The 112628-nt window shown below is 34.7% G+C and carries 102 protein-coding genes and 1 tRNA gene (1 of these 103 only partly in view); 58 read left to right on the forward strand and 45 right to left on the reverse strand.

Annotation, left to right across the window (positions count from 1 at the left end; translation table 11 throughout):
- From HHU12_RS00970 to HHU12_RS00990, 5 genes are all read right to left on the reverse strand, one after another.
- Window positions 1-616: the 5' portion of an LpxL/LpxP family acyltransferase gene (locus tag HHU12_RS00970; RefSeq protein ID WP_169654271.1), read on the reverse strand. Its footprint begins 248 nt before the window's first position; only the first 616 of its 864 coding nucleotides appear in the window; its start codon is at window positions 614-616; the stop codon falls past the left edge of the window.
- A 24-nt stretch (window positions 617-640) separates the two neighbouring features.
- Window positions 641-898: a phosphopantetheine-binding protein gene (locus HHU12_RS00975; protein WP_062615622.1), complete on the reverse strand. Its 258-nt coding sequence runs from the start codon at window positions 896-898 to the stop codon at window positions 641-643.
- Window positions 899-981: 83 nt separating this feature from the next.
- Window positions 982-2211 carry a beta-ketoacyl-[acyl-carrier-protein] synthase family protein gene (locus HHU12_RS00980; protein WP_240970812.1) on the reverse strand — a complete coding sequence of 410 codons (1230 nt, stop codon included), beginning with the start codon at window positions 2209-2211 and terminating at the stop codon, window positions 982-984.
- Between the two features lie 15 nt (window positions 2212-2226).
- The gene (fabG, locus tag HHU12_RS00985; protein WP_169654272.1) at window positions 2227-2955 is read right to left on the reverse strand and encodes a 3-oxoacyl-ACP reductase FabG; all 729 of its coding nucleotides are present in this window, start codon (window positions 2953-2955) and stop codon (window positions 2227-2229) included.
- A gap of 9 nt (window positions 2956-2964) precedes the next feature.
- Window positions 2965-4530 carry an HAL/PAL/TAL family ammonia-lyase gene (locus tag HHU12_RS00990; protein WP_169654273.1) on the reverse strand — a complete coding sequence of 522 codons (1566 nt, stop codon included), beginning with the start codon at window positions 4528-4530 and terminating at the stop codon, window positions 2965-2967.
- A gap of 258 nt (window positions 4531-4788) precedes the next feature.
- Between HHU12_RS00990 and HHU12_RS00995 the strand changes: the two genes are divergently transcribed.
- The 3 genes from HHU12_RS00995 to HHU12_RS01005 all read left to right on the forward strand — a co-directional run bounded on the left by HHU12_RS00995 (window position 4789) and on the right by HHU12_RS01005 (window position 8061).
- The gene (locus HHU12_RS00995; RefSeq protein ID WP_169654274.1) at window positions 4789-5421 is read left to right on the forward strand and encodes a hypothetical protein; all 633 of its coding nucleotides are present in this window, start codon (window positions 4789-4791) and stop codon (window positions 5419-5421) included.
- Between the two features lie 7 nt (window positions 5422-5428).
- Complete coding sequence (locus HHU12_RS01000; RefSeq protein WP_169654275.1) at window positions 5429-6661, forward strand: NAD(P)/FAD-dependent oxidoreductase; 1233 nt, start codon at window positions 5429-5431, stop codon at window positions 6659-6661.
- Between the two features lie 389 nt (window positions 6662-7050).
- The gene (locus HHU12_RS01005) at window positions 7051-8061 is read left to right on the forward strand and encodes an alpha/beta hydrolase (protein ID WP_169654276.1); all 1011 of its coding nucleotides are present in this window, start codon (window positions 7051-7053) and stop codon (window positions 8059-8061) included.
- A 96-nt stretch (window positions 8062-8157) separates the two neighbouring features.
- Here the strand turns inward: HHU12_RS01005 and HHU12_RS01010 are convergent, their stop codons facing one another.
- Both HHU12_RS01010 and HHU12_RS01015 read right to left on the reverse strand, forming a co-directional pair.
- Complete coding sequence (locus HHU12_RS01010) at window positions 8158-10530, reverse strand: outer membrane beta-barrel family protein (protein WP_169654277.1); 2373 nt, start codon at window positions 10528-10530, stop codon at window positions 8158-8160.
- A gap of 350 nt (window positions 10531-10880) precedes the next feature.
- Window positions 10881-12737 (reverse strand): M61 family metallopeptidase, encoded by a 1857-nt coding sequence (locus HHU12_RS01015; RefSeq protein ID WP_169654278.1) that lies wholly within the window; start codon window positions 12735-12737, stop codon window positions 10881-10883.
- A 309-nt stretch (window positions 12738-13046) separates the two neighbouring features.
- On the opposite strand from HHU12_RS01015, the gene HHU12_RS01020 reads away from it, so the two are divergent.
- On the forward strand, window positions 13047-13961 hold the full coding sequence (locus HHU12_RS01020) for a hypothetical protein (protein ID WP_169654279.1): 915 nt from the start codon (window positions 13047-13049) through the stop codon (window positions 13959-13961).
- A 134-nt stretch (window positions 13962-14095) separates the two neighbouring features.
- On the opposite strand, the gene HHU12_RS01025 is transcribed toward HHU12_RS01020, so the two are convergent.
- From HHU12_RS01025 to HHU12_RS01070, 10 genes are all read right to left on the reverse strand, one after another.
- Window positions 14096-14287, reverse strand: a complete 192-nt coding sequence (locus HHU12_RS01025) for a cold-shock protein (protein WP_169654280.1) — start codon at window positions 14285-14287, stop codon at window positions 14096-14098.
- 143 nt (window positions 14288-14430) lie between these two features.
- Entirely contained in the window at window positions 14431-14892 is a 462-nt protein-coding gene (locus tag HHU12_RS01030) for a cold-shock protein (RefSeq protein WP_169654281.1), read from the reverse strand.
- Window positions 14893-15190: 298 nt separating this feature from the next.
- Entirely contained in the window at window positions 15191-15658 is a 468-nt protein-coding gene (locus HHU12_RS01035) for a hypothetical protein (protein WP_169654282.1), read from the reverse strand.
- A gap of 224 nt (window positions 15659-15882) precedes the next feature.
- Complete coding sequence (locus HHU12_RS01040; RefSeq protein WP_169654283.1) at window positions 15883-16035, reverse strand: hypothetical protein; 153 nt, start codon at window positions 16033-16035, stop codon at window positions 15883-15885.
- A 71-nt stretch (window positions 16036-16106) separates the two neighbouring features.
- Window positions 16107-16259: a hypothetical protein gene (locus tag HHU12_RS01045; protein ID WP_169654284.1), complete on the reverse strand. Its 153-nt coding sequence runs from the start codon at window positions 16257-16259 to the stop codon at window positions 16107-16109.
- Between the two features lie 235 nt (window positions 16260-16494).
- Complete coding sequence (locus tag HHU12_RS01050; protein ID WP_169654285.1) at window positions 16495-17382, reverse strand: ChaN family lipoprotein; 888 nt, start codon at window positions 17380-17382, stop codon at window positions 16495-16497.
- A 192-nt stretch (window positions 17383-17574) separates the two neighbouring features.
- Window positions 17575-18309, reverse strand: a complete 735-nt coding sequence (locus tag HHU12_RS01055) for an HmuY family protein (protein WP_169654286.1) — start codon at window positions 18307-18309, stop codon at window positions 17575-17577.
- Between the two features lie 31 nt (window positions 18310-18340).
- Entirely contained in the window at window positions 18341-20551 is a 2211-nt protein-coding gene (locus HHU12_RS01060) for a TonB-dependent receptor (protein WP_205959740.1), read from the reverse strand.
- A 158-nt stretch (window positions 20552-20709) separates the two neighbouring features.
- Window positions 20710-22140 carry an FMN-binding protein gene (locus HHU12_RS01065; RefSeq protein WP_169654288.1) on the reverse strand — a complete coding sequence of 477 codons (1431 nt, stop codon included), beginning with the start codon at window positions 22138-22140 and terminating at the stop codon, window positions 20710-20712.
- A gap of 117 nt (window positions 22141-22257) precedes the next feature.
- The gene (locus HHU12_RS01070) at window positions 22258-23208 is read right to left on the reverse strand and encodes a sirohydrochlorin chelatase (RefSeq protein ID WP_169654289.1); all 951 of its coding nucleotides are present in this window, start codon (window positions 23206-23208) and stop codon (window positions 22258-22260) included.
- A gap of 342 nt (window positions 23209-23550) precedes the next feature.
- Between HHU12_RS01070 and HHU12_RS01075 the strand changes: the two genes are divergently transcribed.
- From HHU12_RS01075 to HHU12_RS01085, 3 genes are all read left to right on the forward strand, one after another.
- Complete coding sequence (locus tag HHU12_RS01075) at window positions 23551-24498, forward strand: helix-turn-helix domain-containing protein (protein ID WP_169654290.1); 948 nt, start codon at window positions 23551-23553, stop codon at window positions 24496-24498.
- 126 nt (window positions 24499-24624) lie between these two features.
- Entirely contained in the window at window positions 24625-26952 is a 2328-nt protein-coding gene (locus tag HHU12_RS01080) for a TonB-dependent receptor (RefSeq protein ID WP_169654291.1), read from the forward strand.
- A gap of 64 nt (window positions 26953-27016) precedes the next feature.
- Window positions 27017-28330, forward strand: coding sequence for a PepSY-associated TM helix domain-containing protein (locus HHU12_RS01085; RefSeq protein ID WP_169654292.1), 1314 nt, complete (start codon window positions 27017-27019; stop codon window positions 28328-28330).
- Between the two features lie 676 nt (window positions 28331-29006).
- Here the strand turns inward: HHU12_RS01085 and HHU12_RS01090 are convergent.
- Window positions 29007-29330, reverse strand: coding sequence for a DUF6686 family protein (locus HHU12_RS01090; protein ID WP_169654293.1), 324 nt, complete (start codon window positions 29328-29330; stop codon window positions 29007-29009).
- A 164-nt stretch (window positions 29331-29494) separates the two neighbouring features.
- Between HHU12_RS01090 and HHU12_RS01095 the strand changes: the two genes are divergently transcribed.
- The 3 genes from HHU12_RS01095 (at window position 29495) to HHU12_RS01105 (ending at window position 33077) form a co-directional block, all read left to right on the forward strand.
- Window positions 29495-29797, forward strand: coding sequence for a DUF6787 family protein (locus HHU12_RS01095; RefSeq protein WP_169654294.1), 303 nt, complete (start codon window positions 29495-29497; stop codon window positions 29795-29797).
- A 57-nt stretch (window positions 29798-29854) separates the two neighbouring features.
- Window positions 29855-31345 (forward strand): PP2C family protein-serine/threonine phosphatase, encoded by a 1491-nt coding sequence (locus HHU12_RS01100; protein ID WP_169654295.1) that lies wholly within the window; start codon window positions 29855-29857, stop codon window positions 31343-31345.
- 322 nt (window positions 31346-31667) lie between these two features.
- Window positions 31668-33077 carry a family 43 glycosylhydrolase gene (locus HHU12_RS01105; RefSeq protein ID WP_169654296.1) on the forward strand — a complete coding sequence of 470 codons (1410 nt, stop codon included), beginning with the start codon at window positions 31668-31670 and terminating at the stop codon, window positions 33075-33077.
- Window positions 33078-33144: 67 nt separating this feature from the next.
- Here the strand turns inward: HHU12_RS01105 and HHU12_RS01110 are convergent, their stop codons facing one another.
- The 3 genes from HHU12_RS01110 to HHU12_RS01120 form a co-directional block, all read right to left on the reverse strand.
- Entirely contained in the window at window positions 33145-33363 is a 219-nt protein-coding gene (locus HHU12_RS01110; RefSeq protein WP_169654297.1) for a Rho-binding antiterminator, read from the reverse strand.
- A gap of 172 nt (window positions 33364-33535) precedes the next feature.
- Complete coding sequence (locus HHU12_RS01115; protein ID WP_169654298.1) at window positions 33536-34045, reverse strand: DinB family protein; 510 nt, start codon at window positions 34043-34045, stop codon at window positions 33536-33538.
- A 176-nt stretch (window positions 34046-34221) separates the two neighbouring features.
- On the reverse strand, window positions 34222-34587 hold the full coding sequence (locus tag HHU12_RS01120; protein WP_169654299.1) for a hypothetical protein: 366 nt from the start codon (window positions 34585-34587) through the stop codon (window positions 34222-34224).
- A 760-nt stretch (window positions 34588-35347) separates the two neighbouring features.
- On the opposite strand from HHU12_RS01120, the gene HHU12_RS01125 reads away from it, so the two are divergent.
- Complete coding sequence (locus HHU12_RS01125; RefSeq protein WP_169654300.1) at window positions 35348-36646, forward strand: Y-family DNA polymerase; 1299 nt, start codon at window positions 35348-35350, stop codon at window positions 36644-36646.
- A gap of 457 nt (window positions 36647-37103) precedes the next feature.
- Here the strand turns inward: HHU12_RS01125 and HHU12_RS01130 are convergent, their stop codons facing one another.
- Window positions 37104-37592 (reverse strand): hypothetical protein, encoded by a 489-nt coding sequence (locus HHU12_RS01130; protein WP_169654301.1) that lies wholly within the window; start codon window positions 37590-37592, stop codon window positions 37104-37106.
- Between the two features lie 207 nt (window positions 37593-37799).
- On the opposite strand from HHU12_RS01130, the gene prmC reads away from it, so the two are divergent.
- Complete coding sequence (gene prmC / locus HHU12_RS01135) at window positions 37800-38630, forward strand: peptide chain release factor N(5)-glutamine methyltransferase (RefSeq protein ID WP_169654302.1); 831 nt, start codon at window positions 37800-37802, stop codon at window positions 38628-38630.
- A 105-nt stretch (window positions 38631-38735) separates the two neighbouring features.
- Here the strand turns inward: prmC and HHU12_RS01140 are convergent, their stop codons facing one another.
- The 4 genes from HHU12_RS01140 to HHU12_RS01155 form a co-directional block, all read right to left on the reverse strand.
- On the reverse strand, window positions 38736-39638 hold the full coding sequence (locus HHU12_RS01140; protein WP_169654303.1) for an HNH endonuclease family protein: 903 nt from the start codon (window positions 39636-39638) through the stop codon (window positions 38736-38738).
- Window positions 39638-40789 (reverse strand): AAA family ATPase, encoded by a 1152-nt coding sequence (locus HHU12_RS01145; RefSeq protein WP_169654304.1) that lies wholly within the window; start codon window positions 40787-40789, stop codon window positions 39638-39640. Before HHU12_RS01145 ends, HHU12_RS01140 begins: the two co-directional genes overlap by 1 nt.
- 154 nt (window positions 40790-40943) lie before the next feature.
- On the reverse strand, window positions 40944-43439 hold the full coding sequence (locus HHU12_RS01150) for a glycoside hydrolase family 2 TIM barrel-domain containing protein (RefSeq protein WP_169654305.1): 2496 nt from the start codon (window positions 43437-43439) through the stop codon (window positions 40944-40946).
- A gap of 15 nt (window positions 43440-43454) precedes the next feature.
- Window positions 43455-45551 (reverse strand): glycoside hydrolase family 97 protein, encoded by a 2097-nt coding sequence (locus tag HHU12_RS01155; protein ID WP_169654306.1) that lies wholly within the window; start codon window positions 45549-45551, stop codon window positions 43455-43457.
- Between the two features lie 290 nt (window positions 45552-45841).
- Here HHU12_RS01155 and HHU12_RS01160 point away from each other — a divergent pair, with 290 nt between their 5' ends.
- From HHU12_RS01160 to HHU12_RS01210, 11 genes are all read left to right on the forward strand, one after another.
- Window positions 45842-47338, forward strand: coding sequence for a caspase family protein (locus tag HHU12_RS01160; protein ID WP_169654307.1), 1497 nt, complete (start codon window positions 45842-45844; stop codon window positions 47336-47338).
- A gap of 259 nt (window positions 47339-47597) precedes the next feature.
- The gene (locus tag HHU12_RS01165) at window positions 47598-50783 is read left to right on the forward strand and encodes a glycoside hydrolase family 2 TIM barrel-domain containing protein (RefSeq protein ID WP_169654308.1); all 3186 of its coding nucleotides are present in this window, start codon (window positions 47598-47600) and stop codon (window positions 50781-50783) included.
- Between the two features lie 496 nt (window positions 50784-51279).
- Window positions 51280-52350, forward strand: coding sequence for an L-rhamnose/proton symporter RhaT (locus HHU12_RS01170; RefSeq protein ID WP_169654309.1), 1071 nt, complete (start codon window positions 51280-51282; stop codon window positions 52348-52350).
- Window positions 52351-52386: 36 nt separating this feature from the next.
- Window positions 52387-53532, forward strand: coding sequence for an extracellular solute-binding protein (locus HHU12_RS01175; protein WP_169654310.1), 1146 nt, complete (start codon window positions 52387-52389; stop codon window positions 53530-53532).
- Window positions 53525-54673, forward strand: a complete 1149-nt coding sequence (locus tag HHU12_RS01180) for a CaiB/BaiF CoA transferase family protein (RefSeq protein WP_169654311.1) — start codon at window positions 53525-53527, stop codon at window positions 54671-54673. The genes HHU12_RS01175 and HHU12_RS01180 overlap by 8 nt, the downstream gene beginning before the upstream one ends.
- A 10-nt stretch (window positions 54674-54683) precedes the next feature.
- Window positions 54684-55862 (forward strand): CaiB/BaiF CoA transferase family protein, encoded by a 1179-nt coding sequence (locus HHU12_RS01185; protein WP_169654312.1) that lies wholly within the window; start codon window positions 54684-54686, stop codon window positions 55860-55862.
- On the forward strand, window positions 55831-57066 hold the full coding sequence (locus tag HHU12_RS01190; protein ID WP_205959741.1) for an ABC transporter substrate-binding protein: 1236 nt from the start codon (window positions 55831-55833) through the stop codon (window positions 57064-57066). Before HHU12_RS01185 ends, HHU12_RS01190 begins: the two co-directional genes overlap by 32 nt.
- 483 nt (window positions 57067-57549) lie before the next feature.
- Window positions 57550-58623, forward strand: a complete 1074-nt coding sequence (locus HHU12_RS01195; RefSeq protein ID WP_169654313.1) for a Gfo/Idh/MocA family protein — start codon at window positions 57550-57552, stop codon at window positions 58621-58623.
- A 251-nt stretch (window positions 58624-58874) separates the two neighbouring features.
- Entirely contained in the window at window positions 58875-59888 is a 1014-nt protein-coding gene (locus HHU12_RS01200) for a zinc-dependent alcohol dehydrogenase (protein WP_169654314.1), read from the forward strand.
- A 184-nt stretch (window positions 59889-60072) separates the two neighbouring features.
- Window positions 60073-60843, forward strand: a complete 771-nt coding sequence (locus HHU12_RS01205) for an SDR family oxidoreductase (protein WP_169654315.1) — start codon at window positions 60073-60075, stop codon at window positions 60841-60843.
- Between the two features lie 180 nt (window positions 60844-61023).
- Window positions 61024-61467 (forward strand): MaoC family dehydratase, encoded by a 444-nt coding sequence (locus tag HHU12_RS01210; RefSeq protein ID WP_044211250.1) that lies wholly within the window; start codon window positions 61024-61026, stop codon window positions 61465-61467.
- Window positions 61468-61724: 257 nt separating this feature from the next.
- On the opposite strand, the gene HHU12_RS01215 is transcribed toward HHU12_RS01210, so the two are convergent.
- Window positions 61725-62495, reverse strand: a complete 771-nt coding sequence (locus HHU12_RS01215; protein WP_169654316.1) for an IclR family transcriptional regulator — start codon at window positions 62493-62495, stop codon at window positions 61725-61727.
- Between the two features lie 137 nt (window positions 62496-62632).
- On the opposite strand from HHU12_RS01215, the gene HHU12_RS01220 reads away from it, so the two are divergent.
- The 4 genes from HHU12_RS01220 (at window position 62633) to HHU12_RS01235 (ending at window position 67027) form a co-directional block, all read left to right on the forward strand.
- A complete protein-coding gene (locus HHU12_RS01220; RefSeq protein ID WP_169654317.1) occupies window positions 62633-63688 on the forward strand; it encodes a lactonase family protein in 1056 nt (351 codons plus the stop codon).
- Between the two features lie 338 nt (window positions 63689-64026).
- Complete coding sequence (locus HHU12_RS01225; RefSeq protein WP_169654318.1) at window positions 64027-65679, forward strand: alpha/beta hydrolase-fold protein; 1653 nt, start codon at window positions 64027-64029, stop codon at window positions 65677-65679.
- A 378-nt stretch (window positions 65680-66057) separates the two neighbouring features.
- Entirely contained in the window at window positions 66058-66573 is a 516-nt protein-coding gene (locus HHU12_RS01230) for a hypothetical protein (RefSeq protein WP_169654319.1), read from the forward strand.
- 46 nt (window positions 66574-66619) lie between these two features.
- On the forward strand, window positions 66620-67027 hold the full coding sequence (locus HHU12_RS01235) for a hypothetical protein (RefSeq protein WP_169654320.1): 408 nt from the start codon (window positions 66620-66622) through the stop codon (window positions 67025-67027).
- 513 nt (window positions 67028-67540) lie between these two features.
- On the opposite strand, the gene HHU12_RS01240 is transcribed toward HHU12_RS01235, so the two are convergent.
- From HHU12_RS01240 to HHU12_RS01295, 12 genes are all read right to left on the reverse strand, one after another.
- Complete coding sequence (locus HHU12_RS01240) at window positions 67541-68650, reverse strand: IS1 family transposase (RefSeq protein ID WP_169654321.1); 1110 nt, start codon at window positions 68648-68650, stop codon at window positions 67541-67543.
- Between the two features lie 90 nt (window positions 68651-68740).
- Window positions 68741-69541: a tetratricopeptide repeat protein gene (locus HHU12_RS01245; protein WP_169654322.1), complete on the reverse strand. Its 801-nt coding sequence runs from the start codon at window positions 69539-69541 to the stop codon at window positions 68741-68743.
- A gap of 1 nt (window position 69542) precedes the next feature.
- Complete coding sequence (locus HHU12_RS01250; RefSeq protein WP_169654323.1) at window positions 69543-70055, reverse strand: hypothetical protein; 513 nt, start codon at window positions 70053-70055, stop codon at window positions 69543-69545.
- A 426-nt stretch (window positions 70056-70481) separates the two neighbouring features.
- Window positions 70482-73508, reverse strand: a complete 3027-nt coding sequence (locus HHU12_RS01255) for a type I restriction endonuclease subunit R (protein ID WP_169654324.1) — start codon at window positions 73506-73508, stop codon at window positions 70482-70484.
- A gap of 39 nt (window positions 73509-73547) precedes the next feature.
- Window positions 73548-74534, reverse strand: coding sequence for a PDDEXK nuclease domain-containing protein (locus HHU12_RS01260; RefSeq protein WP_169654325.1), 987 nt, complete (start codon window positions 74532-74534; stop codon window positions 73548-73550).
- Window positions 74535-74618: 84 nt separating this feature from the next.
- Entirely contained in the window at window positions 74619-76979 is a 2361-nt protein-coding gene (locus HHU12_RS01265) for an AAA family ATPase (protein ID WP_169654326.1), read from the reverse strand.
- Window positions 76948-77637 (reverse strand): ABC-three component system middle component 1, encoded by a 690-nt coding sequence (locus HHU12_RS01270; protein ID WP_169654327.1) that lies wholly within the window; start codon window positions 77635-77637, stop codon window positions 76948-76950. The genes HHU12_RS01265 and HHU12_RS01270 overlap by 32 nt, the downstream gene beginning before the upstream one ends.
- Window positions 77630-78904 (reverse strand): ABC-three component system protein, encoded by a 1275-nt coding sequence (locus HHU12_RS01275; protein ID WP_169654328.1) that lies wholly within the window; start codon window positions 78902-78904, stop codon window positions 77630-77632. The genes HHU12_RS01270 and HHU12_RS01275 overlap by 8 nt, the downstream gene beginning before the upstream one ends.
- A 2-nt stretch (window positions 78905-78906) precedes the next feature.
- Window positions 78907-80193, reverse strand: coding sequence for a restriction endonuclease subunit S (locus HHU12_RS01280; RefSeq protein ID WP_169654329.1), 1287 nt, complete (start codon window positions 80191-80193; stop codon window positions 78907-78909).
- Window positions 80194-80279: 86 nt separating this feature from the next.
- A complete protein-coding gene (locus HHU12_RS01285; protein WP_169654330.1) occupies window positions 80280-80627 on the reverse strand; it encodes a four helix bundle protein in 348 nt (115 codons plus the stop codon).
- Between the two features lie 17 nt (window positions 80628-80644).
- Window positions 80645-82990, reverse strand: coding sequence for a type I restriction-modification system subunit M (locus HHU12_RS01290; RefSeq protein WP_169654331.1), 2346 nt, complete (start codon window positions 82988-82990; stop codon window positions 80645-80647).
- Window positions 82991-83248: 258 nt separating this feature from the next.
- Window positions 83249-84010, reverse strand: a complete 762-nt coding sequence (locus HHU12_RS01295) for a helix-turn-helix domain-containing protein (protein WP_169654332.1) — start codon at window positions 84008-84010, stop codon at window positions 83249-83251.
- Window positions 84011-84292: 282 nt separating this feature from the next.
- Between HHU12_RS01295 and HHU12_RS01300 the strand changes: the two genes are divergently transcribed.
- The 6 genes from HHU12_RS01300 to HHU12_RS01325 all read left to right on the forward strand — a co-directional run bounded on the left by HHU12_RS01300 (window position 84293) and on the right by HHU12_RS01325 (window position 89115).
- Window positions 84293-84658: a hypothetical protein gene (locus tag HHU12_RS01300; RefSeq protein ID WP_169654333.1), complete on the forward strand. Its 366-nt coding sequence runs from the start codon at window positions 84293-84295 to the stop codon at window positions 84656-84658.
- Entirely contained in the window at window positions 84655-86028 is a 1374-nt protein-coding gene (locus HHU12_RS01305) for a DNA primase family protein (RefSeq protein ID WP_169654334.1), read from the forward strand. Before HHU12_RS01300 ends, HHU12_RS01305 begins: the two co-directional genes overlap by 4 nt.
- Before the next feature lie 77 nt (window positions 86029-86105).
- On the forward strand, window positions 86106-86960 hold the full coding sequence (locus HHU12_RS01310) for a hypothetical protein (protein ID WP_169654335.1): 855 nt from the start codon (window positions 86106-86108) through the stop codon (window positions 86958-86960).
- On the forward strand, window positions 86953-87990 hold the full coding sequence (locus HHU12_RS01315) for a hypothetical protein (RefSeq protein ID WP_169654336.1): 1038 nt from the start codon (window positions 86953-86955) through the stop codon (window positions 87988-87990). The genes HHU12_RS01310 and HHU12_RS01315 overlap by 8 nt, the downstream gene beginning before the upstream one ends.
- Before the next feature lie 74 nt (window positions 87991-88064).
- The gene (locus tag HHU12_RS01320) at window positions 88065-88904 is read left to right on the forward strand and encodes a hypothetical protein (protein ID WP_169654337.1); all 840 of its coding nucleotides are present in this window, start codon (window positions 88065-88067) and stop codon (window positions 88902-88904) included.
- Window positions 88905-88908: 4 nt separating this feature from the next.
- On the forward strand, window positions 88909-89115 hold the full coding sequence (locus HHU12_RS01325) for a hypothetical protein (RefSeq protein WP_169654338.1): 207 nt from the start codon (window positions 88909-88911) through the stop codon (window positions 89113-89115).
- 154 nt (window positions 89116-89269) lie between these two features.
- Here the strand turns inward: HHU12_RS01325 and HHU12_RS01330 are convergent, their stop codons facing one another.
- Both HHU12_RS01330 and HHU12_RS01335 read right to left on the reverse strand, forming a co-directional pair.
- Window positions 89270-90355, reverse strand: coding sequence for a PDDEXK nuclease domain-containing protein (locus HHU12_RS01330; protein WP_169654339.1), 1086 nt, complete (start codon window positions 90353-90355; stop codon window positions 89270-89272).
- A gap of 141 nt (window positions 90356-90496) precedes the next feature.
- Window positions 90497-91666: a site-specific integrase gene (locus tag HHU12_RS01335; RefSeq protein ID WP_169654340.1), complete on the reverse strand. Its 1170-nt coding sequence runs from the start codon at window positions 91664-91666 to the stop codon at window positions 90497-90499.
- A 551-nt stretch (window positions 91667-92217) separates the two neighbouring features.
- Between HHU12_RS01335 and HHU12_RS01340 the strand changes: the two genes are divergently transcribed.
- The 4 genes from HHU12_RS01340 to HHU12_RS01355 all read left to right on the forward strand — a co-directional run bounded on the left by HHU12_RS01340 (window position 92218) and on the right by HHU12_RS01355 (window position 96061).
- A complete protein-coding gene (locus HHU12_RS01340; RefSeq protein WP_169654341.1) occupies window positions 92218-93441 on the forward strand; it encodes a site-specific integrase in 1224 nt (407 codons plus the stop codon).
- A gap of 119 nt (window positions 93442-93560) precedes the next feature.
- The gene (locus HHU12_RS01345; protein ID WP_169654342.1) at window positions 93561-94652 is read left to right on the forward strand and encodes an AAA family ATPase; all 1092 of its coding nucleotides are present in this window, start codon (window positions 93561-93563) and stop codon (window positions 94650-94652) included.
- Window positions 94653-94654: 2 nt separating this feature from the next.
- A complete protein-coding gene (locus HHU12_RS01350) occupies window positions 94655-95314 on the forward strand; it encodes a DUF4276 family protein (RefSeq protein WP_169654343.1) in 660 nt (219 codons plus the stop codon).
- A 63-nt stretch (window positions 95315-95377) separates the two neighbouring features.
- Window positions 95378-96061 carry an EndoU domain-containing protein gene (locus tag HHU12_RS01355; RefSeq protein WP_169654344.1) on the forward strand — a complete coding sequence of 228 codons (684 nt, stop codon included), beginning with the start codon at window positions 95378-95380 and terminating at the stop codon, window positions 96059-96061.
- 22 nt (window positions 96062-96083) lie between these two features.
- Here the strand turns inward: HHU12_RS01355 and HHU12_RS01360 are convergent, their stop codons facing one another.
- From HHU12_RS01360 to HHU12_RS01370, 3 genes are read right to left on the reverse strand one after another with little or no spacing between them, the layout of a single operon-like run.
- Window positions 96084-96938: a DUF4238 domain-containing protein gene (locus HHU12_RS01360; RefSeq protein ID WP_169654345.1), complete on the reverse strand. Its 855-nt coding sequence runs from the start codon at window positions 96936-96938 to the stop codon at window positions 96084-96086.
- Between the two features lie 53 nt (window positions 96939-96991).
- Window positions 96992-97666 carry a hypothetical protein gene (locus HHU12_RS01365; RefSeq protein ID WP_169654346.1) on the reverse strand — a complete coding sequence of 225 codons (675 nt, stop codon included), beginning with the start codon at window positions 97664-97666 and terminating at the stop codon, window positions 96992-96994.
- Between the two features lie 10 nt (window positions 97667-97676).
- Window positions 97677-98390, reverse strand: coding sequence for a hypothetical protein (locus HHU12_RS01370; RefSeq protein ID WP_169654347.1), 714 nt, complete (start codon window positions 98388-98390; stop codon window positions 97677-97679).
- Between the two features lie 121 nt (window positions 98391-98511).
- Between HHU12_RS01370 and HHU12_RS01375 the strand changes: the two genes are divergently transcribed.
- The 19 genes from HHU12_RS01375 (at window position 98512) to HHU12_RS01465 (ending at window position 108582) form a co-directional block, all read left to right on the forward strand.
- Entirely contained in the window at window positions 98512-98718 is a 207-nt protein-coding gene (locus tag HHU12_RS01375) for a hypothetical protein (RefSeq protein WP_169654348.1), read from the forward strand.
- A gap of 182 nt (window positions 98719-98900) precedes the next feature.
- A complete protein-coding gene (locus tag HHU12_RS01380; RefSeq protein ID WP_169654349.1) occupies window positions 98901-99587 on the forward strand; it encodes a hypothetical protein in 687 nt (228 codons plus the stop codon).
- 241 nt (window positions 99588-99828) lie between these two features.
- A complete protein-coding gene (locus tag HHU12_RS01385) occupies window positions 99829-100485 on the forward strand; it encodes a hypothetical protein (protein WP_169654350.1) in 657 nt (218 codons plus the stop codon).
- A gap of 137 nt (window positions 100486-100622) precedes the next feature.
- Window positions 100623-100877, forward strand: coding sequence for a hypothetical protein (locus tag HHU12_RS01390; RefSeq protein WP_169654351.1), 255 nt, complete (start codon window positions 100623-100625; stop codon window positions 100875-100877).
- 4 nt (window positions 100878-100881) lie between these two features.
- Entirely contained in the window at window positions 100882-101154 is a 273-nt protein-coding gene (locus HHU12_RS01395) for a helix-turn-helix domain-containing protein (RefSeq protein ID WP_169654352.1), read from the forward strand.
- A 2-nt stretch (window positions 101155-101156) separates the two neighbouring features.
- Entirely contained in the window at window positions 101157-101429 is a 273-nt protein-coding gene (locus HHU12_RS01400) for a hypothetical protein (RefSeq protein WP_169654353.1), read from the forward strand.
- A 120-nt stretch (window positions 101430-101549) separates the two neighbouring features.
- Window positions 101550-101735: a hypothetical protein gene (locus tag HHU12_RS01405; RefSeq protein WP_169654354.1), complete on the forward strand. Its 186-nt coding sequence runs from the start codon at window positions 101550-101552 to the stop codon at window positions 101733-101735.
- On the forward strand, window positions 101736-103310 hold the full coding sequence (locus HHU12_RS01410) for a hypothetical protein (protein ID WP_169654355.1): 1575 nt from the start codon (window positions 101736-101738) through the stop codon (window positions 103308-103310).
- Entirely contained in the window at window positions 103307-103648 is a 342-nt protein-coding gene (locus HHU12_RS01415) for a hypothetical protein (protein ID WP_169654356.1), read from the forward strand. The genes HHU12_RS01410 and HHU12_RS01415 overlap by 4 nt, the downstream gene beginning before the upstream one ends.
- 5 nt (window positions 103649-103653) lie before the next feature.
- Window positions 103654-103974 carry a hypothetical protein gene (locus HHU12_RS01420; RefSeq protein ID WP_169654357.1) on the forward strand — a complete coding sequence of 107 codons (321 nt, stop codon included), beginning with the start codon at window positions 103654-103656 and terminating at the stop codon, window positions 103972-103974.
- A gap of 7 nt (window positions 103975-103981) precedes the next feature.
- A complete protein-coding gene (locus HHU12_RS01425) occupies window positions 103982-104173 on the forward strand; it encodes a hypothetical protein (RefSeq protein ID WP_169654358.1) in 192 nt (63 codons plus the stop codon).
- 4 nt (window positions 104174-104177) lie between these two features.
- On the forward strand, window positions 104178-104462 hold the full coding sequence (locus tag HHU12_RS01430; RefSeq protein WP_169654359.1) for a hypothetical protein: 285 nt from the start codon (window positions 104178-104180) through the stop codon (window positions 104460-104462).
- A complete protein-coding gene (locus HHU12_RS01435; protein WP_169654360.1) occupies window positions 104459-104773 on the forward strand; it encodes a hypothetical protein in 315 nt (104 codons plus the stop codon). The genes HHU12_RS01430 and HHU12_RS01435 overlap by 4 nt, the downstream gene beginning before the upstream one ends.
- Window positions 104774-105061: 288 nt before the next feature.
- Complete coding sequence (locus HHU12_RS01440; protein ID WP_169654361.1) at window positions 105062-105688, forward strand: hypothetical protein; 627 nt, start codon at window positions 105062-105064, stop codon at window positions 105686-105688.
- Window positions 105689-105739: 51 nt separating this feature from the next.
- Window positions 105740-106009, forward strand: coding sequence for a hypothetical protein (locus HHU12_RS01445; RefSeq protein ID WP_169654362.1), 270 nt, complete (start codon window positions 105740-105742; stop codon window positions 106007-106009).
- Between the two features lie 90 nt (window positions 106010-106099).
- Window positions 106100-107050 carry a hypothetical protein gene (locus HHU12_RS01450; RefSeq protein WP_169654363.1) on the forward strand — a complete coding sequence of 317 codons (951 nt, stop codon included), beginning with the start codon at window positions 106100-106102 and terminating at the stop codon, window positions 107048-107050.
- 10 nt (window positions 107051-107060) lie between these two features.
- Window positions 107061-107303 carry a hypothetical protein gene (locus HHU12_RS01455; protein ID WP_169654364.1) on the forward strand — a complete coding sequence of 81 codons (243 nt, stop codon included), beginning with the start codon at window positions 107061-107063 and terminating at the stop codon, window positions 107301-107303.
- A 103-nt stretch (window positions 107304-107406) separates the two neighbouring features.
- A complete protein-coding gene (locus HHU12_RS01460; RefSeq protein WP_169654365.1) occupies window positions 107407-108204 on the forward strand; it encodes a hypothetical protein in 798 nt (265 codons plus the stop codon).
- A gap of 237 nt (window positions 108205-108441) precedes the next feature.
- On the forward strand, window positions 108442-108582 hold the full coding sequence (locus tag HHU12_RS01465; RefSeq protein ID WP_169654366.1) for a hypothetical protein: 141 nt from the start codon (window positions 108442-108444) through the stop codon (window positions 108580-108582).
- Window positions 108583-108787: 205 nt separating this feature from the next.
- Here HHU12_RS01465 and HHU12_RS01470 read toward each other — a convergent pair.
- Window positions 108788-108860 (reverse strand) — tRNA-Arg (locus HHU12_RS01470).
- A 141-nt stretch (window positions 108861-109001) separates the two neighbouring features.
- Here HHU12_RS01470 and HHU12_RS01475 point away from each other — a divergent pair.
- Complete coding sequence (locus HHU12_RS01475; RefSeq protein WP_169654367.1) at window positions 109002-110759, forward strand: DcaP family trimeric outer membrane transporter; 1758 nt, start codon at window positions 109002-109004, stop codon at window positions 110757-110759.
- 7 nt (window positions 110760-110766) lie between these two features.
- Window positions 110767-112524, forward strand: a complete 1758-nt coding sequence (locus HHU12_RS01480; RefSeq protein WP_169654368.1) for a DcaP family trimeric outer membrane transporter — start codon at window positions 110767-110769, stop codon at window positions 112522-112524.
- Window positions 112525-112628: the final 104 nt, after the last annotated feature.

Raw genomic sequence — 112628 nt, forward strand, 5'->3', positions numbered from 1 at the left:
ATTCCAATGTAGGTGCTCCACTTAGAAAGCGATCCCCTTGAATACAGAGAATTTCTCCATTTTTCAAAGCTTTGTTGATAAGAAAAATATGTGACATATCTTCTTTGATCGCAATCACATTAAAATTTCTATTTCCCAACTGTGATGAGACCAGATTTTTGATTTTCTGATATTCTGCATCAAACATCACAACATGTATTTTGGTGGATAAACGGTCCAGCAACTGCCCTGCAATTTCCCAGTTTCCAATGTGTGCCGTGATGATCATACCGCCTTTTCCGGTTTCCCCAAGGGCGTGTAATCTCTCTTCTCCATCACAATCAAAAGTATAACGCTCTTTGATAGGCGTCATCATTGCAAACTTGTCAAGCAATACTCTTCCAAAAGTAATTCTATTGGTAAAGATATGTTTTGCGGCTTTGAATGTTGAAAAGCCTAATCTCTCCTTATAGAATCGATAGGAAATACGGGAAGATTTAGGATCAAAAAGAACGTAGTAGGGTACTACTAAATACAAAAGCGCACTTGCAGGACCCACTCCAAAATTCTTTAGGAAAAAGATAAAAATACTATAACCTAATACTCCTCCCTTTGTTTTTCCACTCCAAACAGACATAAAAAATGTATTCTAAAAAGTGGTTTATTGAACTACTCCCGCATTCACTTTATTGATGATGTAATCATAGAAGTCTTGGAAAGTTTTGATACCTACAAAGTCTTCTGTTTTTACTTTGAAGTTGAAGTTACTTTCAATTTCTACTACTAGATCGATATAATCTAAGCTGTCAAGCTCTAACGTATCTTTCAATACTGCTTCAGGCTCAATGTCTTCTCTTTCTACTTCAAACTCCTCCACTAAGAAGTTGTTAATTGTTTCAATGATTTCTTCGTTTGTCATTTTTGTAATTTAATTTATGTGAACAGAAATATATTTTGTTTCAAGCCCAAATTACTTCAAAATAACTTCGGCTTGAAAAGTATTTATTTTTTAAACTTACGGACAATAAGGGTAGAGTTCGTTCCTCCAAATCCGAATGAGTTCGACAAGAAAGTATCAATTTCAGTATCTACCGCTTCCTTTGGAATGTTCAATTCCGCTGCTTCCTCACAAGGATTTTCTAAGTTGATATTTGGTGCTACAAATGAGTTATTCATCATAAGCAAAGAATACACCATTTCACTTGCTCCCGCCATCCAACACTCATGACCAGTCATGGATTTTGTAGAAGAAATGTATGGTTTGGCCTCACCGAAAATATGATCAATCGCTTTTGCTTCATTGGCATCCCCTACTGGAGTGGATGTAGCATGCGCATTGATGTAATCAATATCTGCTGGAGTAATTTCCGCCTGATCAATCGCCATCTGCAATGATCTCGCAGGTCCTTCCATATTTGGATTAGAAATATGATCGCCGTTAGATGAAAAACCGAAACCGATGATTTCGCCTAAAATTGGTGCATTTCTAGCCTCAGCACTTTCCAGGCTTTCAATGATCACTGTTGCCGCTCCACCACTTGGAATCAAACCGTCTCTGTCACTATCAAATGGTCTTGATGCTTTTGTAGGGTCATCCTCTCGGATAGAAAAGGCACTCAAACCATCAAAACTACCCATAGCATAAGGATTGATTTCCTGTGCTCCACCGCAAATAATTCGATCTTGAAGGCCCATCTGAATCAGCAAATAACCGAAACCAATGGAGTGTGATCCACTTGAACAAGCTGAACTCACTGTCATATTGATCCCCTTCAACTTGAAGATGGTAGAAAGGTTCATCGTTACAGTGGAATTCATGGACTGGAAAATAGAACCAGAACCTAGTAAAGTGGTATCTTTTTTCTCTCTGATGGTATCAGTGGCATGTACCACCGCCTTAGCAGAACTGTCATTGCCATAAAGAATACCGAAGTTATTTTCAGCAATAAATTCTTTATCCAACCCTGCATTTTCTATGGCCTCAAGCGTAGCATTTAATGCATACTCACCTTGTTCAGCCAATCTTGCTTTTTCTCTCTTCTTGATTACCCCTTTCAAGTTTGGTGCATCCACCATACCTGTCAGTGCTGACCTGTAACCCATTTCCTTACGCTCCTCATCATAAACGATTCCTGATTTTCCTTCGCGTAAAGATTGTGTTACCTCCTCAAGATTTTCACCTATACATGAATAAATTCCTATACCTGTAATGACAACTCTCCTTTTCATCATTAATTTCTTTTTGGTTTATGTATATAGCCCACCGTTAATTGACAACACCTCTCCTGTGATATAAGAAGCGTCTTTTGAAGCCAAGAACCCTACTGCCGCCGCCACTTCGCTTGCTTCTCCAAAACGTTTTGCCGGAATCAAGCTCTTCAATTGCTTCTCATCCAAGTCTTCTGTCATTTCAGTTTTAATGAAGCCCGGTGCTACAGCATTGACTGTCACCTTTCTTCTTCCAACTTCCTGAGCGAGGGCTTTTGTTGCACCAATCACACCTGCTTTTGCTGCAGAATAGTTGGTCTGACCCGGCATACCTTTGATACCCGAAAGTGATACAATGTTGATCACTCTTCCAAACTTCTGTGTCAGCATGCCTTTCAGCACCGAACGCGTCACGTAGTTGAATCCTTTTAAATTCACATCCAATACGCTGTCCCACTCTTCGTCTTCCATAAACAAGAAAACGGCATCTTTTCTGAAACCAGCATTATTGACAAGGACTTCGATCACATCTTCTGTGTGCTCTTCTACCCACGTCCCTAATACCTCATTCACTTCTTCTTTAGAAGAAACGTCAAACTTCAATAGTTCACCGTCTTGCCCTTCTTGTCTTACTAACTCAAGCGTTTCGTTCGCCGCCTCCACATTCGATTGGAAATTGATCAGAATATTGTAGCCGTCTTGTGCTAGTTTTACCGCAACTGCACGCCCAATTCCTCTGCTCGCTCCAGTGACCAGTGCGTATTTCATACTTTATCGTTAAATTTCTTTTGCTACTTGTTTAAAAAATTGAGCCGTATTTTCTGCGCTCAAGACTTCTTTCAGTTTTCTTAAGTCTTTAAAAATCGGATAATCTTCCTTGAATGGAGGCACTACACCACATACCAATTCATAAACCGAATTTAATTTAGGATCCATTTTGTCTTGGATCTTCAGGTAACTCACCGCCTGTGCAATGCTCAACTGATAAGTTGCCACTACTTCAAATGAGTTTTCAATCACTTTTTTCGTCAGCAATGCCGAGTTAGTACCCATACTCACAATATCCTGATTATCATTGTTGTTTGGAATACTATGGACATAGTTCGGGAAAGAGATTGATTGATTTTCTGCTACTGTGGAAGTGACCGGAAACTGTGCTCCTTGCATTCCAAAGTTCAGCCCCAACGTTCCGTGATTAATAAACGGAGGAAGAATGTTGTTGAGTTTATGGTTAAATAGGTAATTCAATTGACGATCCATCAACATCGACAATTTTGTCATTACTATTTTTAATTTATCCATGGCCAGAGAAACATAATCACCGTGGAAGTTACCGCCGTGATATACATTTTCTGTTTTAGAGCAAATGATAGGGTTATCACTTACTGAGTTCGCTTCGTTTAAGACTACTTTCTCCACTTCTCTCAAAGTTTCTAAAATAGGACCTAAAATCTGAGGAACGCATCGGATAGAATAATATTCCTGTACTTTGTCTTGGAAAACAGCAATGGATTGTGCTTCATCCTGATAAAGTACATTTTCTCTTTTACGGATCAATTGAGAATCTTCCACCAGCGTACGGATCATTCCAGCAATGTCATGCTGTCCTTGATGCGTTTTGGCCGCATTCAATTCTTCAGAGAAATAATCATCAAAACTGCTGACTACTTCATTGATTGTAGCGGAGCCTATCACCACCCAATCCAATAGTTTATAAGCTTGAAGCAGATTGACTGCACCAATACCTGTCATACATGAAGTTCCATTCAATAAGGCTAATCCTTCACGCAAGTGAATCTGCAATGGTTTCAACTGCTCTTTTTCAAATACTTCTTTTGCATCACAAACTTCGCCATTGTACTCTACTTCACCTTCACCTATCAATGCCAATGCAAGGTGTGCCAGCTGCACCAAGTCTCCACTCGCTCCAACTCCACCGTGTTCGTAAATGACAGGAATGATATTGCGGTTCAATAGTTCAACCATCAGGTGAATCAATTCAATATGCACACCCGACTTCGCTTGTAAAAATGTATTCAGTCTACACAACAATAGGGATTTGGCATGCAACTGACTGATTTTCTTTCCTCCGCCAGTAGCGTGACTTCTGATAAGATTATATTGAAGTTGAATTTGATCACTTTCATTTACCTTATATTGGGCCATAGGGCCAAAACCTGTGTTGATGCCGTAAATGATTTTGTCTGATGAAAATTCATGGAGAAATGTGTAACTCTCCTTGATTTTCTTTTCGGCCGATGGTGTTAATATTATTTGTTCGTTTCTAAGAAGTACATCTTCAAAAAAATCAAGCTTGCTAATATTACCTTCAATAGATAACATGATACTTTAAAAAAATTATGATAAAGTAGTATTTGAAATGCAAATGTAACAGTTTAACATAAAAAGTTAAACATTTTAACAAGACATCGTTAATAAAACTTATGATTTAACATATAAAAAAACAATAAAATTAGGATGTATTGTACTATTCCTAGAATTTTAAATAAAATTATATTAACTATACATCAATAATGATTCTATTGCTTTCCGATAAAGCAAATAAAATACTTTTTTTTATCTAATCAAATACATGTCAAAATGAAAACTAAAGCAACAAACAAATACTTACTCCTTCTTGTACTATTCTTAGCTCACTTAAGTAGCTACGGGCAGAATAATCTACTTAAAAACCCTGAGGTCAGATTCTATGGTGTGGACTTTACTCACGCTAGTTTTATTGGTAGACAAGGGTTTCAAGACCCTGAAGATCTACAGAAAAATTATCTCCGAAAATGGAATGATCTTGTATTGAATGAACCTAATAAATACAACATCAAAAAATATTTTAATAAAAGCCAAGTGCATTATGACATGAAAGCTGTCAATAAGAGAAACAATTTGGTTGACCCAAACAAGCTTGTGATCGATTCACAGGAAGAGCATCAGAAAATTAGGGAAGAAGACTTTAATGAAATTGTTAATGGACTTCCTACCACAGAAAATGAAGAATTGGGAATGGTTTTGGTAGTGGAAACTTTCAATAAATTGAGTAGTAAAGGTACCACTTGGTCGGTCCTTTTTAATACAAAAACAAAAGAGATTCTTTACCGACAATATCATATGAGCGATCCTAGCGGATTTGGCGTTCGTAATTATTGGGGATTTACTTTGTATCGAACGCTCAGATACACTGGTAAAGACTTCTTTTTTTACTTAAGGAAAAATAGTTAATCATAAAATGAAGCAAACAGACGTATTGATTATAGGCGCTGGACCTTCGGGTAGTATTGCTGGAAGTATATTACTGCAAAATGGTTTTAATGTTACGATCATTGAAAAAGAGCAATTTCCAAGGTTTGTGGTTGGAGAAAGTCTTATTCCAAAAGTGATGCAACACCTGGACAAAGCGGGGCTTTTGGATACTTTGAATGAGCAACATTTCGAGAAAAAATTTGGTGCCCGTTTCCTCAAAGAAGATAAAGTGTGTAACTTTTCTTTTGCTGAAAAGTTCACTGATGGATGGGAATGGACCTGGCAAATGCCTAGGGCAGATTTTGACTATACCATTGCTAAAGAAGTAGAGAAAAAAGGGGCTGAAGTACTTTATCAGCATGCAGTTACAAATGTGGATTTTTCTACCGGAAGTGTCATCACCAGCATAGAAGATAAAAATGGAAATACCTCTCAAATTGCTTCAAAATACATCATTGACGGCAGTGGGTATGGTCGTGTGCTACCTCGTCTACTTGACTTGAGCAAACCTTCCGATTTACCGCCAAGAGGATCATTTTTCACACATGTGGAAGACATCAATAGACCTGATACTATTGATGGCACTACCATTACTTTTGATATTTTGCATCAGAATTTATGGTTCTGGGTAATTCCTTTTTCTAATGGTAAAACTTCACTGGGTTTTGTGGGTGACACTCACTTCTTCGAAGGTATTACTGAAGAAAACAAAGCGGAGAAATTCAATGAAATGATACAGCAATCCGACTTCTATAAAGAACGTTTTTCAAACCTTGAATACGAGTTTGAGCCTGTAATGAAAGTCGGTTACTCTGTAGGTGTAAAACAACTTTTCGGAGACCGTTATGTTTTGACTGGAAACAGTACTGAATTCCTTGATCCTGTTTTTTCATCGGGAGTTTCTTTTGCAGCCGAATCATCTGCATTAGCCGCTGAGTTAGTTTCAAAAGCACTGAAAGGTGAAGATGTAGACTGGCAAAAGGATTATTCTGATTATATTCTTAGAGGTGTGGAAGTGTTCAAGTCCTATATCAAATACTGGTATGATGGTTCTTTACAAGATTTGTTCTTCTCTGACAATATCAATCCGGAGTTCAAAAAACAAATCACTTCTATCCTTGCCGGCTATGTTTGGGACAAAGAAAACCGTTTTGTGAACAGACATAAAACGATCATCAAAACGATCAATCACTTCCAAAAGGAAGCTCAAAGCCTATAGACTTTTTTGAATTAAGAGTTAAGAGTGAAGAATTAAGAATGAAGATAAAACATATCAGTATATTTATTTTGTAATGCATTACACTTACCGAAAGAAAATGTATTCAAAAAAATTACGAACCATATCATTCTTAATTCTTCACTCTTAACTCAACACACCCTTCAATATACAACTCACTAACTATCAATCATTTCTAATATATATATTATTAATAACATAGATTAACTATATCATAAATAAATAGAAGTTAACTAAGACAAACATTTTTTATCGTTTACAATTGTAAATTTTTAAAACTATTCTTCCTATATTCTGTTTATACCTATGAAACTAATTACAACATGTAGTGAGTTGAGACGAACCATATTACAATCAATAATCTCGTTACTATGAAGAACTATTTATTATTGACGCTTTTTCTCTCTCTTTCTTTATTTGGCTTTGCTGATGAAGAATATAAAATCAACTATAATATCAAGGGAGTTAACTTAGATGCTTCAAACATCCATCCTATGCTGGTGGTCACTAACAGAGTATTGGATGTGGATAACACTACTAATGAAGTACATTTAAGTCATGAAATAGACACTTCTGACGTTAAATACTTAATAGTTACAAGTAATAAGGCAAATCCTAAAGTCAAAATATATTCAACTTTTCATGAAGCCTTTTCAAAAATAAAACATAACAACCTCGTTATGCACGTACATGGCTTCGGACAAGATTTCAATGCTACTTTAAGAAGTGGTATTACCTTGCAGAAAAACTACGACATCAACCTTATATTATTTGATGTACCTACTGAAACTGTGAGTTTTAATATCTTCTCAGAATTCAAACGTTCGAAAAAATATTTCAAACAATCAACAAAAAACTTTGATGACTTCTTAAATGATTATGAGGTTTCAGCTAAATATTATAATGTAAATGATAAACCTATTCTTTTCTTGCACAGTTTGGGTAATTATTTACTGGAGGAATATATTCAGTCCGGAACATATGATTACAATGAGAAATTAGCCGTTTTTGAAAATATATTAATCAATGCACCTGCTGTAAAAAAGAAACATCATGCAGAGTGGATTGAGAAAATTGATGAGGATATTAATGTATATATCACTATCAATAAAAAAGATTTCACGCTAAAAGGGGCGGAGTTTATCACAATGACGCGCCAGCTGGGAAGTTCTAAAATCAAACAAAAGCATTTGGCATCTAATGCTTCTTATCTTACTTTCCACACCCTGGCGGGAAGTGAACATAATTACTTTATCAACCCTATGATGATGGCCAATGACCAAATAAAATCATTCTACGATCAGGTTTTGGAAGGTCATTCTATTGTTGATGAAAATTACATCAATAATGAAGAGGGTATCGATTTGATTGTTCAAAATTAGAATCTCAGTACTAAGTTCTTCATATATGGTAAATCCCGATAGAGATTAGATTTTCTCTACCGGGATTCTTTTTATAAGCTTAACTCTTAACTCAAATTAATTCATACCTCCAGAACTATGTAATTTCCTTGCTTTTCGTCCTTGAAACTGTCCACCAAAGGCATAAGAAAATGATAATCTATATACAGGTCTTTCCTGCAAATAGTACGTCTGTTCTTGGAAATTTCTACCAAATACATCTTTCGTAAATCCACTGTTGACAATATCATCTACTTTGAAAGAGATGCTGCCTTTACGTTTTAAAATTGCTTTTTTAACGGCCACATTTAATGCGTAAGTGGGCTGTGTAATATTTTGAGCGTCGTATTGCTGTCCGGCATATCTACCCATAATTTGTATTGTAAAATGCTTTGGCAATGTAAACCTTGTATTCAGTTTTGCTGTCCAGTTGATTGGATTGGCATCAGAAGGTACTGTAAACTCTTCGTTATCATCCTGAATTTCCAAGTAGAAGAAATTTAAGTTAGCATCAATATTCCACCATTTTGCTATCTGATAATTGGCAGAAATAGATGCACCACCTGTCAACGATGAACCTAAATTGGCCCAAGTATACACGGTCAAATCTTCTAAGGAATCATACCTTGAAACGTTTCGGATAATGTCTGTACTGTGTCTTACATATACACTTGTATTCAGTCCTAATTTTCCTTTGTTATAGCCATGATCCAAGCTGATTGAATTGGTATAAGAGGGCTGAAGGTTAGGATTACCAACTGATACTGTAGAAGAGTTTGAACGCTGTTCAATAGGCAGCATATTGAAGATACCTGGACGGTTGATTCTTCTTGAGTAACTTACCCCTAATGTATTGAAATCACCTAGTTTTCTTTGGATGTGAAGCGTAGGAAATAAACTCGCGTAATTAATGTTGTAGGTAGTATCTTGACCGCTTTCCGTTTTTACGGTACCATCAATTGTAGCTACTTCTCCCCTTACACCTGCTTTGATAGAATATTGTCCTAACGTAATGCTGTATGATCCATAAAGAGAGTTGATGTACTGATCATAATCATAGCTATAATTATTGATTACGCCCCCCAGATTATTTGAGATTTGCGCTGATGCATCTAATAATTCACCTTTATAGCCTGTTTCAAAAGACGATTTCTCATTGATTTCATGTGAATAATCAATCTTCAATGATGCATAATTCCAACGTGCATCTGTATTTACCGATGAGTTACGGTCCTTGTCCTGCTCAAGAGTGGACGAAGTGGAGAAATCAGATTCACCTCCATTAAAGTAGCCGTCGCTTTCCAAAATACCTTTCTTAAACTCTTTTCTATGGTTCAAGCTCAACGAGTACCCTTGTGCCTGATTCTTCTGATCACCAAATTCTTTCTGTGAACTTATGATCTGATCTCCTTGTAAATTATTATTGATGTAAAGGTTTTCCTCTCCTCCTTTCCAGTTCCATATCTCGGCAAATAAGGTAATGGTATTGGTAGAATCCAGGAAGTAGTCCGCTCCAAATTTTGTATTATAATAGCGCCCTTTTCTAATGTTTTCACCTTCCTGATCGAAAGTAGGAATTGTTTCATCTGCATAAATACGCTTCAAATCCTTCTGATTTTCAAATCGATTTTCACCATAAGAACCCTGCCCGAAGAAATTGAATTTCTTAATTCTGTAGTTCAAACCAAGGTAACCATTGTACTTTTCACCTGATCCGGCACCAATATTTGCACTGCCGTTCAAGCCTTTCATTTTGTCTTTTTTAGTGATCACATTGATGATCCCCGACAGGCCATCCGGATCATATTTCGCCGAAGGGTTAGTAATTACCTCAATTTTCTCAATCGAACCTGCAGGCAGTGTCTGGAAAATCTGAGCAGGATCAATCTGTGAAGGCTTACCATCAATCAGTACCCTTACGTTGCTTTCTCCTCTTAAGCTGATTGCACCATCAGACCCCACACTGATTTCAGGAATCGTCTGCAGTACTTCTGACACTGAATTCCCTTCTGCAATCATGGCATCACTTACATTCACTACTTTTTTATCAATAGATCGTTCAATGCTTGTTTTCTCTGCACGTACTTCCACTTCATCGAGCTGTTCCACATTTTCACTGATACTGATTTGTCCTACATCTGTGTTTGGAGATGTGATTTTCAAAGACTGTTGCAAAGTGTTATAGCCCACAAACTGTACAACAAGGGTGTAATTTCCGTAAGGAATATTTTTAATTCTGAAACGGCCCTCATTGTCCGTCAGGCCTCCGCCTACTGAGACATTTTCTTTATTGTTTAAAGATACTGTAGCGTATCCCACAGGACTACCGTCTTTCTGATCAATAATCTGCCCTTTGATATTCCCGTTTTTATCGGCATTATCATTGGCCAGTGTAAGCATAGAAACGAACAGTAGTAAAATTAAATTGACACTGAAATTTAATGTTTTCATTGATATTGATAATTATGCACCTATACAGTTAAAGACGAAATTTCATGCATTTTTTTATGTTCCATAAAGCGATAAATTCTAAAAAATTCTAACATCAAATGGATGGAAAAGAGAAGAATTAAATTTCTGTTTTTAAATGAAATAGATGATTTAGATGAAAGTTAGATCGTAAATTTAGTTTTTTTTTAACGCGTAAATAACAATTCAACAGAATGGATGTAAGAGTTTAATAAGTTTTATTAATAATTGAATGATTACTCAGAGAATGAGGGATTAAGATTGAAGAGGAAGTGCGGTTGGAATGACTTACGCACTCGCACTTCCCCTTCAATAACTAAGAACATGTTATACTACATCTCCACTACATTTTTCAAGTGCTTGAAGAAATAAGATTTATATTTCATTTGATCTTCAGTAGGGTTTTCTAATACCTTCATTCTAGCGTATTTCAGTTTAGTTAGAACAGCTTCTCCATCCAGCATAATTTTTTCACCCTTTCTTTGCACCTGTATCACCATGCTATCACCCAGTTTTGGAAATGACATTTTGTAATATTCATTTTTAGGGTCCTTATAAAATTCCTTTGCTTTTACTCCATTGATGGCTAAAATCTGATCTCCCTTTTTAAGCCCTAAAGTGTTTTTCCCTTTAGTGTAAGTCACTGTATACTTGTCATTCTCATGATCTTTTTTCACATAGAAATTACCGTATCTTGGTATCTTTTCCCCTTCAGGATAATACTTCCAGCCTAGTTTATCACAGTAGTTCTGCATATTTGGAGTAGCCGTACCTTCAATATACTGCTTATAAAAATCCCCAAACCCAGCGTAAGTATAATCCCTCAAAACATTTACAAAATCCTCGTCTCTAAAATACCTTCCTTTGTAATCTTTCTGTATTTCCAAAACCACATCAATAAGCCTTTTCTCTCCGTTAGATCTTTCCATGATTTTCAAATCCAAGCAGAACGCAATCATTGCCCCCTTTTCATAGAAAGCCATCAAATCCTTTAGTTTGCTGATGAAACTGAATACGTTTTTCTTTCGAATAATATCCTGACTACTTTCTATCATACTTTGCTTATGACGTTTTTGTGATGTTGCAATGCCATAAGACATACTGTTTGCTAAAGCGATTTCATCTGTATAAGATTGATTTAAAGTCCGCATAGCAAAGTAATCCGTAAAGCCTTCGTAAAACCACGTATGCCTCGACATGTCTGGGGTTCTATAATTGAATTGTTTTATCTTTTCAGAGTGCAGCTCCAAAGGCGTGATTGTGTGAAAGTATTCATGGCAGGAAACGTGATCATACATATATGAATATTGACGCTCCGTCAAAACTGTATTGTAATACACCGAAGATTGACGATGTTCTAACGCTGACCCTGTCCCCATGTACTTGAACATTCCCTTTAAACGTGCTTCATCGATTTCATAAATCAAGAAATAATAATCTTCCTGAGAAGTGACACCAGAAAAATTATTGACCTGATGCATCACATCTTCTATCACTTCCTTGATTTTGGGAGCTGTTTCTGTTTTTTTCTCATTATGCACCGCCACTATACATTTCTGTCCTCCCACTACAAATGAAGCGGTGTCAGGTACGGCATAAAGTACGGGCTGATCTATCAAACCGAAATAATTTTCGGCATACAATACATCTTTCTGATCACTTTCCTCCAGTTTTTTCATAGACGTCGCTCCATAAAATCCCGAAGGCTTCTTCACCACTACTTTAAAAGGTGTTTTCTCAAACCCTTCAAAATAGCCATTCAGCATATTGAAATTAATCAATGCACTTTGTGGAGTAAATACCGTTCCTTCCACTACTGACGGCTTCCCTACTATACCTCTCTTGGAAGTGGCATCCACTACGGTGTAGGCTAGGAAATCAATTGGAGCCTGTGCCGAAATGTAAAACACATTTTTCTTGCGTTTCACTTCCGCTTCTTGACCATTGATATCAAGGGCTCTTACCTTCTTAAAGTAATCCACATACTTTAAGGTCATATACGTACCAGGTACAATATCCGGTATCACAAATTCAAGTGTTTTCTGATCTTTGGGGGCAGAAACTTTTACGTTCAATGCGTGCTCTTGAATACCATTGAGGTCAATTTCTACAATAGTTTCTGTTTTGTGCTGTGCTTGTAGAAGAGATAAGTTAAAAAACAATAGAAATACGATTAGTATATTTTTCATGTTAGTCTTAATAGTTAATTATTATTTAAAAAATTTTGTCTTGGTACTTACAAGTACTTACCGAAGTGATAATAAGTTGCTTTATGTCTCACTTCGCAATTGCTTTAGCCCTCAAACCTACTACTATTCCTCCACATTATAAAAAATTATAGTATTTTTAAGTTGTAAGTACTTATTACTTTCATGGCTTTTTCATGAAAAATAAAGACTAGCACAATTGTTCAGCGAAGCGTCATTTGGGCCAGTTTCAATTTTTATGGGATGCCTTATTATTACTTTTCAGCAAAAAAATAAAACTAAACTATACTAATGAGAAACAGCACTTCAGAAAAAGAGCGTCGAGAAACTATTAGAAGAAAAAGAGAGGAACTTATGCCGGGGTTATCCGGAGTACAAGAAAAAGGTTCTTACATTATGATGATAGGTAAAATCGCTATACCGATCATCGCGATAGCAATCGCCTTTTCTAACGGGTCATCTTTAAATATAATAGATTACATCACCTATAAAATATCCACTAATATATCACCTGAAAGTGAAGAGGATTACATTGCTCGATTGCAGGAATTTTTCCCTGAAAATTTAGGTAAATACGGGGAAACTTTTTATTGTAATGGAGACATTCTTATGCTAGAATACAACTTAGTAGCCGGAACCTATGTTAGAGCGAAACAATATCACCTCAGACCTATTACAAGAAACACTGACGATTACCGTATTGAATATGAAGGCGTATTTACTACAGATGGTGAATTTATCATTGAATATCAAAATGGCTATTACGTGTCAAAGGAAGCTGGACCAATCTCCTACGATATTATTGAACATGATTCGTCGTTTATGTTTTTGAAAAATAACTGGTATTCTCACGTTAATGAGATTAGCATTTCTAATCCTGATACCTTGTTTTTTTATAGCGAAGATTTAGAGCATCCTTATTTGGGTGATATTTACGGAAAACCTGTAATCATAGACCTGGACAAGATTGTGGATTATTATTTTGGAGCCGATGTACATCAGGCAATGAAGAACAGCGAGTACAAATATCATCTTTCAGATTTTCGCTTTGAAGATTTACAAATACTCGGCGACCCTGGTATTCATAGAGAAGCTTCTGAGGTAGAATTTATTGCGAAGGATGCTAATGATCAGCACTACAAAATTAATATTCACAGAAATGGACGTGTGAAGAGAGAAAAAACACAGGCTCCTAAATCGCTCTAAGCAACAGGACTGAAGCGTTTTTTTATTAAGAATGAAGGAAGTTCGTGAAACGAAATATCTTGAGACTACGAACCTTTATAAAATACAAAAAGGCCACTCAAAAATGAGTGGCCTTCTTAAGTACTGGAAGTTGATTATGACAACTGAACGTTTACAGCGTTCAAACCTCTTCTACCTTCTTCAACTTCAAATTGAACTTGATCATTTTCTCTGATCTCGTCGATACAACCTGAGATGTGTACAAAGATTTCGTTGTTTGTCTCGCTATCTACGATAAAACCAAAACCTTTAGTAGCGTTGAAGAATTTTACAGTTCCTTGTTTCATAACTATATGTAATTAAAAATTTTCTTTTCAGAATTTATATATAAAATATACCTCTCCATCCTCACACTGTAGATGCACAGTGATCCAACAAAAAAGCAGTACAATACTAAATTGATGTTTAAATTGCTACTGAAATAGTAGACTTATTCTTTAGGGGCTTTTGTGATATCTACACAAGATCTACCTTTCGGAGTATCTTTCAGATCGAATTCCACAAAATCTCTTTCCTGAATATTGTAGTTTTCATCTACATCACTGATATGGAAGAAATAACGTTCTCTTGATCCTTTTTCTATAATGAAACCAAACTTTTTGTCTGGGTTATAGTAATCAACACGACCTTGTCTTTTTAGATCTTCTAAATCTTCTTGTCTAGAAGTTGAAATTTGGATGTCCTCTAGCTTGATTTTTTTCTTTGGCTTATCAGGATCTGGAGGAGTAGATGTAATGTTACCAAATTCATCTACATAGGCCATCATATTTTCTAGATCGCCTTTCACTTTGTTCTTTTTTTGCTCTTCTTTTTTAGCTAGTTTTTCTTCGCGCTTTTTTTTCTTCTTCTTATCTTTTTCTAATTTGTTGAAGGTCTGTTGAGATCTACCCATATTGAATATTTAAAAATAACTGCCAAGTATAACCTGATAAGTATTAAACATTCAATAAATAAGTTTTCGAAAAAAGATTATATCTCAAATGAAAAGTAACTACAAAGTTATGCGTACTCAAATGCGAGTACCTCATGCAATACAAAGGTAGGCATTTATTTCTCAATAAAAATATTTTAGGCCAATAGTAACCATTAATAACAAATAATACTTTTCTATAAAAAACTGATTTTCAATAAAAAAGGCTACCCAATTTGAGTAGCCTTACATATAGAAGGGAGTGTAAATAAACACTGTATTAATTCTTCTTTGCAATCACATTAACAGTAATTTCCTGATTTTTAGGGTCATTACGCTCATCATTGACATATAATGTAAACTTGTGTGTCCCTACTTCAAGGTCATTTAAAACATCTATCATCAAGTAAACCTTTGCTTCTGTATTTCCTTTGACATCATAATAATATTTGCCATTTAATAATGAAGCATGGATTTGCTCTTCATAATGTGAATTGGTCTTTTCTGCTAAATCAATGCTCCATTCCTCACTTTGAACTACAAGGCTTGCAATCTTGCCCGGTGCATAAATATCCACTTTTACCGTATCTGTAAACGACCCCTGCTGTCTTGTGATTGATGCTCCTGGCGACACTTCAAAAGTAGTAGTCTTAGGTATTGCATCATACAGCGTTCTATGCTTACATGAGCTGAAAGCTACTATCAATGACAAACCTAAAAGAAACGATACTATTTTTTGCTTACCCATAGTTTTCAAAAGTTAGAACAATGATTTTCTGAATTTATTAATTGATGGACTCAACAACTATTCATACGTTCGATAAAAATTAAGCGTTTGAAATATTATCATTCATTTAGAACATGTTTGAAAAAGGCCCTTAAATAATTAAAAAGAAAAAGGCCATTGCATATGCAACGGCCTAACATTCAATCTGTAGTTTATTACCTGAGTATCAAATCATGATTACTTGGTTACTTTTTCACTGACATCACAGAGTCAGCTTCAGTTTTTGAAACTGCCACTTCTTCCTCTTGGTATCCTGGAGAGGCCGTACTATAAATCATAGTGGTAGCAGTAGCGATAGCAATAATTAAAACAGCAATCAATGCAAAAATCGTCTTCATAGTTATATTTAGTTATGTCGTGCAGCAATAATTTTGAGCGAAAATTATTTTAAGCGGTTGTACAATTAAATTTAGTTCTGTCCTGTTTGGAAAGCTTCTATATCCACTTTCGATATCGTTATCTCAACGTCATCATACCCCGGCGCAGCGGAAGTATACAAGATGGTTGTTGCGGCAGCGATAGTAATAATCAAAACAGCAATAAGTGCAAAAACAGTTTTCATAGATATGGTATTTATTTAGTTTGTTAATGCAGCTCCGCTTTTGGCGAAAAAAACTGAGCTGTTTAAAAGTTTCAATCCAATAAAGGAAGGTCACTTTTAGTTGTACTCAGTTTTTTCTAATTTTTTTTTAAAAATATTTTCAAAGTATAAAAAAAGTGTGCTTAAAAAGCTGATTCTAAACTGAAAATCAACCTTTTAAGCACACTATTCATTTTAGCTCAATTACTTTTAAGTACTAAAACGTCTTCGTCATATTACTATTACAGATAATGGTAAACTCATTCTCTCCTTTGTTCTCATCAGACAGTTTTGAAAGATCAGTTTGCTGACCGAAAGCGATCACCCCTGATTTCAAGTTTTTATTATAATGGTTGACATACCAAACTGTTCCTTCATGATTTTTGGAATGGAAATCACCGTTGTAGTGCAAGAATAATTTTCCTTTGTTCTTCTTTTTCAATGCTTCCACAATAGAGTACCCCATCGTAGCATCTTTAATGGCTTGTGCCTCTACAAACTGTTTTGCTTTTCCTGTCATACCATGCCCTGCCATCATCTGTTCCATTTCTTTGTAAGATGGATTGTCGTAAGGCACTTCTATTGGCAATGGGGCAATGTATTTTTTCTTGGCTTCTTTACTTAAAGTCTCCAGCTCCGGTAATCCTTTTTTAGAAACAAGGCTTGCATATCTTCTTGGTACGTTAGTAGCGATAAACGGAATGTTATTTTCTTTCGCAAAGTCTACAAGAGGGGCGTAATCTGTTTTGTAGTTATCCCACGCTTTACCGTCTTTGATCAAAACAGCCTCTTTTATTAAACCATTCAGATACTCATCCAACACGAGTTGATTGTCTTTTTCAAACATTTCAGCTCCTAATACAATGGCGTTATTTTTTTGGGTTGCTAATGATTTTGTCAATTCAAATTGTAACCAATGGGCAATGGGATTGTTATGTAATTCTCCAAAAAACACAACATCATAGTTCGAAAGGCTTTCAGCCATTTCCTCAAAAGTGACTTCTTTTCCTTCTTTGTCAAAGATTTGATATGCTTTCAATGGCGTTTGTGAAAATGCTGCTACTGCATAAAGGGTCAATAGCAAGGTGGTGATAATATGTTTCATAACTTTAAGTTAAAGACTTTTTTGAAATTCGGCGTGTTTTATTTTACTAGAAATCTATACGCTGTAAGTATATAATCTTAGAGAACAGAAGATGTTTTAAGAAATAAAAACCGCAACCTCACAAAAGGTTACGGCTATACACACTTATTAAGCAGGTTGATAAGGATTTTTCCTTTTTTGATATCAACGAAATTATTCTGCTATCAAACGTTGGAATTTGAAGGCAGGATAACCTTTCTCTAAATCATCATTATAAAACGATGTAAATGCCAATTTGAAGAATACTCCTTCAGTAGTTTCAATGACATAGTACTGGTTTTCAACAATTTTATATGTAAATGTCGCAAAGTCTAATGTTTTCCAGTCAGAACCAATTGCATCTACTTCTGATGACAATGATAATTCCATAGCATCAGCGTATGTTACGTCTTCATAAGAAACAAAAGTTTGCCCTTCTGCTTCTAACTCTTCTTTGTTCAAACGGATGGCTTTCACTTCTCCTTTATTGATCAATGCACCTGTCATCATATAAGGCACGAACTCTGTTCCATCGTGTGTTTTACCGTTGTAATACGCCAATACAATATCCCATCCTTCGCTACCTTCCGCATGGTCTTTTTCTGTATCCCAAACGTCAAGTTTCACATAAGCTTCATCATTATAGTGTACCCCTAAAGTATCTGCATTGGAAGATGCTGAAGCGGCATCAAGGTTTACAAATACTTGACGGTTATAGCTTAGTTTCACTTGTTCTACTTGTTGGGTAGCGTGATTGAAACCTTCTTCATATACATCAGGAGAGCTATATAAAGACACCTGCAGTGCATAAGATGAGTCATCTAATGGCGGTATAGTTACGGCATCTTCTTCAGAACATGAGAATAATGCGACAGATAATAGTAGACTAGCGAAAATTGACTTTTTCATTGTTATTAGTATAAAAATTTGTTGTTAAAAATTAAATCTTATTGAGATTGAATTTGAAGGAAACGAAGTAAGTTCTCCCCCAAGCGATCAGCATATTACTGCCTGATCCGTGTGCTCCCGACTGTGTGGTGTTGGCAACTTGTTTTACATCCAAGATATTTTTTACACCTGCAGTCAATGAGAAGCGTTTATTTTTTAAATTCTTTGTCGCTGAATAATTCAACATATTGTAGGCTTCTGTCACCCCTTCGATGGGATTATTCTCGTCTGCCCCTGCCATCAATTGCACTCTTTTATCTGTGTATTTGTAATCCAATTGCATGGATAGATCCACCTTGGGCCAGAAGTAAGAGAGCATCCCTACAAAATCTATTGAGTATCTGTATTGGAAGTCAGAAGTATTGTACAAGTCATAACTGATGCCTGTTAGATTCACCCCTGCATTCATTTTGAAACGATTGTTGTGATTGTAGTTCACGGAGAATGTTCCTCCCTGTGTTCTTTTCTGCGAAATGTTTTGATAGTAAAATTCTCCTGTATCGGAAGCTACTGTTTCGATGATATTATCAAGGTGATTGAAGAACCCTGTTGCATCAAATTTCAAGACGGAATGATCCATGATATTAACCGTTTTGTTGACCGTGAATGTCAAATTGTAAGAAGTTTCCGGCAGAAGGTCTTTATTACCAAAAATCTTATGATTCGAGTCTACGAAATCCATGTAAAGCTCTTTAATAGAAGGTGCTCTAAAACCTTTTCCAAATGAAAGTCTGCTTCCCCAACCGTCTTCATTGTTCCATTTTAAATGTGCTGAATAGATCAAGGGTGTATCATAGATATTATGATGAATCAGACGCATACCTGGCTGAAAAACCAATTGATCTGTAATGTTCAATTTCACATCAGTCCATATGGAATTTTCAATCAATCCTGAGTTTTCATCCACTTTTCCACCTTTCCCCGTTTCATCCGTCAACTCATACCCTACTTGCCATTTCAAACGATCTGTAAATTGATGACCATAAGAGATTCTTGCATTCAGTGTTGTGAACTCATCTACATTATAAGCGTCTCTTTTCTCTTTTGTATTCAGGTCTTCTTTGACGGTGTATTCTTGAGAGGTTCTTGTATAGGTATTATAAGAAACCATTCCTGACAAGGTCGATTTTTCGTTGAATTTCTTATTGAATTGTCCTGAATAAGTGATTCTATCCGTGATAAATTCTGTATCAATGGCACGATAAGGCTGTAAATAGTTTCCTTTAAAAAGTAAATCCTCTCTGCTGACTCTAATACCAAATTTCGTATCCCATCCTGATAAATTAATACCATAATAAGCATCTGCATTGATTTGATTTTTAGGATTCCAATCCATTCTTCTGTCCGACTTATCCAAATCATAACCATTGAAATATCGATACCCGCCTGAGATTCCGTATTTTGATTTCCCTTTATTACCCTGTACACTCATATTGGCATTCAATTGCCCTACTGATTCAGCATAGGTAGAAGCAGTACCTGACCACTTATAGTATTTATTTTCTTTGGTAATGATATTAATGGTTCCTGCCAATGCATTTGAACCGTATACTACCGACATTGGTCCTTCAATAATCTCAATGTGATCTACTTGAGACATATCAATCTGTGATAAATCAATGTTTCCATCTTGTCTGCCAATAATGGGCATACCATCTATTAGAAACTTTACATGCTGTCCTTCTAATCCTTGCATAATGATCTGAGTACCCAATACTCCATCTTCAACAAGGTTGATGTTGGGTTGGAAACGAAGTGCATCTCTCACATTTTGTACGCCTTGCTTCTCCAATACATCATGTGATATTATCCCAATTCTGTAAATCGATTGGTCCACACTTTCAGGTTCCACACTTGCTGTTTTCACTACTTGATCCAACATCAGCAAGTCCGGTTTCATTTTTATTTTGATCGATTGCTCTTCTTCTAAAAAAAATTCCTTCGTCTTGAACCCTGTATAGGAAACAGTGCATTGCATCTTCTCTTTTAGAGGGATGATCACTTTCCCCTCCGCATCGGAAGAATAATAGTGCTTTTCTCCTGATGCTGAAATCAGACAAACGTGTGCTCCAATTAAGGGCAAACCTTCTGTTGTGTCTACGATTTCAATGGTCGCTTTTTGAGTTTGTGCCCATACAGTGCATGTATAGCACAGCATCAAAATGCAAGTTGTAATTTTATTTTTCATATCTATTTGTTCCATTTTAAAATGGATGTGTTTGCCAATCCTCATGATTAAATCACGGGTTATTGATATTTTTTTAGAAATCGATGTTTCTACCTTTTGGTTATGTGGACAAACCTACAGCGGGTTGACACGTGGGATGTGTGGGTAGACACACAGGTCTACCCCTACGGCCCCTACGATACACGGCGTGGTATTGCGATTTTCTTTCCTGTTTTTTTTGCATTTTTGACCGTCGAAAGGTCTTTCAAACTATCCAAAACACATCCTGTTGGACAGGCTACTCTACACCATAGCATAGGGTATTTGATTGAAATTCCGATAAATGCTAAAGAGATATAGAACCAGTACGACGAAAGTTCTGTACTGAATAAATCTGGGAACAGTTCGTAGTTTCCAAACTCCTTATAACCATAGACAAAACCGGCAAAAAGGACGATGGTCAAAGCATAACGGATATACTCTGCTTGTTTGTTAGTGATAAATAATTTCTTCGATTTAAACGGTGAATATTTCAAAGAGATCATTTGCGCTGCGCCAAAAGGACATACATACGAGCAATAGGCATTTTTACCCCAAATTGCTGACAGCAATGTCATCAGTGCATATATGCTTAAGAAGAGAGAGACTTCTGTTCCCATAAACGGCATCAGGTAAGTGATGTAAGTGAACGATGAGTTCATTCCAAAACCGATATATGCCATTGTGAAAATGGAAACTCCTAATCTTGTTTTCTTTGTTTTTTTGATCTGTGGCAACATTGCAAATAGGAATATTGCACCGATAACGATGATATGAACAATCCACCAATAGGTCAGTTCGGCCTTCACTTGGAAACCGTCCAAATCATAATCATAGTAAGTGGACAGCACCTGAGGGGCAGTCACCGTAAAGGCTTCTGTCACCCCATCTGCCATTGCTTTTGTTGTGATAGTAGCACCGGAAACAGCATCGATGACATGATCATCATTTCTTGTACTTAAGTGATGGTACTGCTCTAAATAAGCGCTTCTTAATACCTTTCTTAAGTAACTTTCCGTTTCTTTCGATGTAATGTAAGATACTTCTTCCAGCATTCCTCCCAAGGTCATTTCCATCCCCAAATAAATAGGTCCTGAAAACCCTTGAACGGTGTTGTGAAGCATATTTTCAAAGTACAGTGATTTTAGTTTTCCACTTTGATAAATTTCTGCATAGCAGAGATCGCCTTTCATTTTCACGACTACTTCTGCATCATCTTCATATTTTTCTTTTAGTCTTTCCGCTATGTTCTTTGCCCATTCTTTGTTGTGAAGGGATTCTCCCATATCAGAATGGAAAGAAAGCATTCCGGCTTCTTTTGTTCGTTTTTTCGCAATTGGCCTTACCATTCCATATTCTCCCAAAACATAACTTCTTCCTTCTGAAATCATTCCTGCCTGCACAGTATGTTTCACTGCAAAATCCGTTACTAGTTTTGGTGCGAAGAACTCATTTTCGATGGTTGAAATATGCTCATTCAAATCCGATCTTTCCAACGGACCGTAATAGGCAAAGAACCCAAACACACCAAAAACAAGGAGGGTAAGTATAGACTTTCTATAATCTATTTTCAATTGCTGTTTCATAAATCTACTTTTACTCATCATTAGCCCACGACTTAAGTCGTGGGTTAATGATGAAATTTCAATCGCAATAACGTTTATAATAATTTCACTACTAACGTATATATATAAACTTAAATATTATTTCGTAGCAACTGATTTACCTTTAATTTCGGCCACTGTTTCCACTACAATCTTCACTACCCATTTGTTGATATTGGCATCTGGAAGAATCGCATCTTGCTTATAAACGACACGCTTTTGGTCTTCTACCATATCCACACCTTTCTGGATGATCTCGCCTTGAAAGTGTTCATCATTAGCAACTAATACAGGGATAACGATCGCTCTTTCCTCCAATTCTAAGATTTGGTCGATTGCCTTTTTAGTAGGTTCAGAAGAGTATCTTACCAAGTGACCGCACCATCCGTAAGAGATAGAACCGATACCTGTTTGTGCTTTTAAATAACGTCCAATATCTTCTACCATTTCTTCCCACTGTTGGTTAAACTCCTCATCACCGTAAGCGATTAAAGCTACACCTTCGTCACCAGAACCATTCGATAACGCTTTGGCTCTACGCGTAATGTTTTTCTTTAATACCGTTGGGAAGTCTAAAAGTGGTGTTACAACGACTCTCGCCTTAGAAGTATAAGTATCAATACCTTCCTCTTTTAAACTCGCCTTCACTTTCGGATCGTTAGCTAACCCTACAATGTTAGGAATATCGTTAGAAGTATGTGATGAAATCGTCAAGAAGATCGGTACTACAATGACTCTGTCGTAGTTTTCCTCATCAAATTTCTTCATTTGAGTAGCAATTGATGGCTCAGTGTATTCCATAAATGCTGTACGAACGTCTGTAATTTCACCACTTTTCATGATGTCATCTTTTACGTCGATCTCTATATCTTTCAACATCTGTCTCCACCCTTTAGAGTGAGAACCGTGATTGACTAATAACACACCGATTTTTTCACCTGTGTTTGAATTGGCTGTTGATTCACTTGCTTGATTTTTCTTTTCTCCTGTAGCACAAGAGAACGCGATCAACGATACTAAAGCGAAAAGGAATGAGTTGAATAATTTCATTTATTATTTGTAATTAATCTAAATAAGAATAACACAAATGTAGGGGGAAAGCGCCTTAAAGGTTTATCGAAATCGGAAATGATTTTTTCGAAATCGGAAAAACATTGCTCACACAAATCGATAAAACAGCTACAAAAACAACATAAAACACTGAATAACTGACATTTAAACTTACTGTTTATTTCACAAAAAAGATCCTATTCAATGTTTGCTATTTTTAATTAATCTAAATTAAGTTATTTTTGTGATAGAAATTATAACAGCAACCTATTATAATTCTATCACTACAACGAATCAATTTAATTCGATTATCAGACTTTTTCCGGTACGAAAAATAAAGCAATGCTTCACTTTTTTAATAAAATAAATAAGCAAAAAACAGCGGTCCTTTCCTCAAAAGAAGAATTTGGATTATTAAATGAACACAGGCAGTGTTTACCTCACTTTGGGAAAGGTGATGTAAAAATCATTTCCTATGACTCATGGGCTATTTTTTCAATTCAACTGCAAAAGTGTTTATACAAACAGGAGGCATTTAATATTACTACGAACAGTAAGTGTATTGTATTTAACTTAGATCAAAAACATGAAATGGAATGGTCTACAAGCAAGAATCATACTTATAAAATAAAGCCTCAGACCGGTACTTTCTTCAATACTATTGAAAAGCATTTTGAATTGAATCTCACAAAACCGCTCAACATTCTGATCATTGAATTGAGAGATAATTATTTTGATCAGGGGCTTTTTCATCCTTCCCTAAAACAATTAATTCATGCCGTCTTTGATGAAAAGGACCGTTTGTCTTTTGCTATTTCAAAGCGACTATCTTCTTTTCTTGAAGAAATTAATCAATCGAGTAAAAGAGGCGTCTGTCAGTTGATGTTTTTAAACGCGAAAGTTTTTGAAGTGCTTTCTGAAATTACAGATGACTTAGAAACGCTCACTGAAGGAGATGCATTACACCCTTATCAGGATCAATTGGATCAGATAAAAGAATTGATTGATACCAAAATACATATTCAGTTTTCTATTAATGAACTCGCTAAAACAGTAGGATTGAATACCTCTTATTTAAAGAAGTATTTTAAAGAAGCATTTAATGAAACTATTTTTGAATACGCCACTCGAAAGAGAATTGATTATGCCAAAGAGCTTTTAGAAACTTCGGATCTTCCTATTTCTACTATTTCCGAAAAAATAGGCTATCAACAGAGTGCACACTTTTCTTATGCTTTCAAGAAAAATACTGGACTCACTCCTAATCAGTATAGAAAGAATTTCAATTAACATTAATTACAGCGCTTACTTACAATATGTTAATTTAGAATTATTAAAAAAGTAACATTCTGTAAAATGGAATCAGTCTAAATAAAGGTTTAAGTTTGTAGCCGTAACATTTCATTTTATCGGACCATGACTATTTTAAAGCTTACCCTACTATTATTTATATTTCCTACAGTGCTGTTTGCTCAGCAATCCATTTCCGGAAAAGTAACGGATCATAATGGTGGTGCACTTCCAAGTGTAAGTGTCGGGATTTTAAATACAAGTATCAGTCAAACTACCGCAGAAGACGGTACGTTTACTTTAAACAATGTTCCAGAAGGAGAACATCAATTGGTGGCCTATTTTGTAGGTTATCAAAAATCAGTAACAACTATTCAGGTAAAAGAAGGAGAAGATTTAAGTCTATCTCTTATTTTAAAAGAAGATACAAGAGAGCTTCAACAAGTGGAGATCCTTGGTGTAGAGGAAGAGTCTTACAATAACTCTTATACTTTTAGTGCAACAAGAACCGGAACACTGATCAAGGATGTTCCTCAATCCATTTCTACTGTTACAAAAGAGTTAATGATTGATCAGCAGGCTTATTACCTCAGCGATGTGGTCAGAAACGTGGCCGGTGTGAGTCAGTATACTATTTACAATGACTTTGCCGTACGTGGTTATAGAAATCAGGATGGTCAATTGGTAAACGGTTTGAAAACTGCTTTTAACTCTTGGACACAGCCTATTATTGGTCTTTATGAAAGAGTGGAAGTAATTAAAGGCCCTGCTTCTGCCCTTTTTGCAAATGCCAACCCTGGAGGAACGATCAACTTTGTCACGAAAAAACCACTGACTACTCAACAAGGCTCTGCTACAGTTTCGGCTGGAAGTTTTAATACCTATAGAGCCAATGTAGATGTTACTGGCCCATTGACCAACAACAAAAAGTTATTGTACCGTTTGAATGCTGGGTACCAATCAAGCGATACTTTCAGAGATAACAGCGGTGGTGAATCCTATTATGTTGCTCCTTCCATTTCCTTTGTTCCTTCAGACAAAACAAGGTTCAATGTGGACATGGTATATATGAAAAATAACACAATACTCGACAGAGGTAAACCTAATTACCAAGGTAGTAAAGACTTGAATCAAACACCGATCAACCTTTCTACTTCTCAACCTGGAGATCGTCTGAATAATGATAACTTATACATCACGTTCTCTTGGAACCAAAAAATCACAGATTGGTTATCCTTCAACTCTTCTTATTTGATGTTTAGATCTGAATCGGATTTGGCAGAACACAGAACCAACGGAAAGTACATTACACCAAGTGTATTGGAAATGCGTTATGTGGAAAGAGAGGAATACAAAAACTCAGACAATATCACGAATTATTTTGTTTCCAAATTCAATACAGGTCAGGTCAAGCACACCGTAATGGTGGGGATGGACTACAGCGAAAAAGTATATGATAAAAACGAAAGACAGGCTCGTGGTGAAGCACAAGGGGTTCCGAATTTTGATTTAGATAATCCTCAATATGGCAACAGCAACCCTGCAGATTATTATTTTGATCCGAAAAGGTCAATCCACATGAGAACTACAGCGTATACCAAAAACTATACAACAGGTTTTTACATTCAAGAACAGCTTAACTATAAGAAATTAAATGTCTTGGTAGGGCTTCGTCAGGAGTTTTACAAGGATGTGAGATTGGATAATGGCAATCAAGTCACTAAGGAACAGTCTGCCTTACTTCCTCGTTTTGGTGTAACATATGAACTGACAAACACCATCAACTTATACGGTACTTATACGGAAGGTTTTGAGCCTCAAGATTTTGGTATGAATGCGGAACAAAATGGCGGTCCTTTTGATCCTAAAAAATCCAATATGTGGGAAACGGGTATTAAAGGAGATTTCTTTGATGGGCGATTATCAGCAACTACTTCAGTTTACTGGATCACCGTGAATAATATTTTGGTACAAGACCCTAACGATATCGACCGTCTGATCCAAAGAGGACAGGAACAATCAAAAGGTTTTGAATTGGAAGTGAATGGGCAGGTCACAAAGAACTTAAGTTTAACGACCAACTACGCTTTCAATAATGCCATCATAACTGAATCTGATAATCCTGATGAAATTGGAAAACAGAAAGAAAACGCTCCACAACATCAAGCGGGATTCTGGGCGAAATATGATTTCCTAGAAGGTTCTTTAAGGGGTTTCGGTGTTGGTTTTGGTGGTCAATATGTAGGAGAAAGAAACACCAATACACCTGATCTTATTTTAGACGATTATCTGCTTTGGGATGCCGCAGTCTATTATACATTCAAGAATTTCAGAATTTCAGCCAACTTAAAGAATATCACAGACGAAAGGTACTATGTAGGTGGTTACAATTATGATAGAGTATTCCCTGGTGCTCCAAGGAATTTCACGATTGGATTAACTTATAAATTCTAATACCTCTTCGGGGGACACAAAATATACAGCGGGTAGTCACGCAGGACTGCCCCTACAGAACAACATGATGAATAAAAAGAAACTTTGGAAATGGCATAGCTGGCTAGGACTGTATAGCGGTCTTGTAATCTGTATATTGAGTTTTACAGGGGCTTTGGCGGTTTTTAAGTTTGAAATAGATCATCTATTAAATAAGGATTTATTTTACGTTGTACCTCAAGAAAAGATAGGTAATGTCAACCAATTCATTTATGATATCCTTGCCCACTACCCTGAACATAGTGGCTATATTGTTGAGCCTGCTGAGGCTGAAAATCGTTCTTGGAAAGTTGCTTTCAGAGTAAAAGAAGAAGGTCAGAATATCGCCAAAGAAGTCTTTTTCAATCCTTATACTGGAGAGGTTTTAGGAGAAAGAGACATGTACAAAACGGTCGCTTTTTTTATTAGAAATATCCACGTAAGACTGTTTGATGGATGGTATGGAAGACAGTGGGTAGGATTGGCTGGCGTATGTATGTTTCTTTCGCTTGCTATCAGTATTCCTCTGTATTTTGATTTTACGAAGAAGCAAAAGTTCGGAGAAGTGAGAACGAAAAGAAGCCGTCAAAAATGGGCAGACCTTCATAAGTTCATCGGGTTAGCCACAATAGTTTTCCATTTGATTATCGCATTTACAGGAGCTTGGTTAGGATTGCAACCCAAAATTCAAAAACCTTTGATAGGCGAACGTCCGGGCATCTACAAGCCCGCTGAGTTTCCTTTATCCAAAAATGAGGATAAGCTTGTTGAAATCGATTTTCCTACTCTACTTTCCAAAGTCAAAAAAGAATTCCCAGAGTTGACTTCTTTAAAAATAAAAGCGTCTGCTGATGGAAGTAGAACAGCTACGGTATACGGTAATATTCCATGGATGCCTTATGAAAGGCAAACCAATTTTGTGGTCTTAGACAAAGAAGATCTTTTACTCATCAAGAAATTAGATATTCGTAAAACAGGCATTGGAAGCCATCTTTTCTATATGCAGGAAGCCTTACATTTCGGAGACTTTTGGGGTATAGGCTTGAAAGTAATCTACTGTCTTTTTGGACTGATTGGAGGTTTCTTAGGCATCAGTGGTTTCTTTGTTTATTACAAAAGAACAGAAAAGAAAAGAGTACAACGCTACCCTCTTCTGACCACTGCTAATATCATTTATGGGTTTACTTTTATCTGTCTTTTAGTCACTGCTTTGATTGCTTTCAGTAGTGTGAATTTTGGAGCCAATTATCCTACAAGTACCATTACCACACCTTCTTTTTACGTTATTCTTTCTGCTTACATCATTTATAGATTGATGCGTTATTTCTTTAAAAAAGGCTTTCTTCACGTAGAAGCGTAGCCTGCTACGCAAAAACCTACCAAACCCCGATGCTTTTCAAGTTTTAAAGTAAGCAATAAACGAAAAAGATTTCTACATAAGATCAACGGCACGTAGCAGGCTACGTGGCTACAGACACCTCTATCTGATACGAAAGCAATCATAAGGTTTTGCAACAACATTTGATACAGCTCCACGTAGAAGCGTAGCCTGCTACGCAAAACCCATCAAACACCGATACATTTCAAGTTTTAAAGTAAGCAACAAAAACGAAAGCTGACTGCATTAAATCAACGGCACGTAGCAGGCTACGTAGCTACAGACACCTCTATCTGATACGAAAGCAATCATAAGGTTTTGCAACAACATTTGATACAACTTCACGTAGAAGCGTAGCCTGCTACGCAAAACCCCATCAAACACCGATATTTTTCAAGTTTTAAAGTAAGCAATAAACGAGAAAAGATTTCTGCATAAAATCAACGACACGTAGTGGACTACGTGAGGTCTTATAATATGAAAAACCTCAGCTATATAAATAACTGAGGTTTAATGCGATTAAGGTTATGTAATATACATAAATATTATAGGAAACTTCAACGAAAAATTATCGTTGATCGACACTTGATTATGGTTTAATACTTCATAAACCAATAGGGAATTTTATAAACTTATAGTTTACTGGGTTATTATATCTTTATACTTTGCTCAAGATCTTTTCCGTTTCAATCATTAAAATAGCAATCTGCATCCCTGTCTTCAGGTCTTCAAATTCTTCATGACTCAAACAGTAATTCACTTGTTTATCTTTTGTTTTCAATATCAGTTTCATTTCATCGTCTGCAAACTGAAAAGCATGTTGATTAAAATCGATACTGTTCACCTTCTTGGCGTAATTGAAAAATTCTTTCTGTTCAAAATTGAATAGCAAACCTTTAAGCTGTATGCCTACTTTTTTGCAATCCTGACATTGACTTATAATTAGTTCTTTTTCTGAGTATAATTTCTTCGCTCTACACATTTCGCAATGTTATTTTAATACACAATGAAGTGTTTATTATTTTTATTTAGATCAAATATAAATAACATATTTTGATTTGCAATGAAATGATGATAAATTATATGAGAATAAACATATCTTAATTCTTTTTTCATTAACTTTGATAGACAATTTAAGTCGATAATATGGGGTTTATAGATACACTAAAAAAGAGGTGGAATGTGAAAAGCGGGTGGCAAGTAGGCGTTATTTTGCTGGTTTTTGCCCTCACAGGTACAACATTTATGTACACTGTGAAGCCTTATGTTTACCCATTATTTGGAATTACGGATGAAACAAGTACCTGGATCAGAGTACTAGCGTTTTTCTTTATAGGCCTCCCATGTTATCAGGTTCTTTTGCTCATTTGGGGCACTTTATTGGGACAGTTTAAGTTTTTCTGGGAATTTGAAAAAAGAATGTTCAGAAGAATGATCGGTAAAAAGTAACAATATCATTTCGTTTGCCCTCTTAATTTACTTATTTCAATACTGCAATTCATATTTATGCTTCAGCCATTTACGGTGTCTAAAAGTGATGATAACTTATTAGCATTATACTATCAAGAACGAATTAGAAAGTGCTATACAGCTATTCCTTTTTTCTTTATCGGCTATTTGATAGTGATTTCTTATTATGTCCTTGATGATTTCAGGATGTTTGAGCCTTCCACTGCATTTACTTTCAGTAGGGTTCCTTCTATCATGTTATCTTTGATATTGATCATACTTCGTTTTACGAATTCAATGGAAGGGAAAATGAAAAACTATTGGATTCCTTTCTACACCGTCACTATTGCCTCTATTATTTATAGCTTGTATGCGGTCACTTTTCTGACCTACGAACAGCCTGATCATTTTCTTTCCGGGTTGTATATCATTACTGCTTTTCAATTGATCGTATTAATCTACAGCATCATGCCTGCTTATGTTGCCATTAGTATCATAGGTATTGGTGCATCGTTCTTTTTAGGGGCTATATATTATCAGTATGGTCCATTTCACTCCACTTATCATATCCCTAACTTCATTGCTATCTGTATTACCAGCGTTATTGTCATTATTTTAAAATACAATAACACCTTCCAAAACTTTAAGAATCATGTTTTATTGCAGGAAGAAAAAAATAGATCTGATACTTTTTACCAACTGACTTTGGAGCAAAATGAAAAGCTTCAAAAACAAACCGATTTTATCAATCAACAAAAAGACATCCTTGCCAACCATTATAATGATATGCAGGAGAGCCTTCATTATGCGCAACGCATACAGAATGCAATGCTCCCTCTTCCTTTTTACAATATTGATAAAGTAAAAGAATATTTCACTTACTCTGCTCCAAAACATATTGTGAGTGGCGATTTCCATTGGTTTGGAAAATCAGAAAACGCACAAGTGATCGTAGTGGGAGATTGTACAGGGCACGGCGTTCCGGGTGCTTTAATGAGCATGTTAGGCGTCTCTATCCTCAACCGTTTGGTTACACAGGAAAACGTGGACGATCCTCAATATATCATTGAGAAGATGCATATCCGCCTCAATACTCTGCTACAACAAAATTCTACTCACAACAATGACGGTATGGCTTTGTCTGTGATCCGTGTACCGCTGTATCATGATGAAAACCTGATTACGTTCTGTGGAGCTAAAAGTCCTGTTTTATTTGTGAAGAAAAAAGGCCTGGAATTTTATAGAGGAGGCCGTTATTACATTGGGGGAAATATCTCTCCAATCAATAAATGCCAGAACATTTCCATTGAGATAGAACCAGGCATGATGATGTACCTTTATTCTGATGGTTTCAGGGATCAATTTGGAGGTATATTGGATAAAAAATACACCGCCCATCAATTCAGAGCTTTATTACAGGAAATTGCCAATGAACCTACGGCTGTACAAAAACAACAGCTTGCTACTGAATTTCTCAATTGGAAAGACACTAAAACGAAAGATAATATACAGGTAGATGATGTACTTGTAGCAGGTTTTAGATTTTAATCCTATCTTATTTACTACACTGTAAACTAAAAATATCGTCAGCTTTCAATCGATATTTTCACAAGATTTATATGGCCTACTTTCAAGGCCAGGGAGCGTACCACCAAACGTATTAGGTAGAAAGCCCATTTCTACTAATGTTAAGCAATAGCATCATTAGTCTCTTACAGATCATCAAAAATCTCCTGATTTCTAGATACTGTAAAAAAAACTTAGTTTACAATGTACTTACATGGCTAAATTAAGTTGAACTAAGGTGGTATCTCTATACACCACCCTAGCCTTAATCTTCCTCTTTTTATTTTAACTCATCTTTTAAGAAATGAAAATAAATAACAAGATGAGTGATTATTTTAAGACATTAGCAACCCTACTTACTCTTCTCTCCATCATTACTTTTTCTAATTGCTCTACGCAAGAAAAGTCATCCAAACTCACTTATGGCATTAATCCTGATGCTATTAAGGTGGATGTTATAGTAGAAGAGCACGGAATGGCAGATCCTCATGCACTGATGAAAGGTGATACGCTGTATATTATCTGCGGACATGATCAATCATGGAACCCTACGTCTTCTTTTCCAATGGACCGATGGGAAGTATGGTCCACCACCAACCTTAAAGACTGGGAATATCACAGAAGCATCCACCCAAAAGACCTTTATATCGGCGATGTTCCTAACTGTTTTGCAGGTGATATTTGTGAAAGGAATGGAAAGTACTACTGGTTCTTCTCCAACCGCTATTACAATACGGGCGTTGCCGTGGCGGATCAAATAAATGGTGAATACAAAGACCTACTCGGTAAACCACTACTCCCAACAGACATCATTAAAGAATCTCCTTATGACCCTGAAATTTATGAAGAAGATGGAGTGTATACGATCTGTTTTGGTAGTGGCACCTATTATATGGCTACACTGGCTGAAGATATGAAATCACTGACCACCGCACCTCAACCTATTTTAGTACAGGATAAGAAAGGTAAAAAAATCAGAGTAAGTGATAAATCGACCTTGTTTAAAAGAGGAGAGTGGTATTATCTGGTCTATGGTAATAAATATGCTATGGCCAAAAACCTCTACGGCCCTTATGAATATCAAGGAGCATTTTTGGAAGGTGGTCACACTAGCTTCTTCGAATGGACCGATGGACAATTATATGTGTTACAAGAAAACCATGATATCTGTGCTTTTTACAGAGGTGCAAGTCTAAAGCCTGTCTTTTTCAATGAAGACAATACGGTCTTAATCCCTGAAGACGATCATATGTATCCTTCCCCCGGCAGACCTTTTAAGTTTAAGAAAAGCACAATGGGCTGGACTGCTATCAATGGCACTGAGGTCACTTATAAGGACGGGAGGATCAAAGGAAAAATAAATGAAGAAAATGCCCTGATACAGAGTGCACCTTGGTTGTATACTCAATCTGATCTTTGTTCTAAGGTAACTTTTAATATAAAGAACAGTACAAAGGCCAAGGAAATGAAATTTGCGGTTTATTCTAGAAATGAAGGGAAAGGGTTTTGGAAAACAGGAACTGAACAGCTCAACTGGGACAAACAACAATGGGTAAGTATTCCAATCCAACCAAATCAAAGTGAATTCAAAACATACACTATAGACTTGGCTGATTTCTCTGATATCAAATCACGAATTATGCAGGTGGCATTACAGCCAGCTGTGGGAGTAAGTGAAGGTGAATGGGAAGTCAATGAAATTGTAATACATTAATTTTAATCACAAGAACTAAATCGAAAACAAGGTGGCTCTGATTTATAACTTTCAGAACCACCTTTTTCTATACAGCACTCACTTCTACTATTTCATCTAATCTTACTTTATCTTCATTATCAAGCACTGCATATTCCACTTTATCTACTACAGTGAGTGTTTTTATTTTTGCTTTCACCTCACGGTCCTTCAGCTGGAAATGAAGTACTGTTCCATGCATTGCCCATATTTCATATTGATCATAAGTGGCACAAGCTATCGGTTTATATTTTTTATTTTCTGACATAACTTATAGGTGTTTTTTAATCAGTAGTTGCGAATTTTAATAACTGACAATTAAGATCACAAAAAAACGGAAAATGCAGTTTCACCCCACATTTTCCGTTCATTACATTTCGTTTTGAGTTATTACACCAAAGTGCGAACAAGCGTCAAATCTGATCTCGTTCATTAAAAAGCTATTGGCTTACCACCACGGCTTCCTTTTGCACAATGTCTTCCTCTTGTTGTTCCTCCTCATATTGTAATGCCTTTCGCATACCCAACGCATACCCCAAATGTACTCCTTCATGTACATTATTAAATTCAACAGCTTCCGCTACAGTGTGAATTCTTACTCCAAGGCCTGTGACATAGGATTCATATTTCCTGAAAATGCCCGCTACCTGATCTTCATCTAGTTTTTCGAGTAGATAAAGAGCCAAGTACTTCAATTCATTGATTTCATCTTCTGTGAGGCTTCGTTCTGGTTTTGAACCTTTGCGAAACATCTGAATCCATTTCGGGTCCATGGGTGGCGTCAAGCCGGAGAGGCCGTAGGTGAGCAGTTGATGGGTGACTATCGCGTGTCCGAAATTCCAAATGATGTTGTTGTTGTATCCAACAGGAATGCTATTTAATTCCTCTGCGGAGAATTGGTTAATAAACTCAATAAATCTCTTACGTAATTTTCTAGTAGTGTTCAACATGAAATAGATCCTTAGTGATGATAGTACTGATGCGTAATGTCCATTGAATTTACAAAAAAAATATAGGACTTTTAAAGTATTTTAAGAAAAAAAATAAAGGTCTTGCAACACAATTTTGTATTACAAGACCCTGATATTGTACTTTTTATATAGAATCATAACTGGTTGAAAGGAGGTTAGTTCTGATGCATTTGACATGTTTCTAATAGAATAATTCTATCCATGTACGCATTTATCTCTTCCTCCACATTATATTTTAAATCTTTACTAAATTGTATATTCACAAGACGGTCTAATTCCTCTTGCAAGTCTACAATTTTTGATTTTAAAGAAACTCTTCTATCTAACTCCTCAATAATCGCCTCTAAATGCGGGATATTGTGAGATTTTATAAATACCTTCAATTCCTCTTGATCATCTGGCGCTAACCCCTCATGAGCAATACGTGCTAACTTCAACCCTTCTACTAGATCTGCAGAATTTATATATTCATAAAATTTTTCTTTTAAAATTTCTGATAGAAAAGATGATGAGATATTCATAGTATTAATTCCTTAAGTATTACAATGCTTTTATGTCGCAGACATTTAACCGCTTCAGTAATGTAATGGGTTAATAATGTTCACTTACTATTTAACTCCTAACCTCCTCATTGCGTTCGTTTTATTGATTTGCATTAACAATTAAGAGCCTCAATTTGTTAGCGGAAATGGAATTCGTACAACGTTCTCTTTTAAAAGTATAGTTTTCAGTGTGCAAATAGTCCGTAAGTACTCTGTACTTCCCCTTTGAGTATAAAAGTTGAGACATAAAAAAAGAGCTCCGTAAAACAAAGCTCTTTTCCAACCCAAAAACTAACTATTTCTCATTGCTATAATCTTTAATAATTGATTCGTTAGATGAATCATATATATATCTTGACTTCAAAACGACGCTTTATCTATTTTGAAGATGTTCTCTCTGTGTGTTCTATATCTTATACACCTACCCCCTCCTTTCCCCTACCTTTTTTATAAAAAATAAATGTTAATTTTAATCTTTTTTTTACTACACATTCAAAGTCAGTGTTTTACATATCATTTTTCTTTAAAAATTTTTCATAAAAAGAAATTATTTTCTCCCATAAAACTCCTCTTCCTTCATTTTCATGGAGATAGAATAGAATAAATCATCACCTCTTTATTTTGGTTATTTTTTAAACATATTTTGATTAATTATTAAACATAATTATTATATTTACGACTACTCTCCCTTTGATAATTCTACTATACACATTCTACATTAAAAACATAAATAGGAATAATGACAAAAGACTTGCTGGGGAGACCTCAAAATAAATATGCGCTGATTGATTGTAATAGCTTTTATGCATCATGCGAAGTCGTATTCAGACCTGATTTAGAAGACAAACCTGTGGTGGTACTCTCTAATAATGATGGCTGTGTGATTGCTGGTAATAAAAAGGCAAAAGAACTGGGTTTTAAAATGGGAACTCCTTTCTTTAAGATGAAATCTGTGATGCAGAAACAGGAAGTGGCGGTTTTCTCTTCCAACTACGCCTTGTATGCAAGTTTATCTCAGCGTATTATGGCACTGCTCAGACAATACGGTTCTGCGATTGAGGTATATTCTATTGATGAGGCTTTTTTAGATCTTACCAACACAGAAGAAACTACTGGAATTGGGGCATTGATCCGTGATAATATAAAAAGCCAAACCGGTGTACCCGTAGCTGTGGGGATCGGCAGTACAAAAACATTGGCTAAACTGGCCAATCATATTGCCAAAAAAGATCCTAATTTTCCTGGAGTCTGTGAGTTGACATCGTACGAGGCCGACCGGAAGTGTATTGCACATTGGCCCATTGATGAACTGTGGGGAATCGGCCGACAGCATTGTAAGTCGTTGCAGGAACATAATGTGTTTACCATCGGTAGCTTTATGGACTTGCCAGAAGCCTATATCAAGAAGAAGTGGCATGCCCCGGTTTGGCGTATTTACAAAGAACTGCAAGGGGTAAGATGTCATACGTTCAAAGAAAGGCCTCCTGCTAAACAGGGCATAGGCACAGCACGAACATTTGCCCAACCTGTTAATGACTGGGCAAAGCTGAAAGAAATCATGTGTGGCTTTGTGGCGTCGGTTACGGAGAAACTCAGAAAGCAAAATAGTTTGACACAGCAGATCTCCGTTTTTGTGATGACGGACAAGCACAGAGAACAAAATCATTATTACGGAAGTGAGAAAATAAAACTTGATGTACCCACCGATGACACTGCAGTTTTAATCAAGGCAATGCTCTTTTTATTAAAAAAAGTTTTCAAGGAAAGACACAATTACAAAAAGGCTGGCGTTCACCTGACCAAAATCACACCCAATCATTCTTTTCAACAAACACTCAACAAAGTGCACAATGTAAATGAGGTTGAGAAAAAACACCAATTGCTAGGTACCTTAGATCGTATCAACAGACGGTATGGAAAAAATACATTAGTCTTTGCTTCTCAGCGCCTTGCCGCCCGTCAGCCTTTTGAGATGAAACAGGAAAATAAGTCCCGGAAATTCACAACAAATATTAACGAAATTGCTTTTGTTCTATAATTTTATTAGAAATAACTAAAGAAGTATACACACTTTAGATGTACCAAAAGGCTTAAAAATGGACTTTTATGACATAAATGAAAAAAACATTACGTAAGCAGTAACTTTTTCTATCAAATGCATTGCATAATTATAGGATTTTACTGACATTTGTAATGTACATTTCTAAGAAGGAGTTAAAAGGTATTAAACTTTCTCCTAATGATGGAACGAAAATCAAGTGAATTCAGTTAGATAAGTACAAAACAAAAAAGACATAAAGTACTCTTGATAAGTCAAGAGGATATTTATAAAGAACTCATTTTTAATTGGTTTTAGTTTTTAGCTAAGTTGTTAAAGGTCCTGCTCTATGAGCACGACCTTTTTCTTTTATATTTTGATTTTTTTAACACGAAAAAAAGGTTCAAACCCATAAAAAACAACAGATTTAAACCTTCTTTTAAGTATAAAAACAGTGTTATTCTACCCCTTTGGTGAGGTATTCTATAATAACCTCATGCTCAACTTTTATATCTCTTGCCAGCATTGATTGTGCTCCTAACATTACGGTACCGGCAAAAATCATTTTATTGACATCCCCATTGAAAAGGCTCATATAGGCATCTCTTATGTAAAGCATAAAAGGGTTTGCACCTCTTCCTTTTGATTCTAAAAACTGAATTAAGATTTGGTTGCTGTAAAAAAAGTCGATTTCAAAACGATAAAAGGCAGCGATAGTCTGTTCTAATTCTTGATATTGTTTTGCTTTTCGTTCTCCGATGAATTTTACGATCTCATCTACCAATCCGTATTCTCCGTCAAAGCGAGTATAAAAAACTTTGGTAGTAGTACCACAGTGCGCAGCTAACTTTCTCAGAGACCATTCTCCACCATCTAAAATGTATTGTATGGTCATCTCAACCATGGATTCTTTCGAGGGAGCTGCGTTTTTCCTAGTTTTAATCATTTTCGTGCTGATAATAATATTCGTAGTATTGTGAAGTCATATTAAAAAATGAAACATCGTTTCAAATATGATATTTTTTTAGCAAAAAACAAGTGATTTTAAGTAAAACAAGGTTGTTAAAAAGGTGATTTAAGTCCTATTAAGAAGTCTTTAACAAAAAAACTGGAGGACAATAAATATTTTTGTAACAAAAAGGAAAATAGACTTATGAAGGCAAAAGAATTACATCAGCAATTGACCAAAGCATTAACCTCAATCTATGATGGAAATGAAGCTCAGAGTATTGCATATATTTGGTTAGAGGAACGCCTTCAGCTGGATAAAGTGAACATCCTCTTAGATCAAAAAGAGATAGACGTTAAGGCTACAACATATGAAAGTGACTTGGAAAGACTGCTGGATCATGAACCTATTCAGTACATTATTGGAGAAGGGGACTTTTACGGAAGAAAGTTTTTACTCAATAAAGATACATTGATTCCAAGGTCTGAAACTGAGGAATTGGTGTGGCACATTTTACAAAACCATAAGGAAGGGTTGCTAATTGATATAGGAACAGGTTCAGGCTGTATTCCCATTTCATTGGCATTGGAAAGCAACCTTCAAACTATTGGGCTCGATATCAATAAAAATGCACTTGAAAAAGCGAAAAAGAATGCTGAAAAACTAGGAGCATCTACCCGTTTTTTCCATAAAAATATACTGGAAGAAAATCTCGACGACCTTGATCAGCCAGACATCATCGTCAGCAATCCTCCTTACGTTACAGAAGCTGAGAAAGCGATTATGAATGAAAATGTAGTCCGCTATGAACCTGATTTAGCCCTCTATGTTTCTGATGATAATCCTTTGATTTTCTATAGAAGAATTGCTGATCTTGCTCAAAAAAGATTAAAGAAAAACGGTTGGCTTTACTTCGAAATCAATGAACAGTTTGGGAAAGAAACGGAACAACTACTGCTGGAAAGAGGTTTTACAAAAACTGAAATCATTAAGGATTTCCAAGGCAAAGACAGAATAGTGAAAGGGATGATTTAGATTAATTTATTGTATTTCAATATAAAAAACACCACAAACTACAGTTAAATGCTGTAGCTTGTGGTGTTTTTACTTCCGAAATTAAAAGTACTATTTTAAGCTCTTCTAAAAATTTTCCTCCAAAAAATCCTCATAAACCAACTTTAAAAATTCCCTTTGTGCTTCTTCTGGAAATTGAGCGATGATTAACCATTCAAAATCTCTGAAACAGATCATTTTTAAAAGTGAAAACTCTTTATCTATGGAACAATCCAGTGTCAATCGCTTAAGCCTAATTTTAATAAGGCTTTTAATCATATCACCACTTTGAGGAACTGTAGGGTTTACCATTAAGAAATAGTCCTCCAAATCTCTTACAATTTCATCTATTACCTGTTGACGGTTTGCTAATAAATTTGCTCGGTTCAAAAAGCAGATATCGATCGTACCTTCTCCCCTTCCTTCTTCATCTACTCCTTGTATTTTACCATTTTCTTGAAAAGTAAAATAGTTTTCCACTTCATCTAATTCAGGATGTAAAAGTACCGGTTTTTCGTCCAACAATTCTTGAGCATCCAATTGACATCTGTCTTTATTAAAAACACCATTTTCCTCAATCGGAGCATTATAAACTCTTGGACCAAGAACTGGGAACTGATCTAATTTTCCCGGAGAAACATTACAATATCTACAAGAAGGCAAAAGGTTTGTCCATTCATAGCAAAGCCAATAATACCCTTCATGATCACTATCTTCTGCCACTCTTTTCTTTGGGCGGTAATGCTCTACTTCTGGTGCATGTTCGATGCTTTCGCAATAAGCACATTTATGGTGATACATTTCAGACAGTGTGTTTCTACCTGCTAAAACATCTCTTCCATTTATTCTCTTTTTACCCTTATATACATCACCCGAAATCTTGTCTTTTCCTATCTCTTTTTTGGCAATTTGCTCCCATTTTGAAGTAGTTGTAGGCCGTGTTAATCGTTCGGGTATATCAAGTGTTGCTCGTTGGTTATTGCTTCTCATTATTTTTTATTTTTGATAAAGGATTTCAGCATGTTATCTAACTCTGGATTTTCCTTTTTCGTTAGTTTTTTCTTTTTCTCGTCTCTTTTTATGATTTCATCATAAGTCGGTTCTGTTCTCACCTTTTTGTTTTCATCATGCTGAACAGAGAAAATATCCTGCAACCCAAAAATTGGTGAAGAGAGTATCGTATTAGGTAATAAAGAGGCAACTTGTTCTTCTAAAGTATAGAGACGCTCGATCGTAATCCCTTCTTCCAATGACTTTTGAACATTAAGAAAAATACTGCCTTCAGGTGCTCCCAGTAAAGGAATTGGGCTATGTGTAGAAGCAATAAACAGCACATTAGGGAAAATGTTGGACAAAATGGAAGGAAGTTCTTTTTGAAGTTTAGGGTGAAGGTACAGCTCCACTTCATCTATCAAAACAAGCCCTTTCATATCTCTGATATGTTTGATTTTATCTCCTTTAGAATAATCCAATAAGTTCAAAATCATATCACCAATCATGGCTATGATATTTTGATATCCGGAAGCTAATTCTCCAAAACTCAACCCTTCTTGTACTACATTGCCTTCATTGTCTTTTTCTGAATATAAAACGGTATAATCTGAGTCATCAGAAATTGTAATATCGTGTAGGTTCGGCAGTAATTCTTTGAATATATCTTTGACTTGATAGAATCTCTCTTCAAATCTTTTATCAAATCTCCATCGGCTTAACCCTTCACTCTCAATATTTCGTAATAGTGGCTCTACATCAAACAAACTCATTAAAGGGTTACGCTTTTTGGTACTACGTTCGCTCCCCATATTCAAACGGTTAGCTCCAAATCCAACCAAACGGTAATCAATATTTAACGCATCAAATCCTTTCTTGCTATTCTCAACAACAAATATTTCCTCTCTCTGATTGATACGAGTTGTAATTTTAGTACCTACTTTACTCGTGCTAAAATCATCAAGATAAATCCTTGTATTTTCATTATTCAAACCTTTCGCAATAGCTTGAAGCACTAACGTTTTACCGAATCCATTTTCTCCTGTCAAAAAAATCCATGATGCCTTATCTGACAAATCCACTTCTGCTTTTTTAATTGCTTTGAAGTTTTCAATTTTCAAATAACTTAAAGAATACTTTTCTGGACTCATATACTATGATTTTTTTGGAATGTTTGAATTGAAAATAAAGATAAAAGTCTCAAAAGGAATTTCAAAGCATAAGAATATCATCATAAACCTTGAAAGTCCGATTGAGACTTTTCTTTATTTAGTCAGTGGTGTTTTTACTTCCAGAAACAACCTTCTAAAAAGTCATTTCAAACTCACTTTCTCCCACCACTATATCATCCATTAAGGCCTCTACAACCACTTTTTCTTCCGTTTTCCCTGCTTGCACCAACAATAAAACTCTGCCTTTAGAAGTCATACAATGATCTGCTTTAAATGGATTAGTATTATTGGTAAGACCATTGTCAATCCCAATAATTTTCGCATTACCTTTTACTTTAAATCGGACTTCTTTATCGATATGCTTTACTGGGTTTCCGTTGACATCATGCAATTGAGCCACTACATGTACCACGTCTTTTCCGTTGGCTTTTACTGTTTGCTGATCAAGGTTCAACTGAGCAAATTGTGGTTTTTCAGCTGTTTTGATTTCGTATTCCGCTACAACACTACCTTTCGTTTTGGCCACTGCCTTTATCTTTCCTTTTTGATAAGGAATAATCCATTTTAGAATTCTATCTTCATTCTCTTTCAATGCCCTTTTGCCTAATGATTTATCATTGAGGAATAATTCTACTTCTTCTGCATTCGTATATGCTTCTATGTACACAGATTCATCGTTTTGGTAATTCCAGTGACTGTTCAGTGTCGCCCAATGCCATTTTGTAGGTCTCTTCTTCTCTGGGTTTTCTACAACTTTTCCATTTTCTAATAAATAATGAGACGCTTCTGTTTTTTGAGTACCGAAGTACACTACAGGTTTTTCCTGCCAGAACGTTTTGAAGAAATGGTAAACCGGATTTTTAAAACCTGCAATATCCATCAAACCAATATCTAGGGCTTTGCTTGGATAACCGCTTGTTTCACCCAAATAACTGATACCAGGCCATAAGAATACGCCCGAAATATAATCTCTTTCCAAACAGTCTTTCCATTCCTGCCACTGTGCAAAATTCTCTGAACCATAAATCACACGGTCCGGGTACGCTTCGTGATGAGCATCATAATGATGAGATTGGTAATTATAACCCGTTACATCCACGGCATCACAATAGCCTGTTAGGTTTCCTGCCTGAGGTAGTACTTCTCCGGCTGTAGAAGGGCGTGTGGTATCTTCTTCTTTGATCCATTGATGCAGTTGACGGGCCAATGCCACCAATTGAAGGTTTCCTCCACTTGTTTGATCCAATACTTTATTGAAGTCTGCTTGATTAGAAATGGCCGTTTTCCAATAGTAACCAAACGTCCATTCTATCTCATTACCGATACTCCACATTATCACTGAAGGATGGTTGCGGTCACGTCTGATCATGTCTTTCAAATCACGTTCCGCCCATTCTTCATACAAACCTGCATAACCTGTTGTTTTCTCTCCAAAGTCATATTTCCAAGCATTGGGCTTATCATCGATCCACTTGTTTTTATTGACCGTCCACTCATCAAATGCTTCTGCTTGCACCAAAAAGCCCATTTCATCACATAGATCCATAAAGTCAGCTGATGCAGGGTTGTGTGCCGTTCTGATGGCATTGACTCCCGCTTCTTTTAAGATACGAAGTCGACGTTTCCATACATCAATCGGAACGGCACTACCCACTGCACCTGCATCATTATGTAAGCACACACCTTTTAGTTTTTTATTTTCTCCATTAAGGAAAAAGCCTTTTTGAGCATCAAAACGAATCGATCTCACTCCAAAAGTAGTCGTGTATTCATCCAAAACTTCCCCTTCACTTTCCAATGTAGTCAGCATCTGATAAAGATTCGGGCTTTCATCTGACCAAAGGAAAGGTTTTTCAATCAGCAATTCTTGATTCAAACTATTCTCTCCTTCTTTCAATTGTATTTTCGAAGAAGTAGACTGTATTACTTTTCCTTTAGCATCCTTGATTTGTTGTGTCACCTTGATGCTTTTCGGTGATTTTTCCTCATTAATAATAGAAGTTTTAATGGCTACCTTACTTTCCACTTTACTCACTTCAGGAGTAGTCACAAAAGTACCCCAATGAGCAATGTGAACAGGATTGACTGTTACTAATTTTACATTTCTGTAAATACCACTTCCGGGATACCAACGTGCATCCATAAAGGCTTTTCGGTTGACCTTTACGATAATCTCATTGGCCGTCTCACCATAATTCAAATGATCTGTCAAGTCGATTTTAAAGGCCGCATAACCATAAGGTCTTCCGCCTACGTATTTACCATTGACCCAGATTTTTGAATCTCTATAGATACCATCAAACTCAATCCAAGTTTTCTTATTTTTTGCTTCAGAAGGCACAGTGAACGTTTTTTTGTACCACCCAATTCCGCCAGGAAGATAGCCTGTACACCCTGCTGTATTGTCGTGTGTATAGTCCATTTCTATACTCCAATCGTGCGGTAACGTCACTTCATTCCATTGTACTTTGTCCTTTTCTACCATTTCTGCATCGATAGAATCGGCCCAGTAGAATTGCCAATTTCCATTAAAATCAGCAGTGATTCTTGGTGATGTTCCTTTGGTATTGCATGCTCCAAGCAGTGCGAAAAGCAAAAACAAGAAGCTATATATTTTTATCTTTTTCATTGTTGTTTATTGTTATTATTGGGCGATAAATGCAATGGCTTGTCCGCCGCTAGTTGCCAATTTGATATCTAATTTATCCTTTGATGTCACTTTCTTTTTAGAGATTTCCACTGGATAAGGATTTGTGACCCAGTCCGCGTCTTTTCCATCTGCATAAATGGTAGCTTCATAGGTTTTATCTGGATCAAGGAAATCTAATTTTACCGTAAGCTGACGTGTATTTTCATCTGTGATACTTCCCAAATACCAGTTATCCGTTCCTCTTTCCTTTCGAGCAACTGTATAGTAATCGCCAATTTTTGCATTCAATACTTTCGTTTCACTCCAGTTGGTTGGTACATTTTTGAGGAATTCAAAAGCAGGTTTTCCCTTATAGTTTTCTGGTAAATCAGCTAGCATTTGAATCGGGCTGAACATCGTCAAGTAATAAGCTAATTGCTTGGCGACAGTTGTTCTTACACGGATTTCAAACTTGGCCCATTTTCGTTGCGGAAGCATCACTTCAAAAATACCCGGAGTGAAGTCAATCGGTCCGCCTAAAATTCTTGTAAAAGGAAGTACCACACCATGTTCGGGAGAATTACCTTTACTCCATGCGTTGTATTCCTGTCCTCTTACCCCTTCACGGGCCATGATATTCGGGTAAGTTCGCTGTTCACCTGTAAATTTGATAGGTTCATGATTAACAATAAGTAATTCGTGCTTTCCTGCTGTTTGAATCATTTTTTTGTAATGACGCACCATATATTGTCCATGGTGATGCTGTCTGTAAGTGTTCTTGTCATAGTCGTAATTCACATCACCCGTATACCCTACTTTCACGGTCTTAATTCCTAAGTCTCGACACATTTTGAACAGCGTATCCATCCTTGGTTCGTAATGATCTATATCCGAAATCGTCTCATGATACATCATCATCCTCACCCCTTTTTTCTTGGCATAGTCACACACCTCTTGAATATCAAAATCGCTTGTAGAAGTACTCCAATCAAAAATACCATAACCGGTCCACGAACCCGTCATATCATCCCAACCTTTGTCCCAACCTTCAATCAACACATCTTTAATTCCATGCTCTGAGGCGAAATCAATATGGTATTTGGCATTTTCAGTCGTAGCGCCATGCGGTCTTGTTTTCGGTAAAGGCTTCCCGAATTGTGTTTTCTCCGCCCAAGACGTTTTACCGATATGCAATTCCCACCAAATACCGATATAAGTATAAGTTTCTATCCAATCTGTATTCTTATAAACATTGGGTGGATTTAAATTCATAATCAGATTAGATTCTACTAAATCACCTGCATTCTCACCGATTTGCACCGTTCTCCAAGGACTCTGAAAAGGCGTTTTTGCTCTCACCAAATCACCATTCATCCAAGGCGTCAAGTGGGCTTTAAGATTCGGACCATTCTTTTGATTCAATAAATTCATTCCAGCATAATCCGTCAGGTCAGCTTCATGAATACTGATCACTAAATCATCACTCACTTCTATTGTCAAAGGAGTATTACACATATTTGCTCGCTCCTCTTTATCAGGTCTTCGGGCAAAATTCACCGTATCTCCAATGGAAGTAATCGGTGAGTTATAATACTCTTTTTCATAATTATCATAATCCGCAAAATTCCACCATGCTTTATAGTCTCCCGCAAAGTTGAACTCTGTTTTTTCATCCATAATAATAAATTCTTTCAGCCCTTCCTGCTCAGGAAAAACATAACGGAATGCGATACCATCATCATAAGCTCTCGCGATTAGATCCAGTAAAATACCACTTTGTTTTTGCTTCAAATGTAACGTCAATTCATTGTAATGATTTGTGATAGTCTGATGTTTTCCCCAAACCGTTTCCCAAACAGAAGAATGCGTCGTAGTGGAAGAAGATAATACTTCAAAGCCTTCACTCAAGTCTGTTTTTTTCAACGTAAAACCCATTACCGATTTTGACAAAACAGGGCGTCCAACACTTTGAATTTCATAAAAAACATTTCCTTTTTCATTGATGGAAAAGTGGATTTTGTTTTTAGCATCTGGAGATGAGACATCAAGTGTTTCGTTCTTTCCACAGGAAAAAAACACTAAAGAGAGTAACAGTAATAATTCAGATTTCATACTTTAATAGGTTTGTCAATTTAATACTCCAAAGTAAAAAAGCAGAGGCTACGAAAGCCGTACAAATACTATGAAAAGTCGGGTAGTTTTTGTCCTGTATGACTTTTGACGAATTATTACCTTATAATAATGGTGTTTTTTGGAAGTGATAGCAGAAGGTATCATAGAAATGAAAAGCCTCTTTTTAGTATCAATACATTAATTTCAGTTCGCTTGGTAGTAGTATACTCAAGAAAAATAATAATCTTACCATTCAGAATTGCAACTTTAATTTAAACAGCTCCTCTACTATGAAAAAATTGACTAAGCTACTCTTTTTACTCTTATTGTTTTTGACTCAAATCTCACTTGCTCAAGATTTCAGAAAGTTTGAAACCATACCACAGTATGCAAAGCAAGCCGTACTTTCTGAAAACTTCGATGACAATAGAAATGAATGGACCATTGTAAACTACTTATCGGATGAGGTCCGTGAAAGTAAAATTAAAAAAGGGGAATATCGATTAACCTCTTACTCTAAAGATGAAATGGTAGTAGAAATCAAATCAGGTTTTGGTTATACACAACTGAAAGATTTTGAAATTGAAACCAGTATAAAGCATGAGGACTTTCAAAAAAATAATGATAACGGATTGATATGGGGAATGTCTGCTGACGGACAAAATGCCTACGGAATTGGCTTTACAAGAACGGGTTATTATACAATTCAGCAGATGACCAATGGTGTTGAACATAATCTTGTGGAAAAAACCTATTCTGAGGTGCTTCATAAAGATGATTTCAACCATTTCTTAATCCGAAAAATAGGCGAATGGTATCACATCTTTATCAATAAACAATACGTCTATTCTTTTCCTTATCAACCACTACAACAAGATCAGGACATCACGGGTTTCTTTGCAGAAGGAACTTCAATAAGTGTGGATTACATTAGAGTTTCTAAGATCAATACAGATCAAATACAAACTTATACCCAACCGACACCTGAAGTAGCCTCACAACCTTCTAACAATAATGACGCTAGAGGATTGGTCATCACTAACCCAGTCAACACAAGTAATTATCAAAAAGCGGGTGATTATCATGCACTGATCATTGGTGTTCAAAACTATAAAGACAACTCTATCAATGACCTTCGCTTTCCTCTAAGAGATGCACAAAACTTCAATGACATACTGGTACAGAAATACGGTTTCCTCCCTAAAAATATCATTTTCCTTGCTGATCCTACCCGTTCGGAAGTACTTCAAGCACTGAATAAACTCAGACAAAATGTAAAGCATGATGACAATGTAATTATCTTCTATGCAGGTCATGGGTATTATGATCAAAAAGTAAAAGAAGGCTATTGGTTACCATCTGATGCAGTAGAAGGAGATGATTCCAATTGGCTCGCGAATGCCAACTTGAGTACAAAGCTAAAAGGTATCGATGCAAAACATATTCTGCTGATTTCAGACTCATGCTTTGGTGGCAGTATCTTCAAACCTTCAAGAAGTGCTTTTGCTGACGCGAATCGTTCCATTACCAATTACTATGAAAAAAGAAGTAGAAAAGGCATGACGAGTGGTACGTTAAAAACTGTTCCTGATGAAAGTGTTTTTGCGAAATATCTTCTTCAAAACTTGAAAGAAAATCGTGACAAGTTTTTAACCGCTTCAAAGTTATTTTATCGTTTTAATGATGCCGTAGCCAACAACAGTGAGAATGCTCCGCAGTTTGGTACGTTGCATAATGTAGGTGACGAAGGCGGACAATTTGTCTTTATCAATACGCAAGCGAAATAATATCAATTTACAGCTTCAATAGAAACCACCTTGATGTAAGCATTGAGGTGGTTTCTTTTTTAAAATGGATTTATGGAGGGGAAATAATTATCCATTTTGGAGAGACATTTCTACACAACACTTTATTCTGAAAGAAACTAACCTTACCCTACCTTTTAAAAAGCTTATTTTAATTCTTAAGAATTAGGGTGATGTTTCACTATCAAACTATTATTCACAACATAAGACCTATTTGACTACATAAAACACGTTTATAATAATGAAATACAAACAACGCAACTTCATATTACTCTTAGGTTTATTGGCCTCTGCACTCCAATTACAGGCACAGAAATTTTGGAAAGACAAGCAAGTCTATACTGTTGGAACTGAACCTCACGCCACGACACATTATCAATTTACGGATGAACAATCGGCTTTAGAAGGTGATTATAAATCCTCCGAATATTACAAAAGCCTTGCAGGAAACTGGAAATTCCATTGGGTGGAACGTGTAGCTGAAAAGCCGGAGGACTTTCATTTGCCTTCTTATAATGTGGAGGATTGGAAAGAAATTCCTGTCCCTTCTTGTTGGGAACGTCATGGTTATGGTACGCCCTCGCATAGAGGTATTGGGATGTTAGTAAAAAAAGAAAAAATCCGTATTCCGAATGTCCCTGATTACAATCCCATAGGAAGCTATAGAACCACTTTTGAGATTCCTGAAAATTGGGAAGAAAGACAGACGCTCCTTCATTTTGATGGCGTTTCTAGTGCCTTTTACCTTTGGATCAATGGAGAAATGATCGGCTATGATGAAGATGCGATGACAAGTTCAGTTTTCAATATTACCCCCTATCTAAAGAAAGGAAAAAACACCCTAGCAGTGCAAGTCTACCGATGGACGACGGGCAGTTATTTTGAGTCAGGTGATACTTGGACGTTTAGCGGAATATTTAGGAATGTGTATTTACAAAGTCGTGCAGGTGTACAGATCAGAGATTTCTATTTGACTTCTGACTTAGATGAAAACTATAAAAATGCGACGTTCAATGCCAAAATCAAGGTATTTAATAATACAGACATCATAGCCAAAGGACATAAAGTAAAAATTGCGTTGTATGATGCTGACGGTACTTTGGTACATGAATCAGGTGATAAAAGCCCGAAATTAGGTTGGCGTATGGGAAACTTGGGAGCCGAAAGCGTTTTAGACTATTCTACGAAGATCGAAAATCCTAAACTATGGTCGGCAGAATACCCGAACCTTTACACGGTGGTATTGTCACTTTTAAATACAAAAGATGAAGTGGTAGAAGTAACTAGAACGGCTTTTGGATTCCGTGAAGTGAAAATCGAAAACTTACAGCTTTACGTCAATGGAAAATCGATCAAAATCAAAGGCGTGAACCGTGGTGAATCACATCCTGAATTAGGAAAAACGTTGACAGAGGAATCCATGATTCAAGACATCAAATTGATGAAGCAACACAACATTAATGCCGTCCGTTCGAGTCATCATCCTAACGATTCCCGTTGGTATGCTTTGTGTGACCAATACGGGCTTTATGTAATGGACGAAGCATTGGAAACTCCCGATTATTTTATCCGAAATAACGGCGTACCGGGCAGTGATATTAGTTGGATGGCAACGGCATTAGACAGAGCCGTAGCCATGGTAGAACGAGCTAAAAACCACCCTTCCATCATTTTCTGGTCATTAGGAAATGAATCCGGTTGGGGACAAAACTTCGCTTTATTGAGCGATTACATTCGTCGTTTTGATGCTACTCGACCAATCTCTTATGACGGTAGAGAAACAGACTGTTGGACCACCAAAGACTACTTTGATATGAACAGTTCGATGTATCCGTTTATTGAAAATACTGAAAACCTGAAGCATTGGAAGAAGTTAAGTTTTTGGGCAGAACCAAAATACAACAAGCCTTATATCATGATTGAATATGCTCATGCACAGGGTAACTCATTAGGTAACTTCACGGATTATTGGAATGTAGTTGAAGAAAATCCATCGTTTTTAGGCGGTTATATTTGGGATTGGGTCAATCAAACCTACAATGAAAAAATGCCTGATGGAAGCATTCGTCAAAGTCATAAATTAGATTATCATCCTCTAGACTCACTTCCCGTTGATGGTGATTTCTCCCATATTCTAGAATTAGAAAACGAATGTGCAAAAGGAATTGTCTTTGCGGATCGAAGCCTAAAACCTTCCATTTACGAAGTAAAAAAAGCACAACAATACATTTCTATCAAAGCAGATAGCAGTAAGGAAAATACATTCCTAGTTCACAATAAACACGCATTTACCAACCTCAATAACTTTGCAGGAAGTTGGACACTTCTAAAAGATGGTAAAGCAGTAAAAGTTGGAGAGATCCCAGTTTTAGATTTAGCACCTGAAGCTTCAGAAACCTTCACTCTATCACTCCCTAAAATGGATAAAACGGCTGAATACGCACTCAACTTTAGTTATAAATTAAAAGAAGCGACAAGCTGGGTAGAGGTAGGATATGAAGTCGCCAAAGAACAAATTCTCCTTCAAAAAGCATCTCCGAAAGTAGATAAAGTATCAGGAAAAATTACTTTATCTGACAACGGAAATAAGGTATTGCTTAATGGTAAAAACTTCAGTATTCATTTCAATAAAACAACAGGAATTATCGAATCCATCTTATCCAATAATAAAGAAATCATTGCTCAAAATGGGGACATCAAAGGACCTGAATTGAACGTCTACCGTTCGTCGATTGAGAACGACAGACTGTTTGTCAAAAGCTGGGATGACGCTGATCTAAAGCAATTAAAAAGAAAGATAGTATCCTTCCAATCCGAACAAATCTCCAAAGAACTTGCACGTGTGAATGTAGTCCATGAATACCTTTCTGATTCTGGAAGTATTCAACATGAATGCACCTATGAAATTAGTGGAAACGGCACCATCAAAATGGATAATAAGGTCACTCCAACAGGTTTTGAAATGATGGAAACATTGCCAAGAGTTGGTTTGAAATTGGGGTTAGTAGAAGGATTTGAAAATGTGAATTGGTACGGTTTCGGTCCTCACGAAAACTACCCCGACCGTAAAGAATCCGCTCACTTGGGCATCTACAATTCAACGGCAACAGATCTCTTTGTTCCTTACGTTGTACCCCAAGAAAACGGTGCCCGATCAGGAATACGTTGGGTAGAGCTTTCATCCAAAAAGAAAACTTCCTTGAAGGTAAAATCAGATACTCCGTTTATTTTCTCTGCCCTTCACTATGATGCGAAAGATTTGGATAAAGCCTGTCGTCCTGCTTTCCTCCAAGAGAGAAAAGAAACCATATTGTGCATCGATGCTCAAATGCTCGGACTTGGTAATGCGAGTTGTGGTCCGAAGCCTTTGAAGGAATATTGGGTACCAGTGAAGGAATATGCGTTTTGTTTTGTGATGGAGTTGTAGGGATGTTGCATTGCAACGTCCGCTGAACCACCATAATAAAGATTAAACAAATAGTGTTTAGAAATCAGGAGATTTCTGATGATCAATAGGACACGAATGACGCTAGCGCTTAACATTCGCGCCAGTGGTACCACTCCCTAGCGCAAGAGTTAAGCGACAGCGTCTCTTGTGCTTTCAAGATCTTCAGAAGTCTCTGACTTCTAGCCAAAAACCGTACTTTTAAATTATTAAAGGTGCGGTTTTCTTCATTTCAAAAGCATCACATAAAAACGAACCTGCATCTTATGGTTTGCGTGGACGTTGCAATGCAACGACCCTACAGAAAATATCTAATGCTTATCTCCTCTAAAAACATACACAAAGCGGGTACAAAGTTGAACTTTTTATGCATTTACAGGGGGTAAATGTGTAACAAATACATTTCTCTCTCGGATTTAAAAATAATATGTGTTATTGCATTCATATTTAAAATACTTATTCATATTTGAAGTAAACAATGCAACAAAATCCAATAATCGGTACTTTATTACATGCAGTGGGAGGCGTTTCGGCATCTACTTGTTATGTACCTTTTCAAAAAGTAAAGCAATGGAATTGGAATTCCTATTGGTTGATTCAAGCCGCTTTCGCTTGGTTTATTTTCCCTTTAGTTATTGGTTACATAACGGTACCTGATTTATGGGAAGTCTTCGCAGAATCGCCTTCTGAAGTGATCTTCAATGCTTTTATTTTAGGAACGATTTACGGTTTTGGAGGCATGTGTTTTGGATATGCTATTAAAGAAATTGGGTACTCCCTTACTTATACCATTTCTATTGGAATCTCAGCCATTTTGGGTACGATCGTGCCGTTGATTATGCATGGTGAATTGGTTTCTAAATTCTATGAACCGGGTGGAAATATTATTTACTTAGGAATGTTTATTTCTCTTATAGGTATTGCACTTTGTGGGGTTTCGGGCTATAGAAAAGAAAAGGATCTTAAAGCACTAAATATTGAAACAGGCGACCAACCTTCTTTTAATATGAAGAAAGGTTTTATGCTCACTTTAATTGCCGGTGTGCTTTCGGCGGTCTTTGGTATCTCTTTAGAAGTAGGTGCTCCAATTGCTGAAATCGCAGGAAAACATGGGGCTGGTTATTTCGAAGGAAATGCCAATCTGATGTTATCGACAATGGGTGCTTTTGCGACTAACCTTGTTTGGTTTGTGGTGGTAGGAATTAAGCAAAAAACATTAAAAGAAATTGTGGATGTAAAAGGGCTTGGATCAAAAACAATCGGCACCAACTTCCTAATGTCCATTTTAAGTGGTGCATTATGGTACGGACAATTCTTCTTCTACAATATGGCCCATGTGAGAATGGGTGATTTCAAATTTGCCAGCTGGGTGATTCATATGTCAATGCTCATTTTCTTCAGTTACATCTTGGGTATTCTAATGAAAGAATGGTCGCAAGTAAGCAAACGAACTTACAATACATTACTCTTTGCCTTGGGTATACTTATCATTTCTTTCTTAACCATGACTTACGGAAGTAGCATGGGGACTGAAGCAATAGGGCATTAATAAAAGATACAATTAGACTAAAAATATTAAACTGAAATGAAAAAATTAAAAGGAATTACTTGGAACCACAGCCGTGGATTTACCTCAATAGTAGCCGTTTCACAGCGTTTTGAAGAACTATATCCTGATGTACAGATCTCTTGGGAGAAAAGATCACTTCAAGCCTTTGCTGATGAACCAATAGACCAACTGGCAGAAAGATATGACTTCTTAATTATCGATCACCCTTGGGCCGGTTTTGCTGCCCGAACTCAAGTGATTATGCCTTTGGATACATTGCTTCCACAAGATTTCATGAAAGATTTGGAAGAAAATACGGTGGGTAGATCACACGAAAGTTACGCTTACAATAATCATCAATGGGCATTGGCAATTGACGCGGCAACTCCAGTTGCTTCTAGCCGTCCGGACCTTTTTGAAAAAGAAGGATTAAAGTTTCCTGAAACGTGGGATGATTTAGTAGAGTTATCGAAAACTGGAAAAGTGGCGATCCCTGGTATTCCTCAAGATACATTAATGAGTTTCTACATGGTTTGCTCTACGTTGGGCGAAAATGTGTGTGAAACAAAAGAGTATGTCGTTTCAAAAGAAATTGGATTGAAAGCACTTCAGATGCTTCGCGATTTAGGAGAAAATATTAAAGAAGAAAGTTACGATTGGAACCCTATCAAAGTTTGTGAGGCCATGACCAAAACAGACGATTATGTGTACGCTCCTTTCGGATATGGATATACAAATTACTCTCGTGAAGGCTATGCTCGTGTTCCTTTAAAATATCATGATATGGTGGCCATCAACGATCAAAAACTGATCAGTACATTGGGCGGAACGGGCTTGGCTTTATCTTCTAAATGTGAAGAAAAAGAATTGGCTTCGAAATTCTTGGAGTTTGCAGGTTCTCTGGATGTTCAGAAGGGTATTTTCTTTGATAATGGTGGTCAGCCCGGACATAGAAAAGCTTGGACGGATCAGAGAGTAAACAGCAAGTGCATGGACTTCTTTAGCGATACACTTCCTGCTTTGGATCGTGCATTTTTACGACCACGTTACAACGGGCACATGTACTTCCAAGATAGAGCCGGTGCACCGATTCGTGAGTTTATGATGAAGGGTGGTGATTCTAAAGTACTCTTGTCACAATTAAATGAATTGTACATCAAATCGCTTTCTCAAAATGACTAATTCAAAACCATTAGAGGGCCTTTTGGTGTTGGAATTCTGTCAGTTTTTGGCAGGTCCATCCGCAGGTTTGCGTTTGGCAGATCTGGGGGCTCGTGTGATCAAAATTGAACGTCCAAATCATGGTGAAGCAGGTCGTCAGATAGCTATTAAAAATTTAAGAGTGGATGGAAGCAGTTTGGTTTTCCATACCCTCAATAGAAATAAAGAATCTTATGCCGCCAATTTAAAGGATGCAGAAGATCTACAAAAAGTAAAAGAACTTATCGCCAAAGCAGATGTGATGACCCACAACTTCCGTCCGGGTGTGATGGAAAAAATTGGGTTGGACTATCCTACTGTCAAGGCGATCAACCCACAAATTGTATACGCGACTGTTACTGGTTATGGTACTGAAGGTCCTTGGTCTGCGAAACCCGGACAGGACCTTTTAGTACAGTGTATGTCGGGCTTGTCACACCTTACGGGTGATAAAAACGACGGCCCTACTCCTTTCGGATTGGCGGTCGCTGATATCATCACAGGGTCACATATGGCACAAGGGATTTTAGCCGCTTTGCTTAGAAGTGCGAAAACCAAGAAAGGTGCTTTCGTGGAAGTGAGCTTATTAGAATCAATGTTGGATTTCCAATTTGAAGTCATCACCACTTACCTCAACGATGGAAATAAACTTCCTCAACGTGCAGAAAAAGGATCAGGACACGCCTACCTCAGTGCTCCTTATGGAGTGTATGCTACCAAAGACAGTCATATTTCTTTGGCAATGGGAGGCTTTGAAAAGCTAGTTGAATTGCTTGATACAGATCAATTAAGAGGGTATTCAGAAGAAGAAACGTTTACGAAGCGTGATGAAATTATGAATACACTTCGTGAAATACTGGCCACCAAAACAACTCAGGAATGGTTAGATATTTTCGAACCCGATGGAATATGGTGTTCGGCAGTTCTTGATTACGAACAACTGTTACAACATGAGGCTTATAAAGTATTGGAAATGGATCAAAAACTACCACTTGATACAGGCGAGTTTATCCATACTACACGTTGTCCTATCCGCTTAAATGATGAGAAATTATTTGCATCAAAACCGGCTCCTAGAGTGGGTCAAGATACAGATGCGATTGCCAAAGAGTTTAACTTATAAAGACAAAAATATGCTTCCATTAAAAGATATATTAGTAGTTGATCTAAGCCAGTTTTTGTCTGCTCCTTCAGCTACACTCCGATTGGCAGATCTTGGTGCTAGAGTCATCAAAGTAGAACGCCCCGAAACAGGTGATATCTGCCGTCAGCTTTATGTTTCCAATGTGATGCTGAATGGTGAGTCTTCTGTTTTTAGAGCTATCAATAGAAATAAAGAGAGTTTTCAAGCCGATTTAAAATCGGATATCGATAAAGAAAAAGTACTAAAGCTTATCGCGAAAGCGGATGTTTTAGTACACAATTTCAGACCGGGTGTCATCGAACGTTTAGGGTTGGATTATGATACGGTAAAAGCAATCAACCCTTCGATTGTTTATGGAGACATTTCTGGATATGGATCAGAAGGACCATGGTCGGCCAAGCCGGGGCAAGATCTTCTGTTGCAATCTTTATCAGGGGTAACATGGCTGAGTGGTAATGCCGACAAAGGACCGGTACCTATGGGTATTGCGATCGTTGATATCTTGGCGGGTGCTCACTTAGCACAAGGTCTTATCGCTTCCTTAATCAAAAGATTCAAAACTAATCAAGGAAGTAAGGTTTCAGTAAGTATGTTGGAGTCTATTCTTGATTTCCAATTCGAAACCATCACCACATATTATCACGATGGTGGCGAACCTACGGTAAGAACAGCAAGCAATAATGCACATGCTTATTTAGGTGCTCCTTATGGGGTTTACGCTACTAAAAACGGTCATTTGGCTTTGGCTATGGGTGCCATTCCTGTATTGGGAGAATTACTGGGTTGTCCATCATTAACAAACTACCCTGAGCCTGATACTTGGTTTACACAAAGAGATGAAATCAAGAATATTCTAGCCGATCATTTATTGACTGAAACTACTGAACATTGGCTTTCAATCTTAGAACCTGCCGATATCTGGTGTGCGGATGTATTGAATTGGGACACCCTTTTCAAACACGATGGTTTTAAAGCCCTCAACATGATTCAGAAGGTAAAAATGGGCGATGGATTCGAGTACAAAACCACTCGTTGTCCCATTAAAATTGATGGAGAATACCTCACATCAACTTTAGGATCTCCAGCAATTGGAGAACATACTCAGGAAATTTTGAAAGAACTAAACGCTTTGGATCATGAAGGAAAAGTTGAGAATTGCTGTTCGTAAATTCGGACCTTTTGAAAGTGCTCTCCAAAAGATTTGGGACGACTTCTGCTCACAACGTGCATGTGATGTAGAATTGGAAGCAGTACCAATGGACTTGCATCCTCTTTATGATACTATTTTAAAAGAGGATGGTTTGAAGAAAGGCGATTGGGACATTGCATTAATGAACACCGATTGGATTACGGAAGCTTACAGCAATAATGCCATCGCTGATTTAATGCCTTTTATGGGTAATGATTCCTCTGCTTTGGAAGAGGCATGGAGTCCTTCTCTTTTAGGAAAGCAACGCTTCGGAAATGCAGTAATGGGACTTCCATTTCATAACGGCCCTGAGTGCTTAATGTACAGAACAGACCTTTTTGAAGATCCAAAAGAACAAGAGGCTTTCAAGAAAAAATACAACAGAGCACTGACGGTTCCCAAAACATGGAACGAGCTGATGGAAGTCGCTTCTTTCTTCCACCGTCCTCAAGCAGGTTTATACGGAACGACTTTCGCCGCTTATCCTGATGGTCATAATACCGTCTTTGATTTCTGCCTTCAGTTATGGACAAGAGGTGGACAATTAATCACTGAAGATGATAAAGTAGTACTTCATTCAAAAGCAACTGTTGAAGGCATGAAATTCTACCGTAAAGCTTTACAAAACAAAGAGGCCATTCACCCTAAATCAAGAGAGTTTGATTCTGTAGAAGCCGGTTTAGCATTCGCCAATGGTGAGTTAGCCTTAAGCGTCAACTGGTTTGGCTTTGCCGCCAACTGCGAAGTGAGTCCTTATTCTAAAGTAAAAGGCAAAGTAGACGTAGCTTACATCCCTGCCGGAGAAGGTGGTGAAGGTGTTTCTCTCAATGCCTATTGGATGTACGTAATTGGAGCAGGCAGTAAGCATCAACAATTGGCTTACGACTTTATTCAATTTGCTACTTCAGCAAAAAACGACGAGCTCTTGACTTTAGAGGGAGGCATCGGATGTAGAGTTTCGACTTGGAGAAGTCCAAAGGTCAATCAAGAAATCCCTTATTATCATAAACTAGAAGAACTGCATCAAAACACCGAATCACTTCCTCGAATGAACAATTGGTCGCAAGTCGCAGACATCATCGACGAGTTAGTGCTGAAGGTAATCAATACAGAAGAAGACATCGAAAACATCTTAGCCACTGCACAGGAGAAAGTGGATCAGCTGGAACTTGTGAATACATAATATAATACAAGAATATTGCGTGCACCACGACTAAAGTCATGGGCTAGTGATACCAACTCCAACAACACTAAAGTGATGTTTCCGCTTTTTTCTTTCACAGTAAGTACTAGGAAAGAAGAAAAGGGACAATTTTAGATTGTTATTTTTTATTCTAATCGAGACAGATTTGAAGAGCATAGCCATAGCTACGTGATAAAAATCTAACGATGAGTAGGACAAAAAAGATAAGATAAAATGTCCAATTACTTTTTTCCTAGTACTTAAGTACTAAGACAAAAGAAATGGAACAATAATTACGCGCACCATGACTGAAGTCATGGGCAGGTGATACTGACTCCACCAACACTAAAGTGTTGCTTACGTTATCAATCTTCAAGACTTTAGTCTTGATTAGATTGTTGTATCACCTGCCCATAGTTTTAACTATGGTGCACGAAACACTCGTTTACTTCTGTCCTAGTACTTAATTAAATCAATAATGAAATGGAAATAAATTATCAATATACCTTACCAAAAACATCCCGCCCGATCATCATCATCGGAGCAGGAGGTATTGTCAACGATGCACATATGCCCGCTTATAGAAAAGCTGGATTTGAAGTATATGGCATCACCAATAGAACAAAAGAACGAGCAGAAAAAATAGCAGAGAAATTTGACATTCCTAGAGTATTTGACAGCATCGATGATGCCATTGCACAAGCTCCGGAGAATGCCGTTTTCGACCTTACACTCATGCCAAATCAGTTTGTAGCGACTTTAGAAAAACTACCTGATGGCGCCCCAGTTCTGATTCAAAAACCTTTAGGTGATTACTTTGAGCAAACTAAAAAAATCATCGAAGTCTGTAGAAGAAAAAAGCTTATCGCTGCCGTAAACTGTCAATTGCGTTTTGCCCCTTACATCATGGTTGCGCGTGATCTGATCAACAAAGAAGCCATCGGCAAAATCTACGATATGGAAGTGAAGGTTTCGGTATATACACCATGGGAAATTTTCCCGAACGTGATGTATCATCCGAGATTGGAGATCCAACAGCACAGTATTCACCACATCGATTTGGTAAGGTCATTTTTGGGTGATCCAAAAGGAATTATGGCGAAAACCTTAAAGCACCCTGCCAAAGAAATGTCGTCTACTCGTACCAATGTCATCATGGAATATGAAGATGATGTACGTGCATTAGTCAGCACTAACCACGATCACGTTTTCGGATTTGATCATCAAGAAAGCTATGTAAAATGGGAAGGTACAAAAGGTGCTATCTATGCTAAAATGGGCCTTTTGATGAACTACCCTGACGGTGTGCCAGACGCTTTTGAATACTGCATTTTAGAAGAAGGGAAAAAACCAGAGTGGAAAACCAAAAAATTAGAAGGGTCATGGTTCCCTGATGCTTTTATCGGCACCATGTCTTCATTGATCTGTTATGCCAACGGAGAGTCTGACCAATTGGACACTTCTATTGAAGATATTTTGAAAACCATGCATGTGGTAGAAGCAGCGTATAAGTCGAGCGATATGGGTGGAGTGAAACCAGAATATGGGTCGATTTAATCACCCCGTAGAAGCGTAGCCTGCTACGCTAAACATTAAAAAGTGATGATGTAAAAATATCACAACAATACATCAAAACCGATACTGTAATCATACTCCACACAAACACGTAGCAGGCTACGTGGCTACGGGAGTTTACAACATCATACTAAACTTAGACTAAACCTGAAACCAGGGACACGAATGTAAAGCGAAAGCATCATCCGTGTCCTAGAAATTATTTTGATAAAAAAGGTATAAAAAATAAAACAATGAAAGCATCATTATACGAAGGAAATCAAACCTTCACTGTTGTTGAAAAAGAAATAGAAGCACCTGCTGCAGGTGAGGTGAGAATTAAAGTAGCCTATTGTGGAGTGTGCGGTACCGATGTACATATTTATCATGGTATGATGGACAAGCGTGTCAGTATTCCTGTAACTATCGGGCACGAAATGTCGGGTACTGTAGATGCGGTTGGTGAAGGTGTGGAAGGATTTAGTGTGGGTGAGAAAATCACAGTTCGTCCATTAGACAACAGAGGTGAAATACCTGCTGATAAAGGACACAGTCATATTGCAAAAGCATTGAAGTTTATCGGAATTGACAGCCCAGGTGCCATGCAACAATACTGGAATGTTCCTGCTTTCACATTGCATAAACTGAAAGAAGAAACAGACCTTAAGCTAGCAGCTCTTATTGAGCCTCTATCAGTGGCTTGCCATGATGTACGCATGAGTAAATTGAAAAAAGATGAAGTGGCTGTTGTTTTAGGTGGAGGTCCTATCGGTTTGCTTGTTGCGATGGTGGCCAAAAGCAAAGGCGCTAGAGTTATTATTTCAGAAGTGAATGATGCTAGAATTAAAATGGCAGAAGACATGGGCTTTGAAGTTGTCAATCCTGTCATTACTGATTTAGTAGCTTATGTTGACCAACAAACGGAAGGCGGATTAGCGGATGTTGTATTCGAAGTAGCTGGTGTGCAAGCTTCATTAGATGTAATGACGGAAGTGGCAGGTATCCGTGGCCGTATTGTAATGGTGGCCATTCATGGAGAGAAAAAGCCCGTGGACCTGTTTAAGTTCTTCTGGAAAGAATTAGAATTGATTGGAGCTCGTGTCTACGAAAAAGAAGATTACGAAGAGTCAATCCAATTGATCACAGAAAACAAATACAATTTCGATAAGATCATCACGGGCACAAAACCACTGGATGAAATCCAACAGATATTTGAAGACATCGACAACAATCCAACAGGGATGAAATTCTTGATCGATTGTCAATAGAATCTATTCTGTCAGGCACCATAGTTTAAACTATGGGCAGGTGATAAACAAACCTTTCCAAGACTGAAGTCTTGAAGGTTAAAAACGGAAATAACACTTTAGTGTTGTTGAAGTAAATATCACCTGCCCATGACTTCAGTCGTGGTGCACAAAACACTTACATCAAAAAGAAAAAAATAAAGCAATGAGCGTTTTAAATACATTTAGTTTAGAAGGAAAAGTAGCATTAGTTACAGGTTGTAAAAGAGGTATCGGCATGGGCATGGCCGTGGCATTAGCTGAGGCTGGCGCCGATATTATTGGCGTAAGTGCCTCTCTTGAAAAAACAGGAAGTAATGTGGAAAAAGCAGTGACGGCATTGGGTCGTAAATTTTCTGCTTACACTTGTGATTTCTCCAACCGTGATTCACTTTATGCTTTCATTAAAGAAGTAAAAGCAGACCACCCCGTAATTGATATTTTAATCAATAACGCTGGTACAATCCTCAGAGCTCCTGCAGTAGAACATCCTGACGAAATGTGGGACAAAGTAATTGAGGTAAACCAAAATGCACAATTCATCTTAACGCGTGAAATTGGTAAAGAAATGGTGGCTCGAGGCTCAGGTAAAGTGGTATTTACAGCATCACTTTTAACTTTCCAAGGTGGTATTACAGTGCCAGGTTATGCGGCATCAAAAGGAGCAATCGGTCAAATGACTATGGCTTTTGCGAACGAATGGGCCTCAAAAGGCGTGAACGTAAACGCTATTGCACCAGGTTACATCGACACAGATAACACAGAAGCATTACGTAACGACCCAGTAAGATCAGAGCAAATCCTAGCACGTATCCCTTCAGGACGCTGGGGTAAACCGGAAGATTTCGCAGGTCCAGTAGTATTCCTTTGCTCGGAAGCAAGTGCTTATATGCAAGGTGCAGTAATGCTTGTTGACGGCGGATGGATGGGACGATAGAGAGAGGGAAGAGTTAAGAATGAAGAGGTAAGAGAAGTGGATCGTGTTGTGGTTTTTGGACTACTAAATTGCCTACCACACGAATCATCACGATTTCAATTTCGATAATCTTTTTTTCTTCCTTCTTACCTCTCCCCTCTTCCCTCTTCCCTCAATATTTTTTATTTTAAAAAAACAATCATGCATATAAAATCACAATTTTTCGAAGACTACACACTAGGAGACTACAGAGAAACTCTTGGCAGAACGATTACAGAAACAGACTTTGTTGTTCATGCAGGACAAACAGGTGATTTCTTCCCCCACCATATGGATGCGGAATGGTGTAAAACACAACCTTTTAAGGAACGTATTGCACACGGCACATTGACATTTAGTGTGGCCATTGGGATGACGGCAACGGAAATCAATCCAGAGGCATTTTCTAAAGGATATGACCGTTTACGCTTTGTGAAGCCGGTGCATATTGGTGATACCATCCATGTGAAGGTGACAATTTCTGAGAAATCAGAATCAAAGAAGCCGGAATTGGGTCAAGTGATTGAGCACGTGGAAGTCATTAATCAAAGAGATGAATTGGTTCTGGTTTGTGATCATATATTGTTAGCAAAGAAAAAAGGGTAGTAGGTTAATTATAAGAATGAGAAAACATGTTTCAAGTGTTAAGCGAAAGCGTCACTTGGAACTATTCTTTGGCGAAGTCTCCCTACTTCGAAATGAATAGATATTTCACTTTTGTGTTTCGAAGTCGGGAGACTTCGCCAATATGTCATCACAAGTGACGCTTTCGCTTAACACTTGCGATATAAAAAGGAAATGCTTGACCTACTACATTTCAACTATCTACATCCCAATATGGTGTATATTACATCACTTTGGGATTATTCTTTATCCGAAGGAACACCGCCGATGGATACATTAATCGCATCCACAGTATTTAAGATTTCACTAATAATATCGTCTTGAGAGACATTCTTTAATTGGGAAGTTAGCCCCGATACCACCAACACGGCCATCACTTCATTATTGATATCATACACAGGCGCGGCAAAGTCAGTAACCCCTTCCGTCAGCGTACTTTTTTGCACAAAACATTTAAGGTCCTTCAAAGCCGACAACTCTTTCTCCAAACCTGCTTTCTCCCCTTTCGATAATGCTTGATATTCCTCCGATGCTTCTAATATTCGCTCTCTTTCCGCTTCCGATTTATGGGCTAAAATGATCTTTCCAGAATTGGTCTGAGTGATTGGAAATACGCCCCCTACTTCTACAGAAAGTGAAATAGGTGTCATGCTCTTCGCTTGGCAAATAATCAGTAGTTTATTCTGATAGAAAAAACTCAAGTGGCAAGACTGATTAATGGTCTGAGAAAGCTGTTCCAAATAAGGCATAGAAGCTTTCACCAAGTAATCAATGGAAGAGTGATGATGGGATAATTGGAATAACCTTAACGTCAATTGATACTTCCCAGAAATGGGCTCTTTATTGATATAACCTCTCTCCTCAAGGCACACCAACATACGGTAAATCTCGTTGGGTTTACGATTAATACCTGTTCCAATTTCTGCTTGAGATTGAGGAACCGACTGTGCAGATAGAAATTCTAAAATATCTAATCCTTTGTCGAGTGCGGGAGAGTTATAAGTAGGCATATGCTAAATTTAGTTTCAACAAAAATAAGAAATTGTTCAAATTACAGGGTGTAAATCCTTCAGTATTTTTGAAACTCTTATTTTCAATTTTATATCACAAGAATAATAGCTAAAATCAAACAAACAAACTTAATGAAATGAATTTTTACACATCATCATACACCGAACATGTTGGGCCTGGCCTGTCAGGAAACGGTATCGGCATTCAATATTTTAATATCAATCCAACCACTTCCAAAATCACTTTACTGGAAAGTTATGAGACCATCAACCCTGGGTATTTTGCATTAAACCCAAAAGAAGAATTACTCTATACTTTCCAAGAAAGACAGCAAAACTTAGCACCAAAATTACTTTGTTTTAAAACCGATCAAGGAAAATTAGAATTGCTTCAATCATTAGAAATCAATGGAGGATTACCCTGCCATATTTTACACCTCAAAAAGTACAATTGCTTAATGGTGAGTTGTTATGAAACCGGCAATTTTCTAAAATATGATTTAGATGAAAATGGCATTCCTCTTCCCTTTTCTCAAAATATAAAATATACAGGAGGAAGCATCAATCAAGAACGTCAAGAAGGACCTCACGCCCACTTATCCTATTACGACAAAGCTCATGATCTTCTACTTCTAGTCGATTTAGGAAATGATAAAATCTACAGTCTAAAATACCAAAACAATCAGTTCGTACAAACCAATGAAGTAAGCGTTCCTGCAGGTGGCGGTCCAAGGCATTTAATACAACACCCCAACAGCAATTACTGCTTTGTCTCCAATGAAATGACAGGTGAAGTCAGTCTCCTCAAATGGCAGAATAACGCTTGGCAGTGGATCAAAAACGTCTCCATCATGACACAAGACCACAATAATGTCGCCTCCGCTTCCGCCATCAAATTATCAATATGTGGCCGATTTATCTACTGCGGAGTAAGAAGCACCAACAGCATTTCCATCCTAAAATTTGATCCCGACACGGAGGCTTTAAACCTTATCGAAGAAGTTCCAACGCAAGGTATTACCCCTAGAGATTTTGAGATTTCTCCCGACGGAAAACTTTTGATTGTAGGAAATCAAGACTCTGAATCTTTGGTTGTTTTTTCTGTTTGTGAGGATAGTGGTATGTTGGAGGTTGTAGAGAAAGTGGACGGGGTAAGGTCGGTTTGTTGTGTGGGGTTTGGGGGATCATTTTAATTATAAGGATCAATTGTGCAACGTGGTGTTGCACAATTGCCAGTACTTTAAAAGCTCACTTAAAATTCACTTTATAATTAGAATGCTACTCTTTATTTTATTCAGCAATTTTAATTTTGAGAAATAATCTCAATTTGAAGTTTCTAAAAACTTTACTAGCTTCGCTTCTTAAATAAAAAAAGTATTGCAGTTTATTATTATCAAGACTTTTCAATCAAAATTTGTTGAACACTTGTACTAGCAAACAGTTATTTCTTTGAGGAAAAAACTCTTCAACAACACACTCCAATAAACTGTCTTCTGTTTTTACAGCAAAAACTTCTATAAGAATCATGAAAATGAAAAAAACAACTTCAACTCTATTCATCCTTTTACTACCGATCTATTTGTTTGGTCAATCTTTGATTACAGTAACAGTTCCAAATACTTCCGATGAAGTTTATATCACGGGAAATCAAAAGAGCATTGGAAATTGGAAACCCAATAAAGTTAAGATGAATAAAGTTTCTGATCACAAAAGAGAGATTCAACTTGAACTCACTTATCCCGCAGAGTTTAAATTTACAAGAGGGAATTGGGACTCTGAAGGATTGGTAGAAGGAGTTGAACAATTCAGTAACATTACTGTTTCTACTCCTCAAGAACAATTAAACTATGTGATAGAAAGATGGTCAGATGAAAAGATGACCAAAGGGAAATATGCTTTAAATTATGATGTCGAATACATTTCCTCAAAGCACTATCCCGGTGAAGAAAGGCCTTTGAGGATATTTTTACCCAATGGTTACAACTCCAATAAAAAATATCCGGTAATCTATGTTTTAGATGGAGAAGCCCTATTTAATCCATCAATAGCTTGTATTTCTATCCTTCAAGCTAATGCAAATATCAATGGTAATTTCATCCCTGAATGTATTGTGGTGGGTATTGATAATGTTGACCGAGGAAGAGATCTTAGTCCTAATTGGGGTACTACAAAAGGCTTACCTATAAGTGAATTTACTCCAGAAGGAGAACTTTTTTATAAAAGTATTTTAGAAGAAATCGTTCCTTTTATTAATGATAAATACTCTGTATCTGGTCATAACACATTAATCGGGCACTCAGATGGAGGTAATTTTGTCACGAAAGTGTATCTAAAAGATAATGATGTTTTCGATGGCATTATTGCTTTATCGGTCAATGATTTCGAAGGCTATTTTCAGCAAAATTTCTTAGATAATAAAAAAGAAAACAAAGACTACTTTATTGGTTATGGAAGTAAAGATGATGAGTTTAATCTCTTCGGTGCCTACCTTGATAATCAAAAGGAATTAAGTGAAAATATTGTTGCTCAAAAGTATAATGCAGACCATATCACTTTACCAAATTCAAGTCTTTTCGATGCGGTAAAATTTATCTTCAGAGACTATAAAAACTACGATTCTCTAATCGGGAAAATGTATAATGATTCATTTAGTTACAAGGCTTTCGAACGTGCTTACGAAGAGCAAATGATTACTAAATATGGTGTTTCTGAACCGATTGGATATGATGTCACTTATTTACTCAACCAGGCTAGAGATCAAAATAACACCTTCGTATTCAATAAAATTTTAAACGAATTAGAACAATCGAAATTTCTTCAACTACAAGTTATGTTCTATTACGCCAATGAATTTAATCAAAACGAAAGAGCATCGAAATATCTTTATCAAATGCTGGAAAGTAATGACGCTAACGATAAAATGATTTTCTATGCAAATCTATATCAATACAAAGCCTTCTTCGTGGAAAAACTAGGGAAGGCAAATGAATTTATAGAATTCGTTGAAACTGCAAAAAAGAAATGGCCAGAGTATACTTTGGAGTACAACTATACCATCATTAAAACGGCAGATGAGCAAAACATTGAGTTTGAAAAATATCAGAAGTACCTAAAGTTCTGTCAGAAAAACTTTGTTGAGAACCGTTATTTTAAGAAAGAGGAATTGAAGGGGTTGGAGAAATAATTTATGTTGTAAGTAATATCACATTTCCCAATGTTATAATAAAAATGCAAACCGCCCTAACGGTACCGTTTAAGCAGTTTGCATTTTTTCTAAGTAGATTAAATACATACCTAGTAGCCCCACCGGGATTTTAAACACTATTGACTTTCAAATAGTTAAAGGCACATCGTAACAATTTTGCGACAACAATATGCACATAAAAATGAAATGAATATGGTTGACTATTAAAGTGGTGAATTATAGGAGGAATTTATTTGAGAGTGAAAAAATTACACATATGATAACATACGTTAATCGTTGTTGTAAAATTCCTTAATGAAATATAAATATACTTATATTTGATTTTATTTTTTACCTACTCTTAAATCAAAAAATCGAATGAGACTATTGTTTATTTTTTTACTTTTTATAAGTACTAGAAATGTTTTTTCACAGGAATTAAAAGGTTATTCAATTGGAAGTTATATTGCTAATAACGAAAATATTGAAACAACGGTAGGAGGGGTTTATGGTATTCTAAAAATATTTGAAGAAAGTAAAAAGATATCATTCATTACTTTTAGTAGTTATGAAATACATACGAGCCCATATAGGGCTACTACAAATAATAAAGCAAGTGGTCTCCTTGAACCCAGATATTCTTATTATTCTAAAGTAAGTCCAACTCAAATTACAAACTTTGTAGAAGGAGTTAGAAGAAAGTATAATTTGACATTAATAAAAAAGCGAATAAGTGATAATAAAGTTAGATGGCAAGCAAGAAAGAATAATATCAATTATTTTATTATTTACTCCAAATTGAATCAAACTATAGATTTTACTATTGCTAAGATTTCTGATAGTGAATCAAACTCAAAAGAGAAAACAAAACAAAGAGCTTATTCTGATTTTTAATTAAGTTGATATATTTCTTTACTAAACTTTCCCCTATTTTTTTAACATGAAGATATTTATTTTTATACTTTCCAACCTATTTTCAATTACTGCCTTTTGTCAAACAAGCTTTATGGGAGCATTTCAAGATGGAAATGATATGAAGCAAGTCAATAACCAGATTCGTATTAATGTACAAAAAAGCACTTCAGAAGGTAATTACTATATGAAAGTATTTTTAGCTGAAGAAAAAGCTAAACTTCAAGATTTAAGGTTTAAATATAATAGAACAGAAAAAGCTCCTAATGGTCAAATAATTTATGTGTATGATGTATTAAATATTAGTAATGAAAACCCATCACACATATTATTTACTGGAAAAAAAGCATCTGAAACAATATCAGGATATGCCAATAATTTTAGTATTTCATTTTTATTTGATCGTAAAAATCAAGCGTTTATTTATATGTTTTAAGAAATTTTTTTTATTATGTCTAGGTTATTATTATTATTTCTATTTGGATTATTTAGCAACGTAATTTATGCTCAATCATCTACTTATACTCATAAACAGTACTTTTCAGACTTTGTGGATAGTAAATACGACAATATTGAAAAGGGATATAACAAAGTGGGTGTAACAAGGGGTAAACTTAAGTTCACAAAACAAAGTAATGGAAATTATCTGGTTCAATTCTATGATCATTTTCCATATCATGAATCAATTAATCTCAAATACCATTCAACAAAAAAAAGTAAAGATACCTCTTATTATTATTATGTAAATCATAATAATAATTTCATATTCAAATTTGTTAATGTGAAACTAAGTGAAGTATGTAAAGGAGTAAAGTCATCATTTGATTTATTTATAAAAAATACAGAAATGAAAACTATTTCACCTTACCACTTTGAAGGTATACAATCGGAAAACATTCAATTTTAAATATTAAAGAGGTTATTTTATATAAAAATGGTAGCCCACTATTTAATTGTGGGTGTACCATTTATCAATAATAATTTGGTCTTTTTTTAATGGACGTCCTTTCTTTTTAGGGGGCGTCCATTTTTTTATTGTCCGATGTTTATTTACCATTTCATCAAAACTAAATACCTGATTAACAATACCTGCCGCAACTGCCGGTGTAGTTTTTAATGATTGGTGAATTCTGCAAAAATTATAAAAACCACCAAAAAGATATAACCATTTCTCTGACAACTCAATATTTTTTATCGAAGACCTACTTCTTCTTGTAAAAGTATGGATACTGCTTCTTAAAGTAGCATTGAACCGCTCAATATATGCTGTATGTACTACACCTGTTGTATTCAACTTTTTCATTAGAAAGGGTAATACCCGAAGATTTCCTAAAGCAATATCACAATGGTCAACACCATGGCATACATAACGTTTCCCTTTTCTTACATAACTTTTTATACATTGAATCAATACTATGTTTTCAGGGAAATAGTATGAGGATCTGCCTATCTTACCACGACGGGGTATTTTTTTATTAAAATACTTTTTAATACCAGTTTTATAACTACTCAAACCATCTGTTGCGATCAATAAAAATTTACTGTGATCACAACATTTAGCGACTATTTCACAGAGCTTATTAATTAATGTCGTATTTCTTTTGTTGCTCACATGACCTCCTAACCATAGTCTATAAGTAGATGATATAGCACTAGTTATCCAATTTTTACCGCCAGGTGTACTTGAATATAATTCATCAAGTTCAACCTTTTTATGATCTATAGGTTGAACAACTAACTGATGATGGATATTTTCAAAATGATCTCCAAAATCTAGGATCCATTGATTGATAGTTTCTCTTCTATGGGAAAATACTTTTTCTATAGCATGTAAGGGACAGCCATATAAAATGAGCATCAAAATCATTCTTATATGGTCAAGTGAATGTCGTTTTCTAAACATAGGCGTTAACGCTCTTGTCGAAAAAGTTTTACCACATTCTTTACATTTTAGTCGGCCTTTTTTTAAATTATGGCCAATTATATTACCTTTATTGTAGTGTCCTCGAGCATGGCAGTGTTCGTTTACACAACAAAAATCCTGAGTTGAAATTTGCATTGTAATACAAAATTCCCACTCAGGATTTTATTTTTTGATGACTAGCAACACTTTATTAGGGAGCTACCATAAAAATAACCTCTTCCTTTTTTATTGGGTATATCGTTTAATCTTTTCTTTTGATCTGGTATTTCCTGACTTTTCCCAATAATATACCGCTCTGTCAATTTTCTTTGAAAACTCAAAACAATTGCCCATATAAAATAATATTTCAGGATCATTTGGATATTTGCTTAAAGCATAATGGAAATTTCTAATAGCAATTTCAGGTTCTCGGCTCATGTATCTCGCCCAACCATATAATATTAAGGCATCTCTATCTTCGATTCCATATTCAACAGCTTCTTCAATACTCTCAGTCATAATAGATATAAACATTACATCCCATTTCTTAGTTTTTTTATACTCTTTAGTGAGTAAATCAAAGAATTTGAAGGCTGATTCCCTTGCTTTAATACCTTTGTGATCTATACTATTTTCCAACTTGACATTATTAAAATTCCAATCACCATTTTTACCTTCATACAGACCAAATTCTTTTACTGATTTAGGTATTGGTTCAAAATATGCTGAAAACACTTTTTTCTTATTGGGATAAGCTGTAGTCATTCGGTCCTTATGTCCAATATTTTCAGTTTTTATTAGTTTATATTTATGTTTATATATTTTAATATAGAAAGCATTTTTATGACCAGGTTTATTTAAGAAAATATACTGTCCTGTTTTTCCTTTCTTAGTATATTCAAATTCAATTTTTGTATACTTATCACTAATATTTATTGATGATATTTTAAGATCTGGTTCTGTATCACAAGTTTTATATGGATAGTATGTTTGACCAAATGTGTTAAAGAAGATAACCTGTAGGGCAAGTATTAATATATATTTCATTTTAATTAAAAATAGAGTCAATATCTGAACTTTTCTTGTTAAATAGATTTCTAAACTCTTGCAAGTCCTTCAATGAATCAAAGTAAAAAATAGACCCAAAAGCATTACCATTACCTTCTTTTAAAGTAACATTGAAACCGCCATTAGTTTTTCCTTCGAATACTAGTGTAGCATCATCAGCCATCTGACTTGAGTATCCAAATTGATTAAACATATGAGTATTCATATATTTAAATCTAATTACATATTTTTCAAATTCTCTTTTATGTGTTTTGTTTAATTTTGCCCATTTTAAACATTTATCTAAACCACTTTTGAAAGAAGATGTTCCTGAAGGACCTAACCTAATATTTTCAATGTGCGGCATACCTCCTCCCCAAGAGTTATTGTTAGGTCTATATGAACTTACAAATGTACCATCTGGAGTTATTTTTACAGTATAGGTAGTTTGTGAAAATGATAAGTTTGCTAGAAGAATAAAAACTATTAGCGAAAAAATATGTTTTAATAACATAATCTAAAATTAAAGGGTAAAACGTTTCACATATATAACAATTACTATTCCTCATTTTAGCCCATTGAGATATATTAACCATTTGTTATAAGCCTCATTTTTCACCCCAAAAACTAACCCTGATTATATTTGTTACACAATAGAAAAAATTGAGTATTGAAAATCAATTTTCATCTTAATACGACTTGATATATGTCATTATCACATGATTTTTGCTAATGTTTATTGAGCTATAAAACGTACTTCAAAACATTTAAGATGATTCCAATGGTAAAGATTAAAGAAAAGAAAAATGTTACAAATCCAGTTAATCAAACTTTAAAAATCCATTAACTAAAAGAAAAACATCTTCTTCATATTAGCTGATAAACAAATACTCCATCAAATTGTAACCATACCTTTTTGATAAGAACCAAGATATAATAGCTACTCTCTCCCAACAACCCTCATCATCTGCTCCACCAAACTACTCTTAAACACATCATCCTTAATGTAATTCTTGTACATATTGATTTCCTTACGACGTTGTTCTGCCATTACTTCATCCATGATTTTTTGGAAGGCGATCAGTTTGTTTTGATCGTCTGGGTTTTCTAAGAATTTCTTGATGAAGTCAGGGTGTTCGGTGACTCTTTTTTTGAGGTTGAGCATTCTTACCCGGCTTTCTTCTGGAGTATCTCCCCAACCACTGAAGTAACGGTCATTGAATGTTTCGATAATCTCTTCTAATAGGTCTTTTTCCTCTTCTCCATGTGTTCCTCTTGGATTTGGGTTTTGAGGGTCAAGTTCTGATAAAGCATCGTCTAATGTGATAGCTTCGTTTAGTCTTGTTCTTTCTAGACCATAAGATGATAGGTCTACTGAATCTAATAGGTCATCTAGCAATTGATCTTCTGCTCTTCTGACGATGAGTTTTGGTATTAGGAATTTTAAGAACCAGAAGAGTTTTTCCCAAGCGGGCATTTCGTAACTCATAATGGCTGACATTTGTGAGTAGATCTTTACGAATTGCTTGGCTTTGATTTTGAAGTCTGCTTTTTCATCGTCTTCAAGTGCTAACTCTGAATTGAAACGATGGGCAGATACATCTATGATAGGGCTTAGTTCGTCTGCATCTACATTACAAAAGTATTTATCGACAAACTCTTCTACTTCGTGATTTTCATAAACGCCTATTTCGTCTAGATGTTCTTTGAGGTCGTGCAGTACGTTTACATCTGTAGCACTACTCAATGAAGTGACCGTAAAGAAAGGGTCGAATGACTTTTTGATTTCATCCGCTGAGTTAAAGAAATCAAGTATAAATAGATCTTCTGTACGCTTTCCGTATTTATTTGCTGATCTGTTCAGTCTTGATAGTGCTTGAACTGCTAATACGCTTTGTAGCTTTTTATCGACGTACATGGCGGACAGTTTGGGCTGATCGAAGCCTGTTAGGTATTTATTGGCTACGACTAAAATGCGGTATTCGTCTGTATCGAAGTTCTTTTTGGTGTCCTGTTCAGGAAATCCATTGAGCTGCTCTTCTGTGTAGGTCACTCCATCTACAACTTTTTCTCCAGAGAACGCAATAGCTATTTTGAAAGAATTGTTATGTCCTTTTATGATACTTCTGATGGCTTGGTAATAGCGTATAGCAGCAACAATATCTTGTGTTACGACCATTGCTTTTGCCTTGCCTTTCAGTTTCTTTGGAGCCACTACTTTTGTCATAAAATGATCCACCATTATCTCCGCTTTAGTTTTAATGGTTTGAGGATTTTTTTCAACAAAGTTCTTTAGTTTTTTCTGTGCTTTTGATTTATCAAACTCAGGATTGTCTTCTATGGATTTCTCTACTTCGTAGTAACTTTTGTAAGTGGTATAATTGGCTAATACATCTAAAATAAAACCTTCTTCAATGGCTTGCTTCATAGAGTATAAATGGAAAGGCAAGAACCTTCCATCAGACTGTTTTATACCAAAACGTTCTAGAGTTGCTGCTTTCGGAGTGGCAGTAAAAGCGAGATAAGAAGCATTCTCACGCATCTTTCTGGCTTTGATAATTTGTAAGATTTTGTCTTGTGTATCTTCTACTTCATCCACTTCTCCAGCACCCATTGCTTGGTTCATTTTACCAGCGGCTACACCACCTTGAGAAGAGTGAGCCTCATCTATAATAACGGCAAAACGTTTATCACTTAGATCTGAAATACCATCAATGATAAATGGAAATTTTTGAATGGTAGTGATAATGATTTTCTTCCCATTTTCTAATCCTTCTTTTAAATCTTTTGAGGAATATGCAGGAGCAATTATATTTTTTACTGTTGAGAATCCTCTAATGTTATCCCTTAATTGTTGATCTAATATTCTACGGTCAGTTACTACTATTACAGAGTCAAAAAGCGGTCTGTCCAATGCTTTTGCTCCGGTTACTTTCATATTTTTCGGGTAGACCTCTATTAATTGATAAGCTGCCCATGTAATAGAGTTAGACTTTCCTGAACCTGCTGAATGTTGAATAAGGTAGGTCTGTCCTGTTCCGTTATTGTGTGCATCATCAATCAGTTTTCGAACAACATCCATTTGATGATACCTTGGGAAGAACAATGTTCTCTTACTTAACGGTGTTTTTAAATCACCATCCATTCGCATAAAATGCTGAATGATATTCGAAAGACTGTCCTTTGTCAAGACCTCTTTCCAAAGGTAATCTGTTTTATGACCAGATAGATTTGGAGGGTTGCCCGCTCCATTGTTATTCCCTTTATTGAAGGGTAAAAAGAAGGTTCCTTTTCCTGCTAGTTTAGTAGTCATATACACTTCGCTCGTATCTACTGCAAAATGTACCAAACAACGTCCAAATTGTAGCAGAGGTTGTTTTATATCTCTGTCTTTTTTGTATTGGTTGATCGCATGAGGATTGGCTCGTTGACCAGTCCATTCATTCTTCAATTCCATTGTAACAATGGGCAGACCGTTTAAAAACAAAACGACATCAATTGACTCTCTTGTAGTTTGGTGGAAATAGACCTGTCTTGTAATCGAAAACTGATTCTTTAAATAGTTATCTTTTACTGTATCTCCACTACTCTCTAAAGGTTGCTCATAAAACAAAGTAAAATGTGCATCCTCCACGCCCAAACCTTTACGTAGTAAATGCAACACACCATGCTTCTTGACTAACTTATCAAAGCGATCTAATACCCTTAATTTATAATCACTATGCTTCTTTAGTTTCTCTAATTCTTCCTTTTGTGAAGTCTCTAAGAAATTCCAAAAATGCTTTTCATCCAATGCAAATTTTGTATTGAAGTCTGTAGAATAACCCACATAGTATCCATTACCTGTAATGTATTCTAATGGCGTTTCTCCTAAGTCTGCTTGCTCTTTTCTTTCTTCTTGGGTTGAGCCTGCTAAGTATTTTTCAATTAATGCTTCAAGAGCTTGTTCGTTGGTTTGGCTTGGCATGGTTTGAATTAAGAATTAATAATGAAAAATTGGTTTATGTTATTCTTCTTCGTTTTTCAGTTGTGCTAAGATTTGTTCTTCCGTAGGTAAATATAATTGATATTTACTGGCTAGGATAGTAGAATTATCCTCTGGTAAAGCATATTTTACCATTGCATCATTTTTGTCTGCACATAATAAAATACCTATTGTAGGATTTTCAAATTCTTGCTTTTCTGTTCGGTCATAATAATTGACATACATCTGCAACTGACCAATGTCTTGATGTGTGATTTTATGTGTTTTCAATTCTACAATTACAAAACACCTTAAAAGTCTATTGTAAAAAACGAGATCTATAAAAAAATCATCATCCTCTAATTGGATTCGCTTCTGCCTTGCTACAAACGAAAAACCATTACCTAATTCTAAAAGAAAGGACTGAACATTGGTAATTAATGCTTGTTCTAGGTCTTTTTCATAATAGCTATCTTGTGGTTTCAATCCTAAAAACTCTAAGACCATTGGATCTTTTATTATATCAATAGGTTTGTCTGGAATAGCTTCTTGCTTGGCTATGGCGAGTACTTTTTCTTTATCATTACTCAACAATAATCGCTCATAAAGCTGACTATTGATTTGACGTTCTAATTGTCGTGCACTCCAATTATTGTTGCATACTTCTTCTATATAATAAAGTCGTTTATCTTCATTATCAATCCTTAAAAGCAATTTATATTGAGACCAACTCAATTGCGAACGCAGTGTGTTCGCAATTGGAAACGTCACAAAAAATTGTCTACATAATTCTAATTGCCTTGAAGAAAAACCACTCCCAAAATCCTTCTGCAATTCACTTGCAAGTGTTTTAATTAGGTACTTTCCATATTCGGCTTTTTCCTTTCCGTGTTGTTCCTCTTCAACAATATATTTTCCAATATTCCAATAAAGCAATACTCTTTCAGCGTTAACGGCTCTAACAGCATTATTTTGAGCATTTCGTATTAGCTCTTTTATATTTTGAATAATGTTATTTGAAACTTCCATATCTTATTACGAATGTCTAAACAATTTCCTTTTTTGTAGAATTTATAGCTTGATTTCTTTGATGACATTGATGATTTGAACCGATTAATTTACTAGCTCTTTAACATTAACTCTTTTAGTACTTAGATTAAACTTTTCAAATTTATATCTTATAAAAGTTGACATCATACTTTCGTGTGTGGATATGAAGATTTGTCTATCAGAAAACTCATTTCTCAACAAATCAACACAACCTGATATATTAATTTCATCCATAGTTTGAACAGGATCATCAATAAATAATAACTTATTCCTTGAATATATTTTATTAAGAGCTAATGTAAATGAAATAATTAGAGCTGATAATTGTCCTGCACTCATAGATAAAACAGCATCATATGTTTTAGATGGATTTGTGATAAATTTTAATCCATCATTATCATTCTTTATGAATAAACCTAAACCAGTTTGACTATCAAGTAAAATTCGACCTGAATATATATGAAATAAGAGTTCAATATCTTTTATTACTTCTGCATTATATTCTTTTAAAGAGTCTTTATATGTAGTTTCCAGTTTATTTAGCTGAATTTCTTTCTCTTCGAGAAGTTTTAATTGTTTTTCATTTAGTTTTAAATCAGTTGAATATTTTTGAAAATTTGCACTTTGATATAGTGAGTACTTCCAATCAATATATTTAATTTTATTCTCAACATCTTCTACTGTTAGTTTCAATAACAACTTATCATCTCCTTCAAAATAACGAGTAAACAATTCAGTAAAATCAACTCCTAAATTCGAATTATTAACTGTTACTATTTTTTCTTTCAACCTACTTATAAGTATATCTAAGTTTTTATCAACCCCTTCTAGATTAAAGTCAATTTCTACTAAATCTGAATATCCTATGTTATTATCTTCAAAATACAATATGATTGCAGATATTGATTCACTTTTGAATTCATTTATATCTTCAAAAAACTCAGAATTATATATAGAATTATTACGGTAACTATTTAATAATTCTAATAAATCATTTAACTCGTTTTCTTGAAAAGATGTAATAGATAAATCTAAATTTGCAGAATTACTTTTCGATATTGTTTCTAACTCTTGAGTCTGACTTTCTATTTGTCTTAATAATACTTCTTGTGTTTCCCATTTATAACCACAAAGTGGACAGTCACTATTATTATTATCTTCATCTAGATACTCTTTAAAATAATTGATTAAACCAGTTCTAGTTTTTGAGAGATCAATAAATAATTTCTCCGTTTTATTAGAATTATTTGTTTGATCTTTTATGACATTCAATAATTGATTGTACTTTTTTACCTTCTCATTCTGTTGAAATATATTTAGAATATCAGATGGTAGATCATAATATCCTTGTGTTAATTGAGATGAATTAATAACCTTAACTTTCTGATTAAAGTTAAGAATCGAATTACAAACTTGTCTTTCCTTTATAATATCATCTAACTTATCAATCACATTAAAATACTTAATGAACCTTCTTAAGGTTAAAGTGCCTTTATCAATAATATTTTGTATTTCTTTATTTTTCTGATCTTTTATAAAATCATTTTTATTTGATATAAACTCTTTTATTCTTGGTAAAACTGCATCTTTTCCTAGAAGTTCAAGATAAGAGAAGTTTTTGAAATCAATTTCTTCTTTATCCCATTTTACAGAATCCTTAGTAAGTAATCTTTTATACTGTATATCTTCTGATTTAGAAGAAAATTGAGATTCTGAAACTAATTCTGATAATCTTTCAACCTCTTCCTTTGTGTTAGTTATTAATTTTTTAACATGCTTTTTTACGCTATTAATTTTATCTATTTGAACTTGATATTTATCCGTATTAAATAAGTGTTGTATACTATTTTTTCGATCTTTATCCTTATGTTTAAGCATGTAATAACTTTCTTCTTGCTCAACATAATTAAGGAATTCAAAGTTTTCTTTAAAATTATCTCCAAGTAATTCTGTTAGATATTCATCAGGTTTATCTATAACCTTTTGCTCACTTTCTATTGATTCAAAACTAGGAGCTGAATATAATTTAAAATGTGAAAAATCATGTTTAGACTTCTCATTTAATAAATCTTTTTTTTCTTTAGTTTTCCTTAAAATAGTTCTCTTTTCAGACTTACCATCTCTAAATAATTCAACATCAGCCTTTATCATAATAGGAGTTCCATCACCTGTATTACAATAGAATGGAACTTCATCATACCTTGCTCTTCCATCTATGATTTTATCTCCTAACCTAGAAAACCTTTTTATTTCTCCAGTAAATAATAATTCTATTGCATCATAAATAGTAGTTTTACCAAAACCATTTGGTCCGTCTAATAGATTGAGACTTTTTGATTGAAAATCAATAGTAATGGCATCAAAAACTTTAAAATTTTTGATACTCAGTTTGTTAATCATTAGTTTCATCTTGGCTTGCATCATTATTTAGTAATAGTTTAAAAACATCATTTGAATTCATTCCCTTTATATCATCAATAGATCTACTAAAGAAGTTCTCTTCCATTACTTTATTAATATCATTAAGCTGTTTTTGATTAACCTTTGATGAAATAGTTTCAGGTAACGAAGAAATTTCTTTCTCTTGAACGGTATTGATTTTAATAAAAGGAAGTTTTTGAGTAATTCTATATAGCAATGTCTGCCAATTACTTTCATTGAATTTTTCTTTATATTCATTAAAATTTTTTTGATCTAACAATAAATCATCAAAAGATCTCTCTACTAATTTTTCTTTTAATAGTTCTTTTTGAGATTCCGAATATATCAAAACATGCTTTTTAAACTGATAAGGATCTTCCTCAATTTCAATTATCTGCTTTTTAAATTTCTTTATTTCTGTATCATCAGGTATCTTGTATATAAGTAATAGTGAAGAATTTTTATCAAACTTTGAATCATTATCAACTATTTTTTTTGCTGCTTCAAATAATTCATCTTGTTGAGTTAAGAGTTCAAGAGTATCAGCTTCTACAACGAGCCAAAAACTTGTTTTGTCATTATACCTGAATAGAGAAAATGAGTTTGATTGAAGTTTGTTAAATCCAGCTTCTTGAAATAAGTCATTTATTATATTAATCATGATTTAGTCTATTTTTAGCATCTTCTAATGTGACCAGTGATGTTGTTACCCAACTTGTTAAGTGATTTCTTTCAGAATTAATATCAATACATTTGATTAAGTTACTTTCCTTTACAATATTTTCAATACCCATATTTGCCGTAATAATATTTTGCTTTTCAAAACCAGCTTCAAGGTCTGTGTCAATAATGTTTTTAATTATCTGTTTAGAAACTCTTTTTTTATTTGATGATTCGATTGCTGAGGGTACAAAAATATTATCATCATTACATTTCCAAAATACCTTAAAGCCATCTATACATGCTCCTTGAGTAATTTCTTTTAGTATGAAAAAAAAAGCATCTTTCATTTCTTCTTCTTTTGGAGCAACTCTACCATAATCAGCAATAGAATTAAGTCTAAAAGTTCTATGAGGAAAAATAGATCGTATAAAAGTTTGTATGTCATCCTGATTTAAAGAACTTATGTGTATCAGGTATTTGCTTAACCGTATTTTTGTTGTATCATCTAAAATGATGTTATCCTCAGCTAAATCAAGTAAATATTCTTGATAAAATGAATTCATTTCACTCTTGAATAAATGAATGAAATATAATTCACTAACAAGCCATTCTGCCATATCTGAATTAAGCTTTTCTGTAAAGGAATCAAATTGAATAGTTAGATGAAATGCTCCCTCTCTTATAGTTCGGTTCCCTCTATGGTTTTCAGCATGTATACTAATTACTTGTTTTAGAATCATCTCCTCTAAAGCATACCGTATTGCTTTTATATTATTATGAAAACTTAGCTCTTCACGTCCAATATTTGTATGATAGTTAATTATTGCACTTTCAATGAGCTCATCTATTTCATCTAAACCGCAATAGTAGTTATTATTTGAGTATTGATAAATTTCTAAATTTGGATGCCTCTCTTGAAGTGTATCTACTGTTTCTCTATTCTCAACAGCTAAATGAAAAAAAGCATTTTCTGCTGGAAAATCTGCTATTCGTTCTTCCAATTTATCAAAAGCCTCTCTATAATTCGAATATAAATTGCTCTTTTCGGATTTAACTTGATGTAATGATAATATTGTATTATTGCTTAAAATTGCAAAATCATCAAGACTATCTAACTGCAAATCATAAGATGTTGCATTAACATCTTCTGTAAGGAGTCTTATAACATGATATATTGCAACCTTACCTTGATACACAAAACCACTCCATGTTGCCATTGCACTATGAAGTTCGGCTGCATTTATATTTCTTACATCTGTTGGCATGTTCAATCTAGTTTAATTTTACCAGTTACCACATTATTAATCAATACGGATTTGTACTCTTTTAATTTTTCAATATTTCTTTTTTGAACTTCAATTGAATTATTTAGTTTACTGGAATGGTGTTTTATGTGAGTAACGATATTTGATTGTTCTTTATAAGGTGGCTCTAATACAAACTGCTTAGCTAAATTGTTAAACCTTATTCTAACAGCTCGTTGTCTAACAGCATTTGATATTACTTGAATGTATTTTGCTAATGCCATTTCTCTTAAAAGAAAAGCATAATAATAATTTGATTGTGACTCCAAAATTTTATTACAAATTACATACTCAGGTGAACACTTCCCATCGGAATCTGACACACCTATTGCTCCTTCAAAAGCATCCATAGAGTTCAGAACTAGCTGTCCCTTTCTTATTCCCTGAAAACCATTTTCTAAAATTGCTTCTGTATAACCAGTTAATCTTCTATTCTTTCTTAACGTTACTTCTCCATCTCTATATGATGTTACTGTTTCATCAGTTTTTCGGGGTAAAAGTTTACTTTGTGTATAAAGATTTTTAAACCTTTTCACCCCCCAATGCTCCGGAATCTCCCCAATCCATTCCACTCCACTGTCTTTCATCTTCACATTCGGATCGAGACCTTTGGTGACTGCATTTTGGATGATGATCTGCTTGCGTTCTTTTAATAACTCAATCAATCGCTCTTTCTTGGCGATGGCGGTATCTATCTTTTGGCATTGGGTGTCGAGGTAGGTGGCGATGCGGGTTTGGGTTTCCTTTGGAGGCAGAATAGAATACAGTTTAAAGAAGTCATCAGTATATAACCTCAATCTGCTTTCTATTACACCTGAAGAATTTCTTTTAAATTCTGATTTGTATAAATCTGTTCTAAATAAATAGTGAAAAAACTTTTTATCATTATCACTTGAAAGTCTGTAAATACAATATGCAGGACTTGTAATTCCGCTAAATGGTGAAAAACCTAAACTACCATTCCATGCTAACATTATGTTAGACACAAGATCCCCTTTTGTAACTTTTTTATATCCTTCTAAGGTTGAAGCTGTTGTCAATATATCACCATCATCTACCTTATCTTTTTTCTTTGTCACACCTGTATATTGAGAAACTGATAATAAATCCCCTGCTCCATCATCACTTCTTTCGTTGATTTCTTTAAAAAGATATTTTATTCTTTTCACATCCCAATCCTCAGGAATCTCACCCAACCACTCAACACCACTATCTTTATATTTCGGATATTTCTCAAACTGTACTCCCATGTTTTTTTAATTAAAAATTAAGAATGAAAAATGAAGAATTATCGTAACACAAAATTTTTCATTCTTAATTATTCATTTTTCATTTCCTATTTATTCTTTGCTGACTTTAAAATTGAACTTAAGAGAGCTAAAAGCTCATTACAGTCCTTTAAAAATGAATCTGCTAATTTGGTATCCAAGTAATCACTATCCCTTAAAAGTCTGAGCCAATAATGACTTTCCCTTGTTTCTTTTAATGAGATTTGCAATTTGGCGATAAAATCATTTTTGGATTGACCACCAATAGCCTCTTCCACATTAGCACCAATAGAAGTACCACTTCTAAGTAACTGCTTTGACAAGGTGAACTCCTTCTTTTCCTCCTTCAAGTACTTATATAGCTTGACTATTCTTAATGCAAAATCATACGACTTTTCTTGGACTGCATTTTTCATTCTTAATTATTCATTTTTCATTTCAAAGAAAGAATTTCTTTGATTAAACCTTCGCTTTCTTCCTCTAAAGCCAACATTTCAGTGCTTACTTCCTCTAGGCTTCTTAAAGGTTGATGTTTATAGAAATACTTATTGAAACTGATTTCATAACCAATTTTTGTGGCTTCTAAGTTGATCCATGCTTCCGGTACATGAGGTTGTACTTCTCTGATAAAGTAGTCGTGAATTTCTTCTTTTAGAGGAACATTTTCGTTGTCTCTTAAATCACTTTCTGTTTCATAGACGATATACTCCGTTCCACTTTGATGCTCATAGCCAAAGTCTGATAATTGCTCTTGTGAACAACCCAAACGATCCAACAGTTTTTCTAATTTATCTTCAGAAAGTTTCTCTTTCTTTTTGATTACTTTCTCGGCATTTTCATCATACCAAGACACAGCATTGTAGATCAAATTCTTTTCTGAAGCAGAGAACTTCACTTTTCTAGCTTTTAATTCTGCTTCTACCTCCGCTTTAAATACATTGAAGTCGTTGTACTCTTCTGTACCGATAGCTTCTAATAATTGTTGTGCGGTTTGATAGACCTTCAAATGCTTGTCCCAAACCGTTGGAGTTGTCAAAGATTTGATCGCTTTGGCATTAAGGTTCAACTCCTCTTCTTCACAATATTTTTTAATCTGCTCCGTATAATCACCAATGTTGGTATAAACCCCTTCACCAAATTCTTGGTATGCCCATTCCATTGGTTCACGAAGTTTGCTATCAAAACGAAGTCCTGCAATACGCTCTACTGTAAATTGAGCCTTTAATCGCTTCGGACGTTCAATAGTCACTTTATAATATCCAAAGTCAGCATTATCAAATACCTTAGAAGCAATTCCTTTTTCACCTTCTCTTTCTACTGCATCAAGGTTGAGGTAATTTTGAGTGATGGTTTCAATATCTTTTGGTGAAAACTCACAGTTCTTGTTTCCTAAGTTTTTACGCAATTTCTGATACAACTGCCCTGCATCAATCAACTGTACTTTACCTTTACGGTTACTTGATTTATTGTTGCTCAATAACCAAATGTAAGTCGTGATACCTGTATTGTAGAAGAGGTTGTTGGGTAATTGAATAATCGCATCCAATAAATCATTTTCAATGATATAACGACGGATATTACTTTCTCCACTTCCTGCATCACCCGTAAACAAACTCGATCCATTGTGAACAGAAGCAATACGAGAACCCAAGTGATTTTGAGAAACTGCTTTCATTTTATCCACCATCTCCATTAAGAACAATAACTGTCCGTCAGAAGAACGAGGCGTAGCATCCACCTCTTCCTTAATGCCCCAATAGTCCGCTAACTTCACAATAAAACGGTCATCAATCACATCCTTTCCGTCTTTGATATATTTCAATTCAGAATTCCATGATTTACCGTAAGGAGGATTGGAAAGCATAAAATCGAATTTAGTATCACTAAACTCATTCGTTGCCAACGTAGAACCACTTTTTATATTTTCAGGGTTATTCCCCTTAATCATCATATCCGATTTACAAATCGCATACGTCTCGTCATTGATCTCCTTACCATACAGATACACATCACCCGAAGCCTTAATTTTTCCTTCTTCGTCTTTGATAAAGTTTTGTGATTCTGTCAGCATTCCTCCCGATCCACAAGCAGGATCATAAATCGTCATCACCGGAGGTAATTTATCTTGGATAGGATCAAAAACAATACGCGTCATCAACTCAATTACCTCACGAGGTGTAAAGTGTTCTCCCGCCTCTTCATTATTGTCTTCATTGAACTTACGGATCAACTCTTCAAACACATACCCCATTCCCAAATTGGATAAAGGAGGTAACTTTCTTCCCTCTGCATCTACCTTCTCTTTAGGCGTTAAGTTGATTTCACCCGAGGTAAATTTCTCCAACACATCCAGCAACACATCTTTGTTCGCCATGTGCGAAACCTTCCCTTTCAACTCAAACTTCTCAATGATCTCTTGTACGTTAGGACTGAAACCCTGTAAGTATTCCATAAAGTTCGCTTCCAAGATCTGCATACTGTTCGTAGCCGTCTCTTTCAAACGCTTCATCGTCCACTTCGACGTATTGAAGAATACATAACCCGAAGCATCCTCTAAACCTTTGGCATCAAACTCTGTCAACTCCAACTCTTCTTTTTGGAACTTGACTTCTTCCATTACGGCATCCTTCGTACCTTCCAATAAGGCATCCAAACGGCGTAATACCGTCATGGGTAATATTACATCTCTATATTTTCCTCGTACATAAACATCTCTAAGACAGTCATCAGCAATCGACCAGATAAAGGATACGATTTTGTTGTGGGAAGAATGGTTCATATATATCTGTATTGTATTTTTTAGCTTGTTATATAGGGGCATGAATATACTGTAAATTGAAACAAAAATGTAATTCAATTAATGTTTTTATTACAGTTCTCTTGATTTATAAAGATAAACAAGGAAGCAAAGAGAGGAAATCGTTTTGGTCTTTGTTAGGATTTGTTTGAAAGAAAAAAAATAAAGTTTGTAAAATGCCTACACTTTCTTCACTAATTACACGGTTGAAGAAAATGCAGGCATATTTTAAAACCAATATTAAAGAAATGAACTTATTCCACTCATGTCTATTGTGTATGAGAACTTATTGGCAGAAACAAAAGAAATTTGATGTATTGGGTCGTAATCACAATAAGCTGAAATTTCATCAGAAATTGGTATTGTTACTATCCATTTGACTTCCCTTTCTGAAACTATAGATACTCTTACCTTTTTACCATTATTAAAAAAGTTATACACATATTCTGGTAATTTCGACCTGAGGTGATCACTTCTTTCTGAAATCATATAAACTTCTAGTTTCCTTGCAAACGATTTCAAAATGTTATTCATCAAAGTTTCATCTTTATATAAAGAATCATTGAATTTTGATATAGCTTCAGAGCGTTTTAAGTTTAAAGCATTATAAATATTCTTTACCATCTTTATTTCCTCTTCAGAATCAAGAATTTCTTTGTCTAAAAAAGGGTATTTTGATACGCTAGATAATTTATCTACTTCCTCTAAAATACAAGTACAGATTATTCCATCAATCAAAATTGATAGGCTTTTAAGATCAGCCGAAATATTTTTTTGTTCCTCATTAGAATTTTTCCCCATAGATTGAAGAACAAATTCATCCAAATCTATTTGAAGAGCTTCCGTAAGTTTAATAATATTCTCTCCTGTAATTTTATTTCCTTTTTTCTCTAACCTGTAATAGTTAGACCTATCCATTCCTAACCTTTCAGCAACTTGAAGCTGAGTAAGTCCCTTTCTTTCTCTTATGTCTCTTATGGTTTTACCAAAATCAATATCCATGTTGTCATATTTTTATAATTGTAAAGATAAAGAGTTTAAAAGACAATAATAAGCGTCAATTTCAAAGCATTCAAATTCTACATAATATATCATTTTATACAATTTTAATGTTGTTATTTATGACGCTTAATATTATTATTTAAATAATATATATAATTATATAATGTTAATTTGAATTAAAGTTTTGAATCAAATAAAAAAGAAGACTAATTGCCTCAAGAAAATATTTTTCTGGTGAATGTCTTCGACCTTATTGAAGACAAAAATTAAAAAATAAAAAATATGGCGTTATACAACGACCAAGGGAACTACTCCTACAGTGACAAAATGTATGGATCAAATAATATTGTAGATTCATATGCAATACTTCAGGCTATTCACAAGCTAACACATCAAGTTTCTCAAATTCAAAAAGAGGTAACAGGCCAAAAAGAAGAGAGAAAAAAACAAGAACTTCCTTCTAGTTTTTCTGTAGCAACTGCATCAGAGTTTTCAGGAATTTCAAAAGATGGAATAAGAAAATCTGCCAAAAGTGGAAAGTTTAATTACTACCAAAATGGTTCTGGCAACAACTGCAAGATGTTTATTGAGAAAGATTCTTTTTTGGAGTACTTAAAATCAATATCAACGAAGACAGATAAGATATGAATAGAAACTCTACAGTATATTACTGTCTATATAATCTCATTGCTGACATATCACCTGTAAATTTTTATGAAGTTGATCATAAGGATTCACCTAAAAATTTTAAGAAAGATGAAATCGTTGTAATCATTGTAGAATTCTTTCTCAAAGAGACCAAAAAGGGCGGGTTTTACTTTAAAAGTGATAAGTCACATTGTAAGGTTTATTATGAAACACATTGGGTAAATTTAGATACACAACTGATTGGTAACTTACTTACACAATGTGCACTAAAATTAAACGTTGATAGTAAGTTAGCAAAGCATCACAAATTCAAGGATAATCTAACAAGTCAAATATTATCAGTAATTGAACCTTGTATTCAAAATGATAAAGACTTTATACTCTTAAACCTTGAAAATGGAACTTTACAAATTGAGAAAGATTCTTACTGGCTTAAAAATTTTGACCCAAAAGATGACCTTGATTACAAGCTAAACTATTGTTTTGACCCAAAGGCAAAAGCAGATCTTTTTCTTGAATTTCTTGATGAGGTAATCCCTGATAAGGAAAAGCAAATCAACTTACAAGAGTTCTTTGGCTATCTGTTCATCTCAAACTTAGATTTTAGTTTATCTAAAATTTTAGTTCTCTACGGAGAAGGTGCAAATGGAAAAAGTGTGATATATGAGTTGGCGAGTGCACTACTACATCATTCTAATATAAGAAGCTATTCAATAGAAAAACTTACTGATAATTCTGGTTATGCAAGGTATGATATTTCTGGACGCATACTCAATTATGCTACTGAGATCAGTAAATCATACGATATCAATATGATAAAGAAGATAGCATCAGGAGAACCTATTGATATAAGACAACCTTACGGGGTTCAAATGGAAAGTAAAAGCTACGCAAAACTTATTATCAATTGTAATGAGCTTCCTACCATTTTTGAATATTCTAATGGTTTTTTTAGACGTTTGCTCATTTTACATTTTGATAAAATAATAACAGAAGACAAACAAGACCCAGAACTATCAAAAAAGATAATAAAAAATGAGTTACCTGGCATTCTTAATTGGGTGTTAGAAGGTAGAACTAGGTTATATCGTAATAGAAAGTTCTCAGCTTGTCAAAGTAGTAAGCACTTGATGGCAGAATACAAAAAAGACAGTGTAACTCAATTTATTGAAGAGTTTAATTATCAATATGATAATGAAAACTATATACTTCAGTCTGACTTGTATAAGCACTACACATCATTTTGTCAAGAACAAGGGATCAAACCTTTCATCTTGAAAAAGTTTAAAAGTGTGTTTCAAAAAAACAATTTTAACATAGAACGTAAAAACTCTGGTATGGTCATTTATACCAGCAGATTACAACCCTAATTTTAAAAACCCAAATTCTTTCACTTTGCTTCATCATATCAATGAAGAGAGTGAAAGAATTTATAAAACTTAATAAGATGAGTTATTCAACTCAAAAACAACTCTATAACAATCCATTCGGTTTATTATACAGTAACTGCTGTTTAGTAAATCCTCAGAAATGCTATATCACTTCACTTGTGTATACTGTCAATCAGTACAATCAACAGGATAATGAGGTGCTGACAGAAGCCATTAAAGAAGAACTTGAAAGTGTAAGTTTTTTCTATCCCTCTTTCAGTCTAAATGAGAAGGGAAAGAGGGATTATAATGGAATAATAACGATAGAATTACGGTATCCATTCCCAGATAATTCAATGGTGATGGACATGGTTAGAAATAAACTAACAAAGAATAAAAATGTATATATCATTTCGTATTCCATAACTAACGATAGTCTTTTGTTATTTTTCAAGTCTACCAATAGCAATCCAAGTTTACATGATAAAGTGGGAGCTGTAATAGCCAATACTTTAAGACAGCAGATTGATAATTGCCACGATTTAAAAATATATGCGGCTAACGAAAAATGTTATTATCCTTCTGATCCTTCCTCATTTATAAATTATAATTCAACTCCATTCCTCTTTAAATATCAAGAGAAAGGAGCATTATATAATGGAAGAACTAATTGGGAAAATTATAACCTCTACTCGTGTTTAAGGAATAGAAATATTAATAAACTTAGAAATGGAGATGAGTATGAATATAAAATGTTCTTTTCACTATGTAGGATTTACAATATACCACTAGAGATAGCTATTCAGTTTCTAAAAAACAACCATATAAATGTCGATGTAAAAAGAGCTTATCAGCTTTTTGAACATTATCTATTCATCAAAAACTATTTAGATTTTAAATCAAATTTTAAAAGTAAAAAATATCATGCATAAAAATTACGATCATAGAATCACACAAAAGCTTATCCATCTAGTAAAAGGATATCAGACTGAGTTTATAGAAAAGCCATTCGGCATTAGAAACAGGAACCTCTATTTTTTCTCATTCATTTGTTCCAGAATATTACCACTGTTAAGCATTATGTCTGGAGTTACCTATATAGGATTAGTAATGAATCAAGTGTTTAATATTCACACTGCACTTGTTATAGCCACTGTATTTATCATTGGTTGGGAATTTTTAAAAGGTGAATTGATGTACAGTTTCTTTAGGAAGAAATTCATCTCAAAAGTAAACTACTTTGAACTGTCTTTAATTTTATTCCTGATAATAGGCAGTACTTTCTTTTCCTATAATGGGGCGACTTCTTATTATCACAACCTGTCCGATCAGTCTTATGAAATCAAGCAAAATTTAAATGAACAGCTCGCTAAAATTGATAGCACTGCTCATGAACAGACCGCTTTATACACTCTAAAAATCAACAACTTAGAACGCAACAAGAAAAAGAGATGGGGAAATTTACTCACAAAAGAAGAGAATGAACAGATCATTCTTTATCAAAAAGAAATCAATACCATACAAAATAATACTCTAACTGAAAAAGCTGTTTTAAAGGATAAAGCACAAGAAATAATAGACGCTAAAATAAAAGATGCTGAAATACCTCTTTTACTTATCGGATTCCTTTTTGCTATCGTAGACCTTCTCATAGGATCAGCGTATTGGTACACCATTTACTATAAGTATGAATCGATTCGTGAGGTTGAATGGATGGTCAAAAGTAAAGAAACGGGTAACATATATACAGAATCAATAAAAAGACATTGGGAGGAAGAAACAGTAGAAAAACCAACCATTGAAATTGATCAAAATGAGGAGGCGGAACTTAAAATCCCTGAGGATGAAAAATGGATTGAATTAATAAAAGCCTTAAAAGAGGGAGGATCTGATATGCGCTCCTTATGTAGACTAGGTTTCAATCCAAGACAAATAAAAAAGGTCAAAAACTACATAATATGACACTTTTTGTCGAGCTGTCCGCATCCTTTTAACTTTGCCTACATAATGTAATAAACACCTAAAAACAAACTAAAATGTTAGAACAAATCATGCAACTTAGGAATGAAGGTTATTCCTTTCAGCAAGTTGCAGACCAAGTAAACCTAAGTAAATCTAGGGTTCAACAAATCTACAGAGAAAATAAACCTGTAGAAGAAATCTATAGCAAATTTAAGCAGGAGCTTGAAATTGCAAATCAACGAGTTGATCAACTTGAAAAAGAAGTTGAAGCAAAGGAGGATGAAATCAATGATTTCATCAATAATATTGACCAAGACACTTCTCATCTAGATGAAGAAATTGAAAGTCTTAAAACTGCTCTTGAAGAAGAAAAAGAGAAGTCTCAACAATTGATATTGAATAAAGAAGATGAAGAGTATCAATATCAAAATGATTATGAGGAACTCAACGATGATTATTTAGCTCTTGATAAAGAACATAAGAACCTTCAAAGCCAATATGATGATCTTTTGAAAACAAATGAATCTCTTGAAACATCTCTATTAAAAAGAAAAAATGAAGAGAAACATGTACTTCAAGGTATTAAGAAAGTTCAAGATTTTGAGAAAAATCAAAATATGATTTCAACATTAAAAGAAGATTTCGTTGAGATTGTAGAGAGTGTTCTAGATACTGAAGGTGAAGCACTCATACCAAATGGTTTCGCTTATATCATTCATGATATTCAGCTTTGGCTTGAAAGCCTTAAAAGATTCAATCTCGAAAATGAATTTTCAATTCAAAAATCGTTAGCTCAAAAGCTTATTCAAGCATTAAAAAGTGCCGATCAACAATCTTTTGAAAAAGAAAAACTGACCATTACATTTCCGATACAAATGGTCACTGAATTAAACCTTATTTTAAACAACAATTAAAAATATGACACAAAAAGACAATGATGCACTAATTAAACTTTTAGGTGGTGCATTAGCAATTTCATTCATCGGTGAAATGTTCTCTTCAAAACCAAAATCTGAGGATAATCATCAAGAGGACGATGAAGAGACAACTGTAGATATTCCATATGAAGAAGCTCAAGAACCTCCTGCACTTTCTGGCGGAGAGTATAAGATAGATTGGGAATAAAGAAAAACCCCATTGCAGATTTAGGTCTGTGATGGGGTTTCGTCTTTATAAATGCCACTTTTCACTTCAAGAATAAGTGTAGCATTTTGAATGATAAATTTATCAACCATGTAATTAATGAAGAAAGTGAAGATGAAAAAGAAACTTTATTTTTTTAATCTTCATTACCTAAGTTCAACCCTCTTTCCAATTCTTCGATAGTAGGCAAATCGCTTTTCAGATTATCTGGAACTACCTCAGTAAATTGAAATTCACTTATACCCATAGGCTTATTGATACCTCTTAATGCAAACTCTGCTTCAAGGTTATTTTTATCTCGACAAAGAAGAATACCAATGGTAGGATTGTCATCAGTTCCTTTTACTAAGCTATCAACCGCTGAAAGATAAAAATTCATTTTTCCTGCATATTCAGGAATAAACTTCGTGTTTTTTAACTCGACTACAACATAGGCTTTTAGTTTCACATGATAAAACAATAAATCTAGGTAATAATCATTCTCAGCAATTTCTAAATGGTATTGCCTACCCATAAAAGCAAAGCCTTTGCCCAACTCTAATAAAAACTTAGAAATATGATTGACTAACTGATTCTCAATGTCTCTTTCTACATAAGGTTCACTTAAAGTAACAAAATCAAATAAGTAAGGGTCTTTTATAGTTTGCTTCGCTAAATCAGATTGAGGGGCAGGTAGAGTAGTTGAGAAATTGGTAATTGCTTTGCCTTGACGTTGGTATAAATTAGATTTTAATTGAAGCTCAAAAGTATCTCTACTCCAATGATTTTCAATAATTTCATTTACATAAAACATCATTTCGTTAGGAGATTTAATTTTTGAAATGATTACTTTAATATGCCCCCAAGGTAACTGACATACAAGTTGTTTGACTAATTGTCCCCCAGACTGGGGGACAATTTCTTTATTTTTATTTTGTCCCTCAAGTTGGGGGACAATTATATTATTAAAGTAAGTATAAAATTGACGTATATAATAAAGGTTTGTTCGAGAGAACCCTTTAAGGTTTGGGAATTCGTTTTTTAAGTCATTCGCTAACTGAGTTAAAGCCTTATCACCCCATGCAGATGACTCTATTTTTTCAAAAATAATTCCACCAAGGGTATAATAGAAAACAATAAGCTCCTTATTTGCAGCTAAAACAGCCTTTACTTGAGCATTTTGAATTTGAGATTTTACTTCTTTATACCAGCTTAAATATTCTTTATTAGATACTAAATCCATTACTTTTCAATCTTATATTTTATCATTTATGAAGGTAACACTTTTTCTCAATAGTGTAATTAGTGAAGAAAGTGAAGGTGAAAAACAAACTTTCTAAAAAATTGAGGCTATTTCCAACTTTTGAAAATAGCCTCGTATGAATTAATAATCAAAATTCTTCATTGTTTCCATTTTCTTATCTGGAAGAAGATGAGCATAAACCAAAGTACTTTTATAATCTTTATGCCCTAAAAGTTCTTGAAGCTCCTTTAAACTAGCTCCCTTAGAAATCACATTACTCGCAAAAGTGTGTCTGGCACTATGCGTAGTGATTTTCTTATCAATACCTGCAATCAGCATTATCTCTTTTAGATAGGTATTTGTCTTTTGATTTGAGTTCAATTGATAAGGTTTAACTATCAATTCCTTAGCCCTTTTTGAAAGATATAAAGTCACACTATTCAAGGTTTTAGTTTGAGCAATTCTTATGGAATCATCTTTTCCATTATAATGTAATAGGCGATAGTAATCACTGTATCTCACCCCTGTATAACAAGCTACTAAAAAGTAATTCAATACATTTTGAAGTCGTCCTTCTAATTCTCCTGAATCAAATAAGGCATTAAGCTTTTGTACTTCTTCTGGTCTTAAGTATTCTTTTTCTTTTACCTCTCTTGTTAATTTAAAAGTATTGAATGGATACTGATTCGTCAGACCTTTTTCAAATGCAAGTTTTATAAATTCTCTTACAAACCTTAGCTTCGTTTCAGTAGTATTAATCTCATATCCTTTCTCATAATTACACCAACCTTCGTACTCTTCTAAGAAATCAACTGTCACTTCTTCAATCGTTAAATGACCTCCATAGTTTTCCTCTACAAACTCTATTAAAGTATTGAGTCGAGCCTTAGCAGTTCGATAAGTATTATGGCTAAATTTCTTTTTCCTTTTTCGCTTCTTTTCTAGTTCTTCAGAAGCAAAGTGAATGAAATTACGGTTATCAAAACCATTTAACACTTTGATAACATCATCTACTGTTACATTTCTTTCATGTAGTTTTTCATACTCAATAAAGTCATGAGCTTTACGTAATAATTTATTGAGTCTAGTATTAAGAATATTAGCATTGGGTAAAGATGCCCCACCTTTTCTTTTCTCTGCAGATGGAATTACAATTGGATCATAGAGCTTTGTTTTATCCCAATATTTTGGTTCAATCTCGATCTTAGAACTGATACGAGTGATTTTCCTTTTTAAGGTAAGTCGTAACAGTATCGGACATTTACCATTCACCTTAATTCTTGATTCAATAATTTCGAATTTCACTTTCATGTTTTTTTTTTAGATTTTAATATTGAACATGAACGCAAGAACCTGATTAATCAAATCTAAAATAAAAAGTGATACTTTTTGCAGAATGGACACTCTATTCACCTCAAAAACAGTATACTTTCTGCATTTTTTATCGTTATAACTGTCTTTTGTTGTTCAAGATAATAGAGCCAAAAAACAACATTTTAGAATTGTTGTTCGGTGATTTTGAATTGAACAACAATTGAACAACTATTTTAGAATACTTTATGTAAAATGTGTCTTTTTATGGAAGGTCTAAAAACCAAAAACAGCTATCTCGTTATTGAAATAGCTGTTTCGGTAAAATTGATAAGGTAGGTTTATACCGTAAAGTAGCCCCACCGGGAATCCAACCTATCATTTTTACAAAATCATTCACTTTCAAAAAACAGCCTTAATAACACAAAAATAAAGTTTATTGATTTTTGAAGATTTTACAAGATTGCTGAAAGGTTGAAAAATAGCACCCACATTAGCACCCATTCATAAAAGTGTGTATATTTGTTTTAGGGATTATTTTATAAAATGGTATGGCAACAATTAACTTATTCATAAAAAATAAGGACGTAAAGCAAACAAGTATTACGGCTATTATTAGAGATGGAGGAAAAAGGATAATTCTTTCAACAGGAATTAAAATACCTCCCAAACATTGGAGTGCAAAAAATCAAAAGGTTTTAGGAGTTAACCCCGATGCAATCCAATACAATAGAATAATTACAGAATTTAAAAGTAAGGCTTTTAGTATTTACCAAGATGCGAAGTTGAAAGGGTTGATTGTTAACGGTGAGTACATGCGTGAAATGATGACTCCAAAAGAAAAAGCCGTTTCCAAAGTCAATACTTTTTGGGATGCTTATGATAATTATTTGGAATACATCTCTAATAAAAATGCTGATAAGACTATAAAAAAATTCAATACCCTAAAAAACAAGCATCTCAAAGGGTTTGAAGAAACAAAAAAGGTTTCTTTTGATTTGGATAATATTGGTGTTACTTTCTTCAATTCTTTTCAATCCTTTTTGGAAAGTCACCAAAAATTAAGAGTTGACAGTGTAGGCAAGTATTTAAAGAACTTCAAAACCTTCTTAAACTGGTGTGTATTAATGAACATTACCGAAAATGAAGAGTATAAAAAGTTCAAAGTGAAGCACCAACCTCAAACATTAAGACCAATATTAACCAAGGCTGAAATAGAAAAACTTAGTAATACCTCTTTTGATGCAGATTACTTGAACAATGCCAAAGATTTACTTGTATTGTCATGTTTGACGGGGCTAAGGTTTAGTGATTACAGCAAGATAAACAAAGCTCACATAAGGACTGACCAAAACGGAAAACGTTACATTACCATTAGGCAGACCAAAACAAACGAACCAATTGAAGTACCATTAAATAAAACTTCTAACAGAATTGTAGATGATCTATTAGAAGGTGTAAAGGTTCGTGTGATTAGCAACCAAAAACTAAACAAATACATAAAAGAGGTCTGCAAATTGGCGGAAATAGACGAACTATTTGAAGTACACGAATTTAGAGGGAAATTTAAAACCTCCAAGAAAGTGCACAAATATGAGCTAATAGAAACCCATACAGGGAGAAGGTCTTTTGCTTCCAATTTGTTAATTGATGGTCTTAATAGTGAGATTGTTATGAAATTCACAGGGCATACTGATTATAAGAGCTTTATGCGTTACGTCAATGTACCCAAAACTGAAGAAATGGATTTAGTTAGAAGGGCTTTAGGAGGTTAGTTTAAATTATTACAAGGTTAAAATAACTTAGAATTATAATCTTTGGAGATTTTATATATGATAAATGAATCTCTAAAAACCTTAATGTTATACCTTTGCTAGATACAACATCTAAAACAATGATTACAAAACTTAAAATACAAGGATATAAATCGATAGAAGAATTAGAACTCCCCTTACAGTCTATAAATATTTTGTTAGGAGGCAATGGAGTAGGTAAAAGTAATTTTATTTCTCTCTTTGTTCTATTGAGAAAAATATATCAACAGCAATTACAAGAATATGTTGCTCAAAAAGGTGGAGCAGATCGCCTTTTTTACTATGGAAAGAAAATTACAAATAGTATTGATATAGATTTAGAATTTGGTAATAAAGAAGGAAAGGGGTACAATAGATTTTTATTAGGGCTAAAACCTGTCCAAGATGAAGTTTTAATTCATAACACTTTAACTGCTTTCAAACCTGAAACAAATTGGCATTATAAAAATTATGATGAGAATGTTAGGGAATCAGGTTTCAGGTTTAGAAGAGATAGCCAAGCATACTATGTTAATGATTTGTTACGCACATTTTCTGTTTATCATTTTCATGATACAGGGGATAACTCTCCCTTAAAAGGAAAATGTAGAATTGATGATAATGAATTCTTACAACCTAATGGTAATAATTTACCTGCCTTTCTATACTTTCTACAAGAAAAGTCTCCTCGTTCATTTTCAAGAATAGAAAATACAATCAAAAATATAGCTCCCTTTTTTCATCATTTTAAATTGAAACCTGATAGAATTAATGATCATATGATACAACTAGAATGGGCAGATAGTGGGAATATAGAACATTATTTTAATGCTTATGATTTATCAGACGGCACACTTAGATTTATAGCTTTAACAACATTACTTTTACAGCCTGACCCACCTAAAACAATAATTATTGATGAACCTGAATTAGGATTACACCCTGTAGCTATCAATAAGCTATCTGCATTAATAAGAAAAGTTTCTAAAAAATCTCAAGTCATTGTTTCTACTCAATCAACTAATTTCATTGATAATTTTGATCCGCAAGATATTATCGTAGTTGATAGAAAAAATAATGCTTCAACATTTAGAAGACTAGAAGAAGAAAACTTAAAAGAATGGTTAGAAGATTATACTTTAAGTGAAATTTGGGGTAAAAATATATTTGGAGGTCAACCTTATCGATTTTAATTATGAAAAGATTAGTTTTTATTGTAGAAGGAGATACAGAACTCATATTAGTTGATAAAGTAATAATTCCATATTTGATAAATCAAGGTTACGGGCATATCTACATGAATGGACAACCTATAGTAACTAATAGGAAATTACATAAAAAAGGAGGACTCACTACTTATAAACATCTACAAGATGATATTAGAAGAACGTTAGCACAAGGGGATGTTATCGTTACCACACTAGTTGATTTTTATGCACTTCCATCTAACTTCCCTAACTATTCGAGTAATTCTGACAATGTAGCTAACATTGAAGATGGAATTCATAGTGATTTTCAAAATACAGATAATTTAATTCCATACATACAACTACATGAAGTTGAAGCATTAATGTTTTCCTCAGAAGATGGGTTAGCTTATATTCTACAAGATGAAGATGAAAGTTGTATAACTAAAGTACGTGAAATAAGAAGCCAATATACTAACCCAGAACAAATTAACAATTCACGTTTAACAGCACCCTCAAAACGTTTGGAAAATATTTATGATTACGATAAAACAGGAGATGGTGGTGAAATTTTTGAATTTATAGGAATTGAACCTATGTTAGAAAATTGTCCAAGATTTAATGCTTGGATTCAACAAATAATTCTAAGGTTAGAAGAAGGACATTAAATTAATAACATACATAGAAACTAACGATCACTTTTATATAACTACAAATTAAAATTCTAAAAAATGACAACTCAAGGGAAATACTATTGCGTTGAAGGTATAGGTTCTGACAACAAAAATGAGCATATAAGTAAACCATATAGAATTATATTCTTGGATAGTAATTTCCCGTTTACTTCATCTATAGTAAAAGGTGCAAGAGGTTATAATACTCTAAAAGAATTAAGAAAACATGATGAAACTTGGATAAACTATTCACAAATAGATAGGAAGTCTGCTATGAAAATTTGTGAAAAAAAATTTATTTTTTATTCAAGACATTTTGTTATCACTCCTTCAGACGAAGAGTTTAATGAAGTAAGTTATAAACTTCTTAAACACACAATATTTGGAGAATTAAAAAAAGAAATAACAGGAATTCATCTTATTTCGGATTTAAACCCTCATATAAAAACTGTTACCCAAAAATCTCACGAAGACAAAAATGGAGTTTGGATAGCTGATGTTGAATATTATTCCAAGGAAAGAGATAAATTATATCTAAAACAAAACTCTTCAATGTTTCCTAAATCGTGGTGCCCAACAACTTTTATGTTCAAAATATTCACTGCTTATAAGGTTAAACAACAATGCAAATCAGATTCTAGTATCTTTCATTCAATAACTGATTGTGGTATAAAAGTCGATTTTGTGATTAAAAATAATATTATGAAAACTGTTTACCCATTATATCTAGGTGATAATTAACTTTTGAGGTTAAAAGAATTCATTACCTAAAGCTTGGTTTTTCTATGCTTGACCGTAAAAATCTTCCATCAGGGTATTTTTGAAACAGGTCTTGAATCGTATGAAAATTTCTGTTATTACTAAAAATATGTCTAACACTTTTTTTTATGATCTGATAATTATAGTGTTTCACATTTTCAGGGTTGACTTCTAGAACTGAATTATCCAATTCTAATAATTCAGGATATGACCTTTTACTTACTATACTCAAAGAATAATAAGGTGATAATGGCATATACATTTCATATTTATTGTCAACAATACTATTTTCGTTGAATATCCCAATAGATGGATTGTCTGAACTTAGAAAAGGTATATCAGAATTATTTTTCCAAAAAAGAAAAATTTTATCGTCGAAAACTGATGATAAAACTTTTTGTACATTATCACTTAAAATCAAGGATTTTTGAGTTTGTTTGGCGTCAAAATCAAGATCGGATAAATCTATATTTACCTTCTCTTTTAATGCCTGAACAAGTACTTCATGTTGAGATGGTAGTCTTTTTCTAAAACTGGTTGTTCTTATCATTTGAATAAATACAAACTCAAACATTATTTTCTTTTCATTAGGTGTTAAAACATTATGCTTAAGTTTAAGTTTGTCAAATAATTTAATCAGAATTTGCCCAAAAGAAGCTTCTATTTTTCCTAGACTCTTTTCAGTCTCTTGCTTATTATCAGGTTGATCATAAAAAAATTTATGAAAAGCAACATTATCAACACTACTGGCATACACATCATTTTTCTCTTTGTCATACACAAATATTCTCTTATTCTTATTGGTGAACTTTCTTAAATAAACTCGTGGTACAAAATGTTGTTTTTTAACGTTATTCATAACTTATTTTTTATGGAAGTCAGTCAGTATAAAAGTAGGATTTAAATAAAAAATTAACCTAATAACATATTATACTTGTCATAAGGTCTAGGTACTTCTTCAATCTCTAAAATCATATCTTTAGTTACACCTTTTTTTAAAAGTATTGAACATTCATTTTCATCTATACCCCACCAATAGTCGTAGATAATTTCAACAGATAAACTATCTACTTGATCTACTGGTACCTTCGCTTTTATTAATGCTGACTTTCCTGAATCTGCAAGCCTGTTTTTAAATGGAACTCCAAACTTCATTTTTAATCTTTCAGCCAAGTTTTGTAAATACTCTGAACCAAATAGATAATGATAATCAAATTCTAATAGACTCTCTCTATCAATACATAAAAATACTCCTTGATCTGTATCAAAAGGTGGTTTTTCAAAAAACAGATCAATCTCTTTAATTAATTGGCTTTTAAACTCATTTGAATCTGTATTTAAAATCAATTTATGTTTTGCCTTTTCTAAAAGAAATTTAGGATTTGGTACTTTTAACCCTACTTTTTTAATACTTGCAATTTCCTCTTTGTCTAAATTAGTTCCATGATAAGCGATTATGTAACTATACTTTTGGATAAAAGATTGGTAAAAATCAGGATAACAATTAAAAGATTCTAGAAACTCTTGGCAACTCATTTCTGCTATATCAAAAACACTTTCAGAACTTATACTGTGATCAACAAACATTATATTCACTTTAAGATATTAAACTCTCACCTCCTTGTATTAATAGCTTCACTCCTTGTTTTATGAGTTCCTTTTTACCTTCTTTCATAAAATCTATTATAAGTTTTGCAAACTGAGGTCCTTGTTTTGTTATCTTAGCCAAGATCATACATGTTTTTTCAACTACCCATTTCTTTGGCTTCTGCGTTAGTTCAAGCTTCAATTGATTAATATCTCCTTTTATTTCATCAATATCTTTGCTATTAGACTGAGTAACAAATTCACCAATATTAGTTTCAATGTAAGTCATATAATTATCAATAGCTAAAATCTGATCAGGTGATAAAGGTTTGGTTTCAGCGTCTTCATCTTCTAAAATTTCAAAGTAGGAATAATATTCTTCTTGAAAACCCTTTAAAATAGGGTCATCTAAAATTGTTTCTGTATTATTGTACTCTTCAATAATATTCAGCCAAGAATCAAACCTCTTATTTAATTCCCCAATTGATAATAAACGCTTTTGTAATCCTATATTCTCGGAATTAATTGGGGAAAACTCGATATGATATTTCCCTTCTTTCTTATCAAAGCTGATTATTTTAAAATAGAAATCTGATTCAGAATCAATATCTAAAAACTGAAGAATAAAATTATCTCCCCCTTCCTCAGGTTTTACTAAATTAAGGTGTTTCTTATTTTTAGGTTGAAAATTTTTAATGATGCTAAGAGGTAGTTTTTTTTTCATTTTGGATTGCTTGTCTTTTAAGAAATAATTTATTGAAATATAAATATGATCATTGATTATAAAATATCAATAAAAAGTTCTTCTTTCTTCATTAAATTTGGTACAAAAACCACATATACCTATGAAAAATAAAACATCAATCAAAGTAAGCAACACCCGAAAAGTAAACACTCTAAAACGATACAATCTAATACAAAAACGTTTTACAGAAATATATAATAGCTCCCCAAAAGGTTTAAGGTTTTCTATGGATTCAGTAATTGAACAACTTAGTGATGAATTTGCGTGTGCTGTTTCAACGATCAAAACAGCTTTAAAAAATGTTTAACGAAAGATAAACCCATAACAATATGTGAAGGTTTTATCAAATTTATATATTTGTATAGAGCTAAATGGTTCCATGAAACTAAATTAAAATCAATCATTCAAATGAGTTACATTAAAACTACAATTCTTTATTTTTTTATAATGTCTATTCTTAGTTCGTGCTCAACTAAGAGTAAAGAAATTATGAAAGATACCGATTTACAATTGACAATAGAGGTAAATCCAAACCAAAAAGGGGTATTGATCGTAGGTAAAACAAATCTACCAGAAGGCACAAAAATTGGAACAAGTCTTGAAAAAAATGGAAAAACAATTGCTCAAAATTTTGATGTTATTGTTGATAATGGAATGTTTTACGCTCCATATGGTGTAAATGAAGATAAAGTAGACAAAGTTCTTATTTCATGTTATAAAAACAGTTTTTGGCAAAACGAAAGTGTTTTAAAGCAACTTGATTTTATTCAAACCCCTATGTGGATTACTGACGATCTTTCGGAAATGTTTGAATACTCTATAAATATGCAAGAAAGGTTAGAAAGATTATTCAAAGAAAAAGTTGATTATCCAAAAAATCACCAATTAATAGGTAAAATTGAAGATATAAAAGACAATTCTAGCCAAGGAATAAAAAGGTTAAGTGCAAATATCATATATAATAATGAGCCATCTAAAGAGGACTTAGATAATGATTTGAAGTTTCTCTCATTTAAAATTTGGGAAGAAAACGGTAGGAATTTCAAGGCTTTAAAATTAAAATGTTTTGTAAAAGGTACTTCATCTGTTTTTAAAAGTGCTACCTTGGCGCCAAAAGGAGATTGGGGGAAGGCTACATCAGAGTCTTCTATATCGGATTTTGAATTGAAAATTTGATAAAAAAAAGAATTACAGTTGATTAAGTAATTATACAAATAGTATGATTACTTTTTTTATACTCATAAATTCGTTATAACTCTTCTAGACTTCTTAAAAATAATTGCATAATTATTACAACATTTTTTCATTGGGGCAATATATTGCGCTTGTGGGTGCGATTTTATCCCTACTCACATCAAAAAGGAATTATTTTATAAGAGGTTAAGTACCTCAAAACTAAAGAAGACATTATAAACAAATGGGTAAAATTACGGTTAAGCATTATGTTAATGAAAAATTAAAACCTAGAATCATTGGGTTAGATAGATATTACCCTTTATACATTCAAGTCACTTTTAATAGAAAGAATTATAATTTCAAATCTAATATTTCTGAAAAAGAGGGATATTTAAATGAAATAGGTTTTATTTTGGGAGAACTTAATACACAAATTGATAGCGAAATTAAATTAATTGAAAGGACTATTGAATATTACGAGCAAGGGAAATTTAAGATATTAAATTCAAAGAGTATCAAACTCCTATCTAGGAGTTTATTAGACATTTGGGAAGATTTAATAATTGAATTATTTTTTGAAGAAAGTAAAAAACTACCTAAATATTTTGATAGAGAATACGTTAAAGCAAGTCATATTGTTGAATTAAATGATTTTGTTTTTGAGATGAAAGGAAAAGATTTAATTAGCGATTATTCGAAGGATTTAAAAGTTCTTTATTATGGTTTGTACGATGGTTATCTATCACAGGGAACTATTTATAATTATGGTATAATAACAGGAAGCGTAGCAGATTTATTATATAATATAGATAGACAGAATGAAATAAATGAGGGTTTGGGAAAATTTAATGAAAATTTATACAAGGTTCTTAAAGAGAGAATAGAAGGAAAGTTTTAATCATAAAAAGAACGCTAAAAGCGTTTTTTTTTATGATCTTTAATATGTTCGTAAAAAAAATACTAACAATGTTAGTAAAAAAATAATGAACATTTTTATATTTGCTTATCACTAATAATTTTAACCTTAATTTTGATATGCAAAGAATAACACCAAAAAGCAAAATTGAATTAAGAGCAATGTTACCCAATGGAGCATTGACCGAAATTGCAACAAAGAGTAATCTTACCTTTTCAAGAGTACAGGGCTTTTTTGCTAGTAAATACAAAACATCTGAAAGAGAAGAAGCTCAAATTTTAAAAGCGACTGCTGAACTTTTAGAAGAGATTGAACAAGAAAGAAAAGAAGCTTATAAGGCTCTAGCTAGTGTTTTAATAAACTTATCCAACTAAATCCATGCAAAACCCTTTTGAACACCTAGAAGACCGTTTAAACGGCTTAGAACAGTTGCTTTTAACGCTTCATAAAGCAATTGACGAAATGAAAACACAATCTAAAAGTAAAGATGATGTGTTGAGCGTATCAGAAGCCGAAAGGATTTACAATTTAAGTAAATCAACCTTTCAAAAGCTTATGCGAGAAGGACGCTTGAAGTATTCCAAAGTAGGAAGGAGAACTGTATTAAGGCGTGGTGATATTGATGAATGTATTAATACAAACGCTCATTAGCCATGCATGAACAAAGTATTAATATCCTTCAATCTGCATTGGATGACTTGACGGTAATAGAATCTTTAGAAGGAGAAGAAAAACACAAAGGTTTAGTTGCTTTGTTTGCTTCCTTGGATAATGAACGCTTAGCTAGTAGCTACATTGTTATTGTAGAAGAGTTGCTTTACTTGGCGATCAACAAACAGGAACCTTCAAATATAATACTACAACTCGTTAGGCAATTCTTAGAAATGGCTTTAAGTGCCATTGTAGACGGTAAAGAAGTCGTTTAGAATCGTATTATTTCAACATCTCGGAGAACAAAAAAGCGAAAAATTAATTTTTATCGCCCTCCTTTTTACACCCTAATTTTTAGGGTTAACAGTACAAACACCAATTAAAACTAGATTGAAATGACAGGTTTAAAACAGGTAAAACATGAATCTACATCAGCACATTTACCAAAAATGGCTTTCAAAACTCATAACGAGAAAAAGGAAAATACCTTAATGCTATTGAGGTTCCTCTCCCCTCTTTTTTTTGACTTATCAAAGGGGGTAAAAGGGAGTATGAACGGAAATAAAAAAAGAAATAACTAGTTGATTGACGGGTTTAAAATATTGATTCGTAATGCGATAGTGATAAATAAATTATTATCTCATTTTCCCTTTGCTGGTAAGTACACCATAAGCGAAGAAGGGGAATTGATATTACACGACTATAAACTTTTTTTCAAGTACAAAGGGCTTGATTTGATGATAAGCAAAGGTAAAAATGGAATGCACTGTACTGTAAAAGGAAGTTTACACAAGTTTTGGAATGAAGGGGTTCACAACGCAAATACCTACACCTATCAAGACTTTATCCAAACCCTTAAAAAACTAAAAGACGAATTATTTATCAATCCCAAAGAGACAGAATTACAAAACATTGAGTTTGGTGTAAACATAGAGTTACCCAAAGACAAAAACGTCAAAACTGTACTACGTGGATTAATAGCCAATGGAAATAAAATATATGAACAAAACACACAAGACGGGGCGTTGTCCACCACAATAAAACGGGATAACTACACCATAAAGACTTATGACAAAACAGCACAAACCAAGTCTATACAGAAGAAATATAAACCTAAAAACAACCTATTAAGGCTTGAAGTAGCTTATAACAAAATGAAAACGCTTAAGGCAATGGGCGTCTATAGCTTGTTTGATCTATCCAATATTGGAGTTTTTAAAAGCATGGGTTTATGGCTCTTGGAACGCTGGGCGGATGCTGTTTTTATAGACAGGCAAGAAATAGAATTTATCACAAATAGGCTCACTCTTAAGCAGTGTACACACTTTTACTATATGCTTGATGCTCCTATTTGGGAGGAGTCAGAAGAAGAAAAACAAGCCATAAAGGAAATGACAACAGAACAGAAAAAGAAGCATTTAAACCAAAGAAAAGAAGCACGTAGGAATATGCTTAACTCTTGGCGTGGTTATATGTGTCAGCATAGTAAAGGTAAGTTACAGGTAGTTATTTATGATCTGATTCAAGATGAATTAAAACGGGTTCAAGTGCCATTAGAGGCGGTTTACAACCCTTTTATGAATGATTTAAGACAATCTAAATTAAAGAAGGTGAGAAATAGAAAAACCCCACTGTTTCCCCATTTAGATAAACGGGGAAATGGTGGGGTAAATGTGAAACAAAAACGGATTCAACAAAACCAAAAAGGGCAAAAAACAAGTCAAAAGATGGAAAACAGAAAAACCCCACTAAATCCCCAAAATTCAGATTCAAAAAAATGTCTTTGTTGTGGTGCTGACATTTCCCACAAATCCAAAAATGCCAAATATTGTTCAAAGTCATGCAATAACAAGTGCAACCGAAATAAACGGAAAAAGATGAATGAAGTATTGAAACAAAAGGAAAACCCTGTATTGATTCGATTAATGGAGAAAATCCACAAAAACAGTTTTAACCTCTCCATTACCTACACACAAGACCGAAAACGATACACTGACCAGTTGCACCAAAAAGAGGTGTTTGCTCCAATTGAATGGATAAGAAAAATTAAAGAGGTCAAAGTATGGTCGGACAGAAAGAACGCTAAAAAAATAGTACTAACAGGTACAAGGGCAATGAGATTTATTCGTGAAGTATCAAAAAGGAATCAAGCATGAAACACGAAGAAAATAATTTATACAAGGAGTGTTTAAAAGACTTGGGGAATGAATGTATTGAGGGTTCCAAACTAGAATACTACTTGGAGAAAATCAAAAACAATGAGGGGTTAGACTTCCAAGGCAATCAATACATGTGTAATACCCTTATCGCAACATGTTTAAGGCAACACTTTTATGATGAAGCTGTAAAACAAAAACACCTTGAAATATGGGTGATTGAAACAGGAACCGAGTTAAACGAAACTGAAAGTAAAGCCAAGGTTGAAGCCCTTGAACAATGGATAAAAATAAATCAATGGATAGGTGAATATGACTACCCAAAACCACAAAATTAAAAGTTATGAAAGTAGTAAAGAAGCAAAGTAAAGAGTTGACTTTCTCAGAGAAAGAAGCAATAAAGTTGATGCACATTTTAAGAGAATGTTCACTTTCTGAAAAAATGAAAATAAAGAATGAACAGGCTCAGAAATTATTTGAGAAGAAGGAAGAAGAAAGAAAAAAAAGAATTAATGGTGATAATGATTACACCATTGACGAGTACAGAGAAATGGAAAGGGAACTAGAAGAGGAAGGCGAAATAATGAAGAGTTTACAAGAGTTGGAAGATTTTCGAAAGAAAGTTCACAACATAATCTTTGATGATATTCAACCTGAATACTAACCAAGTTATGAAGAAAAGAAAGTACACTCACATTAAACATATGGGGCATTATGTTTCACTAAGGTTTACGGAAACTATCCCTGGAGCAACTGCAAAGACGGGTACCCAAGAAAGGAAAGGTATTGAAGATCATTTTTACAACTCCGTAAGTGAAGCCTATCAACAATTTAAAGCGATGAAAGCAAAATATAATTTATAAGAACATGAGATTAACCAAAGAAGAAAAAACAGTATTGGAAGACCTAAAGAGGGTAATTGATAGCTGTATCAATGGCAATGACATTAGAATACTAACCTCTCAAAATAACGCTATCAAAACGGTCTTAGGAATTGATTTAAAAGAAGTGACTTTAAGAAAAAAAGAGGTCAAAGAACTAAAGAGAGGGAAAGATAATTTTAAGATTATCATTCAAAATACAATGGGTATTACTTACCCCGACACTTACGGTTTCTTTCCATTCCAAGTTAAAAAAAGAAAGTGGTCATGAAATACAAAAACAGATTTAAACAGGAAGCCAAACCAATGGCTACACAAGAAGAGTTTTATGCTTTAATGTGTAAATCTTCTTTCGGGAAAAGGATAATAATTATTCTAAAAGGTTCTGAATATGAAAGAATGGTTTTAAGTGCCATTTACTCCCACTCTATTAAAACTTGTAGTATCAAAAAGAACCTTTACCACCGTATCCATTCCGTTTGCAGAACAATGTATTGCAAAGTGAAAGATAAAAAAGATGTAAACACCCAAAGGCAAAGCTTAAATCAAATTGCCTACAACATCAAATTAAAGGAGAATTAAAAAAGGCTTGCACTCCACAAAATGAGGTGCAAGCCATAGGAATTATTTTATAATGCATAACATCATAAAAGCATGAGCAATTTACGAAATATACCACACATTACAATCATTTTAATATCATTCACATACTCGGTGTTAGTGGTTGCTAACTACCTAGAAATACACTTTTCTATGGTAGTAAGTATTATAGCAAGTGTAATACTTTCCTTACTAAGTCATTATTATTTAATCTACTCTATAAGGGAGATTGTCAAATCCAAAAATGTACACCAGTCAATCATTATAGCCGTGGCTCTTCTCGGAGTAGTGGTATTTATGGAGTTTGAAGGAGTGGAAAAAGTCACCTATCAAAATACAGTTGATCGCACCCAATTAGACCAAGATAAAGCACTACAAAAAGACCTCCTCCACCAATTAGCTAAAATTGGTACTTCTAGGCGATGGCAAGACGTTGAAAGTAAACGTTTGATAGCTGAACAGCTCGAAGAGGTAAAAATACGAATACAGTACGGTTTAAAACGTTTTGAAGCAATGGAAGAAAAAGCGGAAACTAAAGCACAACAATTTAGACTCTTTAGTTTGATCTTTATTGGCTTGTCTTTACTTGCTTCAAGCTGTATTCGACCTGAAGAACAGGAAAATATTAAACCCGTTTTAAAACCTGTTTCAAAGGCTTTTAAAAACGAAAATGAAGAGGAGGAAAACCAAAAACCGAAACAGGTTTATAAATCCATTGATGAATTAGGTACTAAACAAAGAATAGCCTTAGCGGTGGAACATATCAATAAATCGAAGCAATGTAAATTCTCCTATTTAATGAAAGAATTTCGTCTATCTCCCAAACAGGTAAAAGAAGCTAAACAGCTATCCAATTATGAAGGAAAAGAGGAAGAAAGAAGGGTAATAGGTTTCTAAAAAAGAATTGAATCAAAGTAAAATTTCATAACCAATAATAAAATAAAGACAATGATAAGTTTAGGAAAAGAACAAAGAGAAGGTGAGAACTTCACACGCAATGTAATTAACATTAAAATAGATGGTGAAGCATATGAAGTTGTAAAGATGCAAGAAGCATTAATAAAATTGATGCAAAGGTACAACACTGAAATAATGGGCGAAGCTGAAAAAGATGTTTTCTACTATGCTGGTGAACTTTTAAAAGGGCTACTTTCCAATGATAGGCAACTTGAAAACGGTCTAAAAAATGAGGGTTCCAATGTTGAATTTGTGAGTTAATTCTTATCGGAAAAATGAAGAAAATCAGATCTCCACCAAGGTCATAGTTATAAACCAGTAATTCAAATTCTAAAAATCAATTTAAGTAAAATGAAAATATTTAATATACCAGCAAAAGGGCTAATACTAAACACTGAAGATTTTAGACACATCAATAATATTTCTTCCGATATAGTCTCTATCTTAAGTTTAACACTTACCGAAAATGATTCACCTGTGAGAATAAAAGGTGTCGAATTTTCAAAGGATGGGCAAAATTACCAATGTACTGAAGGATGGATAATGTGGCAAAACACATTTTATTTTGTGGAAACTTTTTCGGGTACTGCCATTGGTGAAGAAGTACCAGTTTTTGAGATTGAAAAAGTTTCATTACCCTATGAGCCACATGATTTAGTCGAAGGTTATAATAAAGTGGGAACCTTTTATGTCTGTCAAGAAGAGAAATTGAAACCTACTTTTAAAGCTAGTGGAACAGGTTTATTTGATTGGAATGAAATTGTAAAACATCCAATTAAACGAAATACAGAAGCAATTACAGGTTTACAAGGTTTATTAAAAGGAATGATAGTAGACTATTATGGAAGCTTAGTGAATTTTGATGCAACAGGTTTAGGAATAGGTGAATACATCGGGTATGCACTTTGTAATGGTCAAAATGGCACTCCTGATTTAAGAGGAAGAGTGACAGTGGGAATGAGTGACACAAGTTTAGTTAACGGAAATGAAGAAGCTAACCTTTCAGAATACTTTGTACTTGGTAATAAAGGAGGTCAAAGAGAGATTACTTTAACTACTAACCAAATTCCACCATTATCACTACCTTTTGCAACCACTGCTTTAGTACCGGGTATCGAAGGAGGAGATGATGATAACCATAATAATACAAATAGATTTGCAGGTGGAGACAAACCAAACGGTGAAAACCCGCATTTTGATATATCTCTTAACATTACAGGTAATGCTGTTAAATCAACAGGTGGAGATTCACACGAAAATAGACAACCGTTTGTGGTAGTTGGTAAATTAATGAAACTTTAAAAATCGACAGATGAAACAATTAATTAAGAATATAGATGACTTTTATCTAATCGTTAGTGAAACATCATACGGGCTTAAGCTAAAGCAATTACTAAACGGTTATGAAGCTGAGGGCTTTGTATTGGAAGCTTTATTTATTCATTACCAAAGTCAAGAGAAGTTTGTAATAGATATAAACGAACAAATACAAAGGGTTTGTTTATTAATAGATGATTATAAAAAAGGTTTGAAAATATTTACTCTTAACCAATGATAAAAACCACTAAGTAAAAAGGTTGCTCCCCTAGCGACTTTCGACCGCTTAGCTGTACTGCTCTTTTTGCTTAGTGGTTAATACAAATGTAAATAACAAAATCATGAAAGCGCAAGAATTAAGACAACTTGGCTATAAAACACATAAGGATATTAAAGGGCTTTATATAAATAAAAATGGTGAAGTGTATAACCTCAAGAAAAAGAAACACTTAAAAGTATTCAAACAGAAACCCTATGTTCTTTTCAATAGTCAGTATATCAATGTTGCAAAATGGGTTTTGTTTCTCTTCAAAGAGAAACCTATTAGAAATGGTCAAATAACTTTTATCGATGGAAACAATAACAACTTATCAATAGAGAATATTAAATACACTCGTTTATTCTCCAATGAATACAATGTCCCCTTAAAAGAAGCAGATTTATTAAAGGCAATTAGATGTTATATCCAAGTAGATGAAAAGTTTGATTTAAAAGACCATGTTGTAAAATCTCTATATCTAAAGACAATAATCAGGGTTTTAAGATTTATAGAAAATCATAAAGAGCATGAATACATAGAAATATTTGATACGTATGTTAATCACAATCCTTTGCAATTCTCTAATGTTCATATGGTTGGGGAAATACACAAAATATCTCAAAGAGATGTTGGCATTATTGTAAATTCATTCTTCAATTTATTATCATCTCAGATATTAAGATTTGAAAGTAAAGGTATTTTGAAAATACAGCCATTCAAGTCAAAACCAAAAACCAAGACAGAGGAAATAAGGGAAATAAATGAATACTTTGTACCAAGAGGTTTTAAACCTCTTCGATTGAAAAAAAGAAGTGAGAAGGAGATTTTTAAAGATTTTGAAAAGCTTTGTGAGGAGATTAAAAATACAAAAAGGGTTTAGACGTTTCGTCTGACCCTTATTTTTTTACAGGGGGGGGTAGGCCAATAAATTCACTTAATTAAATGATTATCAATTTTTTAACAAAATCAAAAATGTCCAAACCTTTCCATTTATGTCCGTTTTTTGTCCATTTTGAGGGTAAAAACTTCCATTTATGTCCATTTGACCGTCTAATACAAGCCAAAACAGGGTAATTTTACGGTAAAAACTTCCAAAAGTGACGTTAAAAACTAGAATATGAAAGGAACCAAACATTTAAAAGCACAATTGAAGTACCGCCAAATTCAAGAAGCCTTCAAAGAGAAATATAATATCCAACGAAAAAGGATAGATGAAGTATGCCAAGAAATAACAAAAGAGTTTAACGAAAACAGCTAAAACCAAAAGAAGAGGTTTTGAAAATGTTACAAAGCTAATTAGGAGGAAAAATTGAAAATCTTTGTTTAGATATCATCTTCAATTCAAATGTAGGACAAAACCAAAAAAAGCTCCTCAAAATCCGACTACTTTAATTTTTAGCACCCACAATAGCACCCATAAAATACAAAAACCACCTTTTTAGTATTAAAAAAGCGGTTTTATGTAGCCCCACCGGGAATCGAACCCAGATCTTAAGCGCCGGAAGCTTACGTACTAATCCGTTGTACTATGGAGCCATTTTTTTGTTTTGTGCGAATATACGACCTTGTGCAGACTCAAACAATAGGATAATTTTCAAATTCAAGGGAAAATGATGTATTTTGTATGCAGTATTTCTTTCTTTTGATCAATCTAATCGCTGAATTAACTCGTTTTCAATGAGATCCACCCTGAAACATTATATTTATCTTCTTCCTATTTTTTTATTGCTTTCCAGTGAAGCTTTTTCGCAGTGGATGACGGCGCAGATCAATCATGATGTGTTTATGCGTGATGCTTATGGACATGAGGGGCACGTGATCATGACATTGAAGAATGGTAGAAACTTATTGGCACTTCCTATTGACAGTAACGATGATTATATACGCGTTTGGGATTATCAGACGGGAAAGCGTGGATTTGTGTATCAAAAATATGTGACACTTTATGAAGTGATGACGAAGGTGGAGCTGGAGGAGCTTTCTAATCATGGTACGCTGAAGAGAGGGGGAACGACTTTGCACCTGGAAAATCAATTTAAGAAGGATATCAATTTTGAGTTGGATCAGATTCCTTATCAGCTACAGCCTTATGAGGAAATTACATTAAGGATTAGTGAGGGAAAACATGGAATATGGATCAGTCGGGATGGTGCTTTTCCTTTTTGGGGAAGTCTGACTCTGGCTGATAGTGCAGAGTATGTTTTAAGGATCAATGAAACGGAAGAGGTTTTAGTGAGTGAACTGCATCCTATTCTTTCGCATCAGGATACGGTGAGGACGGAGTATTATTCTGTGGATACGGTCGATGTGACGCCTAAGGTGAAGGTGGATACGGCGAGGATTGTGAATAATAAACACCCTCAAGATTTAGAGGAATCGAAGTCGAAAGTGGGGATTAGAGGCTATATTAAATTGAACTCTATTTATGATTTTAACGGGCTTTCTGATGTGGATCGTTTTGTGCCGGTAGAAATTCCTGTTGGGGAGGAAAGAAATACAATTGATAGGGGTTTTTATATGGGGGCAAGGCAGACTCGTTTGGCTTTCTCTTCAAATATTAAAGCAAAAACAGGGTATTTGAAGATCTATATTGAAGCGGATTTTGCGGGTGGAAATACCAATCAAATGTTTTTCCGGTTGAGGCAAGCGTATGCTGAATATGGTTTTTTGACGGTGGGACAGACATGGACTACTTTTGCCAATCTTGAGGCAATTCCTCTGACAGTGGACAGAGAAGGACCGAACAGTTCTATTGCTATCCGTCAAGGTATGATCCGTTGGGAAAAGAAAGTGGGGTATACAGACAATGAATTTGGTGTGGGTATTGAAACTCCTACTACTACTTTCTCTGATTCAACAGCAGTGGATCAACGGCAGAAATTCCCAGATATAAGCTCTCGTTATAAGGTCAAACATGACAAAGGGCAGGTACAGGTTTCGGGACTTTTCAGAGTGATTTCACATACGGATCTCAATACTAATGATGTGACGCATACGGCAGGTTATGGGGTAATGATCAGCGGTAAACAGTACATCGAAAACAAGGATAATATACTTTATTTTCAAGCGGTTTATGGGAAAGGGATTAGCCGGTATGTGAGGGCTTTTAGAAATTATTCTATGGATGCGTTTGTCAATCCTGCCGATAATCGTGTTTTTATTCCTCAAACTTCTGGGGGATATCTTTCTTTTGAACATCACTGGTCTGAAAAGCTTTTCAGTAATATCACTGGAGGAGTAACATGGCTTGAAAATGCAGAATGGCAAGCGGAAGACAGCTATAAAAGTAGTTACTATGGAAGTATAAATAGTTTTTGGTTTGCGTTTGACCGAATGCAACTGGGCGTAGGATATATTTATGGTATCCGAAGAAATAAAAATGATCAGCAGGGATATGCTTCCCGTTTGCAGATGTATGTGAGGTATGATATTTAGGAGAAGCATGAAGCAGTTTTACGCATATACCTTTCGCTTTTTGATCCTGCTTTTGATGATATTTATGCATCAAAATGTGTTTGGGCAATGGATGCGTTCTACGGTGGAATATAATACTTACCTTCGGGATCACCGCTCTATAAACAGTCCTGCTTTAATGAAGCTGGAGAAAGGAAGAGATATTCTGTCTCTGCCACTGCATGAAGAAAGTCAGTTTGTGAAAGTCTGGGATTATCAAACAGGAAAAAGAGGTTTTGTATTACGAAGTGAACTTTCTCAATTTGATACATTAGCTAAAGCGGCACTTGTTGTCCCCGATTTTCAAGGTCACATCTATAGACCGGAAGCACTGTTACACATCGAAAATATTGAGGAGCACTCCATCATTGTAGAGATTGATCAGTATCCTTATGAAATCCCCCCTTATAAAGAAATAAAATTAGTGCTCACAGAGGGACAACATGGTATTTGGGCATATAGAGACGGGGCTTTGCCTTTCTGGGGAGATATAGCCTTAAAAGACAGTTCTGAGTACATTTTACAGATCAAAACAACGAAAGAGGAAGATGTAATTATTGCTGATATTGAGCCTGTAGAGCATATTGTGGATACTGTAATAGTGGAAGATCATTATGAAAAAACGATTACATTTCTCCCGAAAATAAAAATTGACACCACCAAAATTGTTGATAACAAGCACCCTCAAGATCTAGAAATTTCAAGACTTCCTTTTGATGTCAGAGGATACGTGAAACTAAATTCGTTGTATGACTTTCATGGATTGAGTCGTACAGGTGGTTTCCCGCCTTATGATATTCCTGTTGGAAAAGATAATAAATTGAACACCGGTTTTTATATGAGTGCCCGTCAGTCAAGATTGGGTATTTCTTCTAATATTCTGACTGACCAAGGCTATATCCGTTTTTACCTTGAAGCCGATTTTATTGGTGGTGGAAACGCATTGGATTATTTCCGATTAAGACATGCTTATGTACAATATGGCTACCTCACCATCGGGCAAACATGGACCACTTTTACCGACCTCTTCTCCACTCCTTTAACGGTGGATAATGAAGGACCAAGCAGTTCTTCTTCTACACGCCAAGGTTTGATACGTTATGAAAAGAAAGTGGGAAAAAGCGAGAATGAATTTGCAATCAGTTTGGAAACACCCACCAAAACATTTTCAGATACGATTGCAGTTGATCAAAGGCAATTATGGCCTGATGTGGCATCGAGGTATAAAGTCACAATGCCTCGTGGTCAGATACAAGTAGCAGGGATTGTCAGAGTACTATCACAGCATAATCCAGACGATCAAGTGATTTCTAAAATGGGGTTTGGAATGATGATTTCGGGTAAAAACACCTTCAAAGAAAAGCATAAAATCTACTATCAGATTATTGGAGGAAGAGGTGTGACACGTTATATTTCAGCTTTCTCCTCTTACAATCTTGATGCTGTTGCGAGCCCCGATAATGATATTTATGTTCCATTTACCGCAGGTGGCTATTTCACTTATGAATATTATTTCAAGCAAAACATTTTTCTTAATCTGGTAAATGGGGTCTCGTGGATTGATAATTCAGAATGGCAACCAGGAAATACATTTGAAAAGAGTTATTATACCAGTGCCAATTTGTTTTGGTTTCCTTTTGAAAGATGCCGTACAGGTGTGAGTGTTGTACAAGGAGAACGCTTTAATAAAGATGGGCAAAGAGGTAGTGCTTGGAGATTTCAGATGTATATCCGCTATGATATTTAAACAACTTTTTTCCTGAGTTCCTCATTGGGACACCCTAAAATTAAATAGTTGAGCCAATTCTTTCTGATCCTCATGTAGAATAAGAGTTTTTTCAATTATCATAT

Source organism: Flammeovirga aprica JL-4 (genome assembly GCF_012844305.1).
GTDB lineage: Bacteria > Bacteroidota > Bacteroidia > Cytophagales > Flammeovirgaceae > Flammeovirga > Flammeovirga aprica.

Coding starts and splice junctions, on each gene's coding strand:
- HHU12_RS01025 (WP_169654280.1), bottom strand. CDS start 14,287: ATGAAACAAGGAACTGTAAAATTCTTCAACGCTACTAAAGGTTTTGGT.
- HHU12_RS01090 (WP_169654293.1), bottom strand. CDS start 29,330: ATGTGTAGAGCGAAGAAATTATACTCAGAAAAAGAACTAATTATAAGT.
- HHU12_RS01050 (WP_169654285.1), bottom strand. CDS start 17,382: ATGAAACATATTATCACCACCTTGCTATTGACCCTTTATGCAGTAGCA.
- HHU12_RS01380 (WP_169654349.1), top strand. CDS start 98,901: ATGAAAGATACCGATTTACAATTGACAATAGAGGTAAATCCAAACCAA.
- HHU12_RS01320 (WP_169654337.1), top strand. CDS start 88,065: ATGTTAGAACAAATCATGCAACTTAGGAATGAAGGTTATTCCTTTCAG.
- HHU12_RS01340 (WP_169654341.1), top strand. CDS start 92,218: ATGGCAACAATTAACTTATTCATAAAAAATAAGGACGTAAAGCAAACA.
- HHU12_RS01290 (WP_169654331.1), bottom strand. CDS start 82,990: ATGAACCATTCTTCCCACAACAAAATCGTATCCTTTATCTGGTCGATT.
- HHU12_RS01095 (WP_169654294.1), top strand. CDS start 29,495: ATGGGGTTTATAGATACACTAAAAAAGAGGTGGAATGTGAAAAGCGGG.
- HHU12_RS01360 (WP_169654345.1), bottom strand. CDS start 96,938: ATGAATAACGTTAAAAAACAACATTTTGTACCACGAGTTTATTTAAGA.
- HHU12_RS01235 (WP_169654320.1), top strand. CDS start 66,620: ATGAAGATATTTATTTTTATACTTTCCAACCTATTTTCAATTACTGCC.
- HHU12_RS01370 (WP_169654347.1), bottom strand. CDS start 98,390: ATGAAAAAAAAACTACCTCTTAGCATCATTAAAAATTTTCAACCTAAA.
- HHU12_RS01230 (WP_169654319.1), top strand. CDS start 66,058: ATGAGACTATTGTTTATTTTTTTACTTTTTATAAGTACTAGAAATGTT.
- HHU12_RS00995 (WP_169654274.1), top strand. CDS start 4,789: ATGAAAACTAAAGCAACAAACAAATACTTACTCCTTCTTGTACTATTC.
- HHU12_RS01345 (WP_169654342.1), top strand. CDS start 93,561: ATGATTACAAAACTTAAAATACAAGGATATAAATCGATAGAAGAATTA.
- HHU12_RS01060 (WP_205959740.1), bottom strand. CDS start 20,551: ATGGAACAAATAGATATGAAAAATAAAATTACAACTTGCATTTTGATG.
- HHU12_RS00975 (WP_062615622.1), bottom strand. CDS start 898: ATGACAAACGAAGAAATCATTGAAACAATTAACAACTTCTTAGTGGAG.
- HHU12_RS01225 (WP_169654318.1), top strand. CDS start 64,027: ATGAAAAAAACAACTTCAACTCTATTCATCCTTTTACTACCGATCTAT.
- HHU12_RS01260 (WP_169654325.1), bottom strand. CDS start 74,534: ATGGAAGTTTCAAATAACATTATTCAAAATATAAAAGAGCTAATACGA.
- HHU12_RS01330 (WP_169654339.1), bottom strand. CDS start 90,355: ATGGATTTAGTATCTAATAAAGAATATTTAAGCTGGTATAAAGAAGTA.
- HHU12_RS01475 (WP_169654367.1), top strand. CDS start 109,002: ATGAGATCCACCCTGAAACATTATATTTATCTTCTTCCTATTTTTTTA.
- HHU12_RS01460 (WP_169654365.1), top strand. CDS start 107,407: ATGAAAGCGCAAGAATTAAGACAACTTGGCTATAAAACACATAAGGAT.
- HHU12_RS01210 (WP_044211250.1), top strand. CDS start 61,024: ATGCATATAAAATCACAATTTTTCGAAGACTACACACTAGGAGACTAC.
- HHU12_RS01180 (WP_169654311.1), top strand. CDS start 53,525: ATGACTAATTCAAAACCATTAGAGGGCCTTTTGGTGTTGGAATTCTGT.
- HHU12_RS01215 (WP_169654316.1), bottom strand. CDS start 62,495: ATGCCTACTTATAACTCTCCCGCACTCGACAAAGGATTAGATATTTTA.
- HHU12_RS01195 (WP_169654313.1), top strand. CDS start 57,550: ATGGAAATAAATTATCAATATACCTTACCAAAAACATCCCGCCCGATC.
- HHU12_RS01030 (WP_169654281.1), bottom strand. CDS start 14,892: ATGGGTAGATCTCAACAGACCTTCAACAAATTAGAAAAAGATAAGAAG.
- HHU12_RS01010 (WP_169654277.1), bottom strand. CDS start 10,530: ATGAAAACATTAAATTTCAGTGTCAATTTAATTTTACTACTGTTCGTT.
- HHU12_RS01070 (WP_169654289.1), bottom strand. CDS start 23,208: ATGAAATTATTCAACTCATTCCTTTTCGCTTTAGTATCGTTGATCGCG.
- HHU12_RS01395 (WP_169654352.1), top strand. CDS start 100,882: ATGCAAAACCCTTTTGAACACCTAGAAGACCGTTTAAACGGCTTAGAA.
- HHU12_RS01355 (WP_169654344.1), top strand. CDS start 95,378: ATGACAACTCAAGGGAAATACTATTGCGTTGAAGGTATAGGTTCTGAC.
- HHU12_RS01270 (WP_169654327.1), bottom strand. CDS start 77,637: ATGATTAATATAATAAATGACTTATTTCAAGAAGCTGGATTTAACAAA.
- HHU12_RS01205 (WP_169654315.1), top strand. CDS start 60,073: ATGAGCGTTTTAAATACATTTAGTTTAGAAGGAAAAGTAGCATTAGTT.
- fabG (WP_169654272.1), bottom strand. CDS start 2,955: ATGAAATACGCACTGGTCACTGGAGCGAGCAGAGGAATTGGGCGTGCA.
- HHU12_RS01000 (WP_169654275.1), top strand. CDS start 5,429: ATGAAGCAAACAGACGTATTGATTATAGGCGCTGGACCTTCGGGTAGT.
- HHU12_RS01435 (WP_169654360.1), top strand. CDS start 104,459: ATGAAATACAAAAACAGATTTAAACAGGAAGCCAAACCAATGGCTACA.
- HHU12_RS01035 (WP_169654282.1), bottom strand. CDS start 15,658: ATGGGTAAGCAAAAAATAGTATCGTTTCTTTTAGGTTTGTCATTGATA.
- prmC (WP_169654302.1), top strand. CDS start 37,800: ATGAAGGCAAAAGAATTACATCAGCAATTGACCAAAGCATTAACCTCA.
- HHU12_RS01415 (WP_169654356.1), top strand. CDS start 103,307: ATGAAACACGAAGAAAATAATTTATACAAGGAGTGTTTAAAAGACTTG.
- HHU12_RS01295 (WP_169654332.1), bottom strand. CDS start 84,010: ATGGATATTGATTTTGGTAAAACCATAAGAGACATAAGAGAAAGAAAG.
- HHU12_RS01190 (WP_205959741.1), top strand. CDS start 55,831: ATGAAGGAAAAGTTGAGAATTGCTGTTCGTAAATTCGGACCTTTTGAA.
- HHU12_RS01155 (WP_169654306.1), bottom strand. CDS start 45,551: ATGAAATCTGAATTATTACTGTTACTCTCTTTAGTGTTTTTTTCCTGT.
- HHU12_RS01335 (WP_169654340.1), bottom strand. CDS start 91,666: ATGAAAGTGAAATTCGAAATTATTGAATCAAGAATTAAGGTGAATGGT.
- HHU12_RS01005 (WP_169654276.1), top strand. CDS start 7,051: ATGAAGAACTATTTATTATTGACGCTTTTTCTCTCTCTTTCTTTATTT.
- HHU12_RS00990 (WP_169654273.1), bottom strand. CDS start 4,530: ATGTTATCTATTGAAGGTAATATTAGCAAGCTTGATTTTTTTGAAGAT.
- HHU12_RS01185 (WP_169654312.1), top strand. CDS start 54,684: ATGCTTCCATTAAAAGATATATTAGTAGTTGATCTAAGCCAGTTTTTG.
- HHU12_RS01285 (WP_169654330.1), bottom strand. CDS start 80,627: ATGAAAAATGCAGTCCAAGAAAAGTCGTATGATTTTGCATTAAGAATA.
- HHU12_RS01420 (WP_169654357.1), top strand. CDS start 103,654: ATGAAAGTAGTAAAGAAGCAAAGTAAAGAGTTGACTTTCTCAGAGAAA.
- HHU12_RS01175 (WP_169654310.1), top strand. CDS start 52,387: ATGAAAAAATTAAAAGGAATTACTTGGAACCACAGCCGTGGATTTACC.
- HHU12_RS01265 (WP_169654326.1), bottom strand. CDS start 76,979: ATGATGCAAGCCAAGATGAAACTAATGATTAACAAACTGAGTATCAAA.
- HHU12_RS01240 (WP_169654321.1), bottom strand. CDS start 68,650: ATGCAAATTTCAACTCAGGATTTTTGTTGTGTAAACGAACACTGCCAT.
- HHU12_RS01115 (WP_169654298.1), bottom strand. CDS start 34,045: ATGTTGAACACTACTAGAAAATTACGTAAGAGATTTATTGAGTTTATT.
- HHU12_RS01310 (WP_169654335.1), top strand. CDS start 86,106: ATGAGTTATTCAACTCAAAAACAACTCTATAACAATCCATTCGGTTTA.
- HHU12_RS01020 (WP_169654279.1), top strand. CDS start 13,047: ATGAGAAACAGCACTTCAGAAAAAGAGCGTCGAGAAACTATTAGAAGA.
- HHU12_RS00980 (WP_240970812.1), bottom strand. CDS start 2,211: ATGATGAAAAGGAGAGTTGTCATTACAGGTATAGGAATTTATTCATGT.
- HHU12_RS01455 (WP_169654364.1), top strand. CDS start 107,061: ATGAAACAATTAATTAAGAATATAGATGACTTTTATCTAATCGTTAGT.
- HHU12_RS01255 (WP_169654324.1), bottom strand. CDS start 73,508: ATGCCAAGCCAAACCAACGAACAAGCTCTTGAAGCATTAATTGAAAAA.
- HHU12_RS01450 (WP_169654363.1), top strand. CDS start 106,100: ATGAAAATATTTAATATACCAGCAAAAGGGCTAATACTAAACACTGAA.
- HHU12_RS01250 (WP_169654323.1), bottom strand. CDS start 70,055: ATGTTATTAAAACATATTTTTTCGCTAATAGTTTTTATTCTTCTAGCA.
- HHU12_RS01300 (WP_169654333.1), top strand. CDS start 84,293: ATGGCGTTATACAACGACCAAGGGAACTACTCCTACAGTGACAAAATG.
- HHU12_RS01150 (WP_169654305.1), bottom strand. CDS start 43,439: ATGAAAAAGATAAAAATATATAGCTTCTTGTTTTTGCTTTTCGCACTG.
- HHU12_RS01275 (WP_169654328.1), bottom strand. CDS start 78,904: ATGCCAACAGATGTAAGAAATATAAATGCAGCCGAACTTCATAGTGCA.
- HHU12_RS01430 (WP_169654359.1), top strand. CDS start 104,178: ATGAGATTAACCAAAGAAGAAAAAACAGTATTGGAAGACCTAAAGAGG.
- HHU12_RS01165 (WP_169654308.1), top strand. CDS start 47,598: ATGAAATACAAACAACGCAACTTCATATTACTCTTAGGTTTATTGGCC.
- HHU12_RS01325 (WP_169654338.1), top strand. CDS start 88,909: ATGACACAAAAAGACAATGATGCACTAATTAAACTTTTAGGTGGTGCA.
- HHU12_RS01405 (WP_169654354.1), top strand. CDS start 101,550: ATGACAGGTTTAAAACAGGTAAAACATGAATCTACATCAGCACATTTA.
- HHU12_RS01145 (WP_169654304.1), bottom strand. CDS start 40,789: ATGAGTCCAGAAAAGTATTCTTTAAGTTATTTGAAAATTGAAAACTTC.
- HHU12_RS01375 (WP_169654348.1), top strand. CDS start 98,512: ATGAAAAATAAAACATCAATCAAAGTAAGCAACACCCGAAAAGTAAAC.
- HHU12_RS01015 (WP_169654278.1), bottom strand. CDS start 12,737: ATGAAAAATATACTAATCGTATTTCTATTGTTTTTTAACTTATCTCTT.
- HHU12_RS01315 (WP_169654336.1), top strand. CDS start 86,953: ATGCATAAAAATTACGATCATAGAATCACACAAAAGCTTATCCATCTA.
- HHU12_RS01040 (WP_169654283.1), bottom strand. CDS start 16,035: ATGAAGACGATTTTTGCATTGATTGCTGTTTTAATTATTGCTATCGCT.
- HHU12_RS01105 (WP_169654296.1), top strand. CDS start 31,668: ATGAAAATAAATAACAAGATGAGTGATTATTTTAAGACATTAGCAACC.
- HHU12_RS01390 (WP_169654351.1), top strand. CDS start 100,623: ATGCAAAGAATAACACCAAAAAGCAAAATTGAATTAAGAGCAATGTTA.
- HHU12_RS01365 (WP_169654346.1), bottom strand. CDS start 97,666: ATGTTTGTTGATCACAGTATAAGTTCTGAAAGTGTTTTTGATATAGCA.
- HHU12_RS01280 (WP_169654329.1), bottom strand. CDS start 80,193: ATGGGAGTACAGTTTGAGAAATATCCGAAATATAAAGATAGTGGTGTT.
- HHU12_RS01245 (WP_169654322.1), bottom strand. CDS start 69,541: ATGAAATATATATTAATACTTGCCCTACAGGTTATCTTCTTTAACACA.
- HHU12_RS01200 (WP_169654314.1), top strand. CDS start 58,875: ATGAAAGCATCATTATACGAAGGAAATCAAACCTTCACTGTTGTTGAA.
- HHU12_RS01130 (WP_169654301.1), bottom strand. CDS start 37,592: ATGATTAAAACTAGGAAAAACGCAGCTCCCTCGAAAGAATCCATGGTT.
- HHU12_RS01160 (WP_169654307.1), top strand. CDS start 45,842: ATGAAAAAATTGACTAAGCTACTCTTTTTACTCTTATTGTTTTTGACT.
- HHU12_RS01350 (WP_169654343.1), top strand. CDS start 94,655: ATGAAAAGATTAGTTTTTATTGTAGAAGGAGATACAGAACTCATATTA.
- HHU12_RS01100 (WP_169654295.1), top strand. CDS start 29,855: ATGCTTCAGCCATTTACGGTGTCTAAAAGTGATGATAACTTATTAGCA.
- HHU12_RS01055 (WP_169654286.1), bottom strand. CDS start 18,309: ATGAAAAAGTCAATTTTCGCTAGTCTACTATTATCTGTCGCATTATTC.
- HHU12_RS01080 (WP_169654291.1), top strand. CDS start 24,625: ATGACTATTTTAAAGCTTACCCTACTATTATTTATATTTCCTACAGTG.
- HHU12_RS01125 (WP_169654300.1), top strand. CDS start 35,348: ATGACAAAAGACTTGCTGGGGAGACCTCAAAATAAATATGCGCTGATT.
- HHU12_RS01465 (WP_169654366.1), top strand. CDS start 108,442: ATGAAAGGAACCAAACATTTAAAAGCACAATTGAAGTACCGCCAAATT.
- HHU12_RS01480 (WP_169654368.1), top strand. CDS start 110,767: ATGAAGCAGTTTTACGCATATACCTTTCGCTTTTTGATCCTGCTTTTG.
- HHU12_RS01170 (WP_169654309.1), top strand. CDS start 51,280: ATGCAACAAAATCCAATAATCGGTACTTTATTACATGCAGTGGGAGGC.
- HHU12_RS01045 (WP_169654284.1), bottom strand. CDS start 16,259: ATGAAAACTGTTTTTGCACTTATTGCTGTTTTGATTATTACTATCGCT.
- HHU12_RS01220 (WP_169654317.1), top strand. CDS start 62,633: ATGAATTTTTACACATCATCATACACCGAACATGTTGGGCCTGGCCTG.
- HHU12_RS01445 (WP_169654362.1), top strand. CDS start 105,740: ATGATAAGTTTAGGAAAAGAACAAAGAGAAGGTGAGAACTTCACACGC.
- HHU12_RS01385 (WP_169654350.1), top strand. CDS start 99,829: ATGGGTAAAATTACGGTTAAGCATTATGTTAATGAAAAATTAAAACCT.
- HHU12_RS01065 (WP_169654288.1), bottom strand. CDS start 22,140: ATGAAACAGCAATTGAAAATAGATTATAGAAAGTCTATACTTACCCTC.
- HHU12_RS01400 (WP_169654353.1), top strand. CDS start 101,157: ATGCATGAACAAAGTATTAATATCCTTCAATCTGCATTGGATGACTTG.
- HHU12_RS01085 (WP_169654292.1), top strand. CDS start 27,017: ATGATGAATAAAAAGAAACTTTGGAAATGGCATAGCTGGCTAGGACTG.
- HHU12_RS01075 (WP_169654290.1), top strand. CDS start 23,551: ATGCTTCACTTTTTTAATAAAATAAATAAGCAAAAAACAGCGGTCCTT.
- HHU12_RS01425 (WP_169654358.1), top strand. CDS start 103,982: ATGAAGAAAAGAAAGTACACTCACATTAAACATATGGGGCATTATGTT.
- HHU12_RS01140 (WP_169654303.1), bottom strand. CDS start 39,638: ATGAGAAGCAATAACCAACGAGCAACACTTGATATACCCGAACGATTA.
- HHU12_RS01120 (WP_169654299.1), bottom strand. CDS start 34,587: ATGAATATCTCATCATCTTTTCTATCAGAAATTTTAAAAGAAAAATTT.
- HHU12_RS01110 (WP_169654297.1), bottom strand. CDS start 33,363: ATGTCAGAAAATAAAAAATATAAACCGATAGCTTGTGCCACTTATGAT.
- HHU12_RS01305 (WP_169654334.1), top strand. CDS start 84,655: ATGAATAGAAACTCTACAGTATATTACTGTCTATATAATCTCATTGCT.